79 protein-coding genes and 5 pseudogenes (1 of these 84 only partly in view) are annotated in these 88671 nt (G+C 39.5%); 33 read left to right on the top strand and 51 right to left on the bottom strand.

Annotated features, from left to right (window positions below; genetic code table 11):
- Positions 1-79: 79 nt before the first annotated feature.
- The 6 genes from PR699_RS03430 (at position 80) to PR699_RS03405 (ending at position 3998) form a co-directional block, all read left to right on the top strand.
- Positions 80-514: an antirestriction protein gene (locus PR699_RS03430; RefSeq protein ID WP_004927121.1), complete on the top strand. Its 435-nt coding sequence runs from the start codon at positions 80-82 to the stop codon at positions 512-514.
- A gap of 101 nt (positions 515-615) precedes the next feature.
- Positions 616-1452, top strand: a complete 837-nt coding sequence (locus PR699_RS03425) for a DUF932 domain-containing protein (RefSeq protein WP_193450856.1) — start codon at positions 616-618, stop codon at positions 1450-1452.
- Positions 1453-2079: 627 nt separating this feature from the next.
- On the top strand, positions 2080-2814 hold the full coding sequence (locus PR699_RS03420; RefSeq protein WP_040132872.1) for an outer membrane protein: 735 nt from the start codon (positions 2080-2082) through the stop codon (positions 2812-2814).
- Between the two features lie 94 nt (positions 2815-2908).
- Positions 2909-3229, top strand: coding sequence for a hypothetical protein (locus PR699_RS03415; protein ID WP_040132871.1), 321 nt, complete (start codon positions 2909-2911; stop codon positions 3227-3229).
- 97 nt (positions 3230-3326) lie between these two features.
- Complete coding sequence (locus tag PR699_RS03410) at positions 3327-3539, top strand: hypothetical protein (RefSeq protein ID WP_230085219.1); 213 nt, start codon at positions 3327-3329, stop codon at positions 3537-3539.
- Between the two features lie 3 nt (positions 3540-3542).
- Complete coding sequence (locus tag PR699_RS03405; protein WP_230085220.1) at positions 3543-3998, top strand: hypothetical protein; 456 nt, start codon at positions 3543-3545, stop codon at positions 3996-3998.
- An 814-nt stretch (positions 3999-4812) separates the two neighbouring features.
- On the opposite strand, the gene PR699_RS03400 is transcribed toward PR699_RS03405, so the two are convergent.
- Entirely contained in the window at positions 4813-5178 is a 366-nt protein-coding gene (locus tag PR699_RS03400; protein WP_014657427.1) for a hypothetical protein, read from the bottom strand.
- A gap of 760 nt (positions 5179-5938) precedes the next feature.
- Between PR699_RS03400 and PR699_RS03395 the strand changes: the two genes are divergently transcribed.
- Positions 5939-6397 (top strand): DUF6097 family protein, encoded by a 459-nt coding sequence (locus tag PR699_RS03395; RefSeq protein WP_014657426.1) that lies wholly within the window; start codon positions 5939-5941, stop codon positions 6395-6397.
- Between the two features lie 265 nt (positions 6398-6662).
- Here PR699_RS03395 and PR699_RS03390 read toward each other — a convergent pair whose 3' ends face one another.
- The 3 genes from PR699_RS03390 to PR699_RS03380 form a co-directional block, all read right to left on the bottom strand.
- Positions 6663-6863, bottom strand: coding sequence for a hemagglutinin repeat-containing protein (locus PR699_RS03390; protein WP_014657425.1), 201 nt, complete (start codon positions 6861-6863; stop codon positions 6663-6665).
- Positions 6864-7277: 414 nt separating this feature from the next.
- A complete protein-coding gene (locus PR699_RS03385) occupies positions 7278-7658 on the bottom strand; it encodes a hypothetical protein (RefSeq protein WP_102781126.1) in 381 nt (126 codons plus the stop codon).
- A gap of 189 nt (positions 7659-7847) precedes the next feature.
- The gene (locus PR699_RS03380) at positions 7848-8045 is read right to left on the bottom strand and encodes a hypothetical protein (RefSeq protein ID WP_041705168.1); all 198 of its coding nucleotides are present in this window, start codon (positions 8043-8045) and stop codon (positions 7848-7850) included.
- Between the two features lie 166 nt (positions 8046-8211).
- Here PR699_RS03380 and PR699_RS03375 point away from each other — a divergent pair, with 166 nt between their 5' ends.
- Positions 8212-8346 (top strand): hypothetical protein, encoded by a 135-nt coding sequence (locus PR699_RS03375; protein ID WP_258313094.1) that lies wholly within the window; start codon positions 8212-8214, stop codon positions 8344-8346.
- 130 nt (positions 8347-8476) lie between these two features.
- Here PR699_RS03375 and PR699_RS03370 read toward each other — a convergent pair whose 3' ends face one another.
- The 4 genes from PR699_RS03370 to PR699_RS19665 are packed head-to-tail and all read right to left on the bottom strand — an operon-like array spanning position 8477 to position 9444.
- On the bottom strand, positions 8477-8704 hold the full coding sequence (locus PR699_RS03370) for a hypothetical protein (protein WP_014657423.1): 228 nt from the start codon (positions 8702-8704) through the stop codon (positions 8477-8479).
- Positions 8705-8746: 42 nt separating this feature from the next.
- Positions 8747-8899 carry a hypothetical protein gene (locus tag PR699_RS03365; RefSeq protein WP_014657422.1) on the bottom strand — a complete coding sequence of 51 codons (153 nt, stop codon included), beginning with the start codon at positions 8897-8899 and terminating at the stop codon, positions 8747-8749.
- Positions 8900-8908: 9 nt separating this feature from the next.
- Entirely contained in the window at positions 8909-9280 is a 372-nt protein-coding gene (locus PR699_RS03360) for a hypothetical protein (protein ID WP_014657421.1), read from the bottom strand.
- Positions 9238-9444 carry a VENN motif pre-toxin domain-containing protein gene (locus tag PR699_RS19665; RefSeq protein WP_050979604.1) on the bottom strand — a complete coding sequence of 69 codons (207 nt, stop codon included), beginning with the start codon at positions 9442-9444 and terminating at the stop codon, positions 9238-9240. Before PR699_RS19665 ends, PR699_RS03360 begins: the two co-directional genes overlap by 43 nt.
- Between PR699_RS19665 and PR699_RS03355 the strand changes: the two genes are divergently transcribed.
- Positions 9406-9564 (top strand): SymE family type I addiction module toxin, encoded by a 159-nt coding sequence (locus PR699_RS03355; RefSeq protein ID WP_071821189.1) that lies wholly within the window; start codon positions 9406-9408, stop codon positions 9562-9564. The genes PR699_RS19665 and PR699_RS03355 overlap by 39 nt on opposite strands.
- Before the next feature lie 390 nt (positions 9565-9954).
- Positions 9955-10238: pseudogene (locus PR699_RS03350) on the top strand (transposase); the annotation flags it as partial.
- 402 nt (positions 10239-10640) lie between these two features.
- On the opposite strand, the gene PR699_RS03345 reads toward PR699_RS03350, so the two are convergent.
- The 3 genes and pseudogenes from PR699_RS03345 to PR699_RS03340 form a co-directional block, all read right to left on the bottom strand.
- Positions 10641-10907: a contact-dependent growth inhibition system immunity protein gene (locus PR699_RS03345; RefSeq protein ID WP_127891332.1), complete on the bottom strand. Its 267-nt coding sequence runs from the start codon at positions 10905-10907 to the stop codon at positions 10641-10643.
- 18 nt (positions 10908-10925) lie between these two features.
- Positions 10926-11048, bottom strand: coding sequence for an RNase A-like domain-containing protein (locus PR699_RS19660; protein WP_223854879.1), 123 nt, complete (start codon positions 11046-11048; stop codon positions 10926-10928).
- Positions 11041-11562 (bottom strand): annotated as a pseudogene (locus PR699_RS03340) (integrase core domain-containing protein); the annotation flags it as partial. The gene PR699_RS19660 and the pseudogene PR699_RS03340, both read right to left, overlap by 8 nt.
- A gap of 810 nt (positions 11563-12372) precedes the next feature.
- On the opposite strand from PR699_RS03340, the gene PR699_RS03335 reads away from it, so the two are divergent.
- Complete coding sequence (locus PR699_RS03335) at positions 12373-12780, top strand: DUF2628 domain-containing protein (protein WP_004917310.1); 408 nt, start codon at positions 12373-12375, stop codon at positions 12778-12780.
- 436 nt (positions 12781-13216) lie between these two features.
- Here the strand turns inward: PR699_RS03335 and PR699_RS03330 are convergent, their stop codons facing one another.
- A complete protein-coding gene (locus tag PR699_RS03330) occupies positions 13217-14899 on the bottom strand; it encodes an inositol phosphate phosphatase SopB (RefSeq protein ID WP_014657415.1) in 1683 nt (560 codons plus the stop codon).
- Between the two features lie 210 nt (positions 14900-15109).
- Between PR699_RS03330 and PR699_RS03325 the strand changes: the two genes are divergently transcribed.
- Both PR699_RS03325 and PR699_RS03320 read left to right on the top strand, forming a co-directional pair.
- The gene (locus tag PR699_RS03325) at positions 15110-15388 is read left to right on the top strand and encodes a GNAT family N-acetyltransferase (protein WP_014657414.1); all 279 of its coding nucleotides are present in this window, start codon (positions 15110-15112) and stop codon (positions 15386-15388) included.
- A gap of 25 nt (positions 15389-15413) precedes the next feature.
- A complete protein-coding gene (locus PR699_RS03320) occupies positions 15414-16307 on the top strand; it encodes a pirin family protein (RefSeq protein ID WP_014657413.1) in 894 nt (297 codons plus the stop codon).
- A 124-nt stretch (positions 16308-16431) separates the two neighbouring features.
- Here the strand turns inward: PR699_RS03320 and PR699_RS03315 are convergent, their stop codons facing one another.
- Positions 16432-18003: an AbgT family transporter gene (locus PR699_RS03315; protein ID WP_004917320.1), complete on the bottom strand. Its 1572-nt coding sequence runs from the start codon at positions 18001-18003 to the stop codon at positions 16432-16434.
- Positions 18004-18465: 462 nt separating this feature from the next.
- On the opposite strand from PR699_RS03315, the gene PR699_RS03310 reads away from it, so the two are divergent.
- The gene (locus PR699_RS03310; protein ID WP_004917323.1) at positions 18466-18834 is read left to right on the top strand and encodes a DUF1992 domain-containing protein; all 369 of its coding nucleotides are present in this window, start codon (positions 18466-18468) and stop codon (positions 18832-18834) included.
- Here the strand turns inward: PR699_RS03310 and PR699_RS03305 are convergent.
- Together PR699_RS03305 and PR699_RS03300 are read right to left on the bottom strand one after the other, a co-directional pair.
- The gene (locus PR699_RS03305) at positions 18821-19531 is read right to left on the bottom strand and encodes an AraC family transcriptional regulator (RefSeq protein ID WP_014657412.1); all 711 of its coding nucleotides are present in this window, start codon (positions 19529-19531) and stop codon (positions 18821-18823) included. The two genes, PR699_RS03310 and PR699_RS03305, sit on opposite strands and share 14 nt — an antisense overlap.
- 69 nt (positions 19532-19600) lie before the next feature.
- A complete protein-coding gene (locus PR699_RS03300) occupies positions 19601-19936 on the bottom strand; it encodes a tRNA-binding protein (RefSeq protein ID WP_014657411.1) in 336 nt (111 codons plus the stop codon).
- Positions 19937-20227: 291 nt separating this feature from the next.
- On the opposite strand from PR699_RS03300, the gene PR699_RS03295 reads away from it, so the two are divergent.
- Positions 20228-20785 (top strand): NADPH-dependent FMN reductase, encoded by a 558-nt coding sequence (locus tag PR699_RS03295; RefSeq protein ID WP_014657410.1) that lies wholly within the window; start codon positions 20228-20230, stop codon positions 20783-20785.
- A gap of 128 nt (positions 20786-20913) precedes the next feature.
- Here the strand turns inward: PR699_RS03295 and potD are convergent, their stop codons facing one another.
- The 4 genes from potD to potA all read right to left on the bottom strand — a co-directional run bounded on the left by potD (position 20914) and on the right by potA (position 24909).
- On the bottom strand, positions 20914-21963 hold the full coding sequence (gene potD / locus PR699_RS03290; protein ID WP_014657409.1) for a spermidine/putrescine ABC transporter substrate-binding protein PotD: 1050 nt from the start codon (positions 21961-21963) through the stop codon (positions 20914-20916).
- 213 nt (positions 21964-22176) lie between these two features.
- Complete coding sequence (potC, locus tag PR699_RS03285; protein ID WP_004917333.1) at positions 22177-22953, bottom strand: spermidine/putrescine ABC transporter permease PotC; 777 nt, start codon at positions 22951-22953, stop codon at positions 22177-22179.
- Positions 22950-23810, bottom strand: a complete 861-nt coding sequence (potB, locus tag PR699_RS03280) for a spermidine/putrescine ABC transporter permease PotB (RefSeq protein WP_169342388.1) — start codon at positions 23808-23810, stop codon at positions 22950-22952. The genes potC and potB overlap by 4 nt, the downstream gene beginning before the upstream one ends.
- Positions 23800-24909 carry a spermidine/putrescine ABC transporter ATP-binding protein PotA gene (gene potA / locus PR699_RS03275; RefSeq protein WP_004917339.1) on the bottom strand — a complete coding sequence of 370 codons (1110 nt, stop codon included), beginning with the start codon at positions 24907-24909 and terminating at the stop codon, positions 23800-23802. The genes potB and potA overlap by 11 nt, the downstream gene beginning before the upstream one ends.
- A 785-nt stretch (positions 24910-25694) precedes the next feature.
- Between potA and PR699_RS03270 the strand changes: the two genes are divergently transcribed.
- The gene (locus PR699_RS03270) at positions 25695-27341 is read left to right on the top strand and encodes a fumarate hydratase (RefSeq protein WP_004917343.1); all 1647 of its coding nucleotides are present in this window, start codon (positions 25695-25697) and stop codon (positions 27339-27341) included.
- A 68-nt stretch (positions 27342-27409) separates the two neighbouring features.
- Here PR699_RS03270 and PR699_RS03265 read toward each other — a convergent pair whose 3' ends face one another.
- The 6 genes from PR699_RS03265 to PR699_RS03240 form a co-directional block, all read right to left on the bottom strand.
- Positions 27410-28378 (bottom strand): fimbrial protein, encoded by a 969-nt coding sequence (locus PR699_RS03265; protein WP_004917347.1) that lies wholly within the window; start codon positions 28376-28378, stop codon positions 27410-27412.
- A 15-nt stretch (positions 28379-28393) separates the two neighbouring features.
- On the bottom strand, positions 28394-28945 hold the full coding sequence (locus PR699_RS03260) for a fimbrial protein (protein WP_014657408.1): 552 nt from the start codon (positions 28943-28945) through the stop codon (positions 28394-28396).
- A gap of 9 nt (positions 28946-28954) precedes the next feature.
- Positions 28955-29683, bottom strand: coding sequence for a molecular chaperone (locus PR699_RS03255; RefSeq protein ID WP_004917351.1), 729 nt, complete (start codon positions 29681-29683; stop codon positions 28955-28957).
- Between the two features lie 11 nt (positions 29684-29694).
- Complete coding sequence (locus tag PR699_RS03250; RefSeq protein WP_230089004.1) at positions 29695-32094, bottom strand: fimbria/pilus outer membrane usher protein; 2400 nt, start codon at positions 32092-32094, stop codon at positions 29695-29697.
- Between the two features lie 305 nt (positions 32095-32399).
- Positions 32400-32960: a fimbrial protein gene (locus PR699_RS03245; protein WP_004917353.1), complete on the bottom strand. Its 561-nt coding sequence runs from the start codon at positions 32958-32960 to the stop codon at positions 32400-32402.
- A gap of 121 nt (positions 32961-33081) precedes the next feature.
- Positions 33082-33384 (bottom strand): helix-turn-helix domain-containing protein, encoded by a 303-nt coding sequence (locus PR699_RS03240; RefSeq protein ID WP_004917356.1) that lies wholly within the window; start codon positions 33382-33384, stop codon positions 33082-33084.
- A 1254-nt stretch (positions 33385-34638) separates the two neighbouring features.
- On the opposite strand from PR699_RS03240, the gene PR699_RS03235 reads away from it, so the two are divergent.
- Both PR699_RS03235 and PR699_RS03230 read left to right on the top strand, forming a co-directional pair.
- Positions 34639-35619, top strand: a complete 981-nt coding sequence (locus PR699_RS03235; RefSeq protein WP_004917359.1) for a nitrilase family protein — start codon at positions 34639-34641, stop codon at positions 35617-35619.
- Positions 35620-35716: 97 nt separating this feature from the next.
- Positions 35717-36622, top strand: coding sequence for a LysR family transcriptional regulator (locus PR699_RS03230; protein WP_076914565.1), 906 nt, complete (start codon positions 35717-35719; stop codon positions 36620-36622).
- A 95-nt stretch (positions 36623-36717) separates the two neighbouring features.
- Here PR699_RS03230 and PR699_RS03225 read toward each other — a convergent pair whose 3' ends face one another.
- From PR699_RS03225 to dmsA, 5 genes are all read right to left on the bottom strand, one after another.
- On the bottom strand, positions 36718-38037 hold the full coding sequence (locus PR699_RS03225) for a polysaccharide deacetylase family protein (protein ID WP_004917363.1): 1320 nt from the start codon (positions 38035-38037) through the stop codon (positions 36718-36720).
- 260 nt (positions 38038-38297) lie between these two features.
- Complete coding sequence (dmsD, locus tag PR699_RS03220; protein ID WP_004917365.1) at positions 38298-38912, bottom strand: Tat proofreading chaperone DmsD; 615 nt, start codon at positions 38910-38912, stop codon at positions 38298-38300.
- Positions 38913-39019: 107 nt separating this feature from the next.
- Positions 39020-39877 carry a DmsC/YnfH family molybdoenzyme membrane anchor subunit gene (locus PR699_RS03215; RefSeq protein ID WP_014657405.1) on the bottom strand — a complete coding sequence of 286 codons (858 nt, stop codon included), beginning with the start codon at positions 39875-39877 and terminating at the stop codon, positions 39020-39022.
- Between the two features lies 1 nt (position 39878).
- Entirely contained in the window at positions 39879-40496 is a 618-nt protein-coding gene (locus PR699_RS03210) for a DMSO/selenate family reductase complex B subunit (RefSeq protein WP_014657404.1), read from the bottom strand.
- An 11-nt stretch (positions 40497-40507) separates the two neighbouring features.
- Positions 40508-42952 carry a dimethylsulfoxide reductase subunit A gene (dmsA, locus tag PR699_RS03205; protein ID WP_014657403.1) on the bottom strand — a complete coding sequence of 815 codons (2445 nt, stop codon included), beginning with the start codon at positions 42950-42952 and terminating at the stop codon, positions 40508-40510.
- A gap of 1049 nt (positions 42953-44001) precedes the next feature.
- On the opposite strand from dmsA, the gene PR699_RS03200 reads away from it, so the two are divergent.
- The gene (locus tag PR699_RS03200; RefSeq protein WP_004917375.1) at positions 44002-45324 is read left to right on the top strand and encodes an MFS transporter; all 1323 of its coding nucleotides are present in this window, start codon (positions 44002-44004) and stop codon (positions 45322-45324) included.
- A gap of 74 nt (positions 45325-45398) precedes the next feature.
- Here PR699_RS03200 and PR699_RS03195 read toward each other — a convergent pair whose 3' ends face one another.
- Genes PR699_RS03195 through PR699_RS03175 form a run of 5 tightly spaced genes read right to left on the bottom strand, consistent with a single transcriptional unit; the run spans position 45399 to position 50815 of the window.
- A complete protein-coding gene (locus PR699_RS03195; RefSeq protein ID WP_014657402.1) occupies positions 45399-46448 on the bottom strand; it encodes an osmoprotectant NAGGN system M42 family peptidase in 1050 nt (349 codons plus the stop codon).
- A 4-nt stretch (positions 46449-46452) separates the two neighbouring features.
- On the bottom strand, positions 46453-47223 hold the full coding sequence (locus tag PR699_RS03190) for a FadR/GntR family transcriptional regulator (RefSeq protein WP_041705166.1): 771 nt from the start codon (positions 47221-47223) through the stop codon (positions 46453-46455).
- Positions 47224-47277: 54 nt separating this feature from the next.
- Entirely contained in the window at positions 47278-48072 is a 795-nt protein-coding gene (locus PR699_RS03185; RefSeq protein ID WP_004917382.1) for an ABC transporter ATP-binding protein, read from the bottom strand.
- Complete coding sequence (locus PR699_RS03180) at positions 48069-49871, bottom strand: dipeptide/oligopeptide/nickel ABC transporter permease/ATP-binding protein (RefSeq protein WP_004917383.1); 1803 nt, start codon at positions 49869-49871, stop codon at positions 48069-48071. Before PR699_RS03180 ends, PR699_RS03185 begins: the two co-directional genes overlap by 4 nt.
- A complete protein-coding gene (locus PR699_RS03175; protein ID WP_014657400.1) occupies positions 49868-50815 on the bottom strand; it encodes an ABC transporter permease in 948 nt (315 codons plus the stop codon). Before PR699_RS03175 ends, PR699_RS03180 begins: the two co-directional genes overlap by 4 nt.
- Between PR699_RS03175 and PR699_RS03170 the strand changes: the two genes are divergently transcribed.
- Positions 50736-50915 (top strand): hypothetical protein, encoded by a 180-nt coding sequence (locus PR699_RS03170; protein WP_180977813.1) that lies wholly within the window; start codon positions 50736-50738, stop codon positions 50913-50915. The genes PR699_RS03175 and PR699_RS03170 overlap by 80 nt on opposite strands.
- On the opposite strand, the pseudogene PR699_RS03165 reads toward PR699_RS03170, so the two are convergent.
- Positions 50912-52476: pseudogene (locus tag PR699_RS03165) on the bottom strand (ABC transporter substrate-binding protein). The gene PR699_RS03170 and the pseudogene PR699_RS03165 overlap by 4 nt on opposite strands.
- Positions 52477-52626: 150 nt before the next feature.
- Here PR699_RS03165 and PR699_RS03160 point away from each other — a divergent pair.
- From PR699_RS03160 to PR699_RS03150, 3 genes are all read left to right on the top strand, one after another.
- Positions 52627-53274, top strand: a complete 648-nt coding sequence (locus tag PR699_RS03160) for a DUF1028 domain-containing protein (RefSeq protein WP_014657399.1) — start codon at positions 52627-52629, stop codon at positions 53272-53274.
- Positions 53275-53697: 423 nt separating this feature from the next.
- Complete coding sequence (locus PR699_RS03155) at positions 53698-54135, top strand: helix-turn-helix transcriptional regulator (protein ID WP_004917394.1); 438 nt, start codon at positions 53698-53700, stop codon at positions 54133-54135.
- Between the two features lie 1054 nt (positions 54136-55189).
- Positions 55190-56611 (top strand): FAD-binding oxidoreductase, encoded by a 1422-nt coding sequence (locus tag PR699_RS03150; protein ID WP_004917397.1) that lies wholly within the window; start codon positions 55190-55192, stop codon positions 56609-56611.
- Positions 56612-56797: 186 nt separating this feature from the next.
- Here the strand turns inward: PR699_RS03150 and PR699_RS03145 are convergent, their stop codons facing one another.
- From PR699_RS03145 to PR699_RS03130, 4 genes are read right to left on the bottom strand one after another with little or no spacing between them, the layout of a single operon-like run.
- Positions 56798-57553, bottom strand: coding sequence for an ABC transporter ATP-binding protein (locus PR699_RS03145; protein ID WP_004917400.1), 756 nt, complete (start codon positions 57551-57553; stop codon positions 56798-56800).
- A gap of 1 nt (position 57554) precedes the next feature.
- Positions 57555-58538: an iron chelate uptake ABC transporter family permease subunit gene (locus PR699_RS03140; protein ID WP_004917402.1), complete on the bottom strand. Its 984-nt coding sequence runs from the start codon at positions 58536-58538 to the stop codon at positions 57555-57557.
- Positions 58525-59487: an ABC transporter permease gene (locus PR699_RS03135; RefSeq protein WP_004917404.1), complete on the bottom strand. Its 963-nt coding sequence runs from the start codon at positions 59485-59487 to the stop codon at positions 58525-58527. The genes PR699_RS03140 and PR699_RS03135 overlap by 14 nt, the downstream gene beginning before the upstream one ends.
- A gap of 3 nt (positions 59488-59490) precedes the next feature.
- Positions 59491-60459: a siderophore ABC transporter substrate-binding protein gene (locus PR699_RS03130; RefSeq protein WP_004917406.1), complete on the bottom strand. Its 969-nt coding sequence runs from the start codon at positions 60457-60459 to the stop codon at positions 59491-59493.
- 739 nt (positions 60460-61198) lie between these two features.
- On the opposite strand from PR699_RS03130, the gene PR699_RS03125 reads away from it, so the two are divergent.
- The 4 genes from PR699_RS03125 to PR699_RS03110 all read left to right on the top strand — a co-directional run bounded on the left by PR699_RS03125 (position 61199) and on the right by PR699_RS03110 (position 63438).
- Complete coding sequence (locus tag PR699_RS03125; protein WP_014657397.1) at positions 61199-61540, top strand: DUF5713 family protein; 342 nt, start codon at positions 61199-61201, stop codon at positions 61538-61540.
- A gap of 196 nt (positions 61541-61736) precedes the next feature.
- Positions 61737-62033, top strand: a complete 297-nt coding sequence (locus PR699_RS03120) for a DUF2645 family protein (protein WP_014657396.1) — start codon at positions 61737-61739, stop codon at positions 62031-62033.
- Between the two features lie 595 nt (positions 62034-62628).
- Positions 62629-63078, top strand: a complete 450-nt coding sequence (locus tag PR699_RS03115; RefSeq protein ID WP_014657395.1) for a hypothetical protein — start codon at positions 62629-62631, stop codon at positions 63076-63078.
- 15 nt (positions 63079-63093) lie between these two features.
- Positions 63094-63438 (top strand): co-chaperone YbbN, encoded by a 345-nt coding sequence (locus PR699_RS03110; protein ID WP_223854657.1) that lies wholly within the window; start codon positions 63094-63096, stop codon positions 63436-63438.
- A 27-nt stretch (positions 63439-63465) separates the two neighbouring features.
- Here the strand turns inward: PR699_RS03110 and PR699_RS03105 are convergent, their stop codons facing one another.
- Positions 63466-64848: an SPOR domain-containing protein gene (locus tag PR699_RS03105; protein WP_014657394.1), complete on the bottom strand. Its 1383-nt coding sequence runs from the start codon at positions 64846-64848 to the stop codon at positions 63466-63468.
- Positions 64849-65826: 978 nt separating this feature from the next.
- Positions 65827-67026, bottom strand: a pseudogene (locus PR699_RS03100) (nicotinamide mononucleotide deamidase-related protein YfaY).
- A 265-nt stretch (positions 67027-67291) separates the two neighbouring features.
- Here PR699_RS03100 and PR699_RS03095 point away from each other — a divergent pair.
- Positions 67292-67945: a CPBP family intramembrane glutamic endopeptidase gene (locus tag PR699_RS03095; protein WP_004917420.1), complete on the top strand. Its 654-nt coding sequence runs from the start codon at positions 67292-67294 to the stop codon at positions 67943-67945.
- A 73-nt stretch (positions 67946-68018) separates the two neighbouring features.
- Positions 68019-69371: a molecular chaperone gene (gene yegD, locus PR699_RS03090; RefSeq protein ID WP_004917421.1), complete on the top strand. Its 1353-nt coding sequence runs from the start codon at positions 68019-68021 to the stop codon at positions 69369-69371.
- Positions 69372-69425: 54 nt separating this feature from the next.
- On the opposite strand, the gene PR699_RS03085 is transcribed toward yegD, so the two are convergent.
- The 4 genes from PR699_RS03085 to PR699_RS03070 all read right to left on the bottom strand — a co-directional run bounded on the left by PR699_RS03085 (position 69426) and on the right by PR699_RS03070 (position 76058).
- A complete protein-coding gene (locus tag PR699_RS03085; protein ID WP_004917422.1) occupies positions 69426-71138 on the bottom strand; it encodes a lysophospholipid acyltransferase family protein in 1713 nt (570 codons plus the stop codon).
- Between the two features lie 470 nt (positions 71139-71608).
- Positions 71609-72193, bottom strand: a complete 585-nt coding sequence (locus tag PR699_RS03080; protein WP_014657390.1) for a HutD family protein — start codon at positions 72191-72193, stop codon at positions 71609-71611.
- A 224-nt stretch (positions 72194-72417) separates the two neighbouring features.
- A complete protein-coding gene (locus tag PR699_RS03075; protein WP_014657389.1) occupies positions 72418-73515 on the bottom strand; it encodes an acyltransferase in 1098 nt (365 codons plus the stop codon).
- A gap of 5 nt (positions 73516-73520) precedes the next feature.
- Entirely contained in the window at positions 73521-76058 is a 2538-nt protein-coding gene (locus tag PR699_RS03070; RefSeq protein ID WP_014657388.1) for a penicillin acylase family protein, read from the bottom strand.
- A 666-nt stretch (positions 76059-76724) separates the two neighbouring features.
- Between PR699_RS03070 and PR699_RS03065 the strand changes: the two genes are divergently transcribed.
- Both PR699_RS03065 and PR699_RS03060 read left to right on the top strand, forming a co-directional pair.
- Complete coding sequence (locus PR699_RS03065; RefSeq protein WP_014657387.1) at positions 76725-77597, top strand: phosphorothioated DNA-binding restriction endonuclease; 873 nt, start codon at positions 76725-76727, stop codon at positions 77595-77597.
- Between the two features lie 1029 nt (positions 77598-78626).
- Positions 78627-82136, top strand: coding sequence for an AAA domain-containing protein (locus PR699_RS03060; RefSeq protein ID WP_014657386.1), 3510 nt, complete (start codon positions 78627-78629; stop codon positions 82134-82136).
- Positions 82137-82408: 272 nt separating this feature from the next.
- Here PR699_RS03060 and PR699_RS03055 read toward each other — a convergent pair.
- A pseudogene (locus PR699_RS03055) lies at positions 82409-83503 on the bottom strand (IS3 family transposase).
- A gap of 392 nt (positions 83504-83895) precedes the next feature.
- Between PR699_RS03055 and PR699_RS03050 the strand changes: the two are divergent.
- Positions 83896-84117: an SIP domain-containing protein gene (locus PR699_RS03050; RefSeq protein WP_004917434.1), complete on the top strand. Its 222-nt coding sequence runs from the start codon at positions 83896-83898 to the stop codon at positions 84115-84117.
- A complete protein-coding gene (locus PR699_RS03045; protein ID WP_004917435.1) occupies positions 84114-84332 on the top strand; it encodes a hypothetical protein in 219 nt (72 codons plus the stop codon). The genes PR699_RS03050 and PR699_RS03045 overlap by 4 nt, the downstream gene beginning before the upstream one ends.
- 200 nt (positions 84333-84532) lie before the next feature.
- Here the strand turns inward: PR699_RS03045 and PR699_RS03040 are convergent, their stop codons facing one another.
- The 4 genes in view from PR699_RS03040 to PR699_RS03025 are tightly spaced (at most 58 nt apart) and all read right to left on the bottom strand, a layout consistent with a single transcriptional unit that may run on beyond the window.
- Positions 84533-85471 carry a fimbrial protein gene (locus PR699_RS03040; protein ID WP_036942797.1) on the bottom strand — a complete coding sequence of 313 codons (939 nt, stop codon included), beginning with the start codon at positions 85469-85471 and terminating at the stop codon, positions 84533-84535.
- A gap of 8 nt (positions 85472-85479) precedes the next feature.
- Complete coding sequence (locus tag PR699_RS03035; RefSeq protein ID WP_014657382.1) at positions 85480-85989, bottom strand: fimbrial protein; 510 nt, start codon at positions 85987-85989, stop codon at positions 85480-85482.
- A gap of 12 nt (positions 85990-86001) precedes the next feature.
- Positions 86002-86490, bottom strand: coding sequence for a fimbrial protein (locus tag PR699_RS03030; protein ID WP_004917440.1), 489 nt, complete (start codon positions 86488-86490; stop codon positions 86002-86004).
- A 58-nt stretch (positions 86491-86548) separates the two neighbouring features.
- A protein-coding gene (locus PR699_RS03025) for a fimbrial biogenesis usher protein (protein ID WP_014657380.1) crosses the window boundary here: on the bottom strand, positions 86549-88671 show its 3' portion. The gene runs 514 nt beyond the window's last position; only the last 2123 of its 2637 coding nucleotides appear in the window; its start codon lies beyond the right edge, outside the window; the stop codon is at positions 86549-86551.

Genomic DNA, 88671 nt, shown 5'->3' with positions numbered 1-88671 from the left:
TAGAAAGCTCTGCACCGCAAGGTGTAGGGCTTTTTTGCTTATTACTGTCTATCAATATCGACTGAATTGGAGTTCTATTATGTTTACCTTACAAGAGCAAGAATCAACTGTTATCAAAACCAATCTCGTTCACTCCAGTGGCCGTCATATCTTCTGGCGTTTCTACTTTGGGACGGTACCCGATTGGCAACGTATCGAGGGCGATATTTTTAACATGATGGCGAAGCTCTGTCATCGCTATCAGGGCGCGTTTTGGGAGTTCACCATGTTATCGAATGGGGGTGCTTTTATCTGGCCTGAGATGATTGAAATCACCTTGCCGATGTTTAACCCTCATAATGGTAACGAGGCTGAGTTAAGCCCTGAAGCAGCCGGTATCGCAGTCTGTCTAATGGTGTATAGCATCTGGTCGTTTAAAACCGAGAGTTCTGTGCTGGTAGAGTATTTTTACCAACTTCGTGACTATGCGATGCAACATCCCGAGCAAGCACAAATCTTTCACCTAATTGACTAAGTTATTGATAACGCTTTAATACAGCGTCCACCAGCTTATCACCTCACTTATTTCCTTTATCTTATTTTAATTTATCAGTGTTATCACTGAGGAGGCCCCCTATGTCTCGTTTAGCTTCTCGCTTTGGTGCGGCGAATAGCATTCGCCGTGACCGCCCGTTAACTCTCGAAGAGTTATTTCGCACCGTACCCAGTGTGTTCTCTGAAGAAAAGCATGAATCTCGTAGCGAAAAGTATACTTATATTCCTACGATTACCTTATTGGATAGCCTGCAAAAAGAAGGTTTTTATCCGTTCTTTGCATGCCAAACTCGTGTGCGAGATGACAGCCGTCGTGATCATACTAAGCATATGTTACGGCTCCGACGTCATGACCAAATTACGGGTAGCCAAGTGCCTGAAATCATCTTACTTAATAGCCATGATGGCTCCAGTAGTTATCAGATGTTACCGGGCTTTTTTCGCTATGTTTGTCAAAATGGGCTGGTTTGTGGCGATACCTTTGGGGAGGTCAGAGTCCCCCACCGAGGTCATGTTGTCGATAATGTCATTGAAGGGGCTTATGAAGTATTAGGCACCTTCGATACCATCGCTGAAAAACGTGAGCAAATGCAGTCCTTACTATTACCGCCACCAGCACAGCAGGCCTTGGCGCATGCGGCTTTAATCTATCGCTTTGGTGAGGAACATCAACCAATAACTGAAGCTCAAGTCTTACAACCTCGCCGTTTTGAGGATAAGAAAGACGATCTTTGGACAGTGTACCAACGATTACAGGAAAATTTAATCAAGGGAGGATTATCAGGCAGGAATGCCAAAGGTAAACGCGCTCGCACGCGTTCAGTGAATGGAATTGATGGGGATATTAAGCTCAATAAAGCGTTGTGGGTACTGACAGAACAAATGCATGCTCATTTTGCTGGACGCGAACAACTATAGCCACAGTATACGTTAAATAATTGGATCTTACGGTGAACGCGATGAAATTATCAGAACGGCAACTAAAAACCTTGAGTAATGTGAAACTCAATTATGGCTCACTCTGCAACAAAAGGACACTCAACTCGCTGGAGAAAAAAGGAATGATTCAATGGAATACATCAAACGATTGGGTCTTAACGGAGTTCGGTTTTCATATCTATAACATGAGTAAACGGCGTTGCTTATAAAGCGTTAGCGCTAACATAAAGACTTATCCCGTATTTTGGTATTTGATAATATCGAGCATACCAACCTATTCAATAAAGGAGAGCATTCTTTAAACATCATTTTATTCCCTTCCATTTTGACTCACTCTCTCATCAACTCTTTTTCTTATTTAAGCACCAAAACAACAGTTGATCGATTACGCCGATCGATAACCGTTTATTGATAGATACGATCGATATTACCGATCGTATTTTAATTATTGATAGGTAAAACAGATCGATTAAGTTAAACTATCTCACGCTAAATTATCTTTATGTCAGTGATATTAAGGTGATTGAGTCTAATCTTTCATGCCTTCCACTGACATAACGCGATTCAACCATACTTAATGTGATATTGATTAAAAGGAAATCAATCATGAAAAAAGCGTTTATTGTTTCCGCCTTAATGGGGTGCATTTCATTACCGGCATTCGCTAACACAGATGACAGTAAAACGGGGCTTTATGTTACGGGTAAAATGGGCGCATCCATTGTGCAAATGTCCGGCCAGCAGTTTGTCTACAGCGGCTATGCTGATGCCGGTGATAATGGTACCAAAAATGGAGATAGCCATCGTACTGGCGTATTTGGCGGTGGACTTGCGTTAGGTTATGACTTTTCCAATCAGTTTGATATCCCTGTTCGAGCTGAATTGGAATTTATGGCGCGTGATAAAGCAAATTCAACCTACAATATCCGCGACCGTGTGCGTAATGGCGTACATCAAACTCGTGATATTAAAAACCAAATCAAACTCAATACGTTAATGGTCAATGGGTACTACGACATTAAAAATAGCTCAGATTTCACGCCGTATATCTCTGTCGGGCTAGGCTATGCGGCCGTGGATTTTAAAACCACCCGCGCTGATGCTTATACTCCAGGACTCTCTCTGCATGATACTCACACGCATACCGCCAATAACTTTGCCTGGAGTGTCGGTGCGGGGGTGAACTATGCCATCAATGACGATTGGGATATGGGGCTGAGTTATCGCTATTTAGATGCTGGAAAAGCCGACATCACGACAGCGGTAGGCGATGGGGAAAACACCTCAAAAATCAAAGTGAAGGCCAATGACATCATGCTTGGTTTGACTTACCGATTCTAATCTCTGGCATTCAGCCTTATAGATTACCCTCAACTTACCTAGCCAACATGCCTTTTTGATGTTGGCTATTTTACATCCTAAAAAAGGTGGTTACATGAACTCATCTTATTTTATTAAATACCTGCTAATTGCTTTCGTCATTAGCGCAATTGTCGTTGTTTATAATTGGATTTCGCCTACCGGTCATATCTACGGTGTTTGGGCAGGGATTAAGTTTTTCGTTGTCATGGGCTTAGGAACAGGGCTGGGCATGTTTATCGGTAATGCTATACGACTCGCGATTATGCCAGATTACATCACAACACGCGAAGGTGCGATAGGGCTGATACAAGCCAAGCTCTTTTGGGCTATCGGCCCTCAAGTCATTGGCTGGTTTGTCGGGCTAATCCCTGTGTACTCTTTCTTTTATGGCTGAATATCCAATGAAAAATCGCAACCTATTTCGTTTATATCTGCTTCTTTTAAGCTTATTCCTGATAACCAGTTGTTCAGAGTCGCCCAAAGAGGTTTTTATGCATCAATGTGTTAACAACAGTAATGCCTTTAATAAACAGGAGTGTGAATGCGCATTCACTCTTCTGACTAAAAAATTCCCTGAAGACAAACTCGCCCAATTTATGGCATCAAAAATCAATACGGCACAATCATTAACGGAAGAACAACGCCAATATCTTGGTTATTCCGCCAAAGTGCTTCAATATTGTTCTCGACATCGTAGAGGTTAAATGATGATGAAAAAAATACTATTAGCCTGTGTTCTCATGAGCGGCTCACTAAGTGCATTCGCTATCCCCAATTATTGGTCGGCAACCTTCGCACAAGGCTATATGGAGTACGGCATCAGTAATGATAAACATCTCAGTGTTATTCTTGCCTGTAATATTGCTGCTGATGAGGAATATGATAATGGCGTTTATCTTTATCAAGATGGACATCCTATCGATACAAACAATATCGCCTTTGTTATCGACGATGAAGTCTATTACATTCCTGAGGAAACCAAAACGCGTAGTGAAGGTAATGCCTGGACTCTCTTTACGCAAGCGATAACAAAAGCGAACTCATTTGCAGTGTACGCCAATGATAAACCGATTGGTCAGTTTACCCCCAATTCTAAAAACAGGGCAAAAATTTTTGCCGACTTTGATTGTAATGCCGTATTTTATCGCGATATTGCCCGCTGATCCCCCTTCTATTTTGTTTATCGGCCCATCAAAATTGGGCCATTTTTCATTGATATTAATCATCTCATTCATTATTATTGCAAGAGATCAAATAAACAGGCCTCCATGTGGATCCCTGCTCTTTTCGATATCATGGTGTATCATTATTTCCTAATAGAAATCGAAATCATATTCTCAAAAAAGAGACTATTTTGGTGCTCGGCAAATACTATTTTAGGGACTGAGGGCACAATTGAGGGTATAAATTAAACCAAATTCAATTAATTAATTTAAATACATAACGTTATGATAAAAAGTCGATTCCGAGTCCGGCACCACTTTCACTTCTACAGTGGTTTCCTCCAATCAAGTAATCCTATAGATATCATCTAATTATCTTAATTTATCACCTTAAAATTTAGCAAAACCACAACTAGGTTGTATGCCTTTTGACGTTTTTGATGGGCTGCGTATGCCATATTGTTTAAGTATTTAACGTTCAAGACTCAAGCCAGAACAAACCTCTTTCAACTGATCGTTTTTTTGCAAAGCCTTTTAACTTTTTAATATCAGAAGATCCCATCACACCATATTTAGCTTTCTAAGATAGTTATTCATCTCAGACCCACCGATCTCTCAGAAAATACACTCAGCTAGACCGTTATCATGCCATTTGACTAGAGTTGCCGCATTTTTATTTTTGAGTAAAGACCAATTCTACATTCAATAAAATAGTCGTGTGATATAGTCATGACTATAGTTCTTAAAAAACGGATCAATGTGCTTCCCGCCCCTTACAGGCTTAACTTACTGTATTCCAGGGATTTACTACATATCATACCGTTTTAATTATCGGTTCCACTGCCGCAAGTACTTCGACAACTTCATCAAGGGTCACAATTAAATAATGCTCTATAATATCATTATGTATATTCTCACTTTGCTCATGAAACCATTCTAAATAGGATGAATTTTTAACTTTATAAACCCCAGTTGTCATCTGACCATTGAAATGGTCTAGCATTTTTAATAAATCCCCTTCATCTGTTACCCTAAAGGAATATATCCACTCAAATATTAAACTTAGTTCCTCATCGGGCTTAATTAATGAAAGTGATAGGACCGCTCGATCATATTTAATAGATCTTAATTGAATACCTGATAATGGCATATCGCCAAAAACCACTAATGATTCTTGCACCGCCCATCCCTCATTTATAAAGCTTTTCTATTTTTATACTCATTTTTACTGTATGCCCCCATCTACTCTTTCATATGATTTGTTCAGCATGATATTTTTATATCTTATACCAGTGCCGTGGTTAATCTAGCGACATACATTCCAGATTTTTAGATGTACCATCTTTATCCCATAAGGCTGGTAGCCTACCGAAAGAAGGAAGTTAAGATGAACTACATTCTATTTAAAGTACAGATTTGATAATGCTATAAAGCATCATGAATTTTTTAAACCATCCTAAGACGGTTGTTCCATTTTCTTATGGGCCTATAATAGCCATTCTGTTCGTATAAAAGCTGTCTGCTAGCTCTTCACTTCATTCTATTATTTCTGATAATTTTTTTAAACTAAGGGGAGGTTTCATAGATAGGTAATACACCTTCACTCATAACAACTATAATCTTGCCCTGTCACAATACTACGTTTTTTTACTTAAATTTAGCTGCATAAACTTTTTTGCTTTTTTGTCATTTAATACTTCAAAAAATTGGATTATATTCCATTATTCCACCTTGCTTGATTAAAATAAAAACAAGAAAATATCTAAAAGAGTAGGCTTATGAAGAAAATGACGATATTATTAATACGCAACAAGAGTGACTTGTAGCATTTCGTATAAAAAGAATTTATCGTACTAAAAATCTGTTGCTTTATTCCTTACTTTTAGTATTTAATTATCATCGTAATTTTAGGAAAACTTGGATATTTCTAGGACATATAAATGGGGATAATAACAGCACTTGGTAAATCTATAGAGAATAGTCAGTTACTGCGTCTATTGCATCAAGAAATAGAACGTAATGATGTGAAACTTGATTGCCGAGATGACTTAAATGATCAACTCCTAGATATTGCTCGTTATATGAGTGACGATGAATATCTATCTGTAGTGAAAATTAAGCGTAGGGTTAATATCCTTTCGGGAATAACGGCTTTACCTGTATTAATTTTAGCTATACTTTTATTTTCAACAAGATTAGATAAATGGTTTTCAACAAATATTAGTTACATTTCTGATACTGTTTTTGACTTTTTTGTTACAAATTACTGGCTAACTATTTTTTATTGTTTTTTAATGTTTTTGCCTATCTTTTATTTTTACTTTTTACAAAAAAAATCTGAAAAACTAGCTGGGAGATTGGTAGATAAGTTTATTTCCAGAGTAAAAAATGAGTCCTGATAGTATTAGTTATGAGTAAATTTACGACAATATATACCTAATGGCTCAATGTAACGCAAATCAATGTGGAGAGGATTACCTATGATTGCCGATAGTAATATCAAATCCTCCTTTACCTGCATGATTGGTAGTCTCTGTACATCTCAGTTTTGCGAGCATTGATTGAGACTCAAAGAGCCACAGCCCGCAAAACTGAGGCTTCCGCCTACACTGCTGCCGGTTTGCTTCGAATCGTGCTTGTTGCTCATTTGTTGGCTACTGACCGTTAAATTACCGTCAACATCCGCTTTAACACTTTCACCACGGGTTTGCCCCCCGTGAGGTCGGTGTCTTTGCCACTGTGTAGCGTTAATTGTTTACCAGAATTGACCTCACTATCCGTGTAAAACTGGCTATTGCCTTTCTCAAAACCTTTGCCTTGGTTCACACTCCCATTGGCACTGAAATCATCCGTACCAATTCCCACTCAAAATGAGCGGCTTTTGCTTTCACTCTTACCATTCTTAGTGATACTGGTCAGGTTAATATTCTTTTTTACGGTCAGTGTGATGTTTTTATTGGCATCCAGTTGCTGTTGTCTTTTTATCGGCTCTGGCGAGAAAAACTAAGGTAGAAAATAAAAACCATTTAAGAGGCGGCGAGGAAAGCCAAATTATATGCGGTAGGCTACACCTTCAACCGAGGTAACTCCAGCTTCAGCTAGCAATTCATCCTCTGAAGTAATTAGTTTATTAAGTTAATATTTTAGATGCTAAGCACTCCCTCTTCACTCACCAAGCTAAATAGTGGATTTTCCGGTTGAGTACTCGAAGAAGCGAGGTAGTTAGGTGAATATAGCTCCTTTAGTCGAGCTACATTTCCTATTAATTACTCTTTATATTTATGGCTTAAAGTCTGGATCTTCATCATCATTATCCCAAAATTGGTGGGGCTCCATGTAATCGCCGTTTTCAATGACTGAACACCATCCAAAATCGCTATAAAAAACGAAGAGATCAACGACCCTATACACCCCTTTACTAACGCGACTTAATGTTATCAAAGATGGTTCATTATAAATATAATTGCCTCCAGCTCTGGCTATAACTCTTTGTTCGAATAATGCCCTATTATATTCGCTCACTTCTCCAATAATTCTTGTTGATTCAATTTCAAAAATAATTTCAAATTTATTAGATATTTGTATATGACAAGGTATTTTTTTTTGCTGTTCTAGTTTACTTAAAAATAAATTATCTGGAAATTCGATTTGTAAAATCATGTCTGCCATCCTTCAGGAACAATCACTTCACCTATAAAGTTTTTTCAAACATAGTTACTGAACTAACATATTGTTCTTCCATAGATCTATTACTGCAACAATGGGGAGCAAGCCTACTAACCACATCAATAAAAAACTTTTTACCATTTTATCTATGGTTATAACAGCAATAATCCATCCATTAGAAATTTAGTGAGATAAATCACTAGCTATACGTTCAACCCAAGCACTTACCGCAACGCCTTCAGATTTTAGAATACTAACTACTTGCATAAATGCTATCCCTCCCGGTATCGAAGGTGCTTTATTAATCAACCCCACCATTTTTAAATTTTCATTTCCTCCCTTAATGCAGCCTTTTCTATAGGCATCTATTTTTTTTATCATTACTAGGATGCAAAGGAGTTAAAATTGATGACATCGATTTTGCATGCATTGATGTTAAAACATCAGGCTAAGCGCATAATTGGATAAGATAATCAGAGATAACACCATTCTCAGGTGCAGGAACACTCCAACATGGCTAACCACGCAACTGATAGGAGTAGTCACCATGACTAAGCGCGGTTGTATTGTAGAAACACCGACGACTAAAGAAGTGGTTAAAACCAGACAGTATACAGTGGGGTACGCCTCCAACAGCGGTAAACCCAACCCCAGAGCGCAACTCATCTTAATCGATAACTAACTGAAAGAGATGAGCTTTGAGGTGGGCAGCCACTACATCCTCACCCGCCAAGCCGGACAGTTGATAATCCGGCTGAGTGAGGAGTGATGCGGCTTATAAGCCCTATTCATGAGTAGGGCTTATATTTTAGTTAGTTATGTTTCAATTTTTTCAATATCCAAAGACCTACCGCACTTACACTACCACCTATTATGCTAAGTTTGATCAGGCTCCATAATTCATCAATATTAAAATCAAACTCTTTTCCGTTAATTATAAACAATATAATATCAATAATTACCGAAGAAACTAAACTTGCAACAAATATGACAAGTATAAATAACGGCAGAAAAATTAATAAAAATCGAAAATTATTCATTTTTATTTCCCTGTGTCATTCTTAATTTCATCATTAATTTTATTATTTTTTTTCTGTTACTACTGAGCTGGTAATATTGCCGGCTATGCCAGGTCTTTGAGCTGGTGATAAATCTTTTGATAACCCTAATTGCCCTTTATTCGCATCACCTTGTAATTTAGGGTTATATTTTGGATCTAAGCCATCTGTTTTCATATACTTCCACTAATTACCACCCCACTTTATGAGACCGCCTAGTCCATAACCGATTCCTGAACTAATTCCAGATGTCCCTGCACCTAGTAATGGGTCTTCACCTTTTAATTCACTTGAAACACCACCGCCTAAGGCATTCCACCCTATAACACCATAGACAGTAGAATTTTTAGTAATTCCACCGATGTGAGTAGCAATGAGTACATCGGTGTAGTTGACTGGTTTATCGCCAAATAACTGAATTAAATAATTAGCGCTTCCACCTATACCAGCAACAACAAGTCCTGTTCCTGAGTATAACCCCAATCCAGTAACGCCAGCGGCATGTCCCGATGTTTCTAAATTACCATCATTAATTCCTTTAGCAATTCCGCTTTGCAATTTTGATCGCAATCTTTTATATCAGCAAGCCAGAACCCTAGATTTCCACCGAGCCCAACACCAGACATTGAGTTATTCTCAACCGTCGTTTTGCCTGCCTGACCGGCATTCGCCGCACTTGACGTATCGCCGCCAACCGCGGTAAACCGAACCCCAGCCCACAACTCACTTTAAGCGGTAAGTGGCTGAAAGAGATAGGATTTGAGGTGGGGAGCCTCTTTACCCTTACTCGCCAACCTGGACAGTTGATTATCCGACAGGCTGAGGGGGGATTGAAGAGCTAAAGTGGCTAAATAGCTCCCTGAATACAAAAAGGGGAGCTATTGATCGATTTATAAGTATACATTAAACATCATTTAAGCCGCTTATGATTCTTGTAAACAATGAACATATGTACGCAGCCAGTGAACACTCCTAAAGCTACACCTAAAATTATTAATTCCTTAATAACAGGAATATCAATAACAAAAACATTTAATTTCATATATCTAATTACTTCGATAATGAGCTTAAGTAATAAAAACATAACAAAAGCACCAAATGAGTAGCACATAGATATAATTAAAAAGTAATTAATTACTTTCATTCCCATCCTTTGTCTGAAGTGGCATCGTTAATTTGGCCACCTTAATAGAGGTGTTACTATACACCTCATAACTTAACAATTGATAACAATGACAAAGCAAACTCGACGTAATTTCAGTGCGGAATTTAAACTTGAAGCGGCTCAACTTGTGCTTGGCCAGAACTATTCCGTGCTCGAAGCTGCTAACGCCATGGGCATAGGTAAATCCACCCTACTCTGGACAAATGGGTTCGGCAACTAAAACAAGAACGCAAAAGTATTTTACCAAAAACCTCACCGATGACACCAGAACAAGTCGAAATTCGTGAACTGAAAAAGAAAATTGCTCGCCTTGAAGAGCATAATGAGATCTTAAAGAAGGCTACCGCCATGTAATTGAAGCTCGACAGGAAGTTATTCATTATAGTATCTTACAGTCAACTTAGGCCGCATCAATATAATGGCGGTTTAACACCCAATGAATCGGAACGATTATTTTAGAAAAGCTCTAAAACCGTGGTCAGTTTTTATTGACCACTTCACACCATGCTCAATGTGCTTTCCAACATTGCTAGCCAAGCAACTAAAGAAAAAGTTGTCAAAATCAGATAGTATACTGTGAGTTACGTCCATTACCGAGGAAAACTCAACTGATTATTATCAGTAACAACATGATATATAACCCTTTATATAGGAAGTCACTACCCTCTCACTCGCCAAGCCAGACTGTTGATTATCCAGCAAACTGAATGGGAGTAAGATTTTAAGGAAAACTTTATCAGGGCTATCCTAATCTCATAGTGCATCATGAAGTTTTTTAAACCACTCCAATATAGTCAATCCATCTTCTGAGGGTATATAATAGCAATTGTGTTCATACAAATATTTTTCAGGTAACTCTTTTCCTGACTTTATTATTTCCGATAGTTCTTTTTTTAACTTCAAAATAGATTCAGATGTTTCTCTTCTTACAAAATTATTTAATGCCTCTATATCACTAGATGCTTCACAGTCCCAATCTTGATGAAAATAACAGCCTAATAAATAATTAATTCTTTCCATATTCATCATTTCCCTACACTAGTGAGGATACGCAGTTTGAATACGATAACCATTCGGTATTAGTGGATCTTTATCTATTACAATCACTATTTTATTTGAATCAATAGATTTCGTTTGTCCTCTATAGATAACTCTACCTATAGTCCACTCCCCATTGATTAAGACATCCTAAACTAGAGTTTTCTAACTGTTTACGATAAGCCTTCGGTGGGAGGTGATTTAAACTTTCATGCGTTCGGCTAAAGTTATAATCCTGCTGCCAATACCACGCTAATTCTTTAACTTGGCTCAACGATTCAAATAAATAAACATTCAAAAACTCACGGCGGAACGAACCATTAAAACGCTCGATAAAGCCATTTTACTGTAGCTTACCGAATTGAATATAGCATAACGCTATTTGATTATTTTCACAGTAGTTCAATAAATTAACAGCAATTAGCTCTGGAGCATTATCTATGCGAATTTGTTTCGGTAGCCCTCTGTCGACTCTCAAGCGTTCAAGCACTCTAATAACTCGTTCAGCAGGCAATGACGTATCCACTTCAATTGCCAGACACTCTCGCGTTCTTTCATCAATAATATTCAATGTTCGAAATCGGCTACCACAATATAAACCATCATGCATAAAATCCAATGCCCAATGAATATTCGGTGTTTTCTCAATTATTAGTGGTCTTTTTTCACTTACTGCTAGCTAATATCGTTAGCTTCCATGCCAGAATCAGTGAGTTTTAAAATATTAACGATTTGAGTTTCAGTAAAACGGGCTTTTTTCATCATGACCTCTGCAAATTTTAGGGCAGAAAATCTAATTATAGCTGTCTTATTTTAGGGAAAGTGGACATGAACAGTAGCCTACCGAAAGAAGAAAATTAAGATGAACCACGTTCTATAACTTAAAGTTGACATTTTTAAAACCGTTATCAAAGTCATGGATAGCGATTTTAGTGTTCGCTTATCAAAAAAGCGTAAAGCTGAGTTATTCAGGAAAAAATGGGGGTAGCTGATATTACTTATTTAAACCTAGTTACTAATGCTTATTCACGAAAAAAAATCGCTGGTTATCATTTAGATGGCAACATGAAAATGAATATGGTAAAGAAATTGTTACTTCGAATCTTAAAAAGACAAAGTTCAACAATCCCTATAATCCATCACTCAAATCGAGGGCTACAGTATTGTTCATCGAACTATCTGAAAATCCATAATAATATTCAATGCTCAATGAAAGACATTTTTCATTAAACTATAAACCGCCCAATCAAGTTCATCGAGCGTTTTATACCTGAAGAGTTGTCAACCTATATCAGGGCTATTCGTGAGGTAAATAAATTAAATTAACTCCATGTATAGTTAAGAATATTCTCTTATTTAATAAATTGTGTTCAATTGCCACTGCATTAAATAGGAAAACATCGTATTATATCTATCGTTTTTTAATTCTAATACAGATGGAGTAGTAATGGAAACTAAGCAATACCCTATAAAATGGCAAAAACGTTTTGCATTTTTTGATACATATGGAGCACCAAAAACCCCTGAACACAAAGCTGCCATAAAGCAGCAACCTTATTTTGCTCGCTTTCTTATTATGTTTAATTTTTTTGCTTACTTCTTTGGACCTATCTATTTTGCAATTGTAGGATTATGGAAAAAAGCTCTAATCTTGTTAGCTATAAGCTTATGTATCACCATGCTTTTTGCAACCATTGAACTTATTATAGGTAGAGAATTCCCCAGACCAGTTTGGACAGCTATATCTCTAGGGGTATCTTTCATGTGGGGATTTACTGCAAACTATGCTTATTACCTAAAAAAAGTCAAAGGCCTTGATGGCTGGAACCCATTTGAAGGATTCAGCTTATATTAAATCAATAAGTTATCCGCTTATAACCTACCTCCAATCCCAATAGGATTTTATTCCATACAATAATGCTGCATGTAAAATGCAGCATTATAACAATAAATAAACTTGAAGATTATTTTAGATGCTTGTGAGTATCGAAATGCAGCATAAATACTCTACAAATTGACGGTGTTATAAATGAGGTATTTACAAGAATATCGTAACGGTATTCCGCCCATTCATAACCCAGCGTGCTTTAGAAAATATCGACGGCGACAATGCGGTATTTATTGTCATAGTGATATGAATATCTATTTTTTCATGCCACAGAACATCGCCAATAAATACATAAGTAAAGATGAACATTTATTATAACCTACTGTAAATAGCAATTCCTCAATGATGAAAGGACACAAATATGCCCTTCATCTATGATCAACCTCAAAAAGCATTAATAATATTAAACTAAAGATGAAAACCCTTGTACCTGTCGCCGAATAACCTCATCACCAATACGTGTTTTATAAGATAATGCAAGTGGTCTTAACATGAATGGTAGATCTTTGGTGACTTTATTACCTGCAACGCCAGTATTGCATTCCTGTACTTCTTTGTTACCGCTATATAGCAAAACACCTTGGAATAATTTTTTCTCTTCATTCGTCAACTTAGCGCCTGGCTTACTCAAACTATAACCTTGATGATAATTGATAGCTTCCCGCTTGATTTCTGCGTCCAGCATACCTGTTCTATCTTTACCACTTTTGCAATTCCAGCAAGGCACTGCACCAATTTCGTAAGCTAACATCGCGATACGTTGTGCTATTTTATAAGGCTCATTACCATCATAACGATATGATTTTTTCTTCCATATTTCCTTTATCTGCTGACATAACTCTTCTACTTTATGCCTATTACTAGCATGAGGATGTTCAGATAAATAGTGACCTACCCATCCCCCCACTTCATTATTAATAAGATAGTTACACCCTAATATTTGGGCTAAAGCGGTTTTATTTAAATTATCATTTTGGCTGATCACCTTCGGGATGGAAAATGCCAGTTCATTAACGCCAAAGTTGAATATCGCAATATCCAGTTTAACTTTAACTTCTTGGGCTTCGCCTTTCTCATTTTTGATATTCAGTTTGATAACGCCATCGTTATTTAACATCTTCCAAGCAGCAACTTGATCATCAAGCATCCCTTTCTCTTTACCTAAATATGTTAGTAAAGAGGTTGAAGCGATCCGCAATGTCACCTCTTCATGATTTAATGCTCTCTTATACAATTCAGGCTTTGCAAACAGCGCAGCCATCACGACCTCTTTTGCTCTATTTTTAGCGCCTTGTAGACGTGCGGCACTGCGCTCAGGAAGGGCGTAAGGCGATAATACTCCGTGGCGGATCCCACTAAATAAAGTGGATTGATTATTATCTTTAACCTCTGAAAGCCATAAATTAACAGCGTGAGTCGTCTCTTCTGCTGATTTCGAACAAACACCTTTCCCTTTATAGCTGTTGTCACAAAATATCTCGTGATTGCCACCACAATATTTCATTTGAGATGCGGGAGTTAAGATAAATGAATATTCGCTATTTCCATAACTCAATGCTGTTTCTATTGTATGCCAATCTTTATTATTAAGATGCCTACTTAGCTCTTTTTGAAAAAGTTTCCCAACATCTTTTAAAGAGATTCTATTATTACTATTGAGCATTTCATGATGAATGATTTTAATTAATTTTTCTTCGAGTTTTTTAGCCTGCAACAATTCCCTTGATTGAATTAGTCTGCTTGGTTCACTCGTTAACTGGTTTAATTTATCCGATATTGTAGCTAACACTTCCGTGGATAAATCAAGGTGTTTCAATATATTTTCTGCAGTACTGAGCAGCTCCTGCTGGAAACGAATAAGATCTTTTTTATCTTGAGTTACGTTAGTGAGGTTATTTTTTCTCTCCTCTGAACTTTGACCACGAGGTGGTGTTTTTATTGCCTCTCTAACAAGCTTTTGGCTTTTTATTGTGTTGTTAACTGAATCAATATTATAAGCAAATGTCTTACTTAACTGCTCCTGCCCGCTGGATGTGGCATGAGAAATTGATTGTTGGGGTTCATATGACTTTATTATGTAAAACACATGGCTTCTCCATTGAAATAAAAATACTATTCAATCGAGAAATACCTTATAAATATATAAAAAACCGATTGTTTATTTTATTCATCATCACAATTTAAAAATAAGCTCCATCAAATTATTTGAGAAAACTCAACAAAATCCCATCATTGTCTTTAGCCAAAAGCTTAGCTAGGCTTAAAAAAGATAAACGATTATACGATGGAGCATCAAATGCCAAATATTCAATCGGATCACCACAGCTTCTTTATCTTAGCGGATGATAAACAGACTCGTCTTGCTGAAATTACCTTTGTCTATACCGGAAACGAACTCGCTATTATTGACCATACCGTCGTTGATGAAAGCTTAAAAGGGCAAGGTATTGCCAAACAATTGGTCGCAAAAGTCGTTGAAAGAATGCGTTCTGAAAAGCGTAAAATTATTCCTCTTTGCCCATTCGCCAAAGCTATTTTTGATAAAACACCTGAATACCAAGATATTCGCCACTAACCTGTTTTATTGATAAGAGGTAAAAATGAGCATACCGACCCCGAAAAATAACCTAGATTTCCAGCACATTCATGCACGCATTAAAGATGTTGGTGGGATCCCTGTCGCAAGGGTATTACCAACAAAACAACGGCGTTTAATTGGTGCTTGGTGTTTTCTCGACCATGCGGGCCCGACTGTATTTAAAGGTGACTCTGCTGGTATGCGCGTCGCGCCTCACCCACATACTGCACTGCAAACCTTCACTTGGATGCTTGAAGGCGAAATTCTACATCGGGACAGTTTAGGCTACGAACAAGTGATCCGCCCGGGCCAAGTAAATTTAATGACCGCAGGTAAAGGAATTAGCCATTCCGAAGATACCTATGGAGAAAACCGCCATTTACATGCCGTACAACTATGGATAGCACTACCAGAAGCCGTGAAAGATATGCCCCCTCGCTTTGATCATTACCCTATTTTACCCAAATGGTCAGTTGGAGATATCGAATATCAATTACTCATTGGGGAGTATGATTCTTATAAAGCCCCCACATTATCGTTTTCTTCTTTATTAGGCTTAGATATCACCACCCGCAATAATCACTCATTATCACTAACGCTACGCCCTGAATTTGAATATGGCATTTTTGTTATCGAAGGGGATGCGATTATCGATTCACAGCGCAGTCATCACAATGAGTTGATCTATTTAGGCCAAGGCTTGTCGCAAGTCTCACTACAACTTTCAGCCAATAGCCACATTCTATTATTAGGTGGTGAGCCTCTGAATGAATCTGTTTTGATGTGGTGGAATTTTATTGGTCGCACAAAAGCTGAAATCACCGCAGCCGTTGCAGAATGGAACCAAGGTAGCCCTCGGTTTGGTAAAGTTATCAATGATGAACGTACGCCGACACCATCCCCCTTAATGCCATAAATATGCCAACCAAGTCGGTAAAAATGTTTATTCAATAAGTTTGATATTTGTATTGAAGTTATATCCATCAAAGATAATAAAAAGGTAGCCAATGAAGTTGCGCTACCTTTTTCTTTAAAACAAGTTAGCTCGCGGGAGTAAAGTAAATCGGAGAACCAGGACCTACGGGTAGTCCGAGTACAAATACCCAAATCACAAAGAACAGTGACCAGCCAATAAGGAAAATGATTGAATAAGGCAACATCATAGAGACCAATGTACCAATCCCGGCATCTTTCTTATATTTCACAACGATAGCCATAATTAAACCAAAATAACTCATCATTGGAGTAATAATATTGGTTACCGAGTCACCAATACGGTATGCCGCTTGGATTGTCTCTGGTGCATAACCCGCTAACATTAACATTGGCACAAAAATAGGTGCAGTCACCGCCCACTGAGCAGAAGCAGAGCCTATCATTAAGTTGATAAAGGCACAGATAATAATAAAGCCAATAAACAGCACACCACCATGTAAATCGATACTGTTTAAGAAATTGGCGCCTTTCACTGCGACCACTTGCCCGATATTTGTCCAACCAAAGAAGGCAACAAACTGTGCAGCAAAGAAAATAATAACTAAATATAATCCTAGAGTACTCATTGCGTTTGCCATGGCATCTACGACATCTTTATCAGAGCGCATGGTTTTAGCGACATAGCCATATACAATGCCTGGGATCGCAAAGAAGATAAAAATGAATACCACAATGGATTTTAAGAATGGTGAATTACTGACTAATCCGGTTTCTTGATTACGTAAAATACCATTTTCTGGCACGACCATAAGGGCAAGTATGGCGGCTAATCCCCAAAAGGTCACCGATGCCCAAAACAGCGCTTTTTTCTCAAGTGGGGTTACTTCAGCATCAGCACGTAATTTATCTTCATCTTCATCAACACCGCCACCTTGGTAAGGCCCTAATTGTGGTTCAACAATTTTTTCAGTGATGAAATAACCTAAAATAGTGATTAGGAATGTACTGGCAAACATAAAATACCAGTTCGCTTCTGCCCCGACTGTATAGGTTGGATCAATAATTTGCGCAGCCTGCTGGGTAATACCAGAAAGCAGTGGGTCGACAGTACCTAATAATAAGTTGGCAGAATACCCCCCCGAAACCCCTGCAAAGGCAGCGGCAAGACCTGCTAGCGGATGGCGACCAAGTGAATGGAAGATAATCGCAGCCAGTGGGATTAGTACTACATAGCCCAATTCGGCGGCGGTATTTGACATGATCCCCGCAAACACAATTGCCACTGTCGTTAGCTTACGCGGTGCTTTGATAACCACTAAACGCATCGCCGCAGATAAAAGCCCAGCTCGTTCGGCAATCCCAACCCCTAATAAGGCAACTAACACCGTGCCAAGAGGAGCAAAGCCCGTAAAGTTAGTAACAACATTAGAAAGGATTTTACGGATACCTTCAGCGTCTAATAGACTGACAACATGAATAACCCCATCCGCAGCACGCCCTTTTGCCCCCTCTGGACGTGGATCAGCAACGCTGACTCCAAAATATTGACCAATTGCTGAGGAGACCAATAAAATTGCAGTTAAAATAATGAATAAAATGACTGGGTGAGGTAAGGCATTGCCTAACCATTCCACCGTGCGTAACAAACGGCTCCCATCTTGTTTTTTTTGTTCCATATTTTCTCCTTATAAACAAGAGAAATGGACATTACACAATGTTTTGCCATTTAGCTATTTTCAAAAATATAACGCTGATTCAACAATTTATTTATTTTTAGATTGAAACCCCATCCCTATTAAAATTTAATCATAAAATATAGAATTAAAAGTCATCATGACTTAAATAAATAATTAATTTACCCTTTAAATAAAAAACACCGATAATTAATGAAAATGTGGTTCAGATAACAGTTTTTCACTATTTACTGAGTAATTTATTCTCTTTTTAAGCGTTAAATAGCCTGACTTTTGGTCTTTTTAGTAGAAAATCACCTCCAAATATCCGTATTCATGATTAGGTTTTCCCTACTAATTACACAAAGAATAATAAACCATGTAATATTTTTATTTCCCTATTTTAGCTATCTTTATGCCATCGCTGTTATAATCAGCTTATCCTTTTCAACTAAATAAACCATTATGTCTGTTATTGATGATTGGGCAGAACGCCATATTCAAGAAGCGTTAAATAAAGGTGAGCTAAAAAATCTGAAAGGCGAAGGACAACCGCTTTTACTTGATGACGATAGCCAAGTTCCACCTGAATTACGAGCGGGTTATCGTATTTTAAAAAACTCAGGGTATTTGCCCCCCGAATTACAGTACCGAAAAGATGCACTCACGTTGGTCGATATGCTAAAAGGGCTTGCTCATGATGATCCTAATTACCAGCCTCTAAGTAAGCAACTTTCTTTATTAGAGCTCAAACTTAAACAAGCGAATATCAATACTGATTTTTTACATGGTGAGTATGAAGCGCATATCCGCCAGCGTTTTAAACCTGAATAGATAACTTGATAGCTCCTGTTCGATATTCCATAGGAGTTTTACCATAGTATTGGCGGAATGCTTGGCTAAAAGCCGAGTGTGAATCATAGCCTACAGACAATGCAACTTGCTCGATTGAATTCGCCGTCATCAGCAAGCGGCAAGCCGCTTCCATGCGCCTTTGTACAAGTAATTGCATTGCGGTGAGTTGTGTCGCCGCTTTAATTTTCCGTTGTAGCGTACTTACTGACATACAAAACGCATTCGCCATATCTTGGCAACTGAGTGGAAGATGTAAGCGTGCATCAATCCATCGGGTCACCCCATCAATCCACTGCTCTTCAGGTTTCATTTGAGCAAGCAGCAATTTTGCAATGGTCGTATGTTGTTCGAGGGGTTGAGGAAACCGCTGCAACCAATTTAATAGCCCAATAGCAGCGGGAGTTAGCGAAAAAGACGTTGCTTTGTCATCAAGTGCCCATGGAGACGTGCTTGGCATCTCTAAAACATAATTTTGGTTGCCTGATAGACCGCTAAATGCATGACTTACACCAGGTGCAATGACCACACCATTTCCCGCCGCTAATAGAAAATGCTGCCGATGCATATTAATTTCCATGCCCCCCGATAACGCAAAGACAACCTGCCATTGCTCATCGTGTTGATGAGAAATCACATCTTCGGAATATTGGCGATAATGTAATTCAGGCAATAACAAAAGCGCACTCCTCTTTACTGGTGATAGGAGGAGTATAGCCCTTTTAGGGGGAAAAATGCACTTGATCACTTAGGCAAGTAATGCCCCGTTAGGCAACGGTAGATTAAATTCAGCAAGTACTATCGCCCCTTTTTCATCCGGTGCACCTGTGATCAAAACCTCTGATTTAATACCGGCAATACGTTTAGGCTCAAAATTACAAACACATAAAACTCGTTTGCCGATCAGCTCTTCAAGGGTGTAATTTACAGTGATCTGTGCACTTGAGCGTTTCACACCTAATTCACCAAGATCGACGTCCATCACGTAGGCGGGTTTTTTAGCTTTACTGTTCACTTCTGCTTTAATAATTGTGCCAACGCACATTTCAACGCGAGTAAAATCATCCCATTCAATGAATTGCATAAACCTTACCTGAACTTAGTTATTAATAGACTTTTAGGCTAACACAAAATTGAAATAGGCTTTTATTGCTAAACACGCATTTTTTGTCGCCAAACCGTCATGGAAAATGATACAGATTGATTGGTCGATTTTATTTTAGTTATTCAGATAGTTATAAGTACTATAAACCGATAATAACCTGCCTGCTTTTGATTACCCACTGTTTTTATATATCCAAAATTGGCTTTATAGAGTGATAAAGCGCTAAAATATATCAGCGAAGCATCCATTCACACTAGAGAAGGTTTAATTATGTCGAATCAATATAAAATTGGTGTCATCGTTGGCAGTCTACGCACAAACTCATACAACCGCCAAGTTGCAGAAGCCTTAGTGAAGCTTTTCCCTGATCATTTCACATTTAACTTTCTCGATATCAGTAAGCTTCCTTTATATAACCAAGATGCCGATAAACAGCTACCCAGCGTTGTCGCTAACTTTAAATCACAAATTGCCGAGTGTGATGGGATTATTTTTGTCACGCCTGAATACAACCGTTCAATCCCGGGTGTATTAAAGAATGCGATTGACCACGCATCGCGCCCTGCGGGGAATAATTCATGGAATGGTAAACCAGCAGGCATTTTAGGGGTATCAACAGGCAATATCAGTACTGCAATTGCGCAGCAGCACTTGCGTGTCTGTCTAGCATCTTTAAATATGCCAACCATGAATCAACCTGAATGTTATTTGAAATGGTTTGAAGGTATGGTTGATGAACAACATAATTTTGCGCCGAAAAGCCAAGCATTTATTCAGGCGTGGGTGGATACTTATTGCCAGTTTGTTATCCGAAATGTTGCCAACTAATTGAGTGATATAAGAATAAACAACATCTACTTTTATCGGCTATAATCCGTATTAACAACAAAAAAGCACCGTAATTATGAAGTACTCCCATAACGTTGGGGGCTTCATTACGGTGCCTTTTGGTTTGATTAACGTCCTGCTTTTAACTTCTGGAAATACTCTTCATAAATAATGTTGGTATTGCCAACATCACTTTGCCATTCCCCTTTTTGCAATACCTCTTCACTTGGATAAAGAGACGGGTCATTAGCAATTTCCGGTGGTAGCATTTTCTTCGCTTCAAGGTTTGGCGTTGGGTAACCAATAGATTCGGCAACTTGTGCTGCAATATCAGGACGTAATAAGAAGTTGATCAACTTATGTGCCCCTTCAGGGTTTTTCGCATTGGCTGGAATAGCTAAGCTATCCATCCAGAAAATTCCCCCTTCTTTTGGCCAAATCACTTCAATCGGTAAACCTGCTTGGCGAGCAACAAAGGCTGAACCATTCCACAGCATGCCGACATCAACCTCACCTTCGATAAACGGCGTTGCTGGGTTATCAGAGTTAAATGCAAGGATATTTGGACGTAGTTTTTGTAACTCTTTATAAGCCTCTTCAATCTCTTTAGGATCGGTTGTGTTACCTGAATAACCGAGTTTTGTGAGTGCAACTTGGAATACTTCTCGTGCATCATCCATCATTAACAGGCTATTTTTATATTCAGGTTTCCAAAAATCGGCCCAAGAGGTGATTGAGCCTGGGTCAACGGCCTCACCATTAATACCGATCCCCGTCGCTCCCCAAATATAAGGAACGGAAAAATCATTTTGTGGATCGAACTCTTTATACAGTAAATTCGGATCTAGGTTTTTAAAATTACTTAGTTTTTGTTTATCGATTTTTTGTAGCATCCCCTCTTTACTCATTTTAGAAATAAAATAAGTAGAAGGAACGACCAAATCATAAGCCCCTTCTTTATAGGTCTTAAGCTTGGTGTACATACTTTCATTTGATTCGTAGGTGGAGTAAATCACCTTGATCCCAGTTTCTTTAGTAAATTGCTCTAATAAACCGGGGGGAACATATTCTGTCCAGTTATAGAAATACAGTACGTCTTTATTTTCGTCTGCGGCGGTTGCCGTGCCAATACTTGCAGCCATTAAGCCAGCCGCTAGTAGATAGGACCATTTTTTCATTACTGAGCATCCCTCAACAAAGTGTTTTCTTATACTCGCCATATTTCAAGTGACCATTAATGACTTTATTTAGCCGCTAATCGCTTGAATTATCTTGCGTATATATATCGTATAAGCTCATCTAGAGCTCACCCTCTTCGCCAAATGGCATTAAGTATGCGAGCTACCGAACCCAATAGCTCGCGACATTTACAGCACAAAAAATTATTTGAGCTATTTCGAAAACTTATCTCTCATCACCCACTGGCTCAAACAGACTAATACTAGCGACATGATCAACAATACAGTCGCCAATGCGTTAACCTCTGGGGAAACGCCCACTTTTACCATCGAGTAGATTTTTAGCGGTAAAATTTCATAGCTAGGGCCTGTAACGAAGGAGGAGACCACAACGTCATCCATCGATAAGGTAAAGCTTAATAGCCAGCCTGCCACGACCGCAGGAAACGCTAACGGCAGGATAATTTTACGTAAAATAGTAAACTCACCCGCACCAAGGTCACGCGCTGCCTCTAGCATTTTCACATCAAAATCTTTCAGCCTCGCATAGACGGTAACCACCACGAAAGGTAGACAAAAAGTAATGTGTGAAAACAGTAGCGACCAAAAACCAAGCGAAACCCCTAAAAGCATAAACAATACCAGTAGAGAAATGGCCATAACGATATCCGGCGACATCATCACAACAAATAACATACCACCGACAAAGGGTTTCCCTCTAAAACGATAACGAAACAGTGCAACTGCCGTTAACGTACCGATAATTGTCGCAAACGTGGCAGAAATAATCGCCATCGTTAATGAATGTCCTGCCGCTTGCAACAAACTATCGTTGTTGATTAACAGCTCATACCATTTGGTTGAAAAACCTTGCCAACTGATCCCAAAACGCGATTCATTGAACGAGTTCACAATCAAAATGATAATTGGAATATAAAGATAAGCGTAGACGATGGCCATAAAGCCACCTCGTAACGTGCGACCGATCATTCTTCATATGCCTTTTTATTCAATAGCTTAGCAGCTCGGTAATACACATACAGCAACAGCCCCATCATCACCGTTAAGAAGATGCTGGTTGCCGCACCAAACGGCCAATCGCGAATATTTAGGAACTGGCTCTTAATAACGTTCCCTATCAAGAGGTTTTTCGCTCCCCCCATCAGATCCGCAACATAGAACAGCCCCATCGCTGGCAGTAAAACAAGTAAGCAGCCGGCGATAATCCCAGGCATAGTCAATGGAATAATTATCTTCACAAATGTCTGGAGTTTGTTAGCACCGAGATCTCTTGCGGCTTCTAAGTAAGACTTATCCAACTTTTCAATACTGGAATAAAGCGGCATGACCATAAAGGGTAATAAAATATAGATAAGCCCTAACACAACCGCTTCAGGTGTATACATCAGACGTATCGGCTTATCGATAAGCCCTATCCACAGCAAGAAATCATTCAAGTACCCTTTCGTACTCAAAAACACTTTTAGCCCATAAATGCGAATTAAAGAGTTAGTCCAGAAAGGCACTATCAACAAAAAGAGCATTAAAGGCTGTAGGCGTTTAGGTAATTTCGCCAAAATAAAGGCAAAAGGATAACCGATAACTAAGCAGAAGAAAGTGGCGATCAGCGCCATATTCAACGAGTGGAGCATCACCTCAGCATACATGGGATCAGACAAACGGATGTAGTTATCCCATGTAAAGATCATATCAACAAGATTGGTATCACTGCGTGTTAAAAAGCTCGTACCAATGATCATGATGTTAGGCAAAAATACAAAGAGTAATAGCCATGCCACCACGCCCGTGATAATGACATTTTGTAAGATCTTGTGTTTACGCCTGATCATCCAGTACCACCTCCCAGCTTTCAACCCAAGTTACAGCAACTTTTTGGTTTAAGGAGTGGTCTACATCTGGGTCATCTTCATTGAAGAATTCGCTGACCATGATGATTTTGCCATCTTCCATCTCTACCACAGAATCTAACGTCATTCCCTTATAGTTACGTTCACGCACATAACCGATTAAACCGGGATAGTTTTCTGCATCGTTCACCTCTTCTACGCGCAAATCTTCCGGGCGTAATAAAACATGAACCGATTGGCCTTCTTGGACAGGTAAAGTGGTAAAAATGTCACATTCATGCCCTTCAACATTGGCACGAATACGTTGTTCATCAATGCGATATAAGACTTTTGCATCAAAAATATTGATTTCACCAATAAATTGAGCCACAAAGAGGTTTTTAGGCTCTTCGTAAATTTCACGCGGCGAGCCATCTTGCTCAATTTTGCCTTCACGCATAACAATAATACGATCTGACATTGCAAGGGCTTCTTCTTGATCATGGGTAACGAAAATAAAGGTGATCCCCAATTTACGTTGCAGCGCTTTTAGCTCATTTTGCATCTGCTTACGTAGCTTATAATCAAGTGCGGATAAAGACTCATCCAGCAAAAGGACTTTTGGACGATTAACGACGGCACGGGCGATCGCAACGCGCTGTTGCTGCCCACCAGAGAGTTGATTTGGTCGACGTTGTGCAAAATCCTCCAACTGCACCATACGCAATGCTTGATCAACTCGCTTTTGGATCTCGTCAGCAGGGGTTTTCTGCATACGCAAACCAAAAGCAACGTTTTCAAAAACGGTCATATGCGGGAACAGAGCGTAGCTTTGGAATACCGTATTCACAAAACGCTGCTCAGCAGGGATATCTGTAATATCCTGACCATCAAGAATAATTTTGCCTTCATCAACATCTTCTAGGCCGGCAATTAAACGTAGAACCGTTGTTTTGCCACAGCCAGAAGGGCCTAAAATGGTCAAAAACTCACCATTTTGGATGGTTAAGTCAAGCTCGGATATAATTTGTTTGCCATCGAAAGCTTTATTAAGTGCTTTCAATTCGACGAGTGGTGTCAGAGAGGTTGTCTCAGTCATTTATGCTACACTCTATCCCTATGAATAATGCAGATAGAACCGCTACCGTTAAAGACTGTGTAAGCTTATCGGAGATTTACTCTTCATACTTCCCCAGCAAAGCCCAAAACCAGTAGCGCCATTTAAATTTCATTAAGTGGTGCATGATAAACACTGTTTGTGTAAATTGAAAGCCATTTTCAGTACTTTGTTTGCATTTCATTATGAAAACGCAATGAAAGAATTCCCTTTGTCATAAAAACAAGCCACTTAACCATAGTTACACTAAGCAATAAGCCATTGTAAAACAACATAAAGCCACACTTAAGTTAGCTTTTCATTGTTCATAATAGAAAGCAACAAAGTATTTGTTATAGTTCAATAAAATATAGGCTAGAACAATCGAAAACATCCAAACATTAAAAATAAAAATGATATCGATTTGGTCATATTCTCAATGCCATTTTTACAACTGAATGTCAAAAATAGATAGCCGATAATATTCATCACATATAACCAAAATAAACCGATGTTTATTATTCTGTGACCTTCGGCAAGTTTCTAACTTAAATCAAATGTAATATCGATAATATTAATCGAAATCATATTATTCACCACATCTCGTTGAATATAATCATCTTATCAAGATAGACACGCGATATTTATTATTTCTAATGTGTGCTTATTTTGGTCTTTAACAATTTATATAACGCTGAGGGCCGCTTTAAAGTGCATCTATAAAAATAAATATGCCCTCACTGAATCTATTAACGATATTCCATTGAATTGATATGTGAGTGAACAACATGCCTAATAAAGAGTTTTTCTACCAACCCCTTTATCCTTTATCTGAGGATAAGACTGAATATTACCAATTAACGGATAAATATGTTTCTGTAGAATCCTTCGCAGGTAAGGATATATTAAAAATTGAGCCAGAGGCATTAACCGTGCTTGCCCAACAGGCTATTCATGATTCTCAATTTTTCCTAAGAACTGCACACCAAAAACAAGTTGCCGCCATCTTGTCTGATCCTGAAGCGAGTGAAAATGACAAATACGTGGCTTTACAACTCTTACGTAATGCTGAAATCTCAGCAAAAGGTATTTTGCCAAACTGCCAAGATACTGGCACAACGACGATTGTTGCTAAAAAAGGCCAACAGGTTTGGACTGACTGTAATGATGCCGAGCTATTATCTCGTGGTGTTTATCATGTTTTCCGCCAAGAAAACTTACGCTTTTCACAAAATGCCGCCTTAGATATGTATACAGAAGTCAATACAGGTACTAACTTACCTGCTCAAATTGATATTTTTGCTACCGAGGGGGATGAATACCATTTCTTGTTTGTTAATAAAGGCGCAGGATCAGCCAATAAATCGGCACTATTTCAAGAAACCAAAACGATTTTAGAACCAAACAAGCTAACAGCATTTCTTATCGAAAAAATGAAGGCATTAGGAACCACTGCTTGCCCTCCATACCATATCGCCTTTGTGATTGGTGGTACTTCAGCAGAAGCAACATTAAAAGCAGCCAAGCTTGCTTCAACGAAATATTATGACAATCTGCCTACATCCGGTAATGAACACGGCCAAGCATTTCGAGACATTGAATTAGAAAACACCCTGCTTGAAGCAACTCGCCATTTTGGTTTTGGTGCACAATTCGGTGGTAAATATTTTGCGCATGATGTCAGAGTCATACGCTTACCTCGTCATGGAGGTTCCTGCCCAATTGGCTTGGCCATTTCATGTTCTTCCGATCGTAATATCAAAGCCAAAATCAATAAACAGGGTTTATGGATTGAAAAAATGGAGCAGAACCCAGCCCAATATATCCCTGAATCTTTACGCCAACATAATGAAGCTAAAGTGGTTCACATCGACCTCAATCAACCGATGAAAGCTATCTTAGCAGAGCTCAGTAAGCACCCTGTTTCAACCCGTGTTTCACTCAGCGGCCCACTCATTATTGCTCGTGACATTGCCCATATGAAACTGAAAGAGCGCTTAGATAAGGGTGAGGAACTACCACAATATTTTAAAGATCATATGGTTTATTACGCGGGTCCTGCTAAAAAACCAGAAAGTAAAGTTTCTGGCTCTTTAGGTCCCACAACGGCGAATCGCATGGATCCGTATGTCGATTTATTCCAATCCCACGGTGGTAGCATGCTCATGCTGGCAAAAGGTAATCGCACCCAAGTGGTTACTGATGCTTGCAAAAAATACGGAGGATTCTATTTAGGTAGTATTGGTGGTTCAGCAGCAATTTTAGCGCAAGAGTATGTAAAAAGTTTAAGTTGCCTTGAATACCCTGAATTGGGAATGGAAGCCGTCTGGAAAATGGAAGTTGAAGGATTGCCAGCCTTTATTTTAGTTGATGATAAAGGCAATAATTTCTTCGAACAGGTACAAGACCAAACATGTAAAAAGTGTATTAAATAATCAAAAAAATAACGGCGACCTACTCTATGGTCGCCGTTTTTGATGCGATAAATAAACAGGTATCGTCGCTAATAATAATTTATTCGTACAACTGTTGAGGCATTAAATTTCCCCGTATTTACTGTTGGCGCAACTTTTTTAATTGATGCTGTATAATTACGTGTTACTGAAGTGCTGCCTGTCGCTAACGTACCGAAAAACTGGAAATAGTTGAACTTCATTCGATTATTTTTATCGTCAAAGAGCGTTAAGTTTGTACCATTTTTCAAGTCAATCGCATATTCTCCATTAAGCTGTTCAGTCGTTTCAAAATTAATATTCATTGAGAAATTATCTAAACAACCTCTTTTCACCGCTTGTACTTGAAATTGTTTTTTAAATTCTTTCCCTTGGTTAAGATCCGTTACCATTAATTGCCCAAAATCAATTTGTTGTGATTCTGGAAACACTTTAATATCGGCTCCGCATTTCAAAAAACGGATCCCACGTAATCCTGAAATTGAATATCTTAGGTTTTTAGCTCCAGGCGTAGTATTAATCCCCCCACTGCCATCAAATTGGAAAACCGTAAATTGGTTATCCCCATTATAATTCCCCGATGGTGGAACGACCCCCGTCACTTTAATATACAGGGTGAAAGTCACAGTGACCGTCACACTTTGGCCTTTACGAATAGGATTTGTGCCTAAATTGACACGCTGCTGATTTCTTTCTAACTGTTCCCCCTTGTAATTCGCCCCCAACAATAGCCCTGCACCAATCTTTTGGGAGGTCGGGTTAAAATACATATGAACAACGTCAACCGCGTTACCTAATACGTTATTGCAATAAACGGTCACCGTCATTGGGTCTGATTGCCAGATAATAGTATTTGCTGGTGTATCTGCTGGAATGGCTAATTGTCCAACAGGAACCGGAGGTTTAATAACATCACCTGTACCATATTCCACGCAATCTAATGCAAATGCTTTTGTGCTAAAAAATACCAATAACAATAAAAGCGATAATCCACTGTGCTTAATAAATCTGTGTATCATGAGTTATACACCTTATTAAAGATAGGCAATGCTCAACATAATTTGTGCTTTGATATTACCTATGGTTAAGTCTTTCCGAGGAAGGTAGCTTTCTAACATTGAGTAAAGTGTAATTTGCTGATTATCATCGAAATAAATAGAGTAATTGCGATATTCTCCATTAGGTACAATATTGCCATTTTTATCCATTAATCGGATGCCATATCCTTCTAATATCGTCTTGCCGCCAAATAAATCACGGTCTGAGCTTTTTGTTGGCTCAGAAATAAACATTAGCCGAACAACCGGTTTTCTATCATCACGATTAAAAGAGGGAAAAATGCAATCATCAAATTTTAACTTGATCTCTTGCTTAGGGCTTCTATCCCCTATTTCATTAAAGAAATTCAGAGAAATTGGTCCTAAATCAATATTTTGATCCAATGAAGAAAAACTGATCTTACAAGGCAATGAAATGACTTGCCCCGTAAAATTAAGATCGCCCTTCATCATGCTGCTATCGGCATAAACCCAGCTACTTAGCAGCAAAGAAATACAAAGGCTTATTGATATATAACAATTTCTCATTGCCAGCACCTATTTACTTTCGTTAGCCAACTGACAAACAGACGCAGCACATTGGTAAGTCAACATTTTCATACCACCATAATCATCCATATAACCTGTATATAATTGCTTAAATGGCGTTGTAGGAACTGTGACACTTTCCTTTGACATTGGAGCAATCATAACGCTTTCAAAATCAGGAAAATTATTGGTCGTGTTGCTACTTAAATACCCCAAAGTCACATAATATTTAGTTGGGTTTTCAATCAATAAACGGTTACCGGAATGAGTATATTTCAATTCTTTCGCCCAAACTTTATCGCTATTATTTTCAATTTGAGCTGGTCGATAGAACATTTTTAAGCGACTTTGAATTGCAATTTGCACCACGTTTTCTTTATTTGAAACTGGCGGGATCTCTCGGACATTCAGATAAAATAGTGATTCTCTGTCTTGGGGCAATTTATCTATTGCCTCCGTTTTAATAATTTTTATTTGGTTTTTCGTATTTGGCTCAACTCGCTGCATCGGAGGCAGCACCGTAAAAGGCTCTGCAATCTTATTTCCCTTATCATCTTCCATCCATGACTGAGCAAGATAAGGTAATGTTTTACTTTGGTTATTAATAACTAAACTGACTGATTTATCCTGACCGGGAAAAATGATCCGTGTGCGATCGATATTGATTGCAGCAAATGCGGTTTGCACACTGATAAACACGAATGAAAGGCAAACAGTGCCTTTATATAATTTATTCATAACAATTTCCTTTAAAGGCAGGGGATCAAAACTTTACTTTGTTCTTTTCCAGAAAAATTGGTAAAACTTAATTGGCATTGTTCATTTCCACCCGCCCACTTAACGGTATATTTCTCAGTAGGAGTAATCCCTGTTAAATACACAATCCCATTATCAGCAATAATGCCGACCTCTCTCCCTGAGTTGGCTTCTATAACACTGGTGCCTAATGGCGGATATTTCCCATTTCCCATACGAATAATGGCTAATATACGTTTTCCCTGATTGGCTCGAATGGTTTGATAACCTATCGCGCCCTCCGTCAAAGTCTTACCAATAATGTTGTCGTTGACATCAACATCATCAGGTAACGTATTCATATCGATATACACATCTGAATTAGAGAAACTATTTAAATTAGTCGCGACACCGATACCAAAGCGATTAGTCACCGACTGGCCATTATCAATAGAAATTCCTGCAACATCACCACTATCAATGACTACCCGAGGTTCATTACTAGTACCATTACGATGAAGCGCCGCACCATATTTCGTGGCCGTCATGGAGCCGTACCAACTTCCGCCGAAGGCTCGATAAGCATTCACATTTTCAGTCGCATTGAGATTTAATACACCATAAGCCGATGAGTACTGATAACTACCACTGATACTAGGCTCCATTCGGCCAAGTTGACGTTTATCGCCCCCAGCACGTAAGCTCCAATAGTTGTTGTTAATGTTTTCACTGTAATACGCGACTGATTGATTTAACTCTTTGCCATCATTCGCATATTGCAGGTCATAGCTGATAGAGGCGCCACTTTCTAGGGGAATAGAGAGTGATAAATACGCTTGGTTATCATCCGTTTCTTGGTACTTTATTTTATTTAATGACAATGTTGCTGACATATTTCTGATATTACCAAGGTTAAATATTTTGCTCAGACTCATGCCAAATGTCGTGGTTGATTCACTATTCCAAAATTGGTGGTGAGACGCATTAAGATATAAGGTGGCATCCAATAAACTGATATATTGGTTAAAGGATGCGGTATACACATTTTTATCTCGCCTAAAATCCAACATGCCGTTTGCAGCATCAATGTATTGCGGCATGGTTAAAAATGCTTTATCCGAGAACTTATAACCCGCAAAGGTGATCTGTGAGTTAGTGGATTCAAATCGTTTAGAATAATTTAAGCGGTAGCTATTTCCTGAATAAGTCCCCAAATTATTTAACTTCGCCTTAGCGCGTGTAATATCAAATGAAAGAGCGCCGAACTGGTTCATGTTTTGCCCAATACCAACGTTAATGGCTTGATATTCGTTGTTATTAAGCGTGGCAATCACTCCCCCGAATAAGGATGTACGACTAAAAAGGCCATAAGAGGCTTCACCTGCAATAAACCGCGGTTTAGTACGTTGTGAACGGCCAAATGGGCTAGATTCCCCCACTGAAAGCTTATATAAAAATTGCCCCTGCCGCGTTAAAAAAGGCAGCGATGCCGCGGTGACTTGATACTGTGTTTGGCTGCCATCTTCCTCTTGAATGGTGACATCTAACGTACCTTGTACCGCCTCGGTGATGTCCTGAATATTAAAAGGCCCTGGTGCAACACGAGCTTGTTTAATCACACGCCCATTTTGAGTAATAGTGACCATTGCATTCGTTTTGGCAATTCCTGAAATTTGTGGCGCATAACCACGCATCGAAGGGGGTAACATGCGAGTATCACTAAAAAGCGACGCGCCAACAAAACGAAAACTGTCAAAGAGCTCCGTTCTTAAATATGACTCTCCTAATAAAATTTTTGCCCCTAATTCAGGGAAGGCTCTAAAGGCATAAAATTGCGTCCAATCAAATCGTTGGTTTGTTTTACCTTGTGAGCGATTATATTGATATTGATAGTCAGCACGGAAACGCCACGCACCTAAATTCACCCCCGTCGTTCCGTTGCTACTGGCGCTAAAGGTTTCATTGCTATTTTTTGGCGCAGAATAGTTAGTAAATAGATTGTAGTCTATTAATAAACCTGCAATTCCATTATCCCATTGCGATGGTGGCACCCAGTAAGGGTCATCATATTCCAACCAAGCTTGAGGGATTGAAAATAGAATATTTTGGTTTGCTTTATCGAAAACATAATTTATGTTCATTGATTTAGGCAATTCAACACACTGATTACGCTTATCCTGTAATATTTTATTCCTAATGCTCGTTTTTAAGGAAAAAAGCTCTATCATTTCAGGCGTAATACAGAGTGCTGAAGTGTCTTTATTAACTTCAATAAACTTAATGAAATATTGTCCAGATAACTTACGACCATTTAATGTAATGTCTGTAAGATATTCACCTGCAGGTACAAAATCTGGATTGGAAAATTGACTGAGATCGATGTTGTCTCTATCTTTTGCATCAATAATATTCATATTAAACTCTATTGCATTAGATACACTTGATACCGACAGTGTAAGAAAAATAGAGAATAATAATTTATTCATATTTGGTTGAAGCGACAAAAACATGATAATCCCAGTCAAATAGATAAACTAATCAAAACAAGGGGAAAAGCAACAGGCAAATAAATGCCTGTTACTGATATGTACTCAAAATAATTCACATTTTATCTAAATAACAAACGGAATAGCTTTTACCACTATCAAGAGTAATAAAACTCATTAAGCCATTACATTCTTAATAAATAATAAAATAACTTTAAGTATAATGTGAAAAATTATAGGTAATTTAAGGCGTAAGTTGCTTGAGAAATAATACTACCTGTTTCTACCTTATTACCATTTGCTTCAACGCGTGCGCTAAATGTTAATTTATTCGCACCATTCACCAATGGCATTTCAACGCTGGTATCCCCAACTTTCATGACTGCACCGTCTGCGTTAATTAGGCGAACGCCAACACCTTTCGATGTTCCCGTGTTAGCCAATAAATCCTTTTTCGTGGTATCTGGAGTACCAGAGAATGTCACTTTCACTTTACTGACCGCAGGGAAAAGCACTTTGTCGTCTGCACCCGTCACCGCAGCCAGATCACAATTCTCTAATGCAATAGTGTACTGAACGCTTTGGCTAAATTTATTGCCCGTTTCTAATACTTTATTCGCGACTTGACCTAAATCGACATTAACTGTTCCATCGCCAGGTAAACTGCACGGTGCATTAATGACTTTACCTGTAAAGTTAATGACACCACTTCCTTGGTCAATAGCTGCATTTGCAACTCCAGTAGCACATGAAGCAACAATAGTTGTAGCTAATATGGTTTTAACAAATTTCATTTCATTTTCCTATTTAAGACAAAAGACTAACGTACATAAACTCCCTAACGATAAAAATCGTTAGGCAGAAATTTATTATTATGTTGTGGCTGAGGAAGGCTATGAAGTAGTAATATGAAGTTTATAGATAATGATTAACTACCATATGATTCACAAGGTTATTTTTAATTTCATTGTCATTTATTAATTCAACACGACCTTCTATTGAAAAGATTTCATCGTTAAAAAAACAGATCAAATCGGTTTCAAGTGCTTTAGCCAAACTAAGAAGATTATCTAATGTAATATTACATTCACCCCTTTCATAGCGTGAAACTTGCTGTTGACTGATACCAACTAATCCAGCAAGTTCAGCACCTGAAAGCCCTAATTCTTTTCTTCTTTTGCGAATTTCTTTACCAACGATCTGGTTTACATTTTTCATTTATTAAGACCCGACCTAATTTAAAATAGTCAATAATGACATGGATAAAGCAATAAAAGCTCATTTGTTTATTATTATTATTTTAATTTATCCCTACTTAAGAAATAGAGATAATCGTAAAGGTCTAATTTGGAGTGATTATAGAACGCATTGCTCGAAAGTAAAACTGTTTGTAACGATCGATACGATCAATCAAATTAGACAAAACCTATCAAAAACATCTATTAAAAAAAAGAATAATGCCTCAATAAACCTATTCATATTTTATTATGTTTTTATTATCCTCCCCAAATAATAAATCTATTTTAAACGGATGATATTTAACATTAATTCATTTTACCCCCCACCGTTGTAAACATAGAAAAGAATAGAATATTAATAACGAATTAAGAGTATTAACCAACTATACTCAATAATGCTTTTTTATTGTTGAAATATAAGAATAATTTATAAAATATATTCAAAAATTCAAATTTAATCATTCTTTTTAGATTCTAATTATTTTACCATCGCCAGTGGTTTATTTATTTTATCTTATGTGAACAAGTAAAAAATTTAGTAGCAAAATCATACTCGGTATAGGAGTATAAAATATGTTAAACATCCGCTTTATTGCTCTTATTTGCATTTTAACTTCCTTTAGTAGGGGTTAGGTGGTTTTCAATCGTTACATTTGATACAAAGTAAACTTATTAGTAGTTTTTACTAATACCCTCTCTTGTGAAAAAATATATAACCCCTTATAATCAACAACATATAGTTTTTACTAAGTGTAACAAAGTAATATTGAATGTTTCTATTTGCTGTAATAGCTATATTTGGCTGACGTTAAATAGCACAAAAAGACTATTCGTTATCAACCATCAATAAGCTCAAAAAACGTTAATCCTGAGTTTATTAGATAGTTTGACTTAAAACCTAAAAATTGATAGAGAGAATAGAGAGATATAAAACAATCTATTCTTAAGCTAGCACTAATGCTAACGTTCTTTGAAATATTTTTTTATCGATGCCTTTACAGATAAAGCAACAAAAAATCCAATAGCTTTGGCCGTCTTATAGAGTGAAATACTATGCTTCTAAATAAGATTGGAGTAAAAATTGGCTGATCATTTTTCACTATCATGGAAAATAAATCGCTATTTTGTGCGGAAGCCATTTAATAACCATTGGTTATCGAATAAGAGAATATCTCATTATACCTAGCTCAAATTATATGGTGTTATCTACTCATCGTAAGAGAGGAGATACCCTATGTCGACACCAATTCGAGTCGCCACCGTACAATTCCAACATAAAGCCTCTGATAAGGCTTATAACCTAAAACAGATCCATGCATTTATCGATCAGGCCGCATCTCAAGATGTGCAAATACTTGTGCTGCCAGAAATGTGCATTACAGGTTATTGGCACGTGCCTAAGCTGCCTAGCGAAGCTGTCTATCAGCTCAGTGAAACTTTACATGATAGCCCATCATTAACGCCTATCCGCCAACGTGCAAAAGAGCTTAATATGATCATTGGCGTGGGGTTAATTGAAAAAGGCTTAGATGATAAATGCTATAATACTTGGGTTGCTTGTATGCCTGATGGCACGTATCACGCCCATCGGAAATTACATGCCTTTGAGCATCCAAGTATTCATTCAGGCGATAGCTACACTGTGTTTGATACGCCGTGGGGAGTGAAAGCAGGAATCTTAATATGTTGGGATAATAATTTAGTCGAGAACCCACGAGCAACCGCATTAATGGGAGCTGATATTATTTTAGCACCACACCAAACGGGGGGAACTCATTCCCGTAGCCCATACAGCATGAAGCCAATTCCTCTTCCTTTATGGGAGAACCGAGAAAAAGATCCTGAAGCATTACGAGAAGCCTTTCAAGGGGAGCATGGTCGTGGCTGGTTAATGCGTTGGTTACCTGCTCGCGCCCATGATAATGGCGTCTTTTACATTTTCAGTAATGGCGTTGGTTTAGATGACGATGAAGTCCGTACAGGTAATGCCATGATCATCGACCCATATGGTCGTATTATCAACGAAAGCGATGCTATTGATAATGATATGGTGATCGCCGAGCTAGACTTAAGCTTACTTCCAATGTCAACTGGTCGCCGCTGGATGTCAGGCCGTCGCCCTGAGTTGTATAATATTTTGACGAAAACAATGGGTTATGAGCGTGATGCGCGAAGTGTGCGATTTGCTGATAAGCCTGTCGCAATTTCAAAATAACAGCAGCACATTTCCTTAAATGGATAATATACTTGTAGAGACGCTATTCAGGGTCTCTACAAGTTAACATGACTGATAAATTTACTGATGAGGCGTAATGGATACCCGATTATTACGTGCTTTTGTTGTTTTAGCTGACACGGCAAACTACCATACGGCTGCATCCCAATTGTGTATCACCCAACCCGCACTAACGAAGCAGATTAAACTGTTAGAGCAACAGCTCTCAATAACGTTATTTGAACGAGGTCGACATGGTGCACAACTGACTGAAAATGGTCGTAAGCTGCTCCCTTTTGCGCAACAAGTATTATCTCAAGCTGAGCTACTTTTGAACCGAGCAAGCGAATTGAGTACCCAATTCCCGAAATCTATTCATGTTGGATTTGGCATATCAACGTTCCAAGAAGCCTCTTTTTTCGTTGCGCGTTTGCGAGAACATTTAAAACAGACAACGATTTACTTTGATGATATGCCGTCAGATATCATGTCGCAAAAATTAGAAAATCACCAATTACAGGTTGCATTTTTACGCCGTCCTGAAATTGCATTTTCTACAGATTTTACAGTGCACCCGTTAAAACAAGAGACCTTGGCTCTCGCCATTTCGACATCACAACTCAGTGATGCCCCCGTGAAACAGCTATTAATAAAGCACCCTTATTTATCGCTGCGTAAAGAAAGAGGTAGCGGACTATCACATCAAATCGAACGGTTCCTGAGCCAACAGGGGATCTCATTAGAGCCGGTACAAGAGGCTAGCGATATTCAAACCATCATCGCACTGGTTGCCGCTGGTGTGGGAGTCAGTTTAGTTCCTTATAGTTCAAGGCATATTAGCCGCCACGATGTGGCTTTTATCCCCATTGAAGACAGCCCATCGGCTATGTGGAATATTGATGTAGTTTGGTCATTAGCACTGCCTAAGCCTTGGCAAAATACCATTATGACACTACTTAAAGAAACTATGCTTCGTTTCAATCATAGCCCGAGTCTAAAATAATACTATTTAGTGATTGCTATGGTCATGTCAGGCTTCTTAATCGTAATTCCATAAAGGAAAGCGCATTCGCTTTCCTTTATTATTCGTCGCTATGCTTACCTATCAACCACAATATTTTTATTGACGATATTATCACTGCGGTTCCCCACCATCTGAGCGAACTTTTCGATAGGATCTGTTTTTAGTGCATACAATCTTTTTAATGCCAATGGGTTATCCCCTAAGCGTACTTTGCCTTGTATAGTCGTTACAGCAAGGTGCATTCCTGCTTGTTTTGCTGCGTTCATTGCCGTTTGGTTAAAACCACCAAATGGATAGGCTAAATAACGTTGCTCACGGGTAAATGGTTGTAAAGCATGCATAGAGCGTTGGAAATCTAAGAAAATAGTATGCTCTTTGCGACTAAAAATAACAGGGTTTTTACGAGCATCTAGCTTATGTAAGAAATGCGTGTGTGACTGAATATTAAACACATCTTGGCTACTTTTAATTTCCTGCTTACTCATAAATTGTAAACCATCTGCCGACCACTTTTGCGGCACACTTTTAATACGCGAAGAAATAACGAACAATGTGGCCTGTTGATGGTTATTTTTTAAAATTGGATACGCGTAGCGATAAACCGATTTCAAGCCATCATCAAACGTCAACACCACCGATTTAGCAGGCAAATTAACCGATTTATCTAAATATCCCTCAAGATCAGATAATGACAGTGTTTGGTAACCCGCCTGCTTCAAGTAATCCATTTGGGCACGAAATGCCTCGACAGAAGTGGTCGTCGATGTATGCTGAAATTTTTTATTCTCACTTTCTTTGAGTAAGTGATGATAAGTGAGAACCGGTATCCCTTTGTCTATCTCAACCTCATCTGATTTGATATACCCTAAGCGGTCACCTAAGCGAATGGTTAACCAAGCTGTTTTTTCACCATTTTTTTCTGTTTTGATCATCCGATCCAACACGGGATAACGCAAATTACCAAATAGCATCGCGATTGGCTGGCTGTTTGCTTTTGCTGAGCGATAGACTAATGTGTTTTGTGTCGTGATCAGATAATTGTAGATAGGGTTATTTAAGTCATTTAACCTATCGTCTTCCGGTTTTAAGCGTGGTTTTAAAGGTGATACTTCTTCTGTGTTCACATAAGCATAATCATTACCAAACTGCATAGGTCGATAATCACCAGCAGGCTCATACATATAGAAACCATGTTCAGAATAAAGCTCGGCGACGGCTTTCATTTCCCCAGCAATAGGCGCAAAAATCGTCTCATTCTGTTTAATCTGCATGAGTGTTGGCGGGGTATCAGCCAATTGCCAATCTTCTGTACTTTGTGGCGGTGTTAGAGCAAATGATTTTGGGATCAATAAAAAAATGAAAATAACAAATAATATCCACGACTGATTACGCATACTCTACCCATAATAACGACCAGAGAAAAAAACCGGCTTATTCTAAACCGACTCAATAGCTATTATCCCTATACTTTACAAAAAATAATTTATCTAAATAAGATGATGACGAGAGATAACACACTCAGTGTATTCTCGTCATTGTCTCAATTCGTATAACGAATAACCAATTTTTAGTGGCGGGGGCGGTAGTGGTGGGTCGTATTCGCTATGTTGATATAGCCCTTTCATTCAGGGCTATACCACAAATTTAATCATATTTAACGATAGAAAATCGCCTTTTCAGCCGCTTTCACATCAAGCGATTGCTGCCAATTCACTAACGTCAAATGGGCAAGTTCCGCGAGTCCGACATAGAAAGGAAAATGGGCATCTGCCTGCATTTTATTAAGATAGTGCACACCCCAAGGCAATATGTGTTGAGCCAACAGTTCATTGAGTTTGGCAGGGTTATTTTCTGCCACCCATGCGACCATCATTAATAATAAGCCAAAGTGATCTTCTGGTTCATTTTGCGTTAAACAAATATCAATCTGGTTATGTTGCATCCACTCGCGTAGTTGCAATGTTGATTCACCAAAAATCACATTCTCTTTATCGAGCCAAACAGATCCCCAAGGTGGTGCTGGTAACGCATATGGGCCTATAAATAGCCGCTGATATGCGTCATCCAATGTTTCATTATCTGTCTGTATTATTGCCATTTTATCGGCGATCGCCTGCTTTTGCTCCTCAGAGCCATACGGCCACTCTTCCGCCCATTGTGGCGTTGATAGCAATGCGATAATGTCTTGGATATCATTCGGTGCATAATAAAAGGCAGCACCGAGTACACGTGCTGTCAAAGAGATAGAATTTAAAGTTTGTTCACTCATGGTGTATTTTATTCGCTTATTATTCGATACTTAACGGCTGTTTGCCTTGATTTAACCACAAATAGTTTAAAAGGCTTAGCAGTAAATCACTAAGCCTTCTTCTCAGTTTAATTAACCGCCATACCAACGGTCATATGTAGGCCGTAAAAAACACCACGCCCCACGATTTCACCTGCGAGCACGAATAAAAAACCGATCCCCATATTAATCACAGAAGGGTTACGTTTTGCCACTAATGGCATTATCCAACAACCTAACCCCATTGCGATGGCAACGATTTTAATATCCATGAGTATTCCATAATCTGGCACTAGGTCGACCGCTTTTTGTACGGGTGTTTCTATACTTGCCAAATCAAAGCCTTGGGTGATTGCCACACATACACTGACGAGTAATGCAACCACACTCAATGCAGGAATACGGCGAATACATTGCAAATCAAACCCAGCGATACGTAACAACAGTGCAGCTAAGATTGGGCCACCAAGGAATGCCGTTAAGACAAAATTTAGGGTGGTATAGCTGTTATTCCAAGTTGGAACAGTATCAATCAGGTAAACGCGAGATGTTGCAACAATAAAGACTGCTGCCATGACCATCACGACTAATAGCCATAATTTGCCGAGTGCCGCTGGCATTTTATTAAGCACCGCCAGAAGCCAGTAAAAACCGCCCAAGGCAAAAAACAGCGCCCCACTCGCTACCTCATTACTCAGTGATGATGCCCCTAAGCGATTAAATGAGTTGAAAGCGCGTAACGGTGTTCCCATATGTGTCGTGGATAATAGGAAGCCTATCCCCATCAATAGCCACAAACCAAACATGCTGTAATGCACTTTACGGTTAAGCTCTGTTGACAGTTTTCCACTGAGTATCACCGCTGCCATAAAAATAAAAGCACCCGCCACGCTTTGGCCTATCACCGTGAAAAACATCAATGGCCATTCATGAATTCCCGATCCCATATTATACCTCCTCCGGGTTAGCCAGATGCCCAGTGGTATCTCCGACAGGACGGCTATTGGCATTCAATTTTAAGACAATATTTGGATGCGTATATTTTGCCGATGGCAATGGCGCGATTTCCGCTAAAGTCCCATATTTTTCACGTAGCTCTTCAATAGGCGCCATATCCAGTGCTCGTAATGGACAAGACTCAACGCAGATAGGTTTTTTACCTTCTGCCACTCGCTCATAACAGCCATCGCATTTTGTCATATGCCCCTTCACTTCATCAAATTGTGGAGCACCGTAAGGGCACGCCATACTACAGTAACGGCAACCGATACACACCTCTTCATCGACGACAACAAAGCCATCTTCACGTTTATGCATCGCGCCACTTGGGCATACTTTAGTACAAGCAGGATCATCACAGTGGTTACAAGATATTGACAGATAATAGGCAAAGATATTCTGCCCAAATACACCATCCTGCTCGGTCCAATCTCCTCCTGCATATTCATAGATGCGGCGGAAGTTAACTTCCGGAGATAAGTTTTTAAAGTCTTTGCATGCTAGCTCACAGGTTTTGCAGCCAGTGCAACGACTTGAGTCGATATAAAAACCATATTGCGTTGACATAACTGACATCCTTAAGCTTTAACAACTTCAACAAGATTAGAATGTGATGGATTCCCTTTCGCCAAAGGCGATGGGCGTTGGGTGGTTAACACGTTAATACTTCCAGCGTGATCCACACGGTTACCATCTGGGTCATACCAAGCCCCCTCACCCAAACCAACGACACCCGGAACAATACGTGGTGTGACTTTCACTTTCACACGTACCTCGCCTCGGTCATTAAAAACGCGGACTAAATCACCATGCTTAAGATCCCGTTTTGCGGCATCTTGTGGGTTGATCCACAACTCTTGTGGGCAGGCGGCTTTCAGAACATCCACGTTGCCATAAGTAGAGTGAGTACGTGATTTATAGTGGAAACCTGTTAACTGTAATGGGTACTTATCCATAAGTGGGTCGCCATATTGCTCAAAACCCGGTGAATAAACAGGTAATGGGTGGATCACATCTCCCTCGTCTAGCTCCCACGTTTTTTGCAATTCAGCTAATTGGGAAGAGTAGATCTCAATTTTACCTGACGGTGTCGTCAGTGGGTTCGCAACAGGGTCTTCACGGAAGTTACGATAGGCAACATGATGGCCTTTCGGATCCCGTTTTTTGAAAATACCTTGTGCGCGGAACTCTTCAAATGTTGGTAATTCAGGCAATGCTTCGCGAGATTGTTCGTATAAATGACGTAACCACTCCTCTTGGGTTCGATTCTCGGTGAACTGCTCACCAACGCCCATACGCTTAGCAATTTCGCTCGTCATTTCATAGATATTGCGACTTTCAAAACGAGGTTTAATCGCCTGATCAGCAAAAATAACGTAAGACATGTTGCCCGCCGAGGCATCCATACAGAAATCCATCTGCTCCGATGCGGTACAATCAGGCAGCAAGATATCCGCATATTTTGCTGAGGCTGTCATGTGGTTATCAATCACCACAATCATTTCGCATTTAGATTCATCCTGTAAAATTTCATGAGTGCGGTTAATCTCTGAATGCTGATTCACTAAGCAGTTTCCTGCGTAGTTCCACACCATCTTAATCGGCACATCAAGCTTATCTTTACCACGGACGCCATCGCGGGTCGCTGTCATCTCAGAGCCACGTAATATGGCATCGGTCCACATAAACATTGAGATGCTGGTTTTGACTGGATTGGTTAAGGTCGGCATACGAACAAAGGGAATGCTGTACGACCCTTCCCGAGCACCAGTATTGCCACCATTAATCCCGATATTACCGGTTAAAATAGCGAGCATGGCGATCGCACGAGAGGCTAATTCGCCGTTAGAGCGACGTTGAGGCCCCCAACCTTGAACGATATAAGCAGGCTTCGCCATGCCGATCTCGCGGGCGAGTTTCACGATACGTGCAGCAGGGATACCTGTAATAGGAGCTGCCCATTCAGGCGTTTTTGCTTGTCCATCGGGGCCGTCACCTAAAATATAGGCTTTATAATGTGCATTTTTCGGGGCCCCAGCAGGCATTGTCGTTTCGTCGTAGCCCACACAGTACTTATCAAGGAATGGCTGATCGACTAAGTTTTCTTTGATCATCACATAGGCAAGCGCACTCACTAACGCCGCGTCTGTTCCCGGTCGAATCGGGATCCATTCATCCTCGCGTCCAGCGCCTGTATCGGTATAGCGGGGATCGATAATGATCATTTTTGCATTCGATTTTTCGCGAGCTTGTTCAACATAATAGGTTACCCCGCCGCCGCTCATACGCGTCTCACTCGGGTTGTTGCCAAACATCACGACCAATTTGGAATTTTCAATATCAGAAGGACTATTACCATCAGCCCAGCCGCCATAGGTATAGTTCAGCCCTGCGGCAATTTGCGCGGTACTATAGTCACCATAGTGATTTAAATAACCGCCACAGCAATTCATCAAACGAGCAATTAATGTTGCACCCGGTGGCCATGATTTTGTCATCGTGCCACCTAACGTACCTGTACCGTAGTTTAGGTAAATAGATTCGTTACCGTAGTCATTGATTAAGCGCTTCATGTTGTTAGCGATAACATCAAAAGCCTCATCCCAACTAATACGTTTGAATTTTCCTTCACCACGTTTACCAACACGCATCATGGGGTAGCGTAGGCGGTCTGGGTTATACACGCGACGTCGCATTGAGCGTCCACGTAAGCAAGCACGTACTTGATGCAGTTCTTCATATACATCATTACCCGTGTTATCGGTTTCGACGTATTTAATTTCACCATCAACGACGTGCATACGTAATGGGCAACGGCTTCCACAGTTTACAGTACATGCACTCCAAACTACTTTCTCTTCTCCGGTGGGCGTCGCTGTTTTTTGCTCTGCGGCAGCGGAGGCGCTGAAAGGCAGAGAGAACCCTCCAGCCGCTGCTGCCAAACCCGTGATAGTTCCGGCCTTAACAAAGCCACGACGGGTAAGAGGAGCAAAAACGGATGCTTTCTCTTTTATATTTGCCATACATAACTCACTCAATTAATTTGCTTTAAATGTTAAAAAGTAAACTTCCAACAAAACGGAATAAAATATATTTAAGGTGTGTACTGCCAGTAATAGACACGATTAATCACATGGGTGAAAAATAAGATTTTGATAATTTAATGATAACAACCGATCAAATTAAGAGATTGTTTTACATCAATAAACAGACTAATAACTCACGTTATTAACCAAACTAACCTATTGAAAATATAAATAATTTATAACATTACCGATATGTACAGCAGTATATACTGATGAATTTTTATGATAAATTGATAGATGAAATCAGAATTAAATATCGATAGCTTTATTTATCAAATAATATTTTTAGTGAATTATACCTAAAAACAAAACCTCTATATTAAGTTAAAGAATAATTAACAAAAAAAATTAAACTAATAATGTTAATAAAAATGCCGATTATTCATATTTATCATGATAAAATACATAATATAAACTTTATCAATAAACAATAAACTAAAATGATAATTATTAGTATTTATTTGAGTTTTCGATAAACCAACTCTATTTGGCTGATGGTACATTGAATGCAAAATTCTAAAAAATCATTTATTTCAATATATTATGATATTTTTCGTATGCAGATTAGCTGTTTCAATAAAATAAAAAATTAAATGGCAATATCGAAACAGAACAGTGAATATTCAATAACTCCTCTCCTATCATCGATAATACATTTATTTTTTTAATCTAAATACGTTACTTTTTATATTTAAAATGACGTCTAATATGATATTTTTACGCATATTCTTAGCATAAAATTATTTTTATTTACGAGTATTCCGAATAAAGATAAAGCGCATGTAACAAATAAGCTAAAAAGTAAAAAAACTCATATAAAACACTCAGTTAGTTAAAACATTTAGTGTTGTTAGTTATCTAAAAATGACATGAAAAACAGGATATTGATCTCAATATTTAATTTACATTACCGTCAAATATTGACTCGCTAAGTAAATACCGCTATTTGTTGAATTATTGTTAACTAATATTGCGGTGGTGATAAATTGGAAATATCTCAAGATAATGTAAAAAGAACGGATGCAACGCTAGATGCCAATGCAAGATCAAAATGCATTCGAGGAATTGTTGGAGCAGCTTCTGGTAACCTAGTGGAATGGTTTGATTTCTATATCTACGCTGTTTTTGCTGCCTATTTTACTAAAGCGCTTACTCCGCAAAATATGGATCCACTGACGCAATCTATCTATGTCTGGGGGGTGTTTGCTGCAAGTTTCTTTATGCGTCCAATTGGTAGTTGGCTATTTGGTCGGATTGCTGATCGCCATGGCCGAAAGCGTTCGATGGTCGCATCCATTTATTTAATGGGGTTTAGTTCTTTCTTGTTTGCCGCCTTGCCAACTTATGAGCAAGTCGGGATGTTTGCACCATTGTTATTGCTACTCGTGCGCTTGTTGCAAGGCTTATCTGTCGGTGGCGAATATGGTGCCGTCGCAACCTATATGAGTGAACTCGGCCTTAAAGGACAACGGGGCTTTTTTGCTTCATTCCAATATGTCACATTATCCGGAGGGCAGTTATTAGCAAGCTTGCTCAGTGTTATTTTATTAGCGTTTCTCACTGAACAACAGCTACAGGATGGTGCTTGGCGTATTCCTTTTGTCATTGGGGGGATTGCAGCGATAGTCTCATTAATTGCTCGAAAACGCCTTGATGAAACCTTAAGTAATGAAGCATCAGAAGCAAAAGAGTCAGGTTCTTTAATCGCTCTTCTAAAACAGCATTGGAAATCTTTCTTTTTAGTCGTTGGTTATACTGCCGCAGGCTCTCTCTGCTTTTATATTATAACCGTTTACTCAAAGACCTATCTCACAAACATCGGTATTGATAGCAAAGTGGTTGGTTACATTATGACCGTATCACTCTTTGTGTTCATGCTGTCTCAACCTGTGTTCGGCATTATTTCTGATAAAATTGGCCGCCGAGCAGCAATGATTACCTTCACGCTATCCATGCTGCTATTTATCTACCCAGTGATGGTGATTGGCATGCGTTATTTTGCTCAGTCTCCTATCATTATCGCCTTATTACTGATTTTCTTAATGATGCTGTTAAGTTTTTACACTTCTATTAGTGGGCTAGTAAAAGCTGAAATGTTCCCACCTCATTTACGAGCGTTAGGTGTTGGGGTCTCATATGCGATAGGGAATGCTATTTTTGGCGGCTCGGCTCCCTCTGTTGCACTACAATTTAAAGCCAGCGGCGCAGAAAACGCCTTTTTTATCTATGTCATGGTTGTATTGTGTATCTGCTTATTTTGCTGCTTCCAGCTGCCTAAAGAGCCTGAGTATTTAAATGACCGCCATTAATTAACTTATACAATCAAAAGACCCCCAATCATTGGGGGTCGCTTCAAATCCTTGACGTTTTTTACCTAAATCCATTACTGCCCTGGTAATGGCACTAAATCACTTTCAATATAACGTCTGACCAAGGTGGCTAATGCAACCAGTGAATCAACGTGCGTTCTTTCCCAACCATGTGAGCTATCCAGTGCAAAACAAGCCAATGCCACGCGGATATCCCACCCTGCATCGACGGCAGCGGCACTGTCTGAGCGGTAGTGCTTAAAGGTATCTCTCACATGAGGAATATCATACTGTTGGCACAGCTTAAGTAGGTGGCGTGTGATAGCTAAATCAAATGGACCTGTTCTATCACGAAATGCCAATGTTAACGCATCATCCCGCGTTGTTTGATCGGGAGCCGACACCGAGTTATCAATGGCTAACAGTTCTTGTACTTCAGCACCAAAGCCATGCGTTCCCCCAATACCGACTTCCTCTGAAATGGTAAACATGATTTGGCAAGCCACTTCAGGCAGTACTTTATCATCCACCAGCGATTTCAATGCAGCTAATAACACTGCACAGCCCGCTTTATCATCAAGATGGCGAGAGACGATAAAACCATTATCAATAAACTCAGGCTGTGCATCGACTGCAACCATATCCCCTACATTAAAGCCATGTGCTAATAAATCAGCATGGTTATAACAAGGTGCATCAAGGCGGATTTCAAGGTTATCCCAATCGGCAATCTGGGTATCCACTTCAGTATTAAAACGGTGCCCCGATGCTTTTAACGGCAGAATAGTTCCCCGATATTGGTTGTTGTCACAAAATACTGTGACTCTCGCTCCTTCAGCGAAACGTGCGGCCCATGTTCCCGTGTTACGTAGTGCCAATCGCCCATTCGGCTTTAATTGTGTCACCATTGCACCAAGAGTATCTAAGTGTGCCGCTAGTGCCCTTTTGGGCTCACCATTGCCTAACGTAATATGTAGCACACCTCGGCGGGTGTATTGCGGTTGAAAACCTAATTCTGCGAGCCATTGATGAGTCTGCGCTACGGCATTCTCTGTCATACCTACAGGGCTAGGCGTTTGTAATAGCGTCTTTAATACAGATTTAAGATAATCTTGATCAATCATGTCATTACCTGTCTTCACTTAAAAATCGTTCTTGTAAGGTTGCTTGCAAGGCCAGCATGGCTTGTTCCGCATACGCCATATGCGCTTCCATAATCGCTTTCACTCTAGGAGCATCTTTACGGCGCATGGCGTCAATAAGTTGATATTGATAGTCAATCCCTTGTCGACGGTCGACAGGTTCAGGCTTTAAGTAGATGTCTTTGCAAATCGCCAAATCCTTAAGCAACCGTTGAAGAAAATGACAGATAAACACTAAAAGTACGTTATCAGAGTAGCTCGCAACAACAGCGTGAAAATCCAATTCGGCCATCCGCTGCTGCCAACGTTCGGCTTCATCAACTGGCTCATGATCATAAATCGCTATCGTGTCATACAGTTTTTGAAAACCTTCATTATCCATATTGTCGATAGCGCTAACTGCCACCACAGGCTCTAATAATTTACGTAAGGTATAAATGTCTTTTATCGAAATATTCCGTGTAAACAAATAATTAGACAGTAAACTCATCGCTCGCGCTTCTGTCATAGAATCAATAAATGCACCGCCACCAGGCCCCGTTTTCGTTTTTATCAACCCTTGGACTTCTAGCGATTTTAAAGCTTCTCGAACGGTGCTTTTACTGGCGCTATAACGCTCTATCAGATCTTTCTCTTGTGGCAGTCGATCACCTGGCATTAAATTATCCGCCATGATCGATTCTTTAATCGCATTCACAATTTCATCCGTGCGTTTAATTCGTCCTGTTTCTGTCATCGGCTGTTTCTCTGTGTTCATATTTTTCTTCCGGCCGTCGTCTGTTGTTCTATTTTTCATCTCCACACTCGCCTTTTACTCAAAAGAGAGCCTTGGCGCGCTGGTCAATAAATTCTGGGTATAACTCTGTTCAGGGGCAGCAAATAAACGATGAGTTTCCTGACATTCTAGCAAATCACCTAAATAGAGCACGGCCACTCTGTCAGCAATTGATTCAACGACGGCTAAATCATGACTTATAAATAAGTAAGATAACGAAAATTGTGTTTTTAGCTCTTGTAGCAACAACAACACTTGCGCCTGTACCGAAACGTCCAATGCGCTAACAGGCTCATCGAGAACGAGGATCTGTGCATCGGCTGCCAATGCTCGTGCAATCGCTAAACGTTGAGCTTGCCCACCCGAAAACTCATGTGGATAGCATGCCAGCGCATCCAATGGCATACTTACGGCCTCGAGTAACTCATGTAATCTATGGGTTTGTTCAGATTTATTCATCTGCTTAAGGTACTTTAAAGGTACGGATAAGGTTTCTCCGATCGTTTTACGTGGGTTCAATGATGCAACAGGATCTTGGAAAACATATTGGATAGCTTGACCGAAGGCTCGTGCTCCTTGTTTTTGCCACTGAGAACGGTTTTTTCCCAATATGCGGATCTCCCCTGATGTTTCCTGCTCCAATCCAACTAAAATACGGGCAAGAGTACTTTTCCCCGAACCGCTTTCCCCAACGATCGCCAATGTTTCACCTTCATAAAGATCTATTGAGATGTTTTTTAGGGCTTTAACTTCTCTACTTGTTGGATGAAAAAGGTTAGGTGGGCGACCAAACGTTTTTACCAATTGATTGACTTCAATGACCTTATTCATGACACCTCCTGCACCGCGTCTGGCTTAGCGCTATAAATATCTGCAACATGGGTAAGAAATGCTTTTCCTTCCCCCAGTTTTGGCACACTGGCAATCAAGCGACGTGTATAAGGGTGCTGTGGCTGATGAAGTACCGTTTGTGTTGCGCCCGTTTCTACAATTTGGCCTTGCTGCATCACCGCCACCCGATCACAAATTTGGTTAATCACCGCAAAGTCATGGGTAATAAAAAGTAGCGCAACCCCTCTTTCACGACGTAACTTATTGAGTAATTCTAAAATGCGCGCCTGTACAGTGACATCCAGTGCCGTTGTCGGCTCATCGGCAATAATTAACACAGGATCATTCGCAAGAGCCATGGCAATCCCAACACGTTGGCGTTGCCCTCCAGAAAGTTGATGGGGATAAGCGTGATAACTCTCTTTTGCTGATGGAATACCAACACTCTCAAGTAACTCAATCGCCTTATTCTTCGCTTGTTGATCGGAAAGGGATTGGTGAGCGGTGATCGCCTCTTGTAATTGTGCACCTATCGAAAACTGTGGATGCAGTGTCGTCAACGGATCTTGAAAAATATAAGAGACTCTAGCGCCACGGCGTTGCTGTAACGCCGATAGAGATAATGACAACATCTCTTCTTCATTAACATAGATCCCACCACCGGTGATCACCGCTGGCGGGGAAGCTAATAGCCCCATAATGGACAGTGCTGTAACACTTTTACCAGAGCCACTTTCCCCTATCAGCCCTAAACACTCACCACGCGCCACTGAAAAACTGATATTTTTAACCGTTGGGCGCAATAGAGGCCCTTGACGAAAACCAACACACAGTGACTTCACTTCTAACACCGCCTTGCTGCCTTCCGTACGTGCTGGAATATCAATACGTGCGGTTTCTGTCACTGGTTGCGAGCGATGCAAAGCCCCTGATTTGAGTCTTGGATCAAGTAAATCGCGAATGCCATCACCTAATAAATTAAAGCTAATGACGATAAGAAAAATCATAATGCCGGGCACTAATGCAACATGGGGCGCCACGAACATCTGTGCTCTACCTTGCCCTAGCATTGATCCTAAGTCGGCATTCGGCGGCTGTGTTCCTAACCCTAAAAACGACAACCCCGCCGTTTCCAAAATCATCCACCCTATCGTGGTTGACATAGTCACGACAATAATAGGCAATACATTCGGTAAAACTTCCGTTAATAGAACTTGAATATGGTTTTTACCTGATAACCTTGCCGCCTGAATAAAATCACGATCGCGCAAGCCTACTGTTAGCCCTCGAATATTACGTGCAAAGAAGGGGATATTAACCAAAGCTATCGCGTATAACGCATTAAGTAAGCCCGGCCCAAGTACAGCGACAATCGCCAATGCCAGTAAAATATAAGGAAAAGCCATTAACATATCGATGCAACGCATCAATAGGGTATCAGTTCGCTGCCCAACATAGCCGGCAATTAAGCCAATTAGCGTACCTAATACGGCTGCAATTAACGTCGCAGAGATCCCCACAAGCAGTGATACCCGTGTTCCCCATAATAACCGTGACAAAATATCACGCCCAAGATGGTCGGTTCCCAACACATGACCCGAAGAAAAAACAGGTAATAATCGATTAATGAGATCCGTTTTATCGGGATCAGGCAGTGGCAGCCAAGGTGCTAGTAATGCTGACAACATGATGACCAATAAGATCGCTAGCCCTAATGCAGCTAAACGATTGGTCATTAACAAAGACCAAGCCGATTGGCGATAACGTGGCTGGATAACCGGTGTAGTAATTTGGCTCATGATTTTAACCTCGGATCCAAAAGTGCCTGCATCAAATCAGCAAACAAATTAATAAATACATAGGCTGCTGCTGCAATTAAAACACCGCCCTGCACTAAAAAGAGATCACGTGTCGCAACCGCTTTGACCAACATGGCACCTAGCCCCGGCCACTGGAATACGGTTTCGATATAGACAGCACCGCCTAGAACAAAACCAGCCTGAATCCCAATAACGGGGATCACTGACACGAGCGCCATACGAAAAGCATGACGAAAAATAACTTTGCGTTCGCTAAGTCCTTTTGCTCGAGCAGTACGAATAAAATCTAAGCGCAAGACCTCTAACATCGCAGTACGAGTTAATCGAGCAATGACCCCTGTCGCGACTAAAGAGAGCGTCACTGCTGGCAGAACAAGATGGTGCAATAAGTCGCCGAACCCACCGCCTTGCCAAATCGAATACATCCCTGACGCAGGAAACCATTGCAGTTGTACCGCAAACAGCATGATCATCAATAGGCCGATCCAAAACGATGGCATCGAAATGCCCAGTAACACGGCTAGCGTGATCATTTTGTCACTCCAGCTAAACTGACGGATCGCCGAAATAATGCCTGCCAGCAACCCTAAAACAGAGCTGAGCAACAGCGCACTGCCCCCAAGAATTAAGGTGGCTGAAAAACGTTCTAATACCTCGTCAGTGACAGGACGATTGAGCACGAATGAGCGCCCAAAATCCCCCTGCAATAAATTACTTATCCAAATAAAGTATTGTTGATATAGCGGCTTATCTAAACCAAGTTCCTGTTTTACCCGCGCCACATTCTCTGGTGTTGCCCATGGCCCGAGCAGTGCTTGAGCGGGGTCACCAGGGATCAACGCCATGATGAAAAATACGATAAGCGTGAGCCCAATTAAAATGGGTATCGTCGCTAAAATTCGTTTAACACAATATAGCCACATAGGTTCTTCCCCAGTAAATCTTCCCGTCGTAACCGTTTTAATGCCGAGTAAAGGCTCGCTACTTTGTTATGCCGTGAAATTAAGCCAATTGATCCGTTAATCTTTATGAACGTCTTTAAGCAATAAATTAAAATTTGGCTGTAATTTAAAATTACTGATCCGCGCACTGGCGACCGCATTTTGCTTCCAATTTGCCACAAACAGCCATGGCGCATCTTGGTGAACTCTCTTTTGTACCTGCCGATAAAGCCGTGCCCTCTCAGCCATATCGTTTGTTACTCTTGCCTTATCTAATAAGCTATCGAGTTGTTTATTCGCGTAATAGCCAGAATTAAATCCCCCTTTCTCTGGCCATGATCCAGAGTGCAGCGTCAAAAAGGGTAAGGTGTCAGGATCGTTCGTCATCCATGCCATTTCCGCCATATGTGCTTGTTTAAGCCCTGAATTCACCTTTGATAAATAGGTATTCCACTCAAAAGTCTGTATTTCAACTGACAGCCCAACGGCCTTTAGGTCGGCCTGAATCGCTGTCGCCATCGGGATCGGATCCAACATGCCAGATCCTCCCTCTGTGACATAAAAAATAATTTTTTGCCCTTCTGCTCCCGCCCCGCCGCTTTAATCAATTCACGCGCTTTTTGAGGATCGTAAGGGTAAGCCTCCGTTTCAGGATCAAACGCCCAATCGAAAGCTGAAGGGATTGGCCCCTGTGCAACATCTGCGGAGCCTTGAAGGATATATTTAACGATATTCTGTTTGTTGACTGCGTAATTCACGGCTTGCCTGACACGCACATCGTCAAATGGTGGACGTGATGCATTCAACATGCCATACCAAACATGCGGGCCTGTTGCTTGATACAAGTGAAAACGTTTATCAGAGGCAAACAGTGGTACATTATCCGCGGGCACTTCAACCATCGCATCAATCCCTCCCGACAGCATTTCAGCCACGCGAGTATTAGCGTCAGTTATTGGGCGAAAAACCACATATTGCAGTGACGGTCGCCCTCCCCAGTACTGATCATTGGCTTCCACAACAACACGCTGATTCGCCGTCCACTCGGTAAATTTAAAAGGCCCTGTCCCACTTGGATGGCGACCAAAATTTTTATCGTATTGTTTAACGGCGGTTGGCGAGACAATCAAACCTGCGGGGGTTGCAAGATTGGATAAAAAAGGAGCAAACGGCTCTTTTAACCGGAAGATCACCGTGGCGTTATCGGGCGTTTCAATGTTGTCGATAACAGAAAAGAAAAATGATAAAGGAAAAGGCCCTGTATGATAGTAAGGATGCTCACGATTAAGCATACGTTCGAACGTAAACTTAACCGCTTGTGCATCTAATGGTGATCCATCATGAAAGCGAACCCCTTTGCGTAAATGAAATGTGTAAGTCAGTCCATCCTCACTCACATTCCATGATTCGGCCAGTGCAGGCTCAAGCTTTAATGAGCCATCAGAATTGCGCACCAACCCCTCATAAATATTCACCAAGATCCGTGAATCATTGGCAGCCGTCGCCACCTGAGGATCTAATGATTGCGGTTCAGCCACTTGCCCTAATAACAATACATGGCTGTTTTCATCGCCCCATAGCGGAAATGAAAAAGCGAAGAGAAGTGAAACTGTGGCTACCCATCTGCGTAAACACATGCCCATATTTGTTCTCCCTGGTGTGGTGACGATGCTGTGATATGTGTCAATTTTGTTAAAATTATTCTCTTTTTCTTTATTTATGATGATAAATTAACTTTCTCGCAATAATTTATAATGATAAATTTGATCGGTGTCTAATTTATGAGGTGTAAAATGACTTTTTCTATCGTCGCTCGTTGTGCAAAAACGGGGGAAATTGGAGCAATAACCGCAACAGGTGGTCCCGCAGTAGGGGCATTAGTTCTCCATGGGGCAAGTTATCATGGTGCGATTGCCACACAAGCCATGACCAACCCCATGGCAGGTATAACCGGAGTTGAATTCCTTCGAGAGGCTATGCCAGCTAAAACCTGTTTAGATGTTTTGCTTAAAAAAGATGCCGCCCCCACATTAAGGCAATTGATCATTATTGATAAACAAGGCACCAGTGCGCATTGGACAGGACAGGCATGTTTACCTTGGTGTGGTGGCTTATCTGAAACCAATTTAGCAATTGCAGGTAATATGCTCGCAGGAGAGCATGTTTTACACGCGCTATACGATACCTATCATAAATACTCAGAGTTAGCGCTAGCAAATAGGCTATTAATGGCAATGAAAGCGGGTGAAAAAGCGGGAGGTGATTATCGAGGAATTCGTTCAGCGGCACTCAAAATATGGCACCATCGCCAATATGCAGATATTGATATTCGCGCTGATTGGTCACAACAACCTTTATCTGACTTAAACGTTATTCTGCATCAAATATGCTCAAGCGACTACGCCGATTTCTTCGCACAAATTCCCACTGGAAATGAATAATCAGCTTCACTTAACAGCAATCACGTAATTCAACTTAGGAAATTAATACTCATTATATGAAATTATCTCTAAAATAGCCGTCAAACCTTTGACAGAATGTAACAAAATGAAACATTTTAGGCGACAATTAACTATTTCAAATAGAACAAATTAGTAAACACATTTACTCTTTTTACGTCATAATTCGAAATATAAATAAAATAACCTTCTTAAAATGACGATGTTTTCATAGGTTTAAGCTCTCAATTTTCAAAAAATTTACGTGAATACCAATAGTGTAAATCAGCATTTCCAATAAAAATAAACATAACAATAGTTATAAACTATCAAAAATCACTGTTTATTAGGTATAAACATTTTTACACCTACAGCAGACTCGTTATAGTAGCGCCCAAATAGAGGCGATGAGTAGAAAACTAAATAATGGAAGAAAACAAACTCAGTACACTATCGGGTTACTTTTTACGCAAGGCAAGAAAGGAGAAGAAAATCACGGGCAAAGAATTAGCCAAATTAATGGGGATCAGCCAGCAACAAATTTCTCGCTATGAAAACGGGATAACGCCACTCACAATTGATTTACTGTATAAATTTCTATTGATCTTGGAGATTGATGGCGCAAGTTTTATACAAAAAATTTTCCACGAATACGCGAACGGTAGCAATAATAAAGAGCCTGCTCCCGCCACACCACCATCACTCAGCCAATATATCAGACACTTTATTAAAGATAAAAATAGCGCAACACGCGATGAAATACGTTATTCCAATCACAATAGAAAAAATTTAGAGACCTATTCCGTCCAGCTCAAGCCACTCAATGGCGCCAAAATAAAGAGAGTTAATTCTAAAAAGGAATAAATCGCCCTATAATAAATTACACTCCAATAATAGAGGTTTATACTAAATAAGCACTTCTACCTAAGTGAATTAATTGTCATTTCCCACTGGGTTCGCCAAACTTTTAATCCATGATTTTTCTGGCATGATGATAATAAGCACAAACTATGTATGCCAATTGGTTAAAAAATAGATAACTCAAACTATTGCCTAAATAAAAAACCTGATTTATTGTAAGGATTACTTATTTAGATAACACTTTAACCAGCTTAGTCGTATATTTTACTTTTACCACTATGTGTGACTAAAAAAATAAACAAATTTAGGATTATTATTAGTAACAGTCGTTATTGAAAGGGTTAAACTGGATAAGAATTCGTCTTTGACTATTTTATCAACAGACACAAAGATAAACATATCTTCATGTTTTTTAATGATAAATCAGAGGTAAAATATATTCCTAATAGGCGTTTCAATAACAAAATATATTTTTTCAACTTTATTTTAAAATAGTGTAAACCTAAAAATACGCCACGAATTTTCCTGTTACTGAAAAACTTGAGAATTTAGTTCAAAAAAACGACAATATAAAAAACACAAACATTTAGATATTTAATTAAATGTTTTTAAACTAATACGTATTTTATCTATTTAACCTTTCAAGAGTAAAAAGAAGGATAACCACCAACCCTCATAAAATCGGATATTTCATTCTCCTACCCTTATTAACCACACAATATAGCATTGTTTAACACTTGGCTCATTATAGTATTTTTGCTAATTACTCACTCTACGAAACAAATATCCACCGCATCTAAGTTGATTAAAAAATCACTGTACACATTATCTGACATTTCACTTTATTTTCTGCCCTCTTAAAAAGATTGAATTTTATTAAAATAGCTCGCAAACCCCTTACAGGCTTGATTATTTCTGATTATGAATATTCACATTTCTCTTACTTTTGTTAACAAATATTAACCATAGTTAACAACATCATGAAATATGATAATATGATTATCTTAAATTGTAATTATTTACTATATAAAAACTAAGGTTATTATTGAGGTTATAGATGAAAATCTCGAGAAGAAAACTACTTTTAGGGGTCGGTGCTGCGGGTGTTCTCGCAGGTGGTGCTGCGGTTGTTCCAATGATCCGCAGAGAAGGTCGGTTTGAGTCCACCAAATCTCGTGTTCCTGCTGTAGCAGGCACAGAAGGTGCATTACCAAAATCCGCTGATGCCGTTATTATCGGTGCAGGCCTTCAAGGTATTATGACTGCAATTAATCTCACCGAAAGGGGGATGAACGTTGTTATTTGTGAAAAAGGCGTTGTAGGCGGCGAACAATCAGGCCGTGCTTATAGCCAAATTATTAGCTACAAAACTTCCCCAGAAATTTTTCCATTACACCACTATGGAAAAATTTTATGGACTGGCATGAATGAAAAAATCGGTGCTGATACAAGTTACCGCATTCAAGGCCGTGTTGAAGTTCCTTCTAGCGAAAAAGATCTAGAACTCACCAGAGAGTGGATCAAAAAGACAGCAGAAAACCCAGGTTTTGATACACCTTTAAGAACTCGCATGATCGAAGGTGAAGAGCTGGCAAAACGCTTACCTAATGCACAAACTCCATGGAAAATCGGTGGATTTGAAGAAGACGCAGGTAGTCTCGACCCAGAAGTGGTTACACCAACCATGGCTAACTACGCCAAATCAATCGGGATCCGCATCTATACCAACTGTGCAGTAAGGGGCATAGAAACCGCTGGCGGTAAGATTTCCGACGTTGTGACCGAAAAAGGTTCCATCAAAACTTCTAACGTAGTGCTGACTGGTGGTATCTGGTCTCGCCTATTTATGGGTAACCTAGGCGTTGATGTTCCTACACTGAACGTTTACCTATCTCAACAGCGTATTACTGGCGTGCCTGGTGCACCGAGAGGTAACGTGCATCTACCAAACGGTATTCACTTCCGTGAACAAGCTGATGGTACTTATGCGGTAGCACCACGTATCTTTACCAGTTCTATCGTTAAAGATAGCTTCCTGCTAGGCCCTCGCTTTTTACACCTACTCGGAGGCGGAGAGCTGCCATTAGAATTCTCAATCGGTAAAGATCTCTTTAACTCCTTCACCATGGCAACCTCATGGAAGCTGGATGAGAAAACGCCATTTGAAGAGTTCCGTACCGCAACTAACACACCAAACAATGAGCACTTGGATGGCGTTCTAGAAAGACTTAGAAATGAATTCCCTGTGTTTAAAGACTCTAAAGTGGTTGAGCGTTGGGGCGGCACTGTTAGCCCAACTGACGATGAGATCCCAATCATTTCGAAAATCGAACAATACCCTGGCCTTGTTATCAACACCGCAACAGGTTGGGGTATGACAGAAAGTCCTGCATCTGGACAGTTGACTGCTGATCTATTGATGGATACTAAGCCTATCATCGATCCACGTCCATACAGACTTTCTCGTTTTAGCGAGTAATATAAAACGCTTTTTACGCGGGATTTGGATGCACTCTTCACTTATGCTAATTAGGTGAAGAGTGATTGGAATGGCGCGTGAATGGTTTGTAGCTTTGCTACTGCGTTTGATATATAGCTCAATAAAATAGCCTCTATGCTAACAAGCAATAGAGGCTATTTTTTTATAAAAATAAAATGACTTCGTTTAGTAATACATCGCTATCAATTTATTATCGACAGATTTAATCTCAATAGGAGTATCAAAGATATCTTCGATGATATCGACCTTCATAATGTCATTAGGCGCCCCATGATAAACTAACTTCCCTGCTCGCATAGCGATAATATGGTCGGAGTAGACAGAGGCAAAATTGATATCGTGGATCACCAAAATAATCGTTTTGCCTAACTCGTCTGCCGCGCGACGCAGCAATTTCATCATAATGACCGCGTGCTTCATATCAAGGTTGTTGAGTGGTTCATCTAACAGCACATATTCAGTGTCTTGACATAAAACCATCGCCACATAGGCTCTTTGCCGTTGACCACCTGATAGCTCATCCAAATAACGATGACGCAAGTTAGATAAATTTAAGAATTCGAGTGACTCATCGATTTTCTTTTTGTCATCAAGGGTTAAACGCCCTTTTGTATAAGGATAGCGACCAAAACCAACTAACTCTTCAACGGTTAATCGACTTGCGAACTGGTTTTCTTGTCGCAACACTGACAAATAAGTCGCTAGCTTATCACTTGGCGTTTTTACAACATCTAGCTCATTAACCTTCACATGCCCAGAATCGGCCATTAATAAGCGCCCAATGATTGATAAAAGCGTCGACTTACCTGCTCCATTAGGCCCAATAATCGATGTAATACCACTATTTTTAATCGTTGTTGTGATGTTATCTAAGACCTTAGTATCCTGATAACTTTTCGATATCTGATTAATTTCAATCATACTAAAACCTTCTTAACACCATATAAATAAAGAATATGCCGCCGATAAACTCAATCACAACAGATAGCGTACCCGCCATGTTCAAGCCGTAATCAAGGATCAATTGCCCTCCAATAAGCGCAATCACTCCTAATAAGAAAGAGACGGGCAACAGATAACGGTGCTGACTACTACCACTAATAAAATAAGCAAGGTTCGCCACCATTAACCCTAAGAAAGTTAATGGCCCTACTAATGCTGTCGATACCGCCACTAATATCGATATCAGTAATAAAATCACCGTCACTTTATGGCGATAGTTAATTCCTAAATTGATCGCATTTGCCTGACCGAGAGCTAAAACATCGAAACAATAGCGCATACGCCACAGCAAAATACCAACGACTAGCGTAATTGCTAAAGTAAAGAAGATCAGCTCAGGGGTCGCTCGTGTAAAAGTCGCAAACATACGACTTTGTAGAATTGAGAATTCATTCGGATCCATCAACCGCTGTAGTAACGTCGCCGTACTTTTAAATAACGTACCAAGAATAATACCAACCATCAAAACGAGGTTGATATTCAACTTAGCTGAAACAAATAACCAGCGATAAAGTAATACGGAGAATAGAACGAGTAGCGATGACTCTAGCAAAAACTTCCCAATATTGAGCAACCAAGACGCAGGGAAGCTATCGGTATAAAACACAAAGATTGACTGTAATAAAATAAATAACGCCTCTAAACCCATAATAGAGGGCGTCAATATCTTATTATTGGCTATGGTCTGAAAAAGAACGGTCGAGACCCCAGAAGCAAAAGCGACCAGAATCATCGTCAGCACCATATAACCTCGGTGTGGCAAAATATAAGCAAGGTTATTGCCAAGATTGATAGTCATAAAAAGTGTAATAGCTATAACCGACAGCCCCAGTAATAGCCATATTCTTTGTAATGGTGTCATCCCTTTTTTGGGTAACACCACTGATGCATTAACTTTTTGCATAACGCTGCTGCTTCAACAGTAAAAAAAGGAAAATAATGGCGCCAATAACACCTAAAATCACACTTGCAGGTATTTCGAATGGATAACGGACTAAGCGACCGACAATATCACAGAGTAAAACTAACCCTCCGCCAGCAATACAGATCCATGGCAGCGTTTTACGAATATTGTCTCCCATAATTAAACTAATGAGATTCGGGATAATCAGTCCTAAGAATGGCAATGCCCCGACAACGACAACAACAACCCCGCTTATCAGTGCAATAATCGATAAACCAATTGTCATTACCTTACGGTAATTTAGCCCCACGTTGATGGCAAACTCACGCCCCATACCCGCAACCGTGAAACTATCCGCAATCCAACAAGCAAGTAATGTGAGTAAACCGACTAGCCATAAAAGCTCATAACGCCCCTGAATGATGCTAGAAAAATCCCCGCTCATCCAAGCACTTAATGACTGTAGCAGGTCAAATGAATACGCGGTAAAGATTGTCAGTGCGCTAATAACGGCTCCTAACATTATGCCGACCAGCGGCACAATCAGCGCTGATTTTAAGATAACCCTGCGCAACAGCATCATAAACAGCATTGTACCCAGCAATGCAAACCCGCTTGCCACTACCATTTTGGTCATAATATCGGCGGTAGGGAACAGTATCATCACAAATAATAAGCCCAAACTCGCTGACTGTGTTGTTCCCGCCAACGAGGGCTCAACAAAACGGTTTTGGGTTAGAAGTTGCATGATAAGCCCAGCAACACTCATAGCGCTGCCTGCTAGGATCAAGGAAATAGTTCGAGGAATACGACTGATAAAAAAGATGTCTTGCATCTCTGGATCGGTGAAAAGTGAAACGGGTGACACGTCACCCGCTCCAATAAACAAACTCATCACCGCTAATACCAATAAGGCGATAATTCCAAAAAAAAGATAAAGCGTTTTCATTGATTAGTTTGTTTGGTTTTTTTCTAATGCGTTATTAACATCATCCATTAACTGAGAATAAGTTTGAATGCCACCAGCGATGTAAACGGCAGACGGATCAAGATAAGTCACTTGTTGTTTATTCCATGCCGATGTTTTTCTTACTAACGCATTGTCTAAAACTTGGGCTGCTGGCTGAGCATCTGTGCGGCCAATTGCGCTATCACGGTCAATGACAAACAACCAATCTGGATTCAGTTTGACTAGCAATTCTGCGTTAACAATGTTGCCATGTCTGCCAGTATCTTCAGTGAAGACATAAGCAGGCTCAAAGCCCAGTTCATCAAAGATGAAGCCAAAACGTGAGCCTGGACCATAAGCAGAGATCTTACCGCCACTCACTAAGATCACCATCGCTTTACCTGCGGTTGGTGTTTTTTGTTTGATTTGAGCAATTTTTTCTTTGAAATCAGACACCAGCTTTTTAGCTTGTTCTTCCTTACCGAATAGCATACCTAATTCAGTTGTGCGTTCAGTTAAGCTATCAATAAAGCGTTTATTATCAATATCCATTGAGATAGTTGGCGCAACGGCACTGAGTTTGTCGTATGCGTCGCGAGCGCGGCTACCAGCTAAAATTAAGTCAGGTTGTGCATTGCTCAGCACTTCATAAGCAGGTTCAAATAGTGTGCCTGCGTTGATGTAATCCGGAGAGTTATACTTAGATAAAAATTCGGGTAATTGAACGTTTGTTTTTGGTAGGCCAGCGACTGGGGCGCCCAAGGCATCCATAATATCCAGTGTTTCCATACTCATAACAAACACTTTTTCAGGATGGCGAGGAACTTCTGTTTTACCTTGAGCGTGCTCGATAGTGATCGTTTGTTTCTCTGCCGGTGCAGAAGTTTCTGCCTTTTCTTTAGATTGATCACAACCAGCCAATACTAAGGCTGACACTAAGACGAGCCCTGAAGTTAGTGATTTTACAAACATCCAATTTCCTCCATCTATCTCTAAATAATGTGAGTTGTCGCTTTAAGCCCGATAAATCTACCCGATTTGGTAAACGCATCAATGCTCAGCGCGGCTAGCAGCTTCTAAAAAGAACCCATAGCGCTGCCACCGACTCCACCCATAGCACAAATAATAGCGCTATCTTACCTTGTACTTAGTACAAATGATATTAGTTTACATTTGCATTCAAAAGAAATGGTAGCAAACGCACAAATTCCTAAAATAGATCTTGCCCCCTAGCACGCAAAGGCTTTCATGCTATTGTGTTTGGTTTTACTATCATAAGATACGAAAGAAGAGAGGAACCTAAGAGAAACAGGCATATTGGGTAGTGCACTGATGCCACCACAGACACCACAGACACCACAGACACCACAGACACCACAGAAATAGCACCCAGCAAAGTCGTTAGCTAGAAAAGATAAAAATTATGTTACTCATTCGTTTAAAAGTGCATTTTCCCTAGCAGAAACAAACGCCAAATAGCAATAATCGCAAATAAACATTCAAACATTGTAAAATGTGTTATTGACAGTGCCTATTGCTGATTTTTTCAAACCCAAAACACGGAAATAGGTACCGCGCTATTATTAGACCGTGCAAAAGCCTACCGCCCTCACGTTATTCAATTGGTCAACTCGCTTCTCATTCAGTGTGCCACTACAATATATCTCCGCATTAATTTGTTTTTAGGATAACGCTTTCAAAAGGAATAAAAATGCCCGTAACCAACCCAGACGTTTTGAAGCTCCGTTTATTAGGTGAAATGTATGATGACAGCTATTTTCCTGATCATCTGGTGAAGCAGGGTGAGGCCATTCTTCTGCGATTGTGTGAGACACTGGAAAACAATCCACCGAACGGACTGGCGGAGTTGTATGTGCTGACACAGCAGTCAACGGAAGAATTTAACGATTTGCAAGATGCCTTTGAAGAGGCGGGCAGTGAGATTGAAACGGTTGCCCGTGATGCTATCGGCGAATCATTTTACCTGATTGCTCGGGCATACGGCTTTTTAGATGCAGATCCGGAGGAGCTGATTGCAACACGGGAGTGGTAATTAAATAACAATCATACCGTGGCCAACTAATATTGGTCACCGCATTAGGCTGTTCATAGAGCAGCCGCCCTGCTCCAGAGACTTTTCTTGGCTCTCGCCAAGTAAAAATGGCTAAATGAAAGTGAAGAAGCGATAAAACGCCACATGAGAGACTTGTAGTGTTTTACATAAAAGGGATTATAGGAATCTGATTTATATGAAATACATATATAATACAATAATTATCATTTATATGTTTTTCTTATGCATGATGATAACGGTTTTTTCTATATCCGATTATGAATGGATGATTGGGGAGAGTGAAATAACAAACTTATGTCAGTTACCCATGGGAGGAAGATATACACTAGAGCCAATGTTGGTTATTTTACCGTTGCTAGTGCCATTATTTATAATTAGAAATAAGAAAATACGCTATTTATGTATTTTGATTGCTGGCTTTTATATCTATTGGTCCTTTTTCCTGAGATTTAATCTCTGCATGCCATTTTAGGTACCGTTAAACATTGTATATACGATATGGGTACTGCCTGTTTACCCTCGCCATGACCATTATATTAAAAAATGAGTTAATTGACTAAAACAGCCCGCCGCTCCCAACCAAAGCTCATCAAAGCCATGCTCAGGCACAATCACCCAGTCACCCTGAAAATTCCTATTCCTTTGGGTTTGTTTTTAACATTTCTTTTTTAAATCCCAAAATATGGTTACGTCTTAAAAACACTCAATGCTTTATAAGATAATGGCGTATGAAAATACAAAAAATTCAACTCCGAAACAGAGATGCGTAAATGGAAAAGACGTAATCAAATTGTAAAAAGGAAAAAAGCTCAAAAAACATAATACTTCATCAAAGTGATAGCATCATCCTTTTTCTTCTCTCCATGAGCGGTTATTAAGCTATCACTTCTTAGTTTGTTAATTTTACTAAGCTTGAGTTTCTATCGATGGTGTAATCCAAAGGTGCTGTATCCGTTGATTGATTCTCTTATGTGATATATCGAAAATAACCACTATATTCGGTTCATTCTTTCATAAATAGCCATGTAAGATATGGTGTTAAATAACAAGTGCATTAGGAAATCACTATGACCAATTATCGTCATATACTGCTTTGTATCCTATCGGCTAGCCTATTTTCCCCAATCGGCCTTGCCAATACCCACACAGTCACAGTATTCCAGTGTGTGAATAAAAACCAAAAAAAGGTTAATATCAGCCTAGCAAATGGTCAGTACATTTATCAATTCGGCAAACTTAATCAAAAACCTGATATCACTATGGTAAGAAAGCCTGAACAATTAGCTGCACGTTATCTCACCCCTAAGGGAGATAGATTCAATGGAAAAATCTATGAGGTTGATTTTCGAAATGGCGACTATACCTATACCGTTTCCTCTTCCTATTTAGACTCAAAGCATATCGCTCATGTGGATGTATATCAAAAAGATAAATTACTTACTTCTATCTCTTGTTTGCCAAATACCATTGTTGATAACCTTCATGAACATATTTTCGATTTGCCAAGTGATGATTAAATAATGGCTCACACTATGCCAATAATAAAACACCTCGATCAACAAAGTTTTACAGAAGCGCTTTTTAATCCAGAACAACAAGGGCAGATAGCTATTATTTATTTTTCTGCCTCTTGGTGCCAGCCTTGTAAAAATATGCAACCGATCTTTGAGCAACTCCCTCTATATTTGGATAGCTCAGCCATTAATTTTGGCATCGTTGACATCGCTCAATCACCTACTCTAGCACCGATGTATGGTATTAAATCGGTGCCTTCAATCGCATTATTTAACGACTCACGTTTGGTTGCTATCGTGGCTGGGGAAGTCTCACTACAGCATGCCATAACAAAGATACGGTCTGCTCTCCCCATTGATTAATTACCTCCCCTAAGGCCCCACGATACATTAATGAAGTTCTGATTGAACATGCCGTAAACTACGTACCCACGGCTTATCACGTTGAATTGCCGAGGGTAAATTTTTCAATGCTCGTTTTGCAGAAGCTATATTAGAGAATTCACCATAAACCAATACATACCATTGGCGACCATGACGAACGGTTTCATACACTAAATAATTTGACAATTTATGGCGGCGCGCATGTTCATAGAGACCAGCTGGTGAACTGGCACTACCAATCTGCAATGTGTAATGCCGAGGGGATGCAGTGCGAGGATCGCCTCCTAAATTATACATAGGTTTCATGTCTGACGAAGGCTTCTTGGCTACTTCAACCGTTTTCTCCATTCCAGATGCCGCCTCCTCTTTAACCACGGTTTCCTTCAGTTCAATTCTAAAATGGAATATTCCATCCTTAGGCAAATTAGATAGCGTAGACGCCAACTGAGTTAGCTTTGTATCAACCCTTTTTTCAGAAATTTCAGAATTCAATGAATCAGCAACTTTCTCTTTAACGTTTGCTGATCCTTCTATTGATGGAGCCATTGGTACAGTTGCATGTTTGGCAAGCTCACCTTGTTGCTCAGGTGATAACGGGATAGCCGATGTAACTTGTTCTGTTTTTTCAGGGGAGTGATAAACAATACCAACCGGATTTATTTGTTCTACTGACACCTGATTATTTAAAATATGGCGTGAAAGTAATATCCATTTCTTTGATAAGCCATTCAGTGCGTCATCATAGATTTCAATACTGCTACGAATAACATGGCTTAAGCTAGGAATAGCTGCAATTTTTGTCTGAAATTGGTTCCTTTTTAACGATTGGATAGTAGGGTCAAATATGGGCACTGAAATGATAGCCTTTTGCAGTAATACAAGATCAATTTTCGATTCTGGCTTTGGCTCTAACTTAAAGGGATGCACTCCAATATGGTCATTTGCTATTTTAGGTAACTGCTGACACAGCTTTTGATCTGGCACTGTCATGAGCACACGAGACGATGACATTGCAGTTTCTTTTTGAATGTCAGAAAGAAAATCCTTTGCAATGTCATGCACTTCCCCTTCCGCCTGTAATGCTTTTTCTAACCACCATTGCGCGCAAGCGGTATTTTGTACGCCGCCATCACCAAAATAAAATAAAATCCCTAGATGAAGCTGCCCGAGGGGATATCCTCGTATAGCTGATTGATGGATATAATAACGGCCTTTAATTAAATCGACCGGAACGCCATCACCGTTAATTAATTGCACGCCCATATCATGAATAATTTCAACGGGTGTACGCTGTGCTTGTGCAACAGACTGACACACTACTGCTCCTGCAAAAACAGTAGATAGAATAGCGAATTTAGCGATACTACAATGATGCTGTGATATAAACATGAAATAATTCCAAATAGGTAATATAAAAATAAATGGAATGCACTTTGATAATAAAATTAAGTACTATCTTTCAAATCTAAGGCCGGTCTGGTAAATAAGGGGAATTTAAAACCAATTTATACCAAACACCATTTGTACGTTTCATTGTTAATACACCAAAAAATAATGCCAGTTAATCGCAGTGAGTAGACTCAATGGATTATTCCTCGTTAATTTAAATTTTTTAAGTCACCCATGGTTAAAAATCACTGTCTAAGCTTGAGTCAGTGTTAAATTAATAATGATCAGATCGCTCAATTTTGGTAAACACTGGCAGATATCATGTTCTAATTCATTATTCCTTTTTAATCCGTTACAGCGGGGAGACTGAACTCGTTCCTAGCCCGCATAAATAAGCATTTTACCATCATGGGAGTATCCACTTCGATTATATCCTTACTAATAACCTTCAACCCATACTGGAGCAGTATTTAATAAACACCGAGCTAGTTACCACTTTCTCTAGTCCATCCCACTCGATACTTTCATATCCTAGTCTACTATCTAAGGAAATACCAAATAATATCTATTATCGTAACCCTTGTTTATTTCCTACTTAATTACCCGCTATTTTAAAATATTCATAATGCCTTATGCGTAATACGCCTCATTTAAAATGGAAGGAAGATGTGTATATTTCTCATATCATAACCCTATAACATAAAATAATTTGTCAGCATTAAAACAGTCACTCCAATTTAATAATTATGCGTTTATTTAGCAAAATCGATTTTTCTAACCATTTAAATTCATCTTAAAAATTCTTATTTCTCGCCCCCGAAACTTAAATAAAATGAATACCCTTATGTTTATTAAGTAAAAATACCAATATTTGAAATATAATATAAAAACCCTAAGTAAACCCACTAATCGATGATGATTATGTGTGATTAAAAAACGCTGTGTTTTGACATATCAAACACAGCGAAGATTGTAATATTAACGAACTAATGTCTCTGATTGCGCTAACCACTCATATTGGCCAAAAACGTCGCGCCCCTTGAGCCAACGTTGCAACATATCCAACATTAACATCACACTGACATCTTGTTTGACCTTAGTACTGTGATTACTTGGCATATAACGTACACGCTGGGCATAGCTTTTTTCGGATGTATATAATGCTAATGATAGACAGCCATCGTTAGCGCCTCCAACCGCTAAACCAATATGTGCTTTTTCTTGTTTAGCGACCTCACTAGCATGGCCTATCAGTGCTAATAAACTCTGGTCTTCTTGTTGGTTTATCACTTTACAGCCATTGAGTGGGGCCGATACTGCATTTAAAGTCCAATTGAGTAAACCTGCGCTAAACTCTTCACAAATAGCAATCCTAAGCTGTTTTTCATTTAACTCACGGCATATCACGCTAGGTAAGCCTTCAATACCCTCAAAAACTACATTTTCACCAACACCTTCTTTGATCACTTGCCATTGCGCTAACATTTCCTCTTTCAATGTTGCAGGCCCTGTGAGTTTCAATTCAATAATAGGCATAGAGGAGCGGTATCCAAGTACACAGCCTTCCGGAAGAGCGAGTGAATCAAATTGCTTAGCTAAACTACTCTCACTTCGTCCAAAACTGGCTAAACGTAGGCATAACGGGGGTTCGTTCAATGGATATCGTTGGCGTAATCTTGGCAAAATTTGATCATGTACCATCACTTTAAACTCTGAAGGTACGCCAGGCGTAAAAAATAACCAACAACCATTGAGCTCCATGGCAAAACCACATGCCGTACCAATCGGGTTATCCACCAATTCGGCACCTTCCGGTAACAGCGCTTACTTACGATTCGTTTCTGGCATTACCCATTCTCTGGAAGCAAAATAGCGTTCCATAACCGTAATCCATTCAGCATGCTCAACTAAGGGCACCCCAGCAGCCGTTGCTGCCGCCAAAGTACTTAAATCATCACGAGTTGGTCCTAGTCCACCATTAACGATCAGAATATCTGCATGTTGACTTCGCGCTTGTAAAGTGTGTACTAGGTCGTTCAGATTATCACCAACTGTCGTTCGCCCACTCAGTGGGAAGCCTTCTTGAAAAAAGCAATCAGATAACCAAGCTGCGTTAGTATCAATAATTTGCCCATGCAGTACCTCATCTCCGGTACTTAACATCTCTACAATTAGCATCCATAAGCTCCAGTTTGCGAATGTTTAATGATTTTCCATTAAGCTACCCTATATTGGCATTCGCTAAAATAAATATTTGAGATAACTTCGTTAAATTTACTCATTCCTCTATTTTTCTTTGGTATGACTTTTTATTACTCACTCATAGAGGCGCTAACTAATTGCTATACAATGCATTTAATAGATGAATTTATCTAAAATTTTTGTATATTAACTAAGTGAAATTAAGGAATTTAACGTTGTTATTAAAAAAGGATATACTTATATGAATCCACCTAAAAGCCGCCTCACTCATTTACTCATTTGCATCGGAGCATTTGTCGCTTGGTTTTTTTCTTCATTCATTATACTGTTGATGCCTAATGCACTTTTGTTACTGCAATCCCAATATGCTATCCCCGCTATATCATTGCTATTACTGTTGCCTTGCGCCTTAGTTTGTTGGTTTTTTTACCAAAATAGCTTCAAACTTATGCCTATCGGTAAAACCAATTTAAATGAATTAAAACTCCCCATCTTGGCTATATTTGGCTTAATATTTCTCAATATGCTATTGGGAGCACAAGAAGAGTGGCTTGAAAGTATCAGTCACATGACTGGCTTTGCCTTTTTTCTCTATGTAATAACGATTATTATCGCAGCCCCGATTAGCGAAGAAATTATATTTAGAGGCTTTTTACTTAATGCGGGCATGTGGTATGGCACGGCTGGAAAATGGATAGCCATTATCGCTTCTTCATTTTTATTTGCTTCAATACACTCACAGTATCAATCTGTAAATACCCTTATTACTATCTTTATAATGGGCGCTATTTTATGCCATGTAAGGATCAGCACTCGCTCATTAATTGCACCAATATTACTCCACGCTTTAAATAACACGATTGCGACTATATTCATATTTGCAATGTCATTTTAGTAGTGGTAATTCGCCAGCGCTTCCGGTAAAGTTTGCCGCCTTTTCGGCGAGTAATTAAAGCATTGGGGGCAAAATGTTTATTGGTTTTGACTACGGAACATCAAACTGCGCGGTCGCAATTATGGATAAGGGAAAGCCTACACTGTTACCATTAGAAGGTGATAGTGCTTATATTCCGTCAACCCTTTGCGCGCCAACTCGAGAATCTGTTTCTGAACATTTATTCCGTCATCTTAATATATTACCGTCAGATGAAGTGGGCGAACAAATACTGAGGCGTTCCATCGCATATAACCGTGAAGAAGGGATTGAACTACTTCCTGAGGATATTGTTTTTGGCCAAGCAGCATTAGAGCTATACCTAAAAGATCCTCGCGATGTCTATTATGTCAAGTCACCAAAATCCTTTCTTGGTGCTTCAGGCCTTCACGAAGTGCAACTCAGTTTCTTTGAAGATTTAGTGTGCGCCATGATGGCGAATATTAAACAAAAAGCCGAACTGCATTTACAACACACAATTACTGATACTGTCATTGGCCGCCCAATTAACTTTCATGGCCGTGGTGGTGAATTAGCTAATCAGCAAGCTGAAGCTATTCTTATTAAAGCCGCAAAACGCGCTGGGTTTAAAAATATTGCCTTTCAATTTGAGCCAGTTGCCGCTGGGCTTGAATATGAAGCGGCTTTAACGCAAGACCAAACTATATTAGTTGTCGATATCGGTGGAGGCACAACCGACTGTTCACTGATCAATATGGGGCCAAGTTATCAAGGTAAAACCGACCGAACAGCAAGTCTATTAGCTCACACCGGTCAACGTATTGGAGGTAACGACCTTGATATTTATTTGGCTTTAAAACAATTAATGGACTCATTTGGTATGAGCAGCCAAACAGTATCTGGAATTAAAATGCCGATAAGCCAGTTTTGGAATCCTATCGCGATTAATAATGTGGAAGCACAAAAAGAATTTTATGCAAAACAGAATTTAACAGCGCTCAATCGATTACGCCAAGAGGCACAAGAGCCTGAAAAATTGCTGCGTCTTATTGAGGTTTATAATGAAACCCTTGGCTATCGCTTAGTGCGCCGCGCTGAAGAAGCGAAAATTGCTTTATCAGACAGTGAAAATTACTTGGCTCATATTGAATTAATGAATGAGACTCTCGAAATTAATATTCACCGTGACCAGATGGTAGAGGCTATCGAATCACCAAAAAGTAAAATGATAGAGCTGGTTAAAGAAGCCGTGACACAAGGTGGTGTGCAACCAAACGCGATATTTATGACAGGAGGCTCTGCCCAATCCCCCGTCCTATGTCAGGCCATAAAACAAGAATTACCCAATATTCCTATTGTCCGAGGCAATGATTTTGGCTCAGTCACCGCTGGCCTCACCCGTTGGGCTGAGATCTGCTTTAGATAATCGATACAAACGCCGTATGCCATACGGCGTTTTTTCTTTGCATAATAACTTAGATTACGTTTGGTTATCTTGGTGAACCGCTACATACCGCTGATAACGAGAAGGTTTCAACTTCGTCAAATCCACCAATACCAAGCCATCAATACAATTGTTGAAAGCAGGGTCGGTTCCAAAATCAATAAACTGTACGCCACCCGGCTCACATAGCTCGGTGTATTGCTTATATAAGGTTGGAATCGAACAGCCAATATTATTCAACAGACTTTTTAGCTTAACTAAATCTTCGTGATAATTATTCCCTGAAAACTGTGCTAATACCTGTGGTAATGAGGCAGGATACGGCTGGCGAGACTGTGCCAACGAATGATCCGCTGAGAAATAGAGGCGATAAAACGTAATTAATAGATCACGAGCGGCAATTGGCATCGTACCCGATATCGAAACAGGCCCAAATAAGTAACGATATTGCGGGTATTTTGCAAGATAAGCGCCAATACCTAACCAAAGATAGTCAAGACCACGCTTACCCCAATAAGTAGGTTGAATAAAACTACGGCCTAATTCAATCCCTTGCTCAAGTATCGGTAGCATCTCTTTATCGTAATGAAATAACGTATAACTGTAGATACTTTCGATGCCCTTTTTCTTCAACTGCTCGGCAGTAGGAATAAATCGATAAGCGCCAACAATTTCTAATGCATCTTCATCCCATAAAACGAGATGATAATAGTCATCATCATAGCTATCTAAGTCGCGCCGCCTTCCTGAACCCTCACCGACAGCACGAAAAGCAATTTCACGTAATCGACCTAATTCACGTAAGATAGGCGTTCTATCCTCATCTTTTCTACGATACAGAAAAATCGCCTTACCATCTGGGGCTGTGCCTAACCGCTCACACGCCATCAATGCTTTTTTCAATTCTAAGCGATCTTCCGGTAATGCAATGGCAGATTCACTGGTAAAAAGCCCTTTTTTTCCTTGCCCAAGAAGATAAACATGGCGGCGAAAACGTTCTGCGAGATCATGCGATCGAGTATGCCCATCATGCCAATGAGTAAATGGGATACGGCCACCAATTCGAATTTTTATTCTGCCATCACGCTGCTTAAACATTTCTCGTACGAGCAATAATGTCGATAATGGACGGTATATTAATGAGGTTAAATAAAATAGAGGGCTATTACGACCAGTAACGTGAATAGGTACAATTGGCGCACGAGCTTTGGCCGCTAAACGTAAAAAACCAGTATGCCAATGACCATCCCGGATCCCTTTCGCACTTAATCGGGAAACTTCACCAGCAGGAAATAAAATCAAAGCCCCTTGCTTATTTAAATGCTCTTGCATTGCCTCAATTTGTTTGCGGCTAGTGCGATTCCCCATATTATCAACAGGAACAAATAAGCTACTCAGTGGCTCAATATAATTCAAAAACTGATTTGCTACGATTTTAACATCTGGGCGAATTGTCGCGACCGTACGTAATATTGCTAAACCATCCAAAGAGCCTATCGGGTGATTAGCAACTAATACAAGAGGACCTTGAGAGGGAATATTTTCTAAATCGCCATCAACTAACTCACAACGAATATTAAAGTACTCGACGATTTGCTCAACCAGATCTAAACCTTTTAGGTGAGGATAATTTTCAGAAAATTGTTTAAATTCTTTTTCAAATAGCAGGAACTTTAGTAAATTCCGTTTCCAAGCGGGAGGCGCTCGGTCTGGGAATACATCTTGTAGCAAAGCATCCAAACTAAACATCTTAATTGTCTCCTAGTTTAGCTATTGCAAACCTAAGCTAGAACAATGGCAGTAGCGTGTCAATTTAATGACAAAACGGTTAAACTCATCCAATAATGACAATATCCCTATCTTATGAGTTACAAATAAAAAACATAATATATTCAATTAATTAATATTCTATAAATACAACACAGCTCAATTATGGATAAACCTTGATCCTACCACAACTATATATAGCTTAACCCTACGTTTTATGACCTTTTTAATCTATTTTGATATTTTTATTATCATACTCAATCAAAAATATTCACTCGTCATATTCTGATAATGAACTAATTTGATTAGTTTATCCTTGATTAAAAATTTACAGAGTATTTTTTATAAAAATAAAGTAGATTACGCTATAAGATGAGGATGAAAAATAGTATTAATTTACCGCTGTTATTAGTAAACGACAAATAACAGCGATTTTATTGTTGGCAGTAACTTTACTTAGCAAATAATTCAATCAGGCAAAAGTCACTCTTTGGTTGAGTGACAAGGTTATATTGCAAAGAATTTCCATCATTTTCCACCAATAATGTTTCAAATTCTTTTAAAGTATGCGAGTTCAAACCAATAGTAACGCCAAGCTCGCCACTAGCATTAAATATTAATACCCTGTCAGCATCACTTATCCACTGCGTCACATTGTGTGTATTGAACCATTGCAGACGAGCGATGTACTTATCAGGGTTATAGATAAGATTGAAATCGCGAATAGCCTCACCTAATAGCTCAGCATACACATCACTTTCACCATGAAATGCAAAAAATTGTTTTTGACGGAGTGTTACAGGAGAATTTTTATCCACCTGCAAGGTTAGCCCTTCTCCGCCATCTAATACACCAATAATCCGTTTCCTACTCGGAAAATAAGAAAAGGCTCCAGCCGCTTTCACATCGGCAATAGAAACTCGCCAATCAAAATCGGTTAATCCTACACCGTGACTACGCGCAATTTCTAAAGTAAAACCTTGCCCATTTTTCCATGGCATTTTTTGGTAGTTTTTCGCTGTTAACACTCGGATCATGGTTTAAATCAACCTTTAAGTAATCGTGTCAGTTTAGTCAGTAAACATATACTAAAAGGGAAAACTCCTCCAGTATCAGAGTCAAAATCATATCGTGTTAACCGACTTATCGGAGATGAGCGAAAAAGCCTCCTTGCTTAATTGAAATACCATGACTGACTTCATTATCACTGACTCATTTTAGGGAGAGTGGATATTTTTTTACGCGATAACAAAGCCACAACTTAATGTAGCACCTTCAATCTTTCCACATATCGTCCAACGAACAACCCAATAAACATGATCCCCAACGCGATCAAAAACGTAGTGATAAATAATACCCACAAATTCTGATACACATAAGGTTGCACAATCCCATAAGCAAAGATTAGCAAAGGGAAATGCAGAATATAGATCGTATAAGAGCTCGGCGTTAATTGTTTACCAGGTAAATAAAAACGAACGCGGTGAAAACTCATCAAATAAAATAAATAGCAGAAACTAATGCCACACAAAGTGCCATACAACGCCAACAAATATTTTTGCTTGTCGAAACTGAATGGAAAATAAAAAACGCCAACCACAGCTAATGTCAATAGTGTTAAAGCAATCAAGCTAAAACTGGTAATGAGCGTTTTTCGTTTTAATTGATACTGGTGATTATGAAGCAGTGCAGCAATCACACCACAACACCAAATTAAGGCATACAAGAAAAAAGTATAATTCAATACACTAAGAGTGAGTAATAATAGAATACCGATAATCGTACACCAACGCTGATTAGGCATCATAAATAAGGCAAACAGTGTATAGAACCAAACCTCAAATGGTAATGACCAAAATGCAAAGTTACTTGGTGGAGTATCTGTAATAAAGCCGTTGATAAACAACAATACTCCCACAAAGCTCTTAACATCCAGCGCCATTCTCGCCTGAGTCATCGTATCGCTAATAATATTAATGTCACGGCTACCACTAGCAAAAAAATAGGGAGAGATAAAATATAAAAGTAGTAAGACAAAACAGCCTAAATAAAAAGGCGGCAAAATACGATTTAACCGTGAAGTTGCATAGCGCCTTACTTTAAAGTAAGTATTTCGTTGAATATTGTAGCTAACCGACTTACAAATCAAAAAACCACTTAACGCAAAAAAAGCCATGACACAGCTATGACCAAATAAATATAGCGGCAGCATCACGATAGGCCATACTGGATATAAAAAGACTAAATATGCATGCCCAAATAATACTGTCGCGGTACAAAATCCCCTTAACATATCCAATTGTTCAGAAACATTTGGGTCAATCGGTGCAAAACGTTGGAATAATTTATTAGAGATCATCGGTATTAATGCGCCTGTGTTGAAAGTGAGCGAGGCACAAACTGCAACACGTTATCGCTGTACCACTGGGATTGCCCTTCCGGACTAAAAGGAAGGTTTTGATATTTTCCTTTCAACCAATCCTCAATATTATCGGCATAATGACGACTTGCAGGATTGGCAGACTGCCCCGCATTATTCATTACCCATACTGGATCTTGTTGGCTGAAATCAACAATTAAGCGCATTGCAGGGATCAACAAAGTATCAAAATTATCGCCCATACTATAGCTGGAAATATTGACCGTATTGAGATTTCCACCCGCTGGATAAGGGCCTCGATTCAAATAGCTATCGAGTCGATCAATCGTCCTGCGTTGTTCTTTTGGAAGATATTCCGCCATTTGTGATGACAAGCTATTCCATTGATAGCGGTGTAATTTCCCCCACTGCCAACGTGAATAATTTTTGCCAAATTGCTTTTCACCTTGTTGGTTAGCCAGTGCTAATGAATAGGCAATGATTTTCGCTTTACCGCTACGAGCCGGGTCCGATTTTTGCCAAAAAGGACTCGCATTGGCACTTTTGTCATCTTGCCAAAGCAGATGCTCAGCTTGCGCTGAATAAGATTTGGAGCTTTCAACAAACGCCTTCCACGCCTGCGGTGAATCGACGAAGCGATCAGCAAATAATTGTTGGCTGAACTGAGCTAAAAATAAGTTATACAGCGCCGCACCAGCACTATCGGCATGCAGGTAACCATCAAATGCCAACAAGCGTTGTTGAGCTAGCCTCGCTTGTTGTTGTTCTGATTGTGGGAGTTGAGCGATCGCGTTTTGTAATGCAGGGTCTCTGAGATAAACCTGTAACTTCGTCACCATAGGATCGAATTGATCATACTGCATCTGCTGCATGCTATCTAAATTATGTCGATCCGTTGCATTCAATAGCGCTGAAATTCGTTCAAAACGTTCTGGGTGCGCCCATGTTTGAGAAAAATTAACAGGATAGCCCTTCTCTACAACTCGCTGATTTGCAGTCGCCAACCAACCTTTTCGAGTTTTAATTGAGGTTGGATAATGCTGATTAGACACCCTGCCTATCCAATCATATTCCCCTTCCCATGCCGGAGAGGGAAATAACCCAAGCCCTTTTTTGCGCAATGGATAACTTCCCGTTAATTGCCAGCCAATTTGTTGCTTATCGGCGAACAGCATATTAACGGAGATCACGCTAATTTCTTTTGCTAATTTAATGGCTTGGGAAACACTCTTTTGTTTAGGTAGATCCATTAACGCATCGATACTAATATCATCGGTAGCGGGCAGCAGGCTACTAAAGGCGATCCCGTATTGCGTTCTGACCTCAAGGGGTTGCAGCAAATAACTGCGCTCTTTCAGCGACTCATTTAGCAACACACCATGTTGCGTATGATAGACATTTTCGACTCTATCGGGGCGACCTTTTACATGAAACACGGTTTGAGTTTGCTTTACCGGATACCATTGCTGTTGATAGAGATATTCAAATCCATTGTCCGTTTCTCTGATCTGCTCCAAAAATAGATCCTGATTATCCGCCATCACCATTGTATATCCCCACGCCAGATCAGGGGTTGCACCTAATACAATCGCGGGGATCCCTGAGATCGCCGCGCCAGCCATAGATAGCTCAGGAGTTTCAATCTGAATAAAACTCCATAAAGAAGGTAAACCGATTGGAAGGTGGGTATCATTAGCCAGTAATGTACCATTGTGTTGTGTGAGATCTGCGGTTACAGCCCAGTTATTGGATGCCATAACATCATGTAAATGAATATTTTTTAGAGATTGGCTAGCAAGTGTTAACTGGTCGATGTCTTGTTTAAACGGTTCTAAATTTAGCCCTTGCAATTTCTTTGCTTCTTGGTGAGGAAGAGGCTCATCAGGATAAGTTGGAAATAGCCAAGGTAGCATATCCGCCCCCAACTGCTGAGCAACGATTAAGCTATCAATCTCTTCATGTAGGTTTCCCGCCAAGCCGAAATTAGCGAGAGATAGAATTAAAATTGCATCATCGGGGCGCCATTTCGGAACAACATAATCTGCCGCTGATAAATCCATTGGTAGTTTATCTTGATGATTATCTAACCAAAGATTGACACCATTGGCATAAGCTTCAAGATAACGACGATTTTGTGGACTGACATTTCGATATAAAATATTCGTCGCTTCACGAAAACCCATTTTGCGCATAAAACTATCAATGCCAATGGCCGGTTCGCCGAGGTATTCTGCTAAACGACCTTCTGCCGTGAGGCGCATCAGCTCCATATGGCTAATGCGTTCTGATGCATGAATATAACCCCATGTTAAATAAACGTCTTCAAGGTTTTGCCCTTTGATTAAAGGGACGCCCATTTGGTTATAACGTACAGTAGTGGGGGCTTTTAACCCTGCAAGAACCACTTGTCCTTCTGTTTTAGGGAGGGTATCAGCATAGTAGTTATTGAGTAAGCTGTGACAGCCAGATAGCAATAGTACCCCGCTGATAATACAAGATAAAAACAGTCCTTTGCGTTCCATCTATTGCCCCATATATCAGAACTACCACCAAAGAATTTCTCATTATAGGCATGACCTAAAGTTAAATTAAATAAGGGGATTCTTATCGTGGTATAGGGGGATTTATCTTCCACTAGCTTCAATGATGATGAATAACGTTTTATCTATTTTTGCTGATATACAGATAAGTTAAGGACGTTGAGTAATGGATATGTATAGACAACGAATGGAAAATTGAAACTTTCACAACAATACTCGAAAAAATATGTTTGCTTCGTTTAATATGACGCTAAACACGTTGCCCGCACACGAGTATCTTACTTGCTAACCACAGAATGTTGGTTAGTTCTGACCTATCAGTTAATTTTACAATTATTATTAGCTTCTACGACCTTACACAATATTTACACTGGAATTTTTGAATTCTGAAAACGTTGTCAATGCTTATCAGCTGACTTAATTTTCCGTATAATCCGCTGTTTTTCTTTGCTTATTTTCTTAAAACGATTTGGCGATTATCAATAATCCATACAAATATCGTCAAATTAAATTTTTGTCGTCTTACAAACCATTTTTCTATAGCGAATTTGCAAAATAAGGTAAATAGATGGAAACTAGCTGTAAGCTGCTGCATCTGTTTGCCCAAATAAATGGTAATAACTCTAATCTGCTGAAAATAAAATAACTATGTATACTTCCAGTGCGCTACAGAATGATATTTCTAACTTGACGATATGGCGTAAAGGCTATCAAAGAGCCCCTCATAAGCCGCTATTGCTTTTATTGGTACTTTCAGAATATCGAAAGGGGCATCCCCGTCTATTTAATTATGGAAATGAAATTCACCAACAGCTATTAGAATTGCTTATTAGTTTTGGCCCATATCGCCGAGAATACTATCCAAATATGCCTTTTTGGCGATTAAAACGGGATGGTTTTTGGGATTTACAAAATACAGAAGAATACGAACTGAAAAAAGGGAATAAGCAGCCCTCTAAAAATGAGTTAATTCAGCAAAATATATTTGGCGGGTTTAATGAAGAAAGCTACCAACTTCTTCTAAAAAGGCCTACTTTGATAGATAAGTTAGCCCAACAGATTTTAAATGAGCATTTTCCTGAAAATGTACAAGATATTATCGCTAGCCGTCTCGACTTTCCACTCCATGAAATCCGCAAGGCCCGAGACCCCGCGTTTAGGCAAAATATTTTACGAGCTTACAATTATCAATGTGCTATATGCGGTTACAATTTACGTTATGATAGTGCTGTTGTTGGTTTAGAAGCCGCTCATATTAAGTGGAAACAGTTTGGTGGTCCATGCACGATTAATAATGGGATTGCTTTATGTTCACTGCATCATTCCGCTTTTGATATGGGCGCTATCGGCCTTGATGAGAATATGAAATTACTGGTCTCTAAAGGGGTTAATGGTAACCAGATGGTAGAAAAGTTATTCTGGAATTTTGCAGGTAAATTAATCTATTTGCCTAAAGATACGATGGAATACCCAAAAGATATATTTATTAATTGGCATCGTGAACAAGTTTTCAAACAATAAGAGTTGTTTTTATTGTTCAGCTCAATGTGAAAAAATATCAGATACCTAGTAGGCATTAGATATTATGCATGACACCTTATATTGTGATAACCATCTAAGGTACTGAGCGTTATTCACTCAAATACCCATAATTAAAATCGACACCCTATTAGCCAGATAACATGTAAGAACATGTGTTCGAAAGTGTACAATACAAGGAGGATTGTCCAAGAAATTCACGTGGCTAATAGCCCCGAGCTAATTTCAATTAATTTATTGAACTACTGCGAAAATGATCAAATTGAGTTATACCATATTTAACCCAATAAGCCACAGTGAAATAGCGTTATCGAGCAATTCAATGAGCCGTTTCATCGTGAATGTTTAAATACCTATTTATTTGAATCAGTTAGTTAAATTCTAAGTTGGCCTGTCTCAAATAATGAGAAATGGACAACCCCAGTAACTAGATAGTGAAAATCACTACTTCAAATATGACGAAGCCTTTAACTATGCCAAAGTGGATTTGCCAGAAACAGGGGCGCAGGCAGTTTTGGAACGAGTGTAGTTATTAAATAATGAGTAATAAACATTATCGGAACAACAGATATACTCACAAAAAAGATGGTGTGGATTGGATTATATTGATATGGATTGACTGAAACATGAGGAAGGCCTTGTAAACTTAAGATTTCAGACATAAAAAAGGCGCCTTTAGTATCTTATTTTTCACTTTAGCGGAGGTAGTACTCGCACATAACACTTAACCTCGTGATCTAAATTAAAATATGAAGGTATAAATTTATTTATACCAACAGGTGAAATTCTTACTTTTTCTGATAGCTGTCTAATACAAGTAATCGCGATGCAGGTGGAACAATACATGCTTATAAGTTATCAGATAACCGACACCGCTCTAGACCCCCTATCAAAACTTAAAATCAAGTTAAATTTTATATTGAAGTTATCCTGTGAGTATGGAGAATAACGCTCTATATATAAATTTATCTTATTATAGTCAATTAAATATTATTATTTTTAGGACAGGAAATGGATGATAACTATCTAAAATTAGCCGCTTATTGGCGAAATTCACTAGCTGATGCGGAGTCAGGAAAAGGGGCTCTAGAAAAACGAGACACGAATAATTTGATTAAATGGGAAAGTGTTTCATCAGGTCGCCTTGATAGCATTATTACTGAGCGTTTTTTTTCCGATGAAAAAGATGATGTAAACACAGTAGATGTCATTTTACGCCCAAAAGTTTTTATACGGCTAATACAACATGGAAAAGAACGCCTTGCTGGCAGTCCAACATATGTCACCCCGCTTGTGACACTAGCAAAAATAAATCGAGAAGGTTTTTTATTTCCAACATCAACTACCGTCATTCCTAGAGATCTACTTGAACCGCTGTCTCATGGTTCATTCTCTATTGGTGAAATATCTGAGTACGATAAATATAAAACGACGAATACATCATCATCTATGCATTATGATGAATCTCATTTAGAAACTGAAGAAACTGAAGAAGAAAAAGAGAAAAGATATGAAGGCTATTTCCAAGGGTGGGGGTCATATTTAGATGATTCATATAAACTATTAAATAGTATCGCTGAATCTTGGATAAACACTCACGAACAGTATGAACTTGCCGATTACGGATATATACTAAAAAAAGTAGAACCTAAAGGTGCTAGTACTCATATTCTTTCTCTTTATGACCACTTACTTGTAAATAAGAAAAAAGTCCCATTATTTGAGCGGTTCGCTAACTTCACTTCTCCTGAAATCGAGCCACTAATTTCAACTGAAGATTCCTTTGTTTATCGATTAGGTCATTCTGGGGATAGGTTTCCTTTAGCGCTGGCTCAGCGAGATGCACTAGGTCATTTTCTTAATGCCAATGACGGCGATATTTTAGCAGTCAACGGCCCTCCTGGCACAGGAAAAACGACTTTACTTTTATCCATTATTGCAACGCTTTGGGCTAAAGCCGCGCTCGAACAAACAAATCCGCCAATTGTACTTGCGACTTCAACCAATAACCAAGCCGTCACTAATATCATCGAAGCATTTGGAAAGGACTTTTCCGAAGGAAATGGCGCTATGTCAGGTCGCTGGCTGCCAAATATTAAAAGTTTTGGTGCTTATTTCCCTTCAAGTACCAAGAAAGCAGAAGCAATCAAAAAGTACCAGACTGACGAGTTTTTTAAAGAAATAGAATCTAAAGAATATATTGAAAGCGCACTAGATTTTTATTTAAATAAAGCCAAATTGGCATTCCCCAATAAAGATTGTTCATCCCCTGAAAAAATTATTGCGTTATTGCATGAACAACTCTCCGAGCAGTCCAATAAGTTAGTTGAGATAAAGCAAACTTGGGATTCTCTACAAGAAATTCGAGGGAAAATCGCCCAAGTATCCGATGATATAAATTCTTATCTTAATGACCAGACCGTATTACTATCAAAAACACAATCTAAAATAGATAGGTTAAAAATTGCTTCAGTAGAATGGGATAAATATAGAGCGAATGAATCTCTATTTATTTCATTATTTTCATGGCTTCCACCAGTCGGAAAAAAGCGTTACTACCAAGTTAAGCTGTTCCTTGCTGATAAATTAGATGGCTTCGACATTGAAAAAGAACCAACTGAAATCAATGTTATTGATAGTTTAATTAAAAAATTGCTCGATAGTGAAGAGCGAAAACAAGAGGATTATCAACAACAAATTAATTATATACATCAAATAACCCAACAAGAAAAAGAGATATTGGCAAAGTGGCTCACCATTGCTTCTGAACTTGGATATAAACAGGGTGAAGAACCAAACTTGTTGCAAATTGATGAACTGGCTGACACACAAATCAGATTTCCTCTATTTTTGCTAACCACTCATTATTGGGAAGGCCGTTGGCTCATTGATGTACTCAATATTGATGATCTTAACAAGGAGAAAGGAAAAAACGGGCTTAAAACAGTAGAACGTCACTGGCAACGTAAAATGATGTTAACGCCATGTGTGGTAATGACTTGCTATATGTTACCTAACTATATGCTTTTACCCGCAAATAAAGGGCAAAAAAAGCATGAAAGAGGCTATGCATATAATATTGCTGATTTACTCATTGTCGATGAGGCCGGTCAAGTACTACCTGAAGTTGCTGCGGCCTCCTTCGCATTTGCTAAAAAAGCACTTGTTATTGGCGATACTGCACAAATACCTCCAATATGGAATATCACTCGAGCCATTGACTCCGGAAACATGTTGGAAGAAAAAATTCTGAGCGAAAATACACAAGAACAAATCAATGCAGAATATGACTCAATCACCGAACTCGGAAAGTGTTCAGCTTCTGGCAGTGTAATGAAAATTGCACAATTGTCTTCACGCTACCATTATGACTCTGATTTAGAGAGAGGTATGTATCTTTACGAGCATCGACGCTGCTTTGATAACATCATCGGGTACTGTAATGAGCTTTGCTATCAAGGAAAATTACTACCAAAAAGAGGAGATAGTGACAACCTTTTATTCCCTGCAATGGGCTATCTCCATATCGATGGAAAAGGTGAGCAAAGAAATACAGGAAGCCGTTTCAATCGATTAGAAGCAGAAATCATTTCAGCTTGGTTAATAGAAAATCGACAACGTATCGAAAATCACTATGGGAAACCTATTCAGCAAATAGTTGGAATAGTAACGCCATTCAGTGCTCAAGTTTCAATTATTAAAGATGCTCTTAGTAAACAAGGAATTACTGCTGAAACTAGTGAAAATACACTAACTGTCGGTACTGTTCACTCACTTCAAGGCGCAGAAAGAGCGATTGTTATATTTTCCCCTGTATATTCAAAACATGAAGATGGCGGTTTTATCGATAGTGATAACAGCATGCTGAATGTTGCTGTATCACGCGCTAAGGATAGTTTTCTTGTTTTTGGAGATATGGATTTATTTGAAATCCAACCCCCTTCTTCACCAAGGGGATTGCTTGCCAAATACTTATTCTTAGAGGAAAGGAATGCCTTACATTTCGAATACAAAGAAAGGCAAGACTTACAAAAATCGAATACTCAAATATACACGCTTCACGGTGTGAAAGAGCACGATGACTTTTTAAATCAAACAATTAGTAACACTGAAAAACATATTACCATTATATCCCCTTGGTTAAATTTGCAAAAACTTGAACAAGCTGGATTCATTGATTCCATGGCTCAAGCAACAGCTAAGGGTATCCAAGTAAAAGTGATCACCGATAGAAATTACAATATCCAACACTCTGATCCTGAAAAACGTAAAGAAAGAGAAGTCAATCTTCATAATGCCTTGGAACAATTAGATTCTTATGGCATTGCTACAAAGCTAGTGCGACGAGTTCATAGTAAAATTGTTATCGGAGATGATAATTTACTCTGCATTGGCTCATTCAATTGGTTTAGCGCATCTCGTGAAGCCAAGTATGAACGATATGATACCTCTATGGTTTATTGTGGTGGAAGTTTGAAAGAAGAAATTCAAGCTATCCACAACAACCTTGAACGACGGTAACATTATATATTAGCTCAGACTTGAACTGTCAGGGTTTATTGTAGAACACTATTAAACCTGATAGTCTGGTCTGAGCGAGGAGCAGACGTTTTATTTTGCAGGATGTAGTAAAGATTGTTCTTTTTTGGTGCTAAATGTTGAGCCAATTACTCTCCAATTTATAACATACTGTACTGGCCCCCAATTAAAATGGTTGGATTCACCATACGATGTTGTGAGTTTTCATCTTTAATTTTAGCATAAAAAACAATTAGTCATGTGTCCACTCCCCATTAATTAAGACACTGCAATTTAGAGTTTTCTAACTGTTTACGATATACCTCTGGAGGGGGGGGATTTAAGCTTTCGTGCGTTTGATTTTGGTTATAATCTTGTTGCCAAAACCACACCATTTCACGTACTTGGCTTAATGACTCAAATAAATATGCATTTAAAAATTCACTGCGGAATGAGCCATTAAAACGTTCGATAAAGCCATTTTGTTGTGGCTTACTGGGTTGAATATGACATAGCTCAATCTGATTATTTGTACAATAATTCAATAGGTTGGTTGAAATAAGCTCAGGTCCATTATCCACGCGTATTTGTTTCGGCACTCCTCTGTCGACTTTTAAGCGTTCAAGCACTCTAATAACCCGTTCAGCTGGCAACGATGTATCCACTTCAATCGCCAAACATTCACGTGTTCCCTCATCAATAATATTCAATATTCTGAAATGCTTACCACAATATAAACTGTCATGTACAAAATCCAATGCCCATTGAACATTCGGGACTTTTTCAATCACTAAGGGGCTTTTTTCTCGTTTTGGCAGTATTTTTTTAACTCGATGTTTCAGGTTTCACCCTAAACAGCAATAAACGCGATAAACTCGTTTATGATTAAAAGGATAGCCTTGAAATCTTAGCCGAAAATAGCATTTCCAAAATCCCGACTGTGGCGATTTAGCTAAAACTGATTGAATAGCATCAATCACTGCACGATCTCTTTCACGCCAATTTAGCTGTCGGCGATAAAATGTTGCCCGAGGTAATGATGTTAATTTACAAGCTTTAATGGCTGATAAACCTGCCTCTTTTAAAGCCTGAGTACAGGACTTCTTTTCCGCCACTACCAATCCTTTTTTGCAAAAAGCGTCTTCATCGTATGATTTTCAAGGCTAACTTCTGCAAACATTTTTTTAAGCTTGGCATTTTCCTCTTCAAGCTCTTTTAATCTTTTAACATCATTAGCTTCCACACCACCATTATAATAAGTAATATTACTGATCGCCATTTTGGCGACAAATATCTTCCACTTTCATCCCTGAATCAGCGAGTTTTAAGATATTAACGATTTGAGTCTCAGTAAAACGAACTTTTTTCATCATGACCTCTGCAAATTTTAGGGCAGAAACTCTAATTATAGCTGTCTTATTTTAGGGGGAGTGGACATTCCACTAACACTGATAGTTTTAACTGATTGCCAAGCGATTGATCCCAATATTGTCCTATCATCTGCTTCATTTATCATCAATCAGTATCTTTTTTCGCTGCTGTAAATAGGCGGAAATTATACATAACACATTGAATAAAATAGTTGATGTTATGTTGGAATGCGATGCTCACAGCAAACGAGAGGCAAGAGTGTGTGATATACAACAAATTATCCCAATAATGTGACGTATCACATTATGCTGTGATGATGTGGATAAATTTATTGATTACTCATTATTAAAAAGCAATTGGCAAATCCGCATCCGACATTTTGACATGTGGAATGAATAGCTCACTTGTGCAAGCCATCAGCCATTACAGACTCTCTGATAAACAAGGGCAAGTGTGGTTGACTTATGAACGACAAGTCGCTGCATACCTAAAAGATCTCTTTATCAATGAGACTGATATTCCCAAAAAGTTGTTGTTTACTAAAGGTTATTGGAAGAAAGGCAAATCAAACTTTAAAGGTTCGGTTTCATTTATACATGAGATAATGAAATGATTAATAACGTATTATTAATTGCTGATAATACCTTTGCCCTGAGTCGAACCGACCTACGTTCAGATAGCAATGAATTTAATAAATACCCTGCCGCTCAGCACAAAGAACAACTCGCTGAAAAACAAATAAGTCGAGTTGTTCAGTCATTACATGATATGAGATATTCCGCTCAAGGCTTGATGGCTGTTGGCATGCCTATAGAAATGTTTCCTTAACAAATGGCACGACTCAACCGCGAATTACTGATTATTTCACATCACTATCTATCTTCACTTGGGCGTTTATTAAATACATTCGTTACTCGAAACTTATTAAAAGATACGTTGCAGCCTGTACGCGTTGTCTCACATAAATCACATAACAGGCTGAATTCGTCAAATGCAGCGATTGAATTTAGCAACATTTGACTCTCTCTTTAATCATAGATAAAAGTAACACCAATCACTGATTGTACTTTCCCTGCCGTCACCTGCCCTGTAGTACGTGCATATCGTGCACTCAAACCTAAACTCACCGCAGATGTTCCCACAGCCCCCAACTGCACGTTTTGGTTAGTTGGGATGGCGTTTCCATTACGCACTAATTGGATCCCGACGCCTTTTGCCGCATTAGTTCCCGAAAAAGTGTTCGCAAATATGGAAGAGCTGGTATCCGTTGAACCTGTCAGGTAATAAGAAATATTTTGATTTCGTGCACAATAAATAGAAAGTGGTACTGGTGCAGTTGCAGGATATTCAGGCAGATTAACAATCACATTACGCGAAGAAACATCACAACCACCAATAGGTACTACTACATTATTGTTGGCATATAAATTCCACGTAAAGGTCGCCGTCTCCACATTACCGCCACCAACAAGAGCAGAGCCAACTTGGTACATCACCAATGTCGCAAAACGAGTGCCTTTATTGATAACCACTCCCCCCGCCGCTGAAATAGGGGTCAAATATAGCTGAGTGTTCCAAGGTGTATAATTCCCTGAAGGGAAATTCTGTTGATGAGTCGGTGACACCAACGGAAACGGATAGCTTGACGTATAATAGCGTAATGAACCATTAAAGTTCGACAATACCCCACCATAGGCGGAGCCTCGTCTCATACTCACCAAGTCCCTACGAGTTAAAGGACTATCGTTGCGACAAAAAATAGATCGTGACAAATCCACCACTAAGTTTTGTCCTGCTTGCACACTCGGTTGAAGGTTAACATAAACGTTCGCAGTCGCTGTCCCCGAAAGACTATCCAACACATTCCCCGTTGAGTCATAACAAGTAAATGCATACACAGAAGAGATACTGGCTAAATAAATAATCAGATTAGCGAAAAATAATTTAATCATTTTTTTTACATTCATGGTTTAACTCACTGATAAGTGTAAGTGACATCAATCACTGCCTGGATAGTTCCCTGTGTCGCACCACCTTTGACTGTTAATGCTCTGACTCTTAATGGAAAACTCGTCGACATGGTAGAATCATTGACCTGTAATTTTTGCTGCGCACCGTTATTCAAATTTGTTCCTGCACTATTTTGCAATTGCAACTGAATGTTGCCTGCCGTACCTTGGTTTTTATAATAGCCAGTGGTATCGGCGATCCCTTGAAAGGTTGCCGTCACTGCTGATGTACCAACCGGGCAATTCTCTAAATTCAATGAAATTGAATGCCATTCAGAGGCTGAGCCAGCAGAAATTAAATTGAGGGTATATAGATCACCCAATTCAACATTGGCGGTAGTGGTTGCTACAGTACAAGGCTTTGCCACCACACTACCATTCACGGTGACTGTGGCATCCGCCGCATAGCTTGAGGTTATCTGGCTTAACACCCCCAATAGTAGTGCAGTGATCCTCTTCCAATAATTATCAATCATGGCATCCCCTGTTTACTGAAATTCAAGCGTGAAAGTTGCTGTCGCTCGTACATGACCTGCAACAATAGGTAAATTAGAAGCCATCAATCGCGCATAAAATTGCAAGGTATTACTTCGCCCAGCAACCAATGGTGTCCATGCAATTTGATTACTATTGGCATTGAGTACCAATGGCGTTCTACTGCCATCTAAAATTTGTATCCCTGCTCCTGAAGCATTAGAAGTTCCTGGTTCTAACGCCAATAACGACGTATTGTTTGCATCTGCGATGCCCACAAATCCTACCTTGACGGCTAATACTGACGCCCCACAAGGGGTAAGCTCAATTTGGAATGGCACAAGTGGTGTCACTTCACCGATGGCATATAGTTGTCTAACGGCATTATTTAGCAGATCAACGACTTGATTCTGAGAACCCGGTGCGACTGCACAAGTGTTGTCTTTGACATTGCCTTTAATAGTGATCGTGCTATCCGCTGCATAAGCACTTGCAGAAAACATGACCGACGTCAGCAAGGTTGCAGAAAAAATCTTCAATTTATCAAACACTTTTTGCTCCTTAGAGGCACTCTACACGATGCTTACTGAGTATTTCCTGCCGGCTTTGCTCAGGCAGTGTGTAGTTGACTTGGCATTGTGCATCTGGGCTATCTCCCCAGCGAGCAACCAATTGCCCTGCCAGTGGCAACCCTGTTAGATAAACCAGCCCATCATCGGCAACAATACTGCCACCATTACTGCCTTTTGAGGTTACCACTGCACCAAATGGCACAGGTTTGCCCTGTCTCATGAGTGTCATTAGTACTTTCACACCTACTTTAGGATGGAAATCCGCACGCACTACTGCACCTCGAGTCGGTACAACACTCACGACGGGATCTTCAAGATCAACATTATTAGCTAATGTATTGGTATTAAGAGCGACTCGGTTTTCACGGTAATCAGAGGCATAGGGCAAAACGGCATAACCACGCCAATCCGTTGTAACACCGGTTTGGTTTTCAACTTTGACATTCCCAGCACCCGGCGCTTTAATTAAAACCACCGTATCATTCATTGGCTGGCTTAACGTGACCCCATTAGCATGCGCTAAAATCCCTCCACTTAAACCGTAATACATCTGGCTTAAGTCATTGGTATAGCTATAGCCCACGTTGGCATTACCATAAGTACCGCGATAGTTGAGTGAGGTATAGCCTGTTGCAGAAGAGTTTCCTTCCCCACCCCCGGCATAACCTGTTTGCACGCTATAACTTAAATTATTGTCATCCAATAATGTTCCATAGATACCAGCCGTATTGGTGACTCGGCCTTTCAGATCATGTGAAGCGTTATAGCTGGCACTTGCATTACGCCAGATAGATTGGCTATCCGAACGCAGCCAATGACTGAATGGAATATTCACATTCAAGGCCAACATTTGGTCGTTGGCATCCTGCCACGAGTTTTTCGATAGGCTGTAACTTAAGCCCCAATTGATCCCTTCGATTAACGTATTGATACCAACCTGTAATTGCTTATCTGATTTATTAGTATTCCAATATGTTTCGTGACTACCCGTCACATATAACGTCGATTGTTCACCCAATTGTTGAGTCAAACTTAATTGGATTTTTTCGCGTTTGTTATAGGCTAAGTTGTAGTAGTCGGTGAATTTCGGCGTAACCTGTATAACACCATCTTGTGTTGCAAGGTTATAGCCATCCATTCGTTTATAGGTGGTATCCGCGAATGAGTAATAACCCTTAGTTGAATAACGATAACCAGCTAACTGAATAATTGTTCCCGTTTCATTCAGTGACTTGTTATATAAGAAGCGAATAGATTGTCCTTGATGATTACTATCATCAGGTAGCTTGGCATTAGCTTGTGTAATATCGACGGATAATGCCCCAAACACACCAATATTTTTACCAATACCAGCGTTGAAAGATTGGTAGCGATTTGCAAGTTGCGTTCCACCATATAGCGTCCAACCATATGACAAACCACGCATTATGGTACCTTGTACAAAGGTCGGCTTTTCTTGTTGCCCATTTCCTGAACGGTAGTCACCTACTGTAACCGCATATTTAGTATGCCCTTCACGCTGTAGCAAAGGCACCGAAGAATAAGGCACCGTGAAGCTTTGTATTGAACCATCCGCCTCTGTAATGGTAACTTGGAGATCACCACTGTTCCCTGCCGCATATAAATCATTAATAACAAAAGGCCCTGGCGGAAAAGTATTCCGGTAAATTTCATAGCCATTTTGTTTAATTGAAACGTCAGCAGTGCCTCGTGCAATACCACGGATCACAGGCGCAAAACCCTTTTCGCTTTCCGGTAGCATATTATCGTCGGAAGCTAATTGAATACCACGGAAGTTAAAACTGTCGAAAATATCACCAAGTGTGTAACTATCACCTACCGTTAAGCGTGAGCGGAATTCATTGATACCGCGCTCTAAATAAGTATTGATATGCTCCCAACGCGTTTCACTGTTAGTCTTACCGCTACTGTGACTCCATGTGGAGTTATCGCGCAAGCGCCATGGCCCAAGGTTTAATCCACTCTGTAAATTCAGGTAGGTATAGCTGCTATGAGTACCATTTTGGTTACGTGCGCGACTTCCCGTGAGGCTATAATTTAAAAGACCTGCAGTAATACCAGAGTCCCAATACTCAGTAGGAATAAAGTCTC

The organism is Providencia sp. PROV268 (genome assembly GCF_028477805.1).
In the GTDB taxonomy this organism is placed as follows: Bacteria; Pseudomonadota; Gammaproteobacteria; order Enterobacterales; family Enterobacteriaceae; genus Providencia; species Providencia stuartii.
Note: the sequence above shows the minus strand (reverse complement) of the source record. Positions and strands in the feature narration are given on the sequence as shown.

What these genes read in the sequence shown, in the direction of transcription:
- PR699_RS03180 (WP_004917383.1), bottom strand. Translation starts at nt 49,871, where the DNA reads ATGAGCCAAATTACTACACCGGTTATCCAGCCACGTTATCGCCAATCG.
- PR699_RS03050 (WP_004917434.1), top strand. Translation starts at nt 83,896, where the DNA reads ATGAATAGCTCACTTGTGCAAGCCATCAGCCATTACAGACTCTCTGAT.
- PR699_RS03210 (WP_014657404.1), bottom strand. Translation starts at nt 40,496, where the DNA reads ATGTCAACGCAATATGGTTTTTATATCGACTCAAGTCGTTGCACTGGC.
- PR699_RS03120 (WP_014657396.1), top strand. Translation starts at nt 61,737, where the DNA reads ATGAAATACATATATAATACAATAATTATCATTTATATGTTTTTCTTA.
- PR699_RS03300 (WP_014657411.1), bottom strand. Translation starts at nt 19,936, where the DNA reads ATGCAATTCATTGAATGGGATGATTTTACTCGCGTTGAAATGTGCGTT.
- PR699_RS03045 (WP_004917435.1), top strand. Translation starts at nt 84,114, where the DNA reads ATGATTAATAACGTATTATTAATTGCTGATAATACCTTTGCCCTGAGT.
- PR699_RS03225 (WP_004917363.1), bottom strand. Translation starts at nt 38,037, where the DNA reads ATGCGTAATCAGTCGTGGATATTATTTGTTATTTTCATTTTTTTATTG.
- PR699_RS03310 (WP_004917323.1), top strand. Translation starts at nt 18,466, where the DNA reads ATGTCTGTTATTGATGATTGGGCAGAACGCCATATTCAAGAAGCGTTA.
- yegD (WP_004917421.1), top strand. Translation starts at nt 68,019, where the DNA reads ATGTTTATTGGTTTTGACTACGGAACATCAAACTGCGCGGTCGCAATT.
- PR699_RS03365 (WP_014657422.1), bottom strand. Translation starts at nt 8,899, where the DNA reads ATGAAAACAGATGGCTTAGATCCAAAATATAACCCTAAATTACAAGGT.
- PR699_RS03195 (WP_014657402.1), bottom strand. Translation starts at nt 46,448, where the DNA reads ATGATTGATCAAGATTATCTTAAATCTGTATTAAAGACGCTATTACAA.
- PR699_RS03130 (WP_004917406.1), bottom strand. Translation starts at nt 60,459, where the DNA reads ATGTTTGTAAAATCACTAACTTCAGGGCTCGTCTTAGTGTCAGCCTTA.
- PR699_RS03410 (WP_230085219.1), top strand. Translation starts at nt 3,327, where the DNA reads ATGCATCAATGTGTTAACAACAGTAATGCCTTTAATAAACAGGAGTGT.
- dmsA (WP_014657403.1), bottom strand. Translation starts at nt 42,952, where the DNA reads ATGGCAAATATAAAAGAGAAAGCATCCGTTTTTGCTCCTCTTACCCGT.
- PR699_RS03065 (WP_014657387.1), top strand. Translation starts at nt 76,725, where the DNA reads ATGTATACTTCCAGTGCGCTACAGAATGATATTTCTAACTTGACGATA.
- PR699_RS03185 (WP_004917382.1), bottom strand. Translation starts at nt 48,072, where the DNA reads ATGAATAAGGTCATTGAAGTCAATCAATTGGTAAAAACGTTTGGTCGC.
- PR699_RS03255 (WP_004917351.1), bottom strand. Translation starts at nt 29,683, where the DNA reads ATGAATAAATTATATAAAGGCACTGTTTGCCTTTCATTCGTGTTTATC.
- PR699_RS03320 (WP_014657413.1), top strand. Translation starts at nt 15,414, where the DNA reads ATGAGCATACCGACCCCGAAAAATAACCTAGATTTCCAGCACATTCAT.
- PR699_RS03105 (WP_014657394.1), bottom strand. Translation starts at nt 64,848, where the DNA reads ATGTTTATATCACAGCATCATTGTAGTATCGCTAAATTCGCTATTCTA.
- PR699_RS03150 (WP_004917397.1), top strand. Translation starts at nt 55,190, where the DNA reads ATGAAAATCTCGAGAAGAAAACTACTTTTAGGGGTCGGTGCTGCGGGT.
- PR699_RS03095 (WP_004917420.1), top strand. Translation starts at nt 67,292, where the DNA reads ATGAATCCACCTAAAAGCCGCCTCACTCATTTACTCATTTGCATCGGA.
- PR699_RS03110 (WP_223854657.1), top strand. Translation starts at nt 63,094, where the DNA reads ATGCCAATAATAAAACACCTCGATCAACAAAGTTTTACAGAAGCGCTT.
- PR699_RS03430 (WP_004927121.1), top strand. Translation starts at nt 80, where the DNA reads ATGTTTACCTTACAAGAGCAAGAATCAACTGTTATCAAAACCAATCTC.
- PR699_RS03085 (WP_004917422.1), bottom strand. Translation starts at nt 71,138, where the DNA reads ATGTTTAGTTTGGATGCTTTGCTACAAGATGTATTCCCAGACCGAGCG.
- PR699_RS03385 (WP_102781126.1), bottom strand. Translation starts at nt 7,658, where the DNA reads ATGATTTTACAAATCGAATTTCCAGATAATTTATTTTTAAGTAAACTA.
- potA (WP_004917339.1), bottom strand. Translation starts at nt 24,909, where the DNA reads ATGACTGAGACAACCTCTCTGACACCACTCGTCGAATTGAAAGCACTT.
- PR699_RS03375 (WP_258313094.1), top strand. Translation starts at nt 8,212, where the DNA reads ATGACTAAGCGCGGTTGTATTGTAGAAACACCGACGACTAAAGAAGTG.
- PR699_RS03260 (WP_014657408.1), bottom strand. Translation starts at nt 28,945, where the DNA reads ATGAGAAATTGTTATATATCAATAAGCCTTTGTATTTCTTTGCTGCTA.
- PR699_RS03405 (WP_230085220.1), top strand. Translation starts at nt 3,543, where the DNA reads ATGATGAAAAAAATACTATTAGCCTGTGTTCTCATGAGCGGCTCACTA.
- PR699_RS03420 (WP_040132872.1), top strand. Translation starts at nt 2,080, where the DNA reads ATGAAAAAAGCGTTTATTGTTTCCGCCTTAATGGGGTGCATTTCATTA.
- PR699_RS03235 (WP_004917359.1), top strand. Translation starts at nt 34,639, where the DNA reads ATGTCGACACCAATTCGAGTCGCCACCGTACAATTCCAACATAAAGCC.
- PR699_RS03030 (WP_004917440.1), bottom strand. Translation starts at nt 86,490, where the DNA reads ATGTTTTCTGCAAGTGCTTATGCAGCGGATAGCACGATCACTATTAAA.
- PR699_RS03315 (WP_004917320.1), bottom strand. Translation starts at nt 18,003, where the DNA reads ATGGAACAAAAAAAACAAGATGGGAGCCGTTTGTTACGCACGGTGGAA.
- PR699_RS03125 (WP_014657397.1), top strand. Translation starts at nt 61,199, where the DNA reads ATGCCCGTAACCAACCCAGACGTTTTGAAGCTCCGTTTATTAGGTGAA.
- PR699_RS03270 (WP_004917343.1), top strand. Translation starts at nt 25,695, where the DNA reads ATGCCTAATAAAGAGTTTTTCTACCAACCCCTTTATCCTTTATCTGAG.
- PR699_RS03265 (WP_004917347.1), bottom strand. Translation starts at nt 28,378, where the DNA reads ATGATACACAGATTTATTAAGCACAGTGGATTATCGCTTTTATTGTTA.
- PR699_RS03425 (WP_193450856.1), top strand. Translation starts at nt 616, where the DNA reads ATGTCTCGTTTAGCTTCTCGCTTTGGTGCGGCGAATAGCATTCGCCGT.
- PR699_RS03415 (WP_040132871.1), top strand. Translation starts at nt 2,909, where the DNA reads ATGAACTCATCTTATTTTATTAAATACCTGCTAATTGCTTTCGTCATT.
- PR699_RS03230 (WP_076914565.1), top strand. Translation starts at nt 35,717, where the DNA reads ATGGATACCCGATTATTACGTGCTTTTGTTGTTTTAGCTGACACGGCA.
- PR699_RS03040 (WP_036942797.1), bottom strand. Translation starts at nt 85,471, where the DNA reads ATGAATGTAAAAAAAATGATTAAATTATTTTTCGCTAATCTGATTATT.
- potD (WP_014657409.1), bottom strand. Translation starts at nt 21,963, where the DNA reads ATGAAAAAATGGTCCTATCTACTAGCGGCTGGCTTAATGGCTGCAAGT.
- PR699_RS03170 (WP_180977813.1), top strand. Translation starts at nt 50,736, where the DNA reads ATGATGAAAAATACGATAAGCGTGAGCCCAATTAAAATGGGTATCGTC.
- PR699_RS03245 (WP_004917353.1), bottom strand. Translation starts at nt 32,960, where the DNA reads ATGAAATTTGTTAAAACCATATTAGCTACAACTATTGTTGCTTCATGT.
- PR699_RS03325 (WP_014657414.1), top strand. Translation starts at nt 15,110, where the DNA reads ATGCCAAATATTCAATCGGATCACCACAGCTTCTTTATCTTAGCGGAT.
- PR699_RS03145 (WP_004917400.1), bottom strand. Translation starts at nt 57,553, where the DNA reads ATGATTGAAATTAATCAGATATCGAAAAGTTATCAGGATACTAAGGTC.
- PR699_RS03335 (WP_004917310.1), top strand. Translation starts at nt 12,373, where the DNA reads ATGGAAACTAAGCAATACCCTATAAAATGGCAAAAACGTTTTGCATTT.
- PR699_RS03115 (WP_014657395.1), top strand. Translation starts at nt 62,629, where the DNA reads ATGACCAATTATCGTCATATACTGCTTTGTATCCTATCGGCTAGCCTA.
- PR699_RS03140 (WP_004917402.1), bottom strand. Translation starts at nt 58,538, where the DNA reads ATGCAAAAAGTTAATGCATCAGTGGTGTTACCCAAAAAAGGGATGACA.
- PR699_RS03060 (WP_014657386.1), top strand. Translation starts at nt 78,627, where the DNA reads ATGGATGATAACTATCTAAAATTAGCCGCTTATTGGCGAAATTCACTA.
- PR699_RS03155 (WP_004917394.1), top strand. Translation starts at nt 53,698, where the DNA reads ATGGAAGAAAACAAACTCAGTACACTATCGGGTTACTTTTTACGCAAG.
- PR699_RS03190 (WP_041705166.1), bottom strand. Translation starts at nt 47,223, where the DNA reads ATGAACACAGAGAAACAGCCGATGACAGAAACAGGACGAATTAAACGC.
- PR699_RS03035 (WP_014657382.1), bottom strand. Translation starts at nt 85,989, where the DNA reads ATGATTGATAATTATTGGAAGAGGATCACTGCACTACTATTGGGGGTG.
- PR699_RS03395 (WP_014657426.1), top strand. Translation starts at nt 5,939, where the DNA reads ATGGGGATAATAACAGCACTTGGTAAATCTATAGAGAATAGTCAGTTA.
- PR699_RS03175 (WP_014657400.1), bottom strand. Translation starts at nt 50,815, where the DNA reads ATGTGGCTATATTGTGTTAAACGAATTTTAGCGACGATACCCATTTTA.
- PR699_RS03250 (WP_230089004.1), bottom strand. Translation starts at nt 32,094, where the DNA reads ATGAATATTATTGATGCAAAAGATAGAGACAACATCGATCTCAGTCAA.
- PR699_RS03345 (WP_127891332.1), bottom strand. Translation starts at nt 10,907, where the DNA reads ATGGAAAGAATTAATTATTTATTAGGCTGTTATTTTCATCAAGATTGG.
- potC (WP_004917333.1), bottom strand. Translation starts at nt 22,953, where the DNA reads ATGATCGGTCGCACGTTACGAGGTGGCTTTATGGCCATCGTCTACGCT.
- PR699_RS03135 (WP_004917404.1), bottom strand. Translation starts at nt 59,487, where the DNA reads ATGAAAACGCTTTATCTTTTTTTTGGAATTATCGCCTTATTGGTATTA.
- PR699_RS03075 (WP_014657389.1), bottom strand. Translation starts at nt 73,515, where the DNA reads ATGATCTCTAATAAATTATTCCAACGTTTTGCACCGATTGACCCAAAT.
- PR699_RS03080 (WP_014657390.1), bottom strand. Translation starts at nt 72,193, where the DNA reads ATGATCCGAGTGTTAACAGCGAAAAACTACCAAAAAATGCCATGGAAA.
- PR699_RS03070 (WP_014657388.1), bottom strand. Translation starts at nt 76,058, where the DNA reads ATGGAACGCAAAGGACTGTTTTTATCTTGTATTATCAGCGGGGTACTA.
- PR699_RS03295 (WP_014657410.1), top strand. Translation starts at nt 20,228, where the DNA reads ATGTCGAATCAATATAAAATTGGTGTCATCGTTGGCAGTCTACGCACA.
- PR699_RS03380 (WP_041705168.1), bottom strand. Translation starts at nt 8,045, where the DNA reads ATGATAAAAAAAATAGATGCCTATAGAAAAGGCTGCATTAAGGGAGGA.
- PR699_RS03370 (WP_014657423.1), bottom strand. Translation starts at nt 8,704, where the DNA reads ATGAATAATTTTCGATTTTTATTAATTTTTCTGCCGTTATTTATACTT.
- dmsD (WP_004917365.1), bottom strand. Translation starts at nt 38,912, where the DNA reads ATGAGTGAACAAACTTTAAATTCTATCTCTTTGACAGCACGTGTACTC.
- PR699_RS03215 (WP_014657405.1), bottom strand. Translation starts at nt 39,877, where the DNA reads ATGGGATCGGGAATTCATGAATGGCCATTGATGTTTTTCACGGTGATA.
- PR699_RS03160 (WP_014657399.1), top strand. Translation starts at nt 52,627, where the DNA reads ATGACTTTTTCTATCGTCGCTCGTTGTGCAAAAACGGGGGAAATTGGA.
- PR699_RS03240 (WP_004917356.1), bottom strand. Translation starts at nt 33,384, where the DNA reads ATGAAAAATGTAAACCAGATCGTTGGTAAAGAAATTCGCAAAAGAAGA.